Raw genomic sequence first — 115,343 nt, 5'->3', positions numbered from 1 at the left:
GCGCGGATGATCTTCTGGCAACCTACACGCGTGATGCGTGCCACAGAGTCAGAGATCTGCAAGCGCTCGTCAAACATCTCCAGGCCAGAGTATAAGCCCTCGGTGTTCTCACGGAACAGCACAGAGTTCACGTTATCGAAACGCGTCTCAATACCTTTTGTGGTTTTAGCAGGGCGCACGTTAGAGTATAAGTCAAACTTCTGGCGCAGCTGTACATTTATACTTTTAAAGCCTTTGCCCACTGGTGTGGTAATCGGGCCTTTCAAAGCTACTTTGTTTTTCTCAAGAGAAGCAATTAGGGTAGCAGGGATCAGCTCACCGATTGATTCGAACGTGGTTTGTCCGGCATTTTCTTCTTCCCAGGAAACGGGAACGTTTGCCGCACTAAAAATAGCCTTTACAGCTTCTGTGATCTCAGGGCCTATCCCGTCGCCGGGTATAAGGGTTACTTGTTTCATATTTACAGTTCTTTCCTGCTATTTATTTCATTGATAAGTGAGTCTACATCGCCAAGCAGTTTTTCCGCTTTTTCTTTTGCATCCTGTATTACCCGCTGCCCTTCGGATTTAGCTGAAGATGGCATTCCTTCGCCTTTGGCAATCAGTTGTTCCAACAGGTCAGAAAGCGTGTCGCGGTATTTCTCTAGGCGGTAGCTCAGCCAGTTGCGTGTTTCTCTTCCTTTTTCAGGGGCGAAAAGTAAACCGGCCGCGGCACCTACGGCAGCGCCAGACATAAAGGCCAGTAATGTATTGGTCTTTTTGCTCATAGTTTGTGTATACTTAATAATCGGGTACAAATTTTTTCTTCTTCTACGGAGAATCCGATATAAAAGCCACCGTAGGCGCTCATTGGCCTACTTGTTGTCTATCAAGCCACGTCCTGACTTGCGGATATCGCCACTGGTGGTAAGTTCCTGGGCCATTTTGTCCAGCACACCATTTATGAACTGCTTGCTTTTTGGAGTACTGTACAGCTTCGAGATCTCGATGTACTCATTGATGGTTACCTTTACCGGTATGCTGCGGAAGATGTGCATCTCGCAGAGCGCCATCTTAAGTATGATTTTATCGAGCAAGGCCACGCGCTCCACATCCCAGTTCTTCACGCTGGCACTGATCATGGCCTCATACTTCTCATCCTCATCCACCGTCTGGAAGTATAAATCCTCGAAGAAGGTTTTATCGTCCTCCCAATTTGCAGACAGGTCAAGCAGTTGCTTCTCCTCTTCGGCTTCTTCGCCAAAGATTTTTACTGTCTTGTTTACCAGGCTTTTTACAATCGATTTGTTCTCTACCCAGTTCAGGTCTTGCTCCTCAAACAAAGATTGTAAGTTTTTTTCTTTAAAGATAATGTTTTTGAAAATATGTTTCACCACTTCTACGTCCTCTTCGAGGGTGTGCTGTGGCTGGCTTACATAGGCTAGAAAGGCTTCGTCTTTCTTCAGGATATTTTTGTACACAGCGCGAATCTCGCTGATATCAGAGCCCCAGCTTATGTTGCGGCGAATGATGCTATCCTGGTATGATTTGCTCTGCAGCAGGAGCTGCACCACCTTGTTTTGCAGGAAGCTGGTTGTGTCCGGGCCTTCGGAGGCAGTAAAGCGGTTGGCTTTTTTCTCTTCCTCTTCCTGGATCAGGCTGGTGACCACCTCCAGCACCTGTAGTGTGCCCAGGTAATGGTCGTAGATGCGTTCCACGGCGCTCAGCATCTGGTTGCCGTAATACTTGAAGTCTTTTTTGGTGGCGTTGTTGTAGAATACAATTGCTCTGTTCACCGCATCGATAACTTCCTTATCAGCACCTTCCTCGTCGTACTGTTGGGTTTCGTACCACTCCTTAAACATAAGGGTAGCCATTTGTTTCTTGCCTTCGAGCAGTTTTCTGTCCTGCACCTCCATGGAGTTAAGGTCTGGGGCGAAATCTTCGCTAATCTGGTCTAAGGCCAGCAGATAATCTGAACCTACGGCTTGCTGATAGGCATAAATGGCCTGCATAGCCTTAATTCGTAGTGTTCTGCGGTTGAGCATAATCTAATTTTAAAGAACGTGTGTGGTTGGGTAAATTCTACTTGGGTGGGCAGGTGCCCGTCTTAAAATTGTTGCCTTCAGTACAAACCCAAATGCGGGGCTATAGTTCCGAAGGGTTAAGGTATGTAAAGCAAAAGTGCCACAGGTTAATGCAGCACTTTTGACTTTAACGGTATCTGTAAGTTACAGTTAACACTAAAAAGTTGAGCGAACCTTACCGATGCTCTCGATACGCTGCTTGGCCATTTTCATGGCAGCGGCTTGGTTATGGATGCCCTCTTTCTCGGCAAGCGCAAAGATATCCTGCGTATAGCCGTAGATGCGCTCGGTCTGGGCATAAGCGCTTTCACGATTGTAGCCAATCAGCTCCGAGTACACGTTGATCAAACCGCCAGCGTTGATCAGGAAATCCGGTGCGTAAACAATGCCTTTCTCTATTAGAGCAGGTCCGTGCACTTTCTCTTCGCGCAGTTGGTTGTTAGCGCTACCAGCAATAACCTGGCACTTCAAGCGGTCCAGTGTGTTATCGTTGATCGTTCCACCAAGTGCGCACGGAGAGTATATGTCTACATCCAGGTCGTAGATTTCATCCATGCCTACTACTTTGGCGCCATACTTCTCAGACACTTCGCGCAGACGGTCCTCGTAAATATCCGTGATGAAAACCTCGGCGTTCTCTTTGGCAAGCAGCTCTACCAGGTATCCGCCTACATGGCCAACACCTTGCACAGAAATCTTCTTGCCTTCCAGAGAGTCTGAGCCAAAAGCTTTCTTGGCTGCGGCTTTCATACCCATGTATGTACCATAGGCTGTAACTGGAGAAGGGTCCCCGCTACCGTCCATAGACTCAGGCAAACCGGCCACGTGCTCTGTCTCCATATGGATGAACTCCATATCTTTGGTTGTCATGCCCACGTCTTCGGCTGTGATGTAAGCGCCGTTCAGGTTTTTGATGAAACGGCCGAACTTACGAAGCAGTGCCTCGTTCTTATCTTTTTTAGCGTCGCCGATGATAACTGCTTTACCACCACCCAGGTTAAGGCCAGAGATGGCTGCCTTGTAGGTCATCCCTCTTGACAGGCGCAGCACATCGTCAAGTGCCTCTGCCTCAGAAGCGTAAGACCACATGCGGGTACCACCCAGCGCTGGGCCCAGCACTGTGTTGTGAATGCCGATGATGGCTTTCAGACCAGTTTCTTTGTCATGGCAGAAAACAACCTTCTCGTGATTGTGTTCTGATATTTGATCAAAGACTGACTTGTCTTTTTTCAGTTCAACTTCTTTTAATTCGACCATTTATAGTTTTGATTAGGGGTTGTTCTATCTTTGCGAAGAGGAGGCTAATGGCACCCTCCCGGTTTCGCGCCTCAAAATTAGTTCTTTTTTTTATTATTTCAATTTGCCCACGTCAAGTCTCCGGAAAAGCGCAAGGGCTTCAAGTTCTGACTGTGAAATCGTTACGATATTTAAATAAATACCTTCTCAAATATAAGTATAGGCTCCTGCTGGGGCTTATCTTCACTGTTATTTCCAACTTTTTTCAGATTCTGCCAGCGCAGGTGGTTCGCCACGCCTTTAATCTGATAAAAGAGGGTATAAACCTGCACGGCCTCTATAAGGGTATGGCGCAGCAGGAACTGGTGTATGATATTTTTACCAAGAGTATTCTTGTTTACGGCGTTATTATTCTGTTGATGGCGCTGCTGCGCGGGGTTTTCCTCTTTTTTGTACGCCAGACCATTATTGTGATGAGCCGCCTGATTGAGAACGACCTCAAGAATGAGATTTACGAGCACTACCAAAGCCTGCCGCTCAGCTTTTACCGCAAAAACAACACCGGCGACCTGATGGCCCGCATTTCTGAGGACGTGAGCCGCGTGCGCATGTACGTGGGGCCGGCCATTATGTACGGCATGAACCTGGTGGTGCTTTTCTTGATGGTGATCCCGTACATGCTCTCAGTAAACGTGAAGCTGACCATGTATACTTTGATTCCGCTGCCTATACTTGCCATCAGCATTTACTACGTCAACAATATTATCCAGCGTAAGTCTGATGAGATCCAGCGCAGCCTCTCAGGTATAAACACCTTTGTGCAAGAGGCTTTCTCCGGTATCCGAGTGCTTAAATCCTTTGTGCGCGAAGATGACTCGTACAGCAAATTTACCACGGCCAGCAACACGTACAAAGACAAATCGCTGGAGCTGAACTTCGTGAACTCGCTGTTCTTCCCGCTGGTACTGTTCCTGGTGGGCCTCAGCACGATCATTACGGTATACATTGGCGGCCAGGAGGTAATCAACGGAAGCATAACTACGGGTAATATTGCCGAGTTTATCATTTACGTGAACATGCTGACCTGGCCGGTAACCTCGCTAGGCTGGACGGCCAGTCTGGTGCAGCGCGCAGCTGCCTCGCAGGAGCGTATCAACGAGTTCATGCACACCAAGAACAATATCGTTTCCCGTGAAAACGTGAGCAAGCCTATTGTGGGCGACATACGGTTCGAGAACGTAGACTTCGTATACCCTGACACAAACATCCATGCCCTGAAGAATATATCCTTTAGCATCAGGCATGGCGAAACGCTGGCCGTGATCGGCAATACCGGTTCGGGTAAGAGCACGATTGCCAACCTGCTGCCGCGTATGTATGATGCCACTGGCGGCCGCATTATGATTGACGGCGTGGATGTACGTGACTATAACATACATAACCTGCGCAGCCAGATTGGCTATGTGCCACAGGATGTGTTTCTGTTCTCCGACTCTATCAGAAACAACATCGGCTTTGGCCTGCCAAGTATAACTGAGGAGCAGATGGTACAGGCTGCCAAAGATGCCGACGTCTACGAGAATATCCAGCGCTTCCCGGAAGGCTTCAACACCAAACTGGGCGAGCGCGGCATTACGCTATCGGGCGGGCAGAAGCAGCGTGTTTCTATTGCCCGGGCACTGGTGCGGGAACCAAGCATACTTATCCTGGATGATTCGCTTTCGGCGGTAGATACCAAAACGGAGAACGCCATACTTAACAGCCTGCACCGCATCATGAAAGACCGCACCAGCATCATCATCTCGCACCGCGTATCGTCGGTGAAGCTGGCTGACACCATACTTGTGATGGAAGACGGAGCGATTGTACAGCACGGCACACACGAAGACCTCATCAACCAGGAGGGTTTGTATAAGCAGCTCTATGAGCGCCAGCTGCAACAGGAAGACTCAGAATAGCCGGCCAGCCTATTTGTACTGTTAGCCACTTGTTTGGCTCCGCAGGCATGCCAAAAGCGGCACTTGGGATTTTTTTAGTTCGTAATCTGTTATGCTTACGTATAGCAATCTACGATCAACATAAAATTCACTTAAACAAACTGCTTATGGCTATTGACTTGCAGCAAATCGGTAAACGGTTCAGGTTTTACACTAACCTGAAAGAACTGGAAATGGAAGACTTGAAGGCTATGACCGGCAGCGACGAGGAAACCCTGAGTCACATCATCTATGGCCGCAACATTGTGCTGGATGAGCTGGTTACGATCATTAAAAACTTCAAGGACCTGAACCCACAATGGCTGATTTACGGCGAGGGCAGTATGTTTAAGCCCATGGATGAAAACGGCAACTGCCACGATCACCAGAAAGGCTGCCTGAAAAAGGACAAAGCTGCTTACCTGAAGCAAATGAAGGATATGCTGATAGAGCTTGATGCCGCTGAGGTAGCCAAAGGCCACAAACCCGACATTGATGCGCTAAAAGCCAAACTTGACCAGTTGAAAGCAACTGAATAGTATAAAACTCTATCTTATAGTGGCTGAACTGTTTAGGCGGCTCAGCCATTATGTATTTATTCTTGCTGCGCCGCTATTCCGTTAAGTATAAGGTTGATGGTGTAGACCACATCTCGCTCTATCTTCTCGAAGTCGATGGAAGGCAGCTTATGGAAATCGGTCCGCTGGAACTCCTCAAACTGGATCAGGTCTTTTACCACCATCATGGAGTAACCTACCCGCTCGGCCTCGCAAGGTATAAAAATGCTTTTTGCAACCCCTTCTTTAATAACCGCGGCGTAGTAGTTGGCCTCTTTCGCCCGGGATTCCCGGAAAAGCTCCTGAAACATAATGCGCGTCTCGATCAGCACCTTGATGGAGATAGTATGCTCCGACACGATTTCCTGATAGTAACGCAGCGAGGACTGGATGTAGAGCAGCAGGCGCTTGTGTGGGTTTGGCTCGTGCTCGGCAAGCTGCTTGATGTGTGAGAGGCGCGCTTTCCACTCCTGCGAAAAGGCCTCGATGTAGAGCAGCTCCTTGCTTTTGTAATAGTAGTACAGCGAGGGCTTTTTCATACCGATAGCCGCGGCAATGTCGTCGAGGGTGGCTTTGCTGTAGCCCATCCTGCCGAACACGGTTTTTGCCGCCTCTAAAATCAGTTCTTTTTTAGCTTCTGCCTTCTTGCCCAAAATACAATAGCTGCTGTGGTTACCGGAAACCGAAATGTGCGTTTGCAGCGGTTTCCTTTATCTCACCAAAGATAAAGTATAAATCCATACTTACAAGTATGGCGCTACTGCTTAACGGGCACCTCCAGCACGCCTTGATCATCGGCCGGAAACCACTCTACATAGAACTCTTCCAGCTTCAACTTTTCTTCTTCGGCATAATCAAACACGGCGGCGTAGAGCTTGCGGGGCGACATAGCCACGCTGGCGTTTACCTCGGCACGCACAACGCGGCGGCCACCCGGCACGGTGCGCAAGGTATAGCCGGAAGGCAGCACCACAGAAGAATCAGGGATGATGATGCCGATAAATGCCCGGATGCTGTCGCCGCTCTTGTCGGGGTCGTTGTAATAGATGTTACCCAGCATGCCTTCCAGCTCTTTTTGGTCCAGCACTTTAGCCGCCCGCTGAAAGAGCTGCCCCATGGCCTCATCCTCCACAGAACCCTCAAAGGGTGCGCCGGCCACATACATGGCCTGGGAGGTGGCCATGGTTACCTCTGGCTCTGTGAAACCGCCAATGTATGTGTAAAACACCATGAGCAGGATGGCGAAGCCCGCCATTACATAGAGTAGCTTTTTCATAAATCAATCATGTTCTTGTACTGCATCTGGTGCAGCTGTGCATAGTACCCATTCTGGCGCAAAAGCTCTTCGTGGTTGCCCATTTCCTTCAGCTCGCCACGGTCCAGTACAATGATCTTATCGGCTTTTTGGATGGTGCTGAGGCGGTGCGCGATCACGATGGAGGTGCGGCCATGCATCAATTGGTCTATGGCGTATTGTATCAGTTCTTCGGTTTCGGAGTCTACGCTGGAGGTGGCCTCATCCAGGATGATGATCTCGGGGTTGTACACCATGGCCCGCACAAAGGAGATTAGCTGGCGCTGGCCCACGGATAGCGTGGCACCGCGCTCCATTACCTGGTAGTGCAAACCGCCGGGCAGGCGCTCAATAAACTTGCGCGCGCCAACCAGATCGGCGGCGTGCCACATCTGCTCCTCTGTTATGGCCTTGTTGCCCAGGCTAATGTTATCGGCTATACTTCCCGAGAACAGGAACACATCCTGCAGCACCACGCCAATGTGGTGGCGCAGCACGCTCAAGTCATAGTCCTGCAAATCGTGCCCGTCGATGATGATGTGGCCTTTGTTGATGTCGTAAAAGCGGTTGAGGAGGTTGATGACAGAGGTTTTGCCGGCACCAGTTGCGCCCACAAACGCCACGGCCTCGCCTGCTTTCACATCAAAAGAGATATCGCGCAGCACCCAGTCCTCGTCTTGGTAAGCAAACCATACATTCTCGAAGCGCACGTTGCCTTTTATCTTTTCGGGGGCGTAGCTGCCGTTGTCGGCAATCATTTCCTTGCTGTCCAGCAGGCGCATCAGGCGCTCGGTGCTTACCACGCCCAATTGTAGTGTGTTAAAGCGGTCGGCTATCTGGCGTATCGGGCGGAAGAACATTTGAATGTACATGATAAAAGCCATCAGTGTACCCAGTGAGGTTTCGTCCTCTACTACACCATAGGCACCATACCACACCAGCAGGCCCAGGCCAGCCGCCCCGATAATCTCCGCGATCGGGAAGTATACCGAATAATACAGTACCGACCGAATGTTGGCGCGAGTATGCTCTTTGTTGATCTCCTGAAACTTATCCATCTCGCGCTTCTCGTTATTGAAGATCTGCACGATGCTCATGCCGGTGATATGTTCCTGCACAAAAGAGTTTAGCCGGGCAACAGCCGTGCGCACCTCCTGAAAGGTATGCTTGATCTTTTCCTTGAAGATGTACGTGCTGATGATCATGAGCGGAAACGTGGAAAGGCTCACTAGCGCCAGTTCCCAATCAATGTAAAACATGAAGCCAAGTATAAACACCAGCTGCAGCACATCGCCGATCATGGCGGCCAGCCCCTCGCTGAATACATCAGACAGCGTTTCTACATCGGACACATTCCGGGTAACCAGCGTGCCGATTGGCGTGCGGTCGAAGAACTTAAGGCGCAGGTCAAGGATGTGGCGGTATAGCTTGATGCGGATGTCGCGCACCACGTGCTGCCCCAACCAGCCGGCGAAATAAGTATGCAGATACTGCACAATGGCATGCACCACCAGCAGCACCCCCAGCACCACAAACATGCGGTTCAGGCCCTCCCAGTCGTTGTTCAGGATCTCGTGGTCTACGGTGTACTGAATTAGGAAGGGGCGCAGCGCGGCAAGTATGGCCGAGGCAAAGGTCAGGAATATGATAAAGTAGAAGATCTTGATGTAGGGCTTCACAAACGTGAAAAGCCGCTTCAGCACATCAGAGTCGAATACCTTACCGCTATTTTTAGGTTTATCTTCCAAAAGTATAAATCAGGTTACATGGGCAAATTTTAAGCGCAAGCCGCAGCGATTCTTCTGTACGGGCGCTTAGTCTTAACCGGCTGCAAAGTTAATGGTTTCGGATCAGGATTTTCAGGATTTTGGGACGAACCGGATTTATACTTCAGTAACAACCATCTAACCAGCCCTAGCCCCTACTTCCGAGACTACGACCAGAACAAAAATTAAGAAATCTTCCTGCTGCAAGCTGAAAGCTTACCTCAAAAAGAGCCACGATTTAAAAACTTGCGGCAGCAATGCATTATGTACAAAAAAAGGCCGGCACCATAACGTATGGCACCGGCCTCTGTAAATTCGTAACTCAGCACTCAAGGCTCAGAACTCTTTTTATACTTTAGTCAGCGCCTGTTCTATGTCAGAGATGATATCGTCGGGGTGCTCAATACCTACTGAGATGCGCACCATCCCTTCGCCGATGCCCATTTTGGCGCGGTCGGCCAGGCAAATATCGGAGTGCGTCATGGAGGCAGGGTGCTCAGCCAGCGATTCTGTTCCGCCTAGGCTTACTGCCAGCTTTATCAGCTTCAGGCTGTTCAGGAAACGGAACGCTTCTGCCTCGCCGCCTTTCAGGTCGAAGGCAATCATGGAGCCGGCAGCGCTGCACTGCTTTTCGTAGATCGCCTGCTGGTGCGGGTTGTGCGCCAGGTCGCCGAGGTAGTAGATTTTCTCCACTTTGGGATGCTCCTTTAGGTATGCGGCTACCGTTTCGGCACCACGGCTTTGCGCTTCCATGCGTATTTTCAGCGTTTCTAGGCTTCGCATCAGCATCCAGCCGGTCCAGGGGCTAGCCATAGAGCCTGTAAAGGTGCGCATGCCTTTCACGGCCTTCATCAGATCGGCGGAGCCGGCGCAGGCCCCGGCTATCAGGTCGGAGTGGCCGCCGATGTACTTGGTGGCAGAGTATAGAACCAAGTCGGCTCCATGCTTGAGTGGGTGCGAGAAAACCGGGCCTAAGAAGGTATTGTCTACAGCAACCACTACTTTCTTATCCGGGGTAGAGTGCTTTTTGGCCAGCGCGGCGCAAGCCTCAATATCCACTAAATGGTTGGTTGGGTTGGCAGGCGTTTCCACGTATACCATGGCCAGCTTATCGGCTACGCCAGAGGCATCCAGCAGCTGCGAAACCTCCTCGGCTGTGGCGCTTGCCTGAAAACCTATACTTTGGATGCCGAATTTAGGTAGGATGTTTTTGATGTAGTAGTCCGAGCCGCCATAAATGGGCTCGCTGTGCAGGATCACGTCGCCGGGCTTAAGCAGGGCCAAAAGTGTGGTGCTGATGGCGGCCATGCCGCTGGCAAAGACCGCTGCATCCTCGGCACCGTCCCAGAAGCGAAGGCGGTTCTCGAGTATCTCCAGGTCGGGGTTGTTCAGGCGGCTGTAGATCAAGCCTAGTTGCTCTTCGGCATTTTTCTCGCGCAGGCCATAGGCTAGCTCAAAAAAGGCTTTGCCCTCTTCGGCATTCTTAAAAACAAAGGTGGAGGTTTGATAAATTGGAGCTTTAACGGCCATCTCAGACCATTCCGGGTTATACCCATAGCTCATCATTAAGCTTTCGGGCCGCAGGTGTTTACCATTGATGTGCGGCCCCTGATGATCTTCTTCCAGTTGCATGTAGGTTAGTTTTGGGTTAGGTTGATTAGTTTTTCTGTATAAAAAGCTCGGGGGGATACTCTACTTTTGCCAGAAACAAGCCCTCTGCCGGAGCCGCCCCGCTGGCTTTGCTCCTGTCCTGGCTGGCAATGATCTGCTCAAAGGCCTCTACGCTTAGCTTACCGCGGCCAACGTCGACCAGCGCGCCTACTATCAGGCGCACCATGCCTCTTAAAAAGCGGTTGGCCCGTATCGTGAACTTCAGATCCTCGCCCTCCTGTTGCCAAACGGCCTCATACATGTCGCAGCGGTAATGCTTTGTATCGCCCTTTACTTTGCTGAAGGTAGTAAAATCCTCATACTTTAGCAGTATGGCCGCGGCCTCGTTCATTTTTTCAACGTCCAGGGGCCGGCTGTGGTGCCAAGCATGGTAGCGGCTAAACGGGTTTTTGCGGCGCGTAATGTAGTAATGGTAGGTGCGGGCAAAGGCATGGAAACGTGCATGGGCATCTTCCTGCACCAAGTATAATTGTATCGCAGACACATCGTCGGGCAGGATGCGGTTGAGGCGGTAAATTACTTGCTCCGGGTCTAGGTGCTGCGCGCTGTCGAAGTGTACGAACTGCTGGCTGGCGTGCACGCCAGTGTCGGTGCGGCCGCTGCCGGTGCTGCTAATTGGCTCCCGCAGAATCTTCGTCAGGCTATCGTCCAACACTTCCTGCACCGAAATTGCATTGGGCTGCACCTGCCACCCATGAAACCGGGTTCCGTCGTAAGCTATTTCTAAAAAATACCGCATAAAGCAAAGGTATGATTTTGACGCAAAAGTAGAAGGGCAAAAGACTCACGACAGTTTCAACTAAAAAGCGCCTGCTTAGAACATGAGCAGGCGCTTTTTAGTCGAAACTTATACTTGCTTTAGGCACGCATACCTCCTCCAAAACGTTTCGGGAAGGGTGCGCACGCTGCCAGGCTTTAACTTATACTTTCTCGTAGATAACGGCGGCGCCCTGGCCCACACCCACACACATGGTTGCCAGGCCATACTTCACGTTATCGCGGCGTTTCATCTCGTGCAGCAGCGTAGCCGAAATACGCGTGCCGCTGGCCCCTAGCGGGTGACCGATGGCAATAGAGCCGCCGTTTACGTTCACGATGTCCGGGTTAACACCCAACTGCTGGATGCACGGAATGGCCTGGGCCGCGAATGCCTCGTTTATCTCGGCCAGTCCGATGTCGTTTATACTTAGGCCGGCACGCTTCAAGGCTTTCTGTGTGGCTGGTATCGGGCCGATGCCCATGTGCGCAGGGTCTACGCCGGCTATAGCGGTAGCCACCACACGCGCCATCGGCGTCAGGTTGTAGCGCTTCAGGGTTTCCTCGCTCACGATAATGGATACCGCTGCGCCGTCGTTTATGCCGGATGCATTGCCAGCCGTTACCGTGCCTCCCTTCTTAAAAGCCGGGCTCAGGCTTGCCAGCTTCTCCACCGACGACAGCCTTGGGTGCTCATCCGTATCAAACACTATATCCTCGCCTTTGCGCTGCGGAATATGCACCGGCACGATCTCATCACTGAACTTACCTGCCTCTGCAGCAGCCTTATACTTCACCTGCGACTGATGTGCGAACTCATCCTGAGTTTCACGTGAAATGCCGTATCGCTCAGCCACATTCTCTGCCGTTTCGCCCATGCCAAACGGGTAATGCAGCTTAGATAGTGCAGGGTTGGTGAAGCGCCAGCCAATGGTGGTATCATAGATCTCGGCGGTGCGGCCAAAGGCTGTTTCTGATTTTGCCATCACAAACGGGGCGCGCGTCATACTTTCCACGCCACCGGCTAAGTATACTTCGCCGTCGCCGCAGCTAATTGCCCGCGAGGCATCCATGATAGCCTGCAAACCCGATGCGCACAGCCGGTTTACGGTTACGCCGCCTATCTCCTGCGGCAGACCTGCCAGCAGCAGCGCCATACGCGCTACGTTGCGGTTATCCTCACCAGCCTGATTGGCAGCGCCCATCACCACGTCCTCAATCATAGCAGGGTCCAGGTTGGAGTTGCGGGCCACGATTTCCTTCATCACCAAAGCGGCCATGTCGTCGGGGCGAACAGTGCTCAGGGTGCCGCCAAACTTGCCAACCGGTGTTCTAAGTATATCAACTATATAAGCAGTGTGCATCTTAATTTTAGTTTTACAGGTCTTTGTCTAATTTTGCATCTCTTTGCAAGTTAAATTAACCACTGTATGATACAAAGAATTCAAACCGTATTTCTGGCCCTGCTGGCCATTGCCATGATTGTGATGCTGTTTTTGCCATTATGGTCTAAAACTGATGCCACTACTGGCGAAACCGTGGTGCTGAGCGCCTGGAACATTAAATCATACTTCCTGAATGAGCAGGGCGAGCCTGATACGGCAGGCACCATTCCGCAGCGCGGGGCTATTGCCATTGGCATGCTGGCTATTGCCGCCGCCGTGGTAGCCGTGTATGAGATTTTCCAGTTCAAGAGCCGCCTGAACCAAATGAAGCTGGGCCTGCTGAACACGCTGGTGCTTGCCGCTCTGCTGGGCGTTTCGTTTTACTATGCCGCTTACGTGGGCGCTGAGCTGGTGCAAGCCCCTGAGAACGGTGCTTATGAGGCAGGCTTCTTCATGCCTGTGCTCGGCTTGCTGTTAAACGCCTTGGCCAACCGCTTCATCAAACGCGACGAAGACCTGGTAAGATCCGTAGACAGACTGAGATAGTTAGAAAGTTTAGGAGTTAAAGAGTTTAGGAGGTAGAGAGTTTTAGCTCTTTACAACCATGAAAAAAGCCGCTTCCGGACAGAGGGTCTGGAGGCGGCTTTCTCTTTTTATACTATTGCTATCGTTATGGCTTGCCTTAATCTAACTCATACAGCAGCCACAAAATATTTCAGTCAGGCATTCTCCAAGGCAGCCCCTCCAACTTTCTAACATTTTAACCTTCTAACTCCCAACCTCTTTAACTCCCAACCTCCCAACCTCCCCTACCTTCTCCTAGTGTATTCTTCCAGCTCGCGCACACTGCTGTCGAAGCGGAAGAGGTCGTAGATGTAGTAGAAGTGCTCGCGGTCGCAGAGGTATTCGTAGGCGAACTTGCCGAACTCCACGCGGGTGCTTTCATAGTCGAAGTCGCGCAGGATGCGTTTCAGGTCTTCGGCCATGATGCTGCTGCCACGCACGGCATCGCGGGCTATACTTAGCTTGGTGCTCTCAAAGTCACGGCTGTGGATGGTTTCCAGCAGGCGGTCCAGTTCGCGGCCGGTTAACAGGTTGCGGCAGCTTCCGTAGTAGTCATCGTCCCGGCGGGGCGGCACAGGCTCGTAACGGTCGCCATAGCGGTCGTCATGTGGACGGCGGTCGGGGTAGCGCGGGAGTGGCGGATGCACAACCACCGGGGCCAGCGGCACCTCACTGATTAGTTGCAGGTATGCTTTCCCGCTACGGCCCAGCGTACGGACGCCATAGTTAGCCTCTACCCTATCCGGCACAAATACCTTCTGGCCCATTTTGTACACGCCATGCCGGCTGCGCACACGGAGCTCTATATAGTGCTTGCCGGGCCGTACGTGGTCCAGGCGCACATAGTTAGTGGCGGTGCGGTTTACCAGGCGGCCATCTACCTCCACCTGGAAGTACTCGCCGCGCTCGGCAGTGAACGTAAGTATAGAAGACTGTGCAAGTACCGGCAAAGCCAGCAGCACAAACAGAAACGGAAGTAGAAGCTTTCTCATGGCAAGTATAGGTTTTTGCTTATACTTGCCTGAAGCCAATTATTATGCCAGTTTGTCTATCAGGAGTTGATTTACTTCTCCTGCTTAAGGTTGAAGTTATAGTTGAGGCCCATAGCCAGGGACTTGGCAACCCGGTCAAGTAAAGTCGCATCCTGGTTCCAGTCGTAATAGTATGAGTTTTCCCCGGTCAGGCTCCTTTTAAAGAAGAGATACTCCGTATAGCCTGTGAACCTCTTGCTTATTTTATAGTTAAAGCCGAGGGCAGCAGTGGCAAAAACATCCGTGCCTGCATCTTTTGTATCAGATACAATAACCCCATTTTCAGTTTCTTTTGACTTGGTAGTTCCGTAGGCGGGCATGGCAGTTACGGAACCATATACAGGAAACCGCTTCAATACATTGAAGAAAGTAAATTGTCCTGACACAGCAAGTGCTAACGCTTGCGTACGCGAACTGGCAGTAGTGCCGCCTGCCCCTTCTATCTCTTGTTTATCGCCCCCATAGCCAAGACTAACCTGCAACTTTGCCCTCTCAGTCCATTTATAGCCAACAGTTAGAAACATGGGAGTAAAGTACCCTGATCTTACTGTACCTGTGCCTTTCTTTTCCTTATAGTAAATGTGGTACTCAACGTTTGTTGCACCAACCCCTATATAGAGATTACCCTCGCGGGGGCTAACCTCTTCAGGCTGCTGCGCCATTGCACTTGATGTTAAAGCAACTAAAAATGAAAAGATGAATAGCAATTTCATACTACACCATATTGAGAATCAGAAAGTCATAGCTTCATTTGGACCACCTGCACCTTTTAGGTATTATATGAGAGGAGTCTTACTTCTTATATTGAAGCATTTCTTAACGCATATCTCCCACGGTTACAAGAGTGCTTATTTAAAATCTGCTTTGTTGCAACCCAGAAAACTAAGCCAAAAGCAAAAGCAAACAGGCCGCTCCAAATTCTGTATTAAAATCTGTATATAGAAGGCGACTTTTGCCCCTGCTGCAACAATACAACTCATCAGTTTTGCTGCTTTATAAAAAAGAAAATCATGTTTAGTATAAGCTCAGCAGCCTTCTGCCCAACTCTTTGCAAGCCTTTTGTAACATCTGCCCTAAAAAATAGCCGCAGGCACTTAGGCACCTGCGGCTATTTTAAAGTATAGGTTTATACTTGTTTTAACCTTCGTAGTAAAACTCGCCTTTGCTGCTCTTTATGGTTAGCTCATTGGTTTTGCTCTTCTCCACGCGGCCAATAATGCGGGCCTCCACCCCGAAGCTCTCCGAAATGTCGATCAGGCTCTGGGCGTGCTCCTGGGGCAGGTAAATCTCCAGGCGGTGGCCCATGTTAAACACCTTGTACATCTCTTTCCAGTCGGTTTGGCTCTGCTCCTGAATTATGCGGAACAGCGGCGGCACCGGGAACAGGTTATCTTTGATGATGTGCACCTTGTCGGTAAAGTGCAGCACCTTGGTTTGCGCTCCGCCGCTGCAGTGCACCATGCCATGTATGTTCGGGCGGTGCTGTTTAAGTATCTCCATCACGATCGGCGCATAGGTGCGTGTAGGCGACAGCACCAGCTTGCCAATTTCCATGCCTGTTTCCTTGTCGATATCGGTTAGGCGCTTGTTGCCGGAGTATACCAGGTCGGCTGGCAGTTCGTGGTCGTAGCTTTCGGGGTAAGAGGCGGCCAGGTATTTATGGAACACGTCGTGGCGTGCCGAGGTCAGGCCGTTGCTGCCCATGCCGCCGTTATACTCCGTTTCATACTTTGCCTGCCCGTAAGAGGCAAAACCCACGATCACGTCGCCGGGCTGAATGTTGTCGTTAGAGATCACCTCGTCGCGGCGCATGCGGGCCGTTACGGTGCTATCCACAATTATGGTGCGCACCAGGTCGCCTACGTCGGCGGTTTCGCCACCGGTGCTGTAAATGCCCACGCCGTTATCGCGCAGCATCTGCAATACTTCTTCGGTACCGTTTATGATGGCGGCGATCACCTCGCCCGGAATCAGGTTTTTGTTGCGGCCAATGGTAGAGGAAAGCAGAATATTATCGGTGGCACCCACGCACAGCAGGTCGTCGGTGTTCATGACCACGGCATCTTGGGCAATACCTTTCCACACGCTCAGGTCACCGGTTTCTTTCCAGTACATGTAAGCCAGCGAGGATTTGGTGCCGGCCCCGTCGGCGTGCATAATGGCGCAGTAATTCTCGTCCCCGGTCAGGATATCAGGGATGATCTTGCAGAAAGCTTTCGGGAATAGTCCTTTATCGATGTTCTTGATGGCGTTGTGCACATCTTCCTTAGAAGCGGATACACCGCGGCGCAAATATCTATTTTCCATAGTTCCGGATTATTTGCCTACAAATTTAACAAAGGGAATGGCATTAGCGACAGCCGAAGCCTTTAATTATACTTTTATTCCTGCATGGCAACCACGACGCAACGCCTGGGCTGCAATTTGGGTCAGCTAGTATAGAAGTATCACCTTAAAACTATATAGCTATGAAAAACAAACTTCTTCTCCCCTTGTTGGGAGCCTTGCCCCTGTTTGTGCAGCCGGCACTTGCCCAGGAAGAGGCCCCGACGTCTACGCTCCAAGCCATGGCGCCCTATAAGTTCTCGCTTGGCATACGCACTTCTGTGGGCGGCCCTGCAGGCATACAGCCAGAGCTACACTTGAAGTACTTTGTTAGACCCGAAACGGCGCTTGAGCTACAGGCCGGCTCCATTGGTTACAAGGGTTCGTACCAGGCTTCGCTGCATTACCTCTGGCAGCCGCAGTTGCTTAGCTCCAGCCGATTAAGGCCATTTGCAGGTATTGGTATTAGCGCCGTGAGCACAAAAGGCGACATGTTTCATGAAAAGGAAAAAATGGAGATTGGCGCCGCTGCCATCGCCACTTTTGGCATAGAGTATACTTTACGGAAGATGCCGCTGGCTATTTCTTTGGACTACCGGCACGCCGTACTTGGCATTAGGACCCAAACCTTTCAGTATACCGGCTACTCCCGCCTGAACACGTTGGGCTTGGGCCTGAAGTATACTTTCGGGAAGTGATTTTCAGGTAACACCTGCAGCAGTACCAGCCCGAACTGGTGCTGCTGCAATCAAGTATAAATCGTTGCTGCGTGGCCGGGACGCGAATTTGCCCTACAAATTTGATCTGTACTTGACAGCCTTGTGGCCTCACAGTCTGAACAAAACAAAAAGCATGTAGGGCTAAGGTATAAAACCGGCTAGAAAACATACTTACACTAAACAGCAGAGCCGCACAAGTATAAACTTATGCGGCTCTGCTATGTTGCGCTACACTGATGTTACTCTTGTATACGCACTACCTTAAATTCGGTACGGCGGTTGCGCTGATGCTCTTCCTCTGTTTTGGCGTTTTTCACTACCAGGCGGCTCTCGCCATAGCCTTTCGCGGTGATGCGGTTGCGGTCTATGCCTTGCGAGATAATATACTCTACGGCAGACTCGGCGCGGCGCTGCGACAGGTCTTGGTTATAGGCATCGTTGCCGCGGGCATCTGTGTGCGAACTAAGCTCGATGGAGATACCCGGATTGTCTTTTAAGATCTGCACCAATTTATCCAGTTCCAGGGCGGCGTCAGGGCGAATATTTGCCTTATCAAAGTCATAGAAGATATTCTCTAGTATAATGGCTTTCTCTTTTACGATCTCATTGAGTACAAGCACGGTTGTGAGGCGCACCTCGGTTACCTCATCTTCCAGATCCTCCTGAGCCGGCATTTTGCCTACTGTGGTAATGCGCTGGCGTGCCGTAAAGAAACCGGGCTTCTCGGCGATTACGTAATAAGTAGATGCAGAATCCAGGGCGAAGGTAAACTGGCCGCTACCATCGGTGCTGGTAGGGCGCAGCTGCTTACCGGCTTCGTCCTGTAGCGTGACAGTATGGTTTGGTACAGCTGCTCTCTGCCGGGCGCCATCACGCAGTTGGTACAGTGTGCCATCCACAAAGAAGTTAACCTGCTTACGCGCGCTCTTCTCGAAGCGATACAGGTCGTCGCCGCCTTTGCCGCCTTCGCGGTTAGAGGAGAAAAAGCCGTACTGCCCATTCACGAAGTATATTCCGAAGTCATCGCCAGGCGAGTTTACGGGCTGGCCCATGTTTACCGGCTTGCCGTTCTCTACCCTGAACAGGTCGAGATTGCCAAGGCCTGGCAAACCATCCGAGGCGATGTAGAGTGTGCCATCCGGGCCAACAGAAACAAAGCTTTCGTTGCCCGGTGTGTTTATACCTGGGCCAAGGTTCTCGGGCTTAGAAAAGCGGCCGTTATCATCCAGCGTGGATTTGTATACATCTGTGCCGCCCAGGCCTCCCCTACGGTTTGATGTGAAGTATAAAGTCTTGCCATCCGGTGAGAAAGCTGGGGAAGAGTCCCAGGCTTCGCGGTCGTTTATACTTAGCAGCTTTGGCTCAGACCAGCCGTTGGCTCGGCGCAGCGAGATAAACAGGTCTACGTTGCGGCGGCCTTTCTTAGTGCCCTCGTTGCTACGGGCAAATACCATAGTAGCGCCGTTGTTGGTAAAAGTTGGCAGGGCATCGTGCATCTCTTCCATACTAATACCTTCATACTTATGCACGGCGCCACCCATTTCAGCTATAGAGTCGGTCAGGGTTGTAGAGAAAATATCCAGGAAGCCTTCGCCGTTGCCCAGGTATTCTTTGCCGGGGCTGCGGGTAGAAGAGAAAATCAGTTCGTTGTCCAGTACGTAAGGCGCAAACTCAGAGGCATCGGTGTTCAGGGCCTCCAGGTTACTGATTTCATAGCGCTGGTGCATACCCAGGATACCATCTAATTGCTGCAGGTTCTCCAGCTCACGGCTTGCCATACTTTTAAGCTGCGGGCTGGTGCCTACGCGCATGTAATCCTTCATCCAGCGGAGTGCTTCCTCGTATTTGCCGTTAGCCTTCAGGGACATGGCGTAGTAATAGTAAGTGTCCTCTTTGCGGAAGTTGGCATCCAGGGCTGCTTTGTAGAACGGCTCTGCCTGTGCTAGGCGGTTAGAGCGGCGGTAAGACTCGGCAATCTTGTAGTTTACCTCGCCGGGGTTATTGGTGCTTGCCAGCGCCTGCTGGTAGTAGGCAATGGCGCGCTCATACTCCTCCTGCCCAAAACGTTTATCGCCCTTGCTTAAATACTGCCCTGCGCCGCAGCCGGTAAGTATAAGTATCAGCAATAAAAGTATGCCAGTCTGTTTTAGTTGGTTGGCCAGGGGCCTGTTGTGTAGCAGTAAGCGCATGAACAAGTATAGGTTAGGTTTGAGCCTGATTAGAAATAACGAGAGAGCCAGCTGTTTCCGGCAGGGCGGGGCCAGGCCTGTTGCAACTCTCCATAACTAGTTACTAGCGTATCAAAATATAGCGTATTCTTATCAATTTCGCCAGCCGCCACGTGGTTCTTCAGCTCCTGCATGCCTATCAGCTTCACTTCCTCGTTTTGAAGGAAAGCCAGCTGCGTGCGGTCGAAGAACGATACGTTGTAGCGCTGCTCCAGCTCGCGCACAAAGCTAACCGACTTATCAATGGAGCAGCCGCTGGCAGCGGTTGCCTCCTCATTGTTGGCCAGCACCAAAAAGCGGTCATGTAGCAGCTCGGCAGAGGCTTGCAGGCCTTTGCCATGGCTACTCCACTCAGTAGCAAAACGCTCCAAAAGCGGCTTTATTTCAGACTGTTCTGCCGCAGTCAGCGGGCGACTTGCCTGGTAAATCCAAAGGCGGGCCTGTGGCGGCAATTCGCTAAACGGAATATACATAGGAATTGTTAATTGTTACTTGTTGATTGTTTTTATAAGAGAACTGTTGATGAGGTAAACTCTGAAAGGCTAGCCCATTTCTCATACTTTATAAAGTAAAACAGGTAGCCCGGACTTAACCCTGGAGTAAAACAACCATCAACTATTAACAATCAACAACTAAATATTACTTCGAAAGCCCTTCGGCCTGGGCGATGAGCTCGGCAATGTCAAAAACTTGTACGCTTTCTTCCTGCTCCTTGTTCTTCACGCCGTCATTCATCATTACCATACAGAATGGGCAGGCTGTGGCTATTACGCCGTTGCCGTTGCCAAGTATGGCCAGCGCCTCTTCGGTTCTTTCTATGTTAACGTCTTTTTTACCCGGCTCAGGCTCCTTAAACATCTGGGCACCGCCGGCACCGCAGCACAGGCCATTGGCACGGCTGCGCTTCATCTCCACCAGGTCGGCATCCAAGGCAGCCAGCACATCGCGCGGCGCCTCATAAATATCGTTGGCGCGGCCTAGGTAGCAGGAGTCGTGATAAGTGATGCGCTTGCCTTTAAAGGCCTCGCCACCCTTCACGTGCACCTTGCCTTCGTTTATGAGCTGCTGCAGATAGGTAGAGTGGTGGATAACTTCATAGTTACCGCCCAGGTCCGGGTATTCGTTTTTGATAGTGTTGAAGCAATGCGGACAAGCCGTCACAATCTTCTTCACATTATAGGCATTCAGCACTTCGATGTTGGTAAGCGCCTGCATCTGGAACAGGAATTCGTTACCGGCGCGCTTGGCCGGATCGCCGGTGCAGCTCTCCTCAGTGCCCAGCACGGCATACTTTACGCCTACATGCTCCAATATCTGCACAAAGGCGCGTGTTACTCTTTTATAGCGGTCGTCGAAAGCGCCGGCGCAACCAACCCAAAACAAGATCTCCGGTTCTTCGCCATTTGCTGCCATGGTAGCCATGGTAGGCACTTTTACTAATCTTTTATTCTCTTCCATCTGGTTATTTGTGAGCCCCTAGATTTTAGATGCTAGACTTTAGACAAAACCACATGCTATGTTTCTCTACGTCCAGCCTAATCTAAAATCTAACGTCTAAAATCTATCGTCTAATTTTTAATTCTTCGAAGGTACATACAGTTCGTCGGCCCAGTTAAAGCGGTCGGCTGGCGAGAAGGCCCACGGGGCGCCATTGTTCTCGATGTTGGTGAACATGGCGTTTAGAGAGGCCGGAGCCGCAGACTCTTCCAATACCAGGAAGCGGCGCAGGTCCATGATTGTGGACAGCTGATCGATGTTTACCGGGCAGGCCTCTACGCAGGCGTTGCAGCTGGTGCAGGCCCAAAGCTCTTCCGGCGTAATATATCCGCGCAGCAGTGTTTTCTCATCGGTGGTTTCTACACGCTCCACGCCCATTTCCTTGTAGTGATTCGGCTTATAGATTGCCGGGTGCTCGCCTTTCTCCTCCATCCTGTCTCGAGTATCCATCACGATCTTGCGCGGCGAAAGCAACTTGCCCGTCATGTTGGCGGGGCACACATCAGTGCAACGCCCACACTCGGTACAAGTATAAGAATCCATCAGTTGCTTCCAGGTAAGATCCTCTACATCTTTGGCACCAAAGCGCTGGATGATCGGGTTGCCTTTGGCATCTACTTCCGGTGCTGGCGGCTGGTAGCTTGGGTCCAGCATGGCTTTTATCTCATGCGTAATAGCCGCATTCGTTGTGAATTTACCCTTCGGCAATAGCTTAGAGTAATACACGTTCGGGAAGGCCATGATAATGTGGAAGTGCTTGGAGCTTGGCAGGTAATTCATGAAGGCGAGTATGCCCAGAATGTGGAACCACCAGCCCACGCGGCCAATTACATGCAGTGTATCCGGGTCGTTGCCTAATATGTTCACAAACATAGAGCTAACCGGAAAGGCTCCGGCAATATGCGTCCCCCTTAGCTCTGCCAGCTTCAGGTCTGATATGTTGAAGGCAAACAGTGCCAGCATCAGCACAATCTCGGTGATCAGGATAAGGTTGGCATCCAGCTTTGGCCAGGCGCGCATTTCCACGCCCTCAGCCAGGCGCGGCACCTTAGTTACGTTTCTTCGCCACAGGAACATGGCGCAGGCCACAATCACCAGCGCTGCCAGAATTTCATTAACTGCCATCAGTCCGCTATACAGCACTCCGGCAAAGCCAAGTATGCGGTGCGTGCCGAATATGCCGTCAATCAGGATTTCCAGTACCTCGATGTTGATCACCAGGAAGCCGACATATACAAACAGGTGCAGCACGGCTGGCAGCATGCGTTTAAACATTTTCTGCTGCCCAAAAGCCACCAGCAAGGTTTTATTGATGCGCTCTGCAGGGTTATCAGCCAGTTCCACGTCGCGGCCCATGAGCACGTTTTTGCGGATCTTGCGGATCTGCCACACAAAAAGGCCAATGCCCACAGCAGCCACAAGTAGAAAGATGATGTTTTCCAGTCCTATTATCACGGCAAATTATTCGTTATACATACTAATTAGTAGATAAAGATAGCAGAATAATGAGAAAGATGTATGCCGGCGTATTTTTTTAAAATATTTTTCACCCGAATGTTTGCAACTTAAAAGTTAGTTGCTACTTTTGCATACCCTTTCGAAACAAGGGGCACAACAAGAGCTGGTGATGTAGCTCAGTTGGTAGAGCAAAGGACTGAAAATCCTTGTGTCGTTGGTTCGATTCCAATCATCACCACCAGCTTAAACCCTCACTCTAACCGGTGAGGGTTTTTTGTTTATAGGCCTTCTTGCTTTTTTATCCCATCTATCAGGCACTTCTATACTTTAAATTCAGGCCAACGGTTCGGTACCTGCTCCTCAGTTTAATATCCTGTTGATTTATACTTTATAGTAAAACCGAGGAATCGCCCATTTGTCTATCCAAGGATAAATTTTTTAAAGCATTCTGCACTGATTATTGCACTCCGGCACACGTGGCGCCTCACCAATAAAACCAGAAATGTTATAAAGTATAAATAAGATGATGGGGTTGCTAACGGCAATTATTGCGCAGCTCCAAAAGGGCAGCAGTATAACCAAGCTGATATGCCTCCTGAAAATGTGTGCATGCTGAGTCTGCTTGCTGCATATCCAGCTCGGCGCGGCCCAGCAAGTATAGCAGCCTCCCTCCTTCGCCTTCAGGGCTGATAGCCAGCCCAGCCCGGTAATCCTGCGCTGCCTCCTCTAGCCGCCCAAGTTTATAGCGCCCAAAACCCCTGAAAGTCAGTGCTTCTATCTGCTCCGCATTTGTGTTCTGATGCCTTAGGAAAGCGTTAAAGTCTGCAATGGCTGCGTCATACTGCTGCAAGTAAAACAAACGGACCTCGCCACGCTTTAGATGAGCCTGCGAAAGGCTTTTGTTCAGCCGAAGCGCCTGTGTCAGATCCAGTTCTGCCTGTTGGTAGTTTGCCAGTTGCTGGTAGCTGCGCCCGCGCATGTAGTATATCTTTGCAGATGGCTGTTCTTGCAACGCAATAGCCTTGTTCAGGTCGCGTAACGCAGAGTTATAGTTCTCATACACATCCAACTCAATCATGGCACGTGCCTCGTAGGCCGCGGCCTTAGTAGGCATAAACTCGATCGCATCTGTTAGAAGGCGATGTGCGCTACTATATTTACCATCTGCTATATATGTAAGCGCTGTTTTATACTTATCTTCGCCTGTAATGCGGTCCATTACGGTTTTTAGCAGCAGGCTGAAAACTAGGATACCACTGATAAATGCTGCAGTGATATACCAATCTCTGCGTGAAAAACGCTTTGTATCAGGCTGGCGCTTTTTGTAATACCTTTCTGATACTCCGGCGGGTTGGCGTGTGCGGTAATGCCGCTCTTCATATCGGCGTGGCTGGTGCTGCATAACGGCACGCTGCTGCTGCTCGCGCTGGTACTGCAGGCGCAAATCATACAAAGCCCTTTTGCTTGGGTTAGACAGGGTTTGGTAAGCAGCATTCACCTGCTTAAACAGCTCTTCGGCAAGCAAGTTGCCCGGGTTTTTATCAGGGTGATACTTAACCGCGAGCCGCTTGTATGCCGCCTTCACTTCTTGGGTCGGGGCCGACGGGCTTACGCCTAATACGTTATAGTAATTTTTATTCAAGCAGGTATCAATCTCAACAAAGATCAGTCTTAAATTTAACTAAATCCGGACAATAAACCTTAAATTCCGTACTACAGTTCGAATCAGTTATACTTTGCGTAAATTTTTAAATCTACCCTCGTATACAGAAAATGTACTAAAAACGAGAATAAACCTATGGCTATACAAGATAACGGAACTCGCGAACGCAGCCCGCATTTAATGGAGAACCTGATGGGTTACATCGATACCCGCATAGACATCATACGGCTGGAAATACAGGAAAAGCTGAAAGCCTCCTTTGTTGGTACACTCCACGCTATTTTGCTAGGCTTCGCCGCTTTTATGGTGGTTATTTTTGTAAGCATTTTTTTAGGCCTGTTGCTTAACCACTTACTCGATAGCACTTTTTGGGGCTTCGGGATTGTAGCACTTTTCTATATTATACTACTAGTGGTGCTAGTGGTTGGCTTGGATAAAAAGGTATTCCAAGGTGTAGCCGATAAAGCATTTGACAATACAATTTATAAGTCCGACAAAAGAGAAAAACATATATGAGCGAATTAAACAATCCTCTGTTCGATAACGAGCGCGACTTCCTAGAGCGGCAAAAAGAAGAGTATAAAAGAGCCCTGATGGGCGATGTAGACCAGATTAAGTCGCAGGGACAAGAAATTGGCAAAAAGGTAGCCGTGGCAGGTGGCGTGCTGCTAGCTGGCTGGCTGGTAAAGCGCCTGTTTTCAGGTGGTAAAAAAAAAGTAAAGAAACCCAGCAACAAGAGAAAAAATAAAGGAGCAGGTGTTGCCGTGCAGCAAACCCATGCTTCTACGCCGCTCATAGACTATGATTCTTATGTGCATCAGCAGGAAGATGACTACACCCTGTCCTCGGAGCGTATGCACCATGCAGAGGCAACCACTGAGCCAAAAAAAAAGTCTAAGGGATTTCTTAAATCCGAGGTTGGAAAGGCCATACAGCAACAGGCATTAGCCCTGCTAGTAGTTTACGCGACCAAAAAGCTGGAAGAATACTTAAGCAGTGTCTCCGAAAATAACGATATTGCAGCAAAGCCTGCAGCGCCTATCGTAGAGGTTACCCAGGTTGAGACAACTGAGTATATCGTTCCACAGAAGGATGCCATTTAATTACGATTCCCAAAAAGCACAACCATATCAAGCAGGCAGGAAACACTTCGCCGTGTTGCTCGACCCCGACAACCTGACGGAGGCATCCTGCCTGAATATTATCGCTCTGAGCGAGACGCACCCTATCGATTTCTTCTTTGTGGGTGGCAGCCTGATTACCTCGCAAAACCAGGCAAGCCTTATCCGCCTCCTGAAAGCACACACTAATACGCCTATTATACTTTTCCCGAGCAACAGCCAGCATATAGACAGCCAGGCTGATGGCATTTTGCTCCTCTCGCTCATCTCTGGCCGCAACCCGGACTTCCTAATTGGGCAGCACGTTGTGGCAGCCCCTAAGCTAAAAGCTAGCGGCCTGCAAGTATACCCTACCGGCTATATGCTTATTGATACAGGCCGCCAAACCACCGCCTCTTACATGAGCGGAACTACGCCCATCCCGTTTGATAAGCCCGCTATTGCAGCGTGCACGGCTATGGCAGGCGAGCTACTGGGCCTAAAGTATATTTATATGGATGGAGGCAGCGGCGCCATGCAGCCCATTTCGGCAAGTATGATTGGAGAAGTGCGCAAAGCTGTGGACTTGCCTCTTGTTGTAGGTGGTGGCATTAACTCTATTGCCAAAGCTACAGCGGCCCTCAATGCAGGAGCCGACGTAATTGTGGTAGGTAACCACATAGAAAAAAACCCCGGCTTTTTGGCCGAGGTCTCTTCTCTTGTTGCTTCGTATAACGTAGCCTTAGATGTTCGTCGCTGATTCGCGGCGGCGCATCTTACCGGCTGGTATACCAAACATCATTTTAAAGCGGCGGCAAAAATAAGCTGTGTCTTTGTAACCAACTTCTTTACCGATCTCGCGGATACTCTTCTTTGTAGTGCGAAGCAGGAATACGGCACGCTCCATACGCTGGTACTCAATATAATCCTGCGGGTTAATACCAGTCAGCATTTTGAAGTACTGCCCTACATAATCCTCGGACACGTTGGCCACGTTAGAAAGCACTTTGTTAGATAAATCGCCGCCCAGGTTCTCCTTAATGTAGTTGAACAAGTCGATGAGGCGAGGATCTTTAAAGTATGTGCTATTTGTTGCCAGCTGCTCCACAAACATTCTGTTCTTGAGGATGTGGCGAACAATCTCTACCACCACCTGCTCTGTGTACAGGTTTGTAAGGCGCTCTTTGCCTGGCAGCTCCTGCATGCTCTCTTCCACCACCTTAATTACCAGATTGGCAAGTTTGGTGTTATTAGAGATCAGGAACGCTGGCAGATCCAGTGAAGCGAAGAAGTTAACCGAATCGAACACCTTCGCCTCGAAGCTTACATACGTATGGCTCTCTTCGGCATCTCCGATCAGGTCCAGATCGTTATTGCTTTTGAAAAACTTCTCTCTGTTTGTGATCAAGTCATCGTTTGTGATGGACTTACCTTCACCCGATGGCCCAAAGGTAACTTTTGTGCTTCGGCCACCCGGGATGAATAGAAGTTCCCCTTCTTCTACCATCTGCTCCTCGTCACCGAAAAAGATACTGCCTTTATGAAGCAGGATCAGGTTGTTACCTACATCGTAGTAGTTGCGCACCGTAAACGGCTGTTGCAACACCAGATTTTTAGCCTTAATGAACCGCACCCCAAGCGATTCAATAATCTTATTGTAATCTTCCATGTGTGTTACCAACTAACTTTTATACTATAAACCCTTAATTTTGGCTTAAAGCTAAGATTAATCTTTATAAAATTCAAAATAATTTTTAAAATTAATTTTAATTCAGAAAAGACTATCTATAGCTCAATTCACATAGAAACAGCAATTTAAGGCGTTTTTTATTTGAGCAATTCTCTCGAAATTACTATTTTCTGTATCTCAGAGGTACCCTCATAGATTTGTGTGATTTTTGCATCACGCATTAAACGCTCTACATGGTACTCTTTTACGAAACCGTAACCACCATGTATTTGCACTGCTTCTACAGTTGTTTCCATAGCTACTTTAGAAGCAAATAACTTAGCCATTGCGCCAGACTTGCCGTAGTCCAAGTGTGCATCTTTGTCGTGAGCAGCTTGCAGGCACAGCAGGCGAGCTGCTTCAATATTTGTTGCCATATCTGCCAATTTGAACTGTATTGCCTGGTGCTTTGAGATTTCTACACCAAAAGCCTTACGCTCCTTAGAGTACTTAAGCGCTAACTCCATAGCGCCAGAGGCTATGCCAAGTGCCTGGGCAGCAATACCAATTCTACCTCCAGCCAGTGTTTGCATCGCAAACTTGAACCCGAAGCCATCCTCACCGATTCTATTCTCTTTTGGTACTTTTACGTCAGTAAACATTAAAGAGTGGGTATCTGAGCCACGAATTCCTAATTTATTTTCTTTTAGTCCAACTTCGAAACCTTCCATACCGCGCTCTACAATGAGGGCATTAATGCCACGGTGGCCTTTTTCTACGTCAGTTTGTGCAATTACCAGGTAAACGGAAGCCGTACTACCATTGGTAATCCAGTTTTTTGTACCATTCAGCAAATAGTAATCTCCTTTGTCCTCGGCAGTGGTGCGCTGCGAGGTTGCATCAGACCCGGCTTCAGGCTCAGAAAGACAGAATGCGCCAATAATCTCTCCGGTAGCTAACCTAGTCAGGTATTTTTGTTTCTGTTCTTCGGTGCCGAAAGTTTCAAGACCCCAGCAAACAAGCGAGTTGTTTACAGACATCACCACAGACGCAGAGGCATCCACTTTAGAGATTTCTTCCATGGCTAGCACGTAAGAAACGGCATCCATGCCGCCTCCGCCATACTTTGGGTCAACCATCATACCCAAAAAGCCCAGCTCGCCCATCTTCTTTATCTGCTCGGCTGGGAATTTCTGATGCTCATCGCGCTCAATAACGCCTGGCAACAGCTCTGTTTGGGCAAAGTCACGGGCGGCAGCCTGTACTGCTAACTGCTCCTCTGTTAATTGAAAATCCATATGTAGTATCTAAAGGATAATAGTTTGATTAGTTTACTTTAATTCCGGTACAAAACTATGAAATTCAGTTGCATTTATTCAACCTGATATTCTAATAATTGTTGTGCGCCACCACCGTTTTGTACACATTTAACCTCTACAGGTTACAAATGCCTAAAAAAAGCAAGCGCCGCCAGTGCAGAAGCAGCAGGCGGCGCAAGTACAATTTATCAGTTTTAAATAATTTTTAGTCGCGGCGCCCCATTAACAGTGACACATAGTATAGCAAAGTTGCCAACGAACCTAAAGCTGCCACCACATATGTTAGGGCTGCCCACTTCAGGGCATCTTTCGCCATGGCATGCTCCTGCGTCGTCACGATGCCACGCTGGTCTATCCAAGCCAGCGCACGCTTGCTGGCATCAAACTCTACCGGCAGCGTAACAAAGCTAAAGATTGTGGTAAGGCCGAACAACGCTACACCTATCGCCAAAGGCACCGGAGTGGCCTGCAGCATAAAGATACCGATCAAGATGATCCACTGCATGTAGCGCGAGGCTATACTTAGCGCAGGCACCATGGCCGAACGAAACTTAAGAAAGGCATAGGCTTTGGCATGCTGCACGGCGTGCCCGCATTCGTGCGCTGCCACAGCAGCGGCGGCGGCACTGCGCGCCTCGTACACATACTCGCTCAGGTTCACAGTTTTGTCGGAAGGGTTATAGTGGTCTGTCAGGCGCCCTGCCACCGACATTACCTTTACGTCTGTGATGCCGTTATCGCGCAGCATCATTTCGGCCACTTCGCGGCCACTCAGGCCCGAGCTTAACGGCGTTTGGGAGTATTCCTTGAACTTACTTTTAAGCTTGGCGCTTACGCCCATACTTATGAGCATAAAAACGATACCAATGAAATATATTCCGAGCATAGTTTTAATTTAAATTACAGTTGTTCTCTATCTTCTTTACGATGTTTGTAGTGGAGTAGCCTTTAACGAGTGGCACCGTTTTAACCGCTCCGCCCCGCGCCTGCACCACCTCATGGCCCACAATCTGCGCCACGGCATAGTCATCGCCCTTTACTAGGATATCTGGCTGTATCGCTTCGATAAGCTCTAACGGTGTATCCTCGTTAAAAAGTACTACGGCATCCACAAACAAAAGGGATGCCATAACGCGCGCGCGTGACATTTCGTCCTGCAACGGCCTGCTTGGGCCTTTTATACGGCTAATGGAGGCATCAGTATTTAGCCCAAGTATAAGCTTATCGCCAAGTTGTCTTGCTTTCTCGAGGTAATCGACGTGACCAAGGTGCAACAGATCGAAGCACCCATTTGTAAACACGATTATTTGGCCCTGGTCGCGCCAGGTTTGCACTTGCTCCAGCAACTGCGGAAGGGTGTAAATTTTATCTTTTGAATTCATGAGAGCTTGCATTAGCGTGGCTTTGCTTTACTGTTACCGCCTTCGGGCGGCCCAGAAAACCTGCCATAAAACTAATCACTCCCATTACAACTACCAAAAGAGTTTGCGAGGTATGGGCCAGCAGCGCATAGGCCATACCAGCCTCTTTAGGGACACCATAAAGCAACAAAGTAGCTTGCACTAGCAAATGATACACGCCAATACCCCCTTGCACAGGTGCGGCCATGCCCAGTGTGCCCACTAAGAGAACAGAAAGCGCAGCTCCCCATCCCAAACCTGCCGTAGCAGGCAGCGCATAGAAAACCACCAAGCTCATGCCATAGTACATCAGCCACACAAACACTGTATGGCCCCAGAAGGTTACTTGGTTATCAAGCTTTGTAATACTGAAAACGCCTTTAAGCATGCCGCGCACGAAGTTAACCGCCTTCCGAAAGTATGAATTTTTGCGTAAGCGGCTTAAGTAGCGTAAGCTGATGAACAGAATAGCTAGTATTGTTCCGAGCATTACCCAGAACACCCAGTAAAACGAGCTTATACTTTGCTCTACGTTTGTATACTTATCAGAGAAAAGACCGAGGAAAAAGTCGCGGATGCGGCCAAACTCTATCAGAAAGGTAAGCCCAACCACCATTAGCAGCATCACCATGTCGATGATGCGCTCCGCGATGACGGTGCCGAAACCGGTATTCACGGGCAGGTTATCGGAGCGGCGAAGCATGCTGCAGCGCACTACCTCGCCCATGCGCGGCAGTACCAGATTAGCCAGATAGCCTACCATCATGGCATTATAGGTGTTGCGCAGCGGCGGGCTGTAGCCAGTTGGCCGTATCTGCATTTGCCACCTTACGGCACGGCTTATATAGGCTAGTATGCCTAGCAGCACCGACAGCAGCACCCAGCCATAGTTGGCGTTTTGCAGCTCTGCCCACATTTTCTGAAAATCAAGCTCCTTTAGCGCATACCACATCAGAAATGCGGATACACCTAAAAGCAGCGCATACTTCAGAAGCGAGAGCAGTTTTTTCATGAAATGGCGTTACACCAGGCGGTTATGCTGATCTGGGAACACAAGCGTAGGCGTGTGGTTTTTGGCGTCTTCGAACTTTATACTGCAGTAAGAAATCACGATCACGATATCGCCAACCTGCACCTTGCGGGCGGCAGGTCCGTTAAGGCATACGGTACCGGTACCGCGCTCTCCCTTGATCACGTAAGTCTCGAAACGCTCGCCGTTATTAATGTTAACGATCTGTACTTTCTCATTCTCCACGATGTTAGCGGCGTCCATTAGGTCCTCGTCTACGGTGATACTGCCTACATAGTGCAGCTCGGCCTGTGTTACCTTACAGCGGTGGATTTTGGATTTTAAAACCTCAATATACATGGTTTACTTTTGTAATAAAGCGCAAAGTTAGGCAATTGGCAGCATATTAACTACCAAACCTAAAGCTGCTTAAAGGCATCTGTTGGCCAAACAAACTATACTCCGTTTAAATTCACCAGAATGTTATCAATCAGGCGAACGGGGCCCACAAAGGCAGCGATGCAAAGCGCCACTTCCTGCCCTGCCTCTACCACAGCCAAAGGCTGCAAAGTATCCGGGTCGGCTATCTCAAAATACTCCAGCTTAACCTGATCCTTATCTGTTAAGTAGGCCTCTACAGTTGCTTTTATACTATACAATGGCTTTTGTCCCAGCTGGCTTTTGGCTAACTGCAGCGCCTTATACAGCGCAGTGGCTGTCTGGCGCTGGGCGGCATCCAGGCGCGTATTGCGGGAGGACATAGCCAGGCCGTCTGCTTCACGGATGGTTGGGTAGCGCACCAGCTCTAAGTCGAAGCTAAGGGTTTGCACCAGCTGTTTTACAATGGCTACCTGCTGCAAGTCTTTCTGGCCAAAGTATGCCTTGTGCGGCTGCACGAAGTGAAAAAGCTTGCCAACGATTGTGGCAACACCGTTAAAATGGCCTGGACGGTGCTCGCCTTCCATTACCGTCTCCAGCGCTCCGAAACTAAACTGCATAAGCGGCTGTTGTACATATACATCCACTGCCTGCGGAGCAAAGAGAATGTCGCAGCCAACCGTTTTGAGTTGCGCGATATCCTCCTCCATGGTGCGCGGATACAGTTTATAATCGTCCGGGTTATTGAACTGCGTGGGGTTTACGAAAATGCTGCAAACGGTTATATCGTTCTCCTGAGCCGAGGCGCGCAGCAGTTGCAGGTGCCCCTCGTGCAGAGCGCCCATGGTTGGTACAAAACCAATACGCTTGCCGTTGCAGCGTAAGGCTTGCGTACGCTCCCGGATGACACTAACCTGCTCTATAACTTCCATGTTGAGGATATATCTGTGTAATGCAAAGGTAAAGCCGGCAAAAGTAAGTTATAGTGTATTAAATTGAAAATTAGAATAAAAAATACTAATTTTGCACGTCCCATTACTGTTGCTTAATAAATTTTAACTACATACCCATGTCAAAATTGCGAATCTTATACGCCGCCACCGAGATCAATCCCTTCTTACAGACCACGAAAGTAGCAGAGTTTTTACAGACGCTGCCACAGGGGATGCAAGAGCGGGGAATGGAGATCCGAATCTTTGTTCCGCGGTTCGGCCTGATTAACGAGCGCAAAAACCGTTTGCATGAGGTAGTACGCCTTTCAGGAATCAACATCGCTGTTGGCGAAGACGAGAAACCGCTTGTTATTAAAGTGGCTTCCATCCCGAACGCGAAACTACAGGTTTATTTTATTGATAACGAAGACTATTTCCATAGAAAATCAGTTTTCGTAGATAAAAACAACAAGTTCCACCAAGACAACGACGAGCGCGCCATCTTTTTCTGCAAGGGTGTGCTGGAAACAGTAAAGAAGCTGGGCTGGGCGCCGGATATCGTGCATTGCAACGACTGGATGACTGGTTTGATCCCGATGTACCTGAAAACCACGTACAAAAAGGATCCTATCTTTAAGGACGCCAAGTCGATGTTTACAGTATATAACCACAACTACTCCCATAAGTTTGACGCAGACCTGCTTGAGAAGGTAAAAATGCTGGACATTGACGACAGTATGCTAACCGAGCTGCAATCAACAGACATTGACGGCTTTATTAAGTGCGGCATGGAGTATGCTGACTCGGTGATTAAAACTAACGAGAACTTCGGAGATAACATGAACGCCTTGTTCACGGACTTCATGAAGAAGAAAACCATTAGTACGGTTTCTGCCGATGATACCTTGCTGGATAATTACTATAACCTGTACAACGAGCTTAGCAAATAAACTACTTGCATCGCATTACTGCCGTTTCTTGTACTATTCGTGAGTTAAAGCGCGGCACGCAAGAATAAACGCACTAGCGTTATAACATAAAATTACAAAAGGCTGCCGCTTACATTACATTTTCATGTAGAAGCGGCAGCCTTTTTTGTTTTCCCGTAAATAACTTATACTCTTGGCTTTAAGCTTTATAAACGTGCTACAAGTATAACGATATCGCACCCTCACTATTCAGATATTAAAGAAAGAAGTACCTTTGTGTGTACCTATGAGAATTTATTGATATAACCTATGTGTGGAATTGTAGCTTACGTTGGACATCGGGAAGCGAGTCCAATTATCATTAAAGGCCTGAAAAGGCTCGAATACCGAGGATATGACAGTGCAGGCATCGCCCTGATGAACGGCGACCTGAACATTTACAAGAAAAAAGGCAAAGTAGCCGAGTTGGAGGCATTTATTGCTACTCAGGATACCCACGGCAGCATTGGCATGGGCCACACCCGCTGGGCAACGCATGGAGAGCCAAATGATGAGAATGCGCACCCGCACTACTCAACCTCCGGCAATATCGCCATCATCCACAACGGCATCATCGAGAACTATGCTTCCTTAAAGAAGCTATTGCTTGAGAAAGGCCATACTTTTAAATCAGAAACAGATTCAGAGGTTTTTATTAACCTGATCGAGGACATTCGTGCGCACAACAACTGCACCCTGCCGGAGGCCGTGCGCCTGGCTATGCACGAGGTGGTTGGCGCTTACGCTATTGTGGTGCTCTCAAAAGACAGCCCGAACCAACTGATCGCCGCCCGAAAAGGTAGCCCGTTGGTAGTGGGCATCGGCGAAGGCGAGTACTTTCTGGCTTCTGACGCAACGCCTATTATCGAGTACACCAACGAGGTAGTATACCTTAACGACTACGAGCTGGCTATCATCAATAACGGGCAACTAGATATCCGTACCAAGGAAGATGTGCAGCAAACGCCTTACGTGCAGAAGCTGGAAATGGAGCTGGAGTCGATTGAGAAAGGCGGCTACGAGCACTTCATGCTGAAAGAGATATTTGAGCAGCCCCGCTCTATACTTGACAGCATGCGTGGGCGCATGGTTGCCGAAAGCGACCACCTGATGATGGCCGGTATCCGTGAGTTTGAAAACAAGTTCGCGAATGCCAGCAGAATTATCATTGTGGCTTGCGGCACATCGTGGCACGCCGGTCTTGTAGCCGAGTACCTGATCGAGGATTTGGCGCGCATCCCTGTAGAAGTAGAGTATGCCTCCGAGTTCCGTTACCGTAACCCGATCATCAGCGAGCGTGATATTGTAATCGCTATTTCGCAGTCAGGAGAGACGGCCGATACACTGGCTGCCCTGGAACTTGCCAAATCTAAAGGTGCTACTATATTCGGTATCTGCAACGTGGTAGGCTCATCTATTGCGCGCGCCACCGATGCAGGCGCTTATACGCATGCAGGCCCTGAGATTGGCGTTGCCAGCACCAAAGCCTTTACGGCGCAGGTTACTGTGCTTACGCTTATCGCCATGATTATCGGTAGCAAGCGCGGCACCCTAGAAACCACCAAACTGCGCGAGTTGATGGTGGAGCTGGAGACGATCCCTGCTAAAGTGGAGGAAGCCCTAAAGCTTAACGAGCAGATCATAGGAATTTCGGAGCAGTACAAGGACGCCACCAACTTCCTATACTTGGGCCGTGGCTATAACTTCCCGGTTGCCCTGGAAGGCGCCCTGAAACTTAAGGAGATCTCGTACATACACGCCGAAGGCTACCCAGCCGCCGAAATGAAGCACGGCCCGATTGCTTTGATTGATGAGCAGATGCCGGTAGTGGTAATTGCTACCAAGGATAGCTCTTATGAGAAGATCGTTTCGAATGTGCAGGAGGTGAAGGCCAGAAAAGGAAAAGTGATTGCCGTTGTTACCGAAGGCGACACAACCATCCCGGCCATGGCCGACCACGTGATTGAGATACCAGAAACCAGCGAGCACCTGATGCCGCTGCTGTCCGTTATTCCGTTGCAGCTATTGTCTTACCATATAGCGGTAATGCGCGGGTGCAATGTGGACCAGCCACGTAACCTGGCTAAGTCTGTAACAGTGGAGTAAGCGCTAGCAAAGTATAAAACAGAAAAGGGAGCCTTAACAGCTCCCTTTTTTATTTACGCCTGTATGCCAACGTATCCAAGAAAAGACAGATGGCCTCGGTATCTTCAGAAGTATACCCAGGGTTTAGCATCGTCATGAAGATGATGCCTTCAATTTTGTTTTTGCTTCCGATGGCCGCCACAGTGTAGCGTTGCTCCTGGCCACCGTGCTTCAGCACCACCGATTTGCCTCTAGCCTTGTGCCCCGACTGCAATTTAAGCTCATAAGCCTCCTCTGAGCGCGTGTAACCAAAGTTCATCTCGCCTTCGGTTATCTCCTGCAGCATCAGGTCTACCAGCTCGGTGGGGTTAATGGTTTTATACTTTTGCAGCAGCATGCCGTTGCCGTTGGCAGTTACCAACGTTACCTGTTCCAGTTGCGGGTCAGGAGTGGCAATGGTTGGCTGCAGCGCTTTGGGGTATTGCAGAGAAACCCAGTCATCCTGGTAAGTAAGTATATCCTTCTGCTTTATTGTTAGCTCTAATTCTTTGCCATTGGCTAGCTTTACTTTTTGGGCCTTACCTAAGGCTATATCTGTGGCCTTGCCATCAATAACAACCTGGTAATTTGCCGCATCCTGAGCTACTGCGCCTATACCTGCCAGGCAAAGTATACTTGCCAGAAGTACTATTTTCATCTGATATCTTGTAAGTCGAACTGTGTTATACTTTTGCCCAATACTAAAAAGGAGCAGTACCGATGGCGGCATTGCTCCTTTTGCTATCAATGGTTTATACTTTAAAAACGCTCACCCTTAAGGTATTTCGTTTTCAGGAGCGGACATATTTTGTAGCGTTCTTCTTTAGTATCTTCATACACGACTTGCAGCACATGGTACACATTGGCTACTCCTATCTGGTTTGCCCACTCAAATGGCCCTTTGGGGTAGTTAGTACCGAGCTTCATGCCTTGGTCTATGTCGTTTGTTGTTGCGGTTTGCTCCTGTAAAGTATAGCAGGCTTCGTTGATGATCATACAGATCATGCGGGGCGTTACCATACCTACGCGGTCCTCTACCAACAAATATGCAGTGCCCAGCGCCTGGCATACTTGCTTCAGCGTTGGCTCATCTTGGGTATTCAGCAAACTCACCTCCAGCACCTCGCGGTTAAACAGCGTTGGCAACCCGTTAAACCCTATCAAAGTACAGGTTCGCTCCAGGCCTGCCTCTTTTACCAGCGCAGCCAGCTGCACCATAACGGCATGGCAAAACACCACCTGCTCCGGCGCGTACAGGCTTAGGCGCTCCGGCTGCTCGTGCAGCAGGAAGTCAAACACGATGTCGGAGGGCTTCAGTTGCTCATCCTGCAAGCTGTGGCTGTGTAAAAAAGTATAGGTTATACCTTCTTTCCCTTCCGGAAACTTCTGCTGGAATTCGGCGGCCATTTCAGGACCAGATAAAACAACTATATGCATATTTCTGTACTTTTGATGGTAAAGATACAAACTAAAACGAATCCACTATGGCACATACCATCATCAATTCCCCGAAGGCTCCCGCCCCGATCGGCCCTTACAGCCAAGCAACTTTAGCCAACGGAACATTATACGTTTCGGGCCAGATAGCGCTGGACGCCGAGAGCGGCGACCTGGTAAACGACAGCATCGAGAACGAAACGCACAAAGTAATGCAGAACCTGCAGGCCATACTTACAGAGGCCGGTATGGACTTCAGCAACGTACTAAAGTGTACCATCTTCGTAAAAGACCTGAACAATTTTGGCAAAATTAATGAGACCTACGGCAGCTACTTTACCAGCAACCCGCCAGCCCGCGAGACGGTAGAGGTGAGCCGCCTGCCAAAAGATGTGAACGTGGAGATTTCCTGCATCGCTACCAAGTAGTTTTCTGAAGGCATAAGATTTTCGGCGAAGGGCAAAGGAGCTAAGTATGGCTTTTTTGTCCTTCGCCGCTTTTATACTTTGCCGTATTCGCCAGGCACCTATGTATGAGTTTAAAGGCAGATACTTTTGTTGCTTTCGCCTAAGTACAAATTCATAGCTCCAGATAAGGTGCGGACAGGTCACGGCCTGTCACTACAAGTTAATCAGCCCAACATGTACACAGAGCAGACGGCAAGTTCACCATCAGCGCTAAATACACTTGCGAACCAAAACACCCAAATCCCCACCCCTCTCTAACTCCTTAACTTTCTACCTTTCTAAAACTTCCCAACTTCCTAAATATTTGCTCCTTCTGCCTTCTCGCCTTCGTCGGTGGGCTTTTGCAGCACATCCTCAGGCTCTCCGTATACCTCTTTCTCGTGCTTGCCTGGCTCCGCGTTTACAGCCGAGTTGCCTGCCTCTACTTCCTGCCTAATCACACGCACGGCATAATCTGATGGGTAAATGTTATAGCCATACTTGCGGGAGTATACAAATGTAAAAACTGCCCCAAAGAATATAATCTGTGAGGTAAAGAACACCCAGGTAAGTATAACCACGATAGAGCCAGCCGCGCCATACACGGACCCTACATCGTTTTTGCCTAAGTATAACCCGATCAGCCCACGAAACAGGACAAATAACAAGGATGTAACTAAGGCCCCTACCGCCACATCGCGCCATTTTATTTTAGCATCTGGCAAAAACTTGTAGATACAGGCAAAAAGGAATGACATTAGCAGAAAAGCAGAAATAAAGTTAGCTGCATGCAACACATACACTACCCATCCAGAAAAGCGCGCTGTCAGGAAATCGCCGATTGCCACCAAAATGGTATTGGCCAGCAATGAGAGCAGTAGTACAATGGCAATGGTCAGTATCATACCAAAGGAAAGCACCCGATCCAGCACTAGCTTGATGTAACCACGCTTGGGCACTGGCTTTACATGCCAAATCTCGTTGAGGGAGTATTGCAGAGAGATAAATACCCCTGTGGCTGCAATAAAAAGCGCAAAGCCCCCAACCAGCGCAGCCAGGTTAAAAGCCCCAAACTCATTTACGTTCTCCACCATTTTCTGCACTGAGTAGGCCCCTTCTGTACCAATTAGCTCTTTGATGCGGTAATAAATCTCCCCAGATACTGCCTGTTCTCCAAAAAAGTAGCCTGCAGCGCTAATAATAATGATAAGCATGGGTGGCAGCGCAAAAATAGTATAATAGGCCAGCGCCGCTCCCTTCTGAAAGGAGTTGTTGTCGATAAACTCAAGCCCGGTTTCTTTTAACAGGCCCCAGATTAACCATGCGCGCTTCTTAACCATACTTTGCGGCTTTTCTTACTTGCTGATACGCAATTTGGCCACTATGTTTATGTTATATATGAACATCTTCCTGCCTGTGTGGGCATAATTAGCCTTTTGCAGCGCGCGCACTATTTTACCATTACCGAAACGATACTTTATTTTGTACCTTTGCACCGAATTTGAACGATCTGAATCAGATAACTATACATGGAAAGAGAAGTTAGAGTACGCTTTGCCCCAAGCCCAACCGGGCCTCTCCATATCGGTGGTGTGCGCACTGCCCTGTATAACTTTTTGCTGGCCAAGAAAACAGGCGGCAAAATGATCCTCCGCATCGAGGATACAGACCAGAACCGCTTTGTGCCCGGCGCCGAGGACTATATCCGCGAGTCGTTGGAGTGGTGCGGCATTGAGCTGGACGAAAGCCCATGGAAAGGCGGCCCTTACGCCCCTTACCGCCAGTCGGAGCGCAAGCCCATGTACATGCAGTATGCCCTGCAACTGGTAAACGATGGCCATGCCTACTACGCATTCGATACAGCCGAGGAGCTGGAGGAAATGCGCGAGCGCTTAAAAGCCGCCAAGGTTGCCACGCCGCAGTACAACGCCATTACGCGCATGACGATGAAAAACTCGCTCACGCTACCTGAGGATGAGGTAACCAAGCGCCTGGAGTCCGGCGACCCGTACGTGATCCGTTTGAAGGTGCCCCGCAAAGAGGAAGTACGCCTGAAAGACATGATCCGTGGCTGGGTAATGGTACACTCTTCTGCCATAGACGATAAAGTATTGATGAAGTCTGATGGAATGCCGACTTACCACTTGGCCAACATCGTGGATGACCACCTGATGAAGATCACCCACGTGATCCGTGGGGAGGAGTGGTTGCCGTCTGCGCCGCTGCATGTGCTGTTGTACCGCTACCTAGGCTGGGAAGATACTATGCCTGAGTTTGCGCACTTACCACTGCTGCTAAAGCCAGACGGAAACGGCAAGCTAAGCAAACGCGACGGCGACAAACTGGGCTTCCCGGTGTTCCCACTGCGTTGGCAAGACCCGAACACCGGCGAGGTATCGTCGGGTTACCGTGAGAGCGGCTACCTGCCGGAAGCCTTTACCAACTTCCTGGCCTTTTTAGGTTGGAACCCAGGTACACAGCAGGAGTTGTTTTCAATGGATGAGTTGATTCAGGAGTTTACTGTAGAGCGCATTGGCAAGTCCGGTACACGTTTCGATATACAAAAAGCCCGTTGGTTTAACGAGCAGTACCTGCGCGCCAAGCCAGACAGCGAGTTGGCAGGCTACCTGATCAAAGCACTGGAAGAGCATAGCATCAGCACAACGCAGGAGAAAGCCGAGAAAATTGCCGGTTTGATGAAGGAGCGTGTGTCGTTTCCGCAGGATTTCTGGAAAGAGGCTGAGTATTTCTTTGTAGCGCCGGAGGAGTATAGCGAGAAAGTGGCCTCTAAGAAGTGGAACAGCCAGTCGGTTGCCGTTTTCGAGGATTTCAAGAACGAGCTGCCATCGCTGGAAAACTTCAACGCCGATACGATAAAAGAGCTGCTGCTAAACGTACTAGAGCGCCACGGCATGAAAATCGGGCAGGTAATGCAGGCGCTTCGCCTGGCTGTAACCGGCGCTGAGGCCGGCCCAGACCTGATGCACATCATCGAGGTGATTGGCCGCGAGGAAACGATGCAGCGCATCGAAACCGCTATCAGTAAACTGAACAGCTACGTTTCAGAATAACACATAAATCACTGAAGTATAAAAAGGCTGGCCCGTGGGTCAGCCTTTTTTAATGCCCTTTGCCCAGCCGCTGCAACAAATTGGCCCTGCCTTGCTTATACATCTAAAGTATAACCAGACGAGCAACATCATGGCTAAGAATAAAAAGGAAAGTAAAAACGAGAAGAAAAAGTCGCGGGTGCACAAAGACTTGGAGGGCTTTGAGATTAAAGTGAATGAGCACGGTGAGATCATATCGAACTACAGCATCGACAAAATTAATGACTTCCTGAATCAAAACGTGGATGACAAAAAGCTGATGAAGCGCAATGCCGCCGAGAAAGCCAAACGCGAAGAAGAAGAGGCTTTCCATGTGGAGGAAAATGAGGAAGCCGAGGAGACCGACGAGGATTTTGTGCGCAACACCAACGCCACCTCCGATGAGGAAGATGATAAAACACTGCCCAAAGCCAAACGCAAAAAAGGCGATGACGACGATGACGAGGAGGAAGACTGAGCAGCGACGGCAAGTATAAATGCAAGGCGGAAGCGGGATGCCACATAAGGCGACAACCGCTTCCGCTTTTTTATTTAATTCGCTATCTTTCTATTATCACACAACATCTGCAAAACTATGAGAAATTCACACGAGATAGATTACAAGGTATTTGGCAACGACATACAGGTACTGGAAATTGAGCTTGACCCTAACGAAACGGTGATTGCCGAAGCGGGCGCCATGGTATACATGGAAGACGGCATTGATTTCCAGACAAAAATGGGTGATGGCTCCAACCCAAGCCAGGGCTTTTTGGGCAAACTTGTTTCTGCGGGCTCGCGCATGATTACCGGCGAATCGCTGTTTATGACGCACTTTACCCACCGCGGCTACGGCAAGAGCCGCGTGGCTTTCTCGGCTCCTTACCCCGGCACCATCTTGCCCGTAAACCTGAGCACCATCCGAAACCATACTTTAATTGCGCAGAAAGACGCATTTCTGGCAGCTGCGCTAGGCACCAAGCTTAGCATCCACTTTAACCAAAAATTTGGTTCCGGGCTATTTGGCGGCGAGGGCTTTATACTTCAGAAGATGCAAGGCGATGGGCTCGCTTTTTTACATGCTGGCGGTACCATCGTGGAAAAGCACCTGAATAACGAAACCCTGCGCGTGGATACAGGCTGTGTGGTTGCATTTGAGGAAGGTATAGATTTTAGCGTACAGCGCGCTGGCGGCTTAAAGTCCATGATTTTTGGCGGCGAAGGCTTGTTCCTGGCAACGCTCCGCGGTACAGGCAAAGTATGGCTGCAATCTATGCCAGTGAAAAAGCTGATTGAGGCGCTTATGCCTAGAGGCGAGAATGCCAACAAGGAAGGCGGCTTCTTCAGCAGCTTTATGGAATAGCAGTCCACTACTTAGGAACAGGAACTATGCGACAATTTCTTTGATTTGTTATATTACTTTCATAAAAATCAACTAACAACCTATGACAACAGGTATCAACAATGTATGGCAGCCTATTAATAAAGCGCTGACTATTGTAAACCTTATTTTGCTTGCCATCTTAACGACTAACTTCGTGCGCTATAAGGAGATCAAAGACAAAAAGGTACCTGTTGTAGCTAACGTTTTTTTGCTTCTGTTCCTGAGTGCAGGCCTTGTTGCCGCACTTTACTCCTTTAGGTAGTATTAATAACATAAGTACAAGCTTATTAATTTAAAATGCCCGGCAGGTATAAAACTGCCGGGCACTTTGCATTTCTTATACTTTATACTTCTGATCGTTTAAGGTACGAGCTGCAAGCTCGCACCAGCGGAGGAATGCAATTACCCGGAAGCTCCTAAAACCCAAACCGCCCGACAGGTTTATATTTGCCGGGCGGTTTGGGTTACAATACATTGAAGTATAATTTGTAGAGTATAAACCTATTGATGTTTAGATGAGATGCTTAGGTAGAGCCATACTTTTCTGCGGAGCAGAAAGCAAGTTGAAAACTTGCAGCCATGCAAACCCACAAGTTACGCTCTGCTAAACTTGCGGGATACCAGGTATAACTTTCTAACCTTTTAACTTTCTAACTTTCTAACACCTAAACTCTCTAACTCCCTACGCTTCCATTCCATTCACCTGCATGATCTCTTCCAAGTGTTCGCGGGTGTTACTGAGGCGGGGCACTTTGTGCTGGCCACCCAGTTTGCCTTTGTGGCGCAGCCAGTTCAGGAACGTGCCTTCCGGGGCGGCATGCACCAAAGGCTTTTGCAAGGCAATGTCGTTTTGGCGTTTGGCGTCGTAGTCGGAGTTTACGGTGCGCAGCGTTTCGTCCAGCACCTCGGTGAAGGTTTGCAGGCTGCTAGGCTCCTTCTCGAACTCGATCAGCCATTCGTGCCCGCCACGCTTGTCGCTTTCCAGGTAAATGGGCGCTGCCGTGAAGTTAGAGATAACGGCTCCTGTGGCCTGGCAAGCTTTGGTAATAGCTTCTTCGGCATTCTCCACAATCACTTCCTCGCCGAAGGCATTTATAAAGTGCTTGGTGCGCCCAGATATTTTAATTCGGTACGGATTTATACTTGTAAAGCGCACAGTATCGCCAATCTTATAGCGCCACAGACCTGCATTGGTAGAAATAACCAGCGCATAGTTCTTGTTGAGCTCCACTTCGTCCAGCGTCAGGGTTTTGGGCTGCTCCTCCTCAAACTGGTCCATTGGGATGAACTCGTAGTACACGCCATAATCCAGCATCAGCAGCATTTCGTCTTCGGTGCCGGCCTGGTCCTGTATCCCGAAGAAGCCTTCCGAAGCATTATATACCTCCAGGTAATTCATTTTTTCGGATGGGATGATGTCGCGGAACAGCTGGCGGTACGGCCCGAAAGCTACGGCACCATGCGTGAACAGCTCCAGATTAGGCCATACTTCCATAATATTACTCTTGCCAGTCACTTCCAGTATGCGCTTCAGCAGCACGTAGGTCCAGGTGGGTACGCCGCTCATGCTGGTCACGTTCTCGGGCACGGTTACCTCCACCATCTTCTCAATCTTTTCCTCCCACTTGTCCATTAGGGCTATTTTGAGTGGCGGGGTGCGTATGGCTTCGGCCCAGATAGGAAGATTTTGCATAATCACCGCCGACACATCGCCGCAGGATACTTTGGCGTTTAGCTCGCTGGGTTGGTGGCTGCCACCTATAGAGAGGCCCTTGCCGGTAAAGAGTTTGGTTTCGGGGTACAGGTTTACGTAAATAGAGAGCATGTCTTTGCCGCCTTTATAATGGCAGTCCTCCAAAGACTCTTGGCTTACAGGTATAAACTTGCTACGCGCGTTGGTAGTACCCGACGACTTGGCGAACCAGTCTATCTTGCCAGGCCACAGCAGGTTTTGCTCGCCTTTCATAACGCGCTCAAAGTATGGATACAGGTCCTCGTAGGTGCTAACGGGCACGCGCTCCTGAAACTCTCTCACGCTCAAGGTATCGCTATAGCCATACTTCTTGCCCCATTCGGTATTTTTTGCCGTGCCTACCAGGCCCTGAAACAGCTCCAGCTGTACTTCGTGCGGGTATTTCCGAAACAGATCGATGTCATGGATCCGCTTCTTCATCACCCACGTTAAAATTGAATTGATTATCTCCAAGGTTGTAATTGCTGATTGTTAATCGTTGATTGTTTTAGGCTAATCGCTAAGATTATCATTGGTTACTTTTATTAAACCATTTATTAGCTTAGGCAATTTTTGCAAGGCCACAAAGATGTGGTCATAATCTTGCTGCACTAGCAACTTCCTGACACGGCTTTTCTCATTCCAATCCAAGCACTCGTAAACAGACCCTCTGGCATAACGGTAAAAATTAATCTTATCTTTTTTACCATTTCGGCTAAACCCTTCCGCAATGTTTGCTGACACGCTATCTACAGCTGTAACAAATTGTATCCCAATACTTTTCTTGGCGAAATAATCCCACTGCTCTATTCTGAACCAAACAAAATTGCTTAAGGCAAAAGCTACCTTGTATGCCTCCAGATCGTTTAACTGCAAATGTTTTCTCTCTTGCATAGGACCGCATACGAGAAAAAACAATCAACAATTATCAATTCAACAATTTATATCTTCCTCTTCAGCTCGAAGTGTTTGCCGAGGTATACGCGGCGCACCTGTTCGTCGGCGGCCAGTTCTTCGGCGGTGCCGGCTTTCAGGATCTTGCCTTCGAAGAGCAGATAAGCGCGGTCGGTGATGGAAAGCGTTTCGTTTACGTTGTGGTCGGTGATGAGGATGCCGATGTTTTTGTTTTTTAGCTTAGCTACGATGCCTTGTATTTCCTCCACGGCAATGGGGTCTACGCCGGCAAAGGGCTCATCGAGCAGTACAAACTTCGGGTCTACGGCTAGGGCGCGGGCAATTTCGGTGCGGCGGCGCTCCCCGCCCGACAGCACGATCCCTTTGTTGTTGCGCACGTGCGTAAGCGAAAACTCCTCCAGCAATTCTTCTACTTTTTCGCGCTGCGCCTGCTTTGGCAAATCCGTCATTTCCAGCACCGAGAGGATATTCTCCTCTACTGTAAGCTGCCGGAACACAGAGGCCTCCTGCGCCAGATAACCTACACCTTTTTTGGCGCGCTTATACATGGGCAGGCTGGTAATGTCTTCTTTATCCAAGAATATCTTGCCTGTGTTGGGCTTCACCAGGCCTACGATCATGTAAAAGGATGTGGTTTTACCAGCTCCGTTTGGCCCCAAAAGCCCCACAATCTCGCCTTGGTTAACCTCTACGCTCACGTCGTTTACAACTGTGCGCGATTTATACTTCTTTATCAGGTGTTCTGCTCTCAGTATCATCGTGGCTAATTTACACATAAAGCCTGCATCGTGCAACGTGTGTGCCAGCTGGCAGGCCAGGGCAATGCATCGGCTTCTATATTAGAAAATTTCTATTAAAAAGAATTCAACAAACTGTATAATCATTAGGCTTGCCTATTGCCTCGTGCCGGATTAATATTTAATTTGTAACACCCTTACATCTACAACCTTACCTTATGCCGTTTACCTTATTATCTTTCTCACTTCAGAAGCTCGCTTTTTCTGGCTTACTGCTATACTCCAGCTTGGTAAATGTTTCCCCAGGCAATACAGGCTTACCCGACGAAGATGATAAATCCAAAGCGGCGGCATCGGCTTCGAGCAACACTACTGTTGTAAAAGGCATTGATGTATCTCGGTGGCAAAAGGAAGTAGACTGGTCGCTGGTGCGTGAGTCGGAGGTGTCGTTTGCGTTTGTGAAGGCTACGCAGGGCGACTTCCGGCTAGACCCATACTTTGCCCGCAACTGGGAGGAAACCAAACGCCACGGCATCAAGCGCGGTGCCTATCATTTTTACAAACCCGAGGCGGCCGTGCAAGACCAGATAAACCTGTTTACCAGCACTGTAACCCTGGAAGCCGGCGACCTGCCGCCAGTGCTCGATATTGAGGTATCGGACCCAAGAGTGAGCACCGAAAAGCTACGTAAGGACATTCGCACCTGGCTGGAGGGCGTAACGGTGCATTATGGTGTTAAGCCGATTATCTATACCAGCCAGAACTATTACCGCCGCTACCTGCAGGGCCACTTTCCGGAGTATCATTTCTGGATTGCCCGCTACAGCGACATTAAGCCCGATATCCACCATACCGACAGCTGGATGTTCTGGCAGTACACTGACCGCGGCTCCATTTCGGGCATCAACTCTGCTGTGGACATCAACTTCTTTGCCGGCGACTTTGACCAGCTCAGCTCCTTGTGCCTGCCCCAGCTAGCCTCATACGCTGACCTGGCCAGCCCCCTGAAACAGCTAAAGCACGTGCAGCCGCAACCGTAACAATTAATTGCTAAATTGTTTATTGCTAATTATTAGATTAACTAAGAAAGGCTCCCTTATCAGGAGCCTTTCTTAGTTAATACGGATGTCTTTGATGCGCAGCTGCAGGGAGATAACCCCACGGTATACGTTCTCCTCGATCGTGTAGCAAACATCAAACGGAATGCCTTTGCTGATCTTGTCGTAGTAATCGCCGAGGCCGAAGCCAATGGCGTCGATGCTGGTGAAACCGTCCTGGGTGAGGCGCAGCTTCAGGTGCGAATCGCCGACCACGCGCACGCTGCCGGTATCATACACACATTCCGACACAAACACCGGGCGCATGTTTCCCGGGCCAAACGGTTCCATCTGCCGCACAATGTTATAGAAATTGCGCGTGATCTGCTTCAGGTTCAGAGGCGCATCGATCTCGATCTGTGGAATTTTCTGCTCTTCAGTGATAGTACTGCTTACTACTTGCTCAAAGCGCTCTTTGAAGGCTTGTACGTTCTCCACAGGCATCGTTAGGCCTGCCGCATACATGTGCCCTCCAAATTGCTCCAAAAGGTCTGAGCAACTCTCTATGGCGCTATGCACATTAAAGCCGTGCACCGACCTAGCTGAGCCTGACGCTTTGCCGTTTGATTGTGTAAGTATGATGGTAGGCCGGTAGTAATGCTCGATGCAGCGCGACGCCACAATTCCGATCACACCTTTGTGCCAGGTTTCCTTAAACAGCACCGTAGAATTAGCCCCGCGCAGAAAATCATCCTGGGCAATCATCTGTAAAGCCTCTTTGGTAATGTTACTGTCTTTATCGCGGCGGGCTTTGTTGGACTCGTTAATGATGTCGGCCATTTTAAAGGCTTCTTCCTTGGTTTGGGCCAACAGCATGCGCACCGAGTTTTTGGCATCGCCCATGCGGCCGGCTGCGTTAATGCGTGGCGCAAAACCAAATACAATGCTCGTAATATCCATCTCGCTGCGGATATCGGCCAGCTCTTTCAGCGCATCCAGGCCGGGGCGCATCGGCTGCGGGCCGTTCAGGTGCTGCAAGCCATAGTATGCCAGTATGCGGTTCTCGCCAGTAATGGGCACAATATCGGCGGCTATACTTACCACCAGCAGGTCCAGCAGCTTGTATACTTCCTCTTGCTCAATATCGTTCTGTATGCAAAATGCCTGCAGCAGCTTAAAGCCTACGCCGCAACCCGACAGCTCTTTGTATGGGTACGGACAGTCTACCTGCTTTGGGTCGAGCACTGCCACGGCTTTGGGTATGTCCTCATCAGGTAGGTGGTGGTCGCAGATGATGAAGTCGATGCCTTTTTCGGTAGCCTCAGCCACCTTATTCGCCGACTTGATGCCGCAGTCCAGGCTAATGATCAGATTAAAGCCGTTTTCAGCGGCCCATTCTATACCCTGGCTCGAAACGCCATAGCCTTCTTTGTACCTGTCGGGGATGTAAAAATCGATGTTGGAGGTATAATTGCGCAGGAAACCATACATGAGCGCCACCGAAGTGGTGCCGTCCACGTCGTAGTCGCCATAAACTAGGATTTTCTCGTTGGAGTGCAGTGCGTTGTTGAGGCGGTTCACAGCCTTGGCCATGTCCTTCATCAGGAAAGGGTCGTGCAGATCCTGTAAGGATGGCCGGAAAAAGTGCTTGGCCTCGTCGAAGGTGCAGATACCGCGCTGGCAAAGTATGGAAGCCAACGTCGAACTGATTTTCAGCTGCTCTGTCAGCTGCTGCACTACCTCTGCCGGTGCCTCCTGGCTAATAACCCACCTTTTCTCCATAAACTTACTGCACTACACTATAGTCTGGCCGCAAAGGTAGCTATTTTAACATGATAATGGGTGAGCGGATGCCTCTGTCCAAAATCTCTTTGCGGTAATTTTGTTACTTTTGCTTAGTACAACAGGAATAGCAGTGAAACGATTCAGACGATTTTTCGAAAAGTATAAAAATTATTCCCTGGACCTGATCATGTATGGGTTCTTCCTGGTTTTTATACTTATCCTTTTTATTTTTTTTAGCTGATCGGCTTTAGTTAAGCTTATCGCCGCGCAGCTTCCGGAAGCGCTTGCGTGCCTCTGCGGTGTAAATGCTGCCCTGGTGTTTTACCAGCAGGTCGTTGTAAAGCTGCTGCGCCTTGTCTTTGTCTTTCAGGTTTTCCTCGTAAATGCGCCCTATCATGTAGAGTGCATCATCACTTAAGATATCATATTGCGGGTTGCTCACGATCTGCTGCAAGCTCTCCACTGCCTTTCCAAAATCACCTATACGCTCATAAAGCTTTGCCTTCTGGAAGTATACTTCATCCGTCAGGCTATGGCCAGGGTACTTTTGCAGCAGGACGTCCAGGGCCGTTAAAGCTTCTTGCACCTTGTTCTGGAATATCAGCAGATCAATTGCCGCATACTCCTGCATGGCTACGGCAGAGGTATCCAGGCCGGTATTATCTGTTATCAGCAGGCTCAAGTCCATGGCATCGTTGGCTATTTCGCGACTGGTGGCCAGCTTCAGGATATCCAGGTGGGCTTGCGCCAGCTCAAAGTCACCATTGTAGTAATTAAGGCGGGCATTCCGTAACTTGGCTTCATGCCCGATCGGAGTTTCTTTCTGCTCTTTCTCCACCTGCGAGTACAGGAGCGTACTTTCCCACGGCTCTCCTTTCAAGAGGTATATATCCCCCAGCGTGAGTTTGCTCTCTGCCACCAGCGCCGGGTTGGCGCGTGGCATCCGGATAGCCTCCTGCAGTAGTGCAATTGCCTTGTCTTTGTCATCGAGATAAAAGGCGTGGAGGCTGGCCATATGCTGCAACACCTCTGCCGTTTCCGGGCGCCGGCCAACCTCGTTTAGCAGCGCCTCATAATCAGCGATCAGTGCCTGTATCTTTGCGCGGTCCACCGGAAACGTATGTTGCACCTGAGCCTCGCGGGCATGTATGAGCCGCTGCCGGGCGGCAAGGTAGTATGGCCCCTCAGGGTACTCCTCCACTATGTATTGGTATGCCTCAATAGCGCCCTGATAGTCGTCGTTTTTCAGGCTGATGGCCCCTAAGTCCATCACGCGCGTGCCGCCGCTGCGGGTACGCTTATCTACAGCCCGGGCCTGCATCAGGGCGCTGTAAAAGTCTTTGCGCTGGATATACAGCCAGATCAGCATTTCGTTATAAGCCAGCTTATTCGGGTTTTGCTGCACGCGCAGGATCAGTTCATTCTCCAGCAGGTTGGCATTCTTCTCCTCCTGCAAACTGTTTTGCAGCCTGCTTTGCACGTACCCCAACTCGTTCTCGTTTTCCTGTAGCAGGTTTAACACTTCGGGGATTAGCTTATCTGTTTTCTGTCGGTAGGCATACAGCGCTATCAGCGGGCGGTTGAAGGCGTTAGGGTCGTTGCCGAGTTGGCGCCCGCGCAGGTATGCTTTCTCGGCATAATCAAACAGGTCGTGCTGCATAAACACGTTGGCCACCACAATTACCTCCTGGGGGTTCATACTTTCCAGCAGCTTGTCGAACTGCTTCTCGGCACCAGCTTTATCCCCGCTTGCCTGGTATACCAACCCAAGGTCAATTTCATAGCCGGGGTTTTCCGGGTAGCGCTTCATGGTTTTCTTCACCAGCTTCTCGGCCTCCTTGTAGTCGCGCTGGGCCAGCAGGGTCTTCAGGTAGTCGGGGTACACCACGTGGAACAGCCGCTGGTCGTTTATCAGCTTTCCGTACAGGGCTTCGGCTTTGGAATAGTCTCCCTGACTAAAGTACTCGCGGGCAAGTTCCAAGTCCTGCTGCTGCGCCTGCACGGCTGGCGCAGCAAGCAACAGGAAAAGCGGGAGCAACAAGGTATAAAGTAGCTTCATCTGCATACGTCTCTAAAATTATGGCCGAGTTTTATGGCTGCCATACTTCATTAACTATCAATATACTTAATCAGTTTGATTTTAATCGGCAGATTTGCCTGCGCCATATGGATTTATACTTGGCGCCAACGAAAAGAGCCACTCTTTTGCAGGAGTGGCTCTTCAGTTATACTTGTCCGGGTTTGATTAGAAGAATCTCACGCGGTTATCTTTGATATCTGCTTTCTCTTTGATCGCTTCGAAGGCGTTGCTTTCGGCACGGCCGGCGCGCGTCAGGCGAAGCTGCTCTTTTACGTTAGAGAAGTCATTGATCTCTGGCGCTGGCGTCAGGTTTGATAACTCTACGATCAGCACGCCGCCTTCGCCCTGGAACGGCGCAGTGCGGGCACCCGGCTTCAGGCCAAAGGCTTTACCAACGGCAACCGGTTCAACACCCAACCCTGGGATAGCGGCAGATGCGAACGTAACGTTATCAGCGGTTTTCACCATAGCGTCCGGGCCATAAGCAGCAGCGATTTGGTCTAGCGAGCCTTTTTGCCCTTTCAGTTTCGCAATGATCTGCTCGGCTTTTACCTCGCTGCGCACAGCAGCTGTAAGTTCGTCCTTGATGTCTTTGATCTCGGCGTAGCCTTTTTCGCGCTTACCGGTAAGGGTCGCCACCACAAACTGATCGTTGATCTCATACACCGGCGATACATCACCAACCTCGGTATCTTTTGCATACGTCCAGCGAACCAGCTCGCGTGCGTTAGACAGGTTGTTTACAAGCACCTGGTTTTTACCGATGTTTGAAGACTCCTCTTTTACCAGGGCTTTGTTTTTGGCGATATTCTCACGGAACTCCTCTGTGCTGCCGCTCGTGCCTGCCAGTTCATCGGCTACGGCATAGGCTGCATCACGGGTTGTTTCGCTCGGCTCAATAGCACGAACCAATGAGGCTACTTTGTATGAGCTCTTGGTTTTAGGCTCTGTAACCTTCACTATGTGGTAGCCATATTCCGTCTCGATCAAGTTAGGTAGTAAGCCTGTGCCACTGAAACCGAAGATAGCCTTGTCGAAAGCAGGAACCATTTGCCCTTCCGGGAACCAGCCCAGGTCGCCACCGCGCGATGCGGTACCGTCTGTGCCATACTGTACGGCCATCTGTGCAAAGTCAGCACCGCCTTTTATCTGGTTCAGAACATCCTGCGCCTTAGTTTTAGCAGCATCTTTTGCCTCTGGGGTATCGCCCTCGGGGCGAATCAGGATATGGCTTGCTTTGGCTGCGCTCTTCTCGGCATCCTTTGCATCAAGTACTTTAAATAGCGCTACAGAACCATTGCTGGTATATGGGCCGTAGATTTTGCCTTCCTGCAGCGGCAGTTGCTTGCGCAGTTCCTCTGGCAATTCGCCTGGCATGCGGTATGTGCCATCAAAAGGCTGGTCGGAGTTCGCGTTTACAAAGGCAGAGTCGTTTGGTGCGCTGGCGAACTGCTGTGTAATGGTAGCGATTTCCTGGTTATAGTATGTGCTGTCCTCTTTAGAGGCTGTAACTGGTATGGTTACAAACTCAATGGTGCGGCCAGCTTCTACTTTATAGAGTTCTTTGTTGCGCTCATAGTAATCCTTCAGCTGGGCATCAGTAACTTCTACCGCTGAGTCAGATACAGTAAAGTATGGCACATACAGCACTTTCATGCTGGCAGCCGTGTTCTGAGCCTGGTAGTAGTTTTTTGCCTCGGCAGCTGTTACGTAAACTGTTTTGCTTAGCAGGTTGGCATACTTGCTCTGCAGGCGGTCTGAGGCAATGCTTTGCTCAAAGTTAACCCACATGTCACGGGTGCCAGTTTGGTCCAGGTTCTGAAGATATTGCACTACCTGCGCACGGTCGAACTCGCCGGTTTGTGGGTTAGTGAATGCCTGCATTACTGCCGGGTGTATATTGTTGCCCTGCACCATGTCAGCCAGTTCTTCGTCTGTTACTTCCAGGCCCAGGCGGTCGTATTCTTTCTGAAGGGCAATTTTAAAGATCAGCTGGTTCCATGCCTGCTCGCGCAGCATTGCCAGTTCCCCTTCGTTGGCGGCACGGCCTACGCGGTTCTCATAGTCTGCCTTAACCTGCTGCAGTACATTGTCGAACTCCTGATAGTCGATTTCTTCGCCGGCTATTTCGCCTACTATGTTTGCATCGTTACCCAGCAGCCTCGAGTTTGGCCCTAGCAGGTCGCCGCCTACTACAAAAACACCAAGCCCTATGGCAATGGCGCCTACAGCCCAACCAGACTTCTCTCTAATCTTGTTAATTAATGCCATTCTTTATTTAACTTATAAAAGGATTGTGCAAAATAAGGTTAATCAAGCTAAAATTCAAAATTTTTATCTTCTAGTTTAACCTTGGGCATCTGCCTGAAAATCTGTGTTTTTTACTAGCTTCACGGCATTGATGCGGTTCTCGTCCATGGTAAGCACTGTAATTGTAAAAGGCGGCACCTTTACTTTATCGCCTGGCATAGGAATCTCACCTATTTCTGAGAATATAAGCCCCCCCAGAGTTTCATAATCGCCTTCCGGTAAGTCCAGTTCGTACTTTTCGTTCAGATAGTCTATTTCATGGCGGGCACTCAGAATGTACAGCCCCTTGTCCGGGATAACCTGCTCCATCAGGCCATTGCTCACGTCGTACTCGTCCTGTATCTCCCCAAATATCTCCTCTATCACGTCCTCCACCGTTACGATGCCCGACGTGCCCCCGAACTCATCCACGACCACGGCCACACTGCGGTGCTCCGACACAAACTTCACGAACAGCTCGCTGGCCAGCATACTTTCCGGTACCATACTTACTTGGGCAAGTATGTCGTTTATACTTTGTGGCTGCTTGAACATGGCCAGTTGGTGGCAATAGCCAATAATGTTGTCGATGCTGTCTTCGTAAACCAGTATTTTGGAGTGCCCTGTTTTGATGAAGGCTTCGCGCAGGGCCTCGATGGAATCCTGTACATCCACAGCCTCGATCTCGGTGCGTGGCACCATGCACTCCCGCACCTTCACGGTTTTAAACTCCAGGGCATTATGGAAAATCTGCGGGTCTACCTCCGGGGCGTGCTCCTGCTCCGGGTGGTACAAGCGGTTTTTGATGAAGGCATTGAGATCTGTGAAGCCGAAAACCGGCTTATCTTCCGAGAACTCGATCTTAAATACTTTTTCGGCCATCCACTTGCTCATACCCACAATCAGGTATACAACGGGCCACAGCAGGTAATACATCAGCAGGATAGGCACGGCCAGCACCTGCAGCATTTTGTTTGGGTTGATGGCGAAAAGGCTACGCGGCAGAAACTCCGCTGTCAGCAGCATTACCACTGATGCCACGACTACCTGCAATAGTAGCACCAGGAAGTTGAACTGCAGCGGTTCAGGCAGGTATAGGGTGAGCAGCTGATGGAGTACGCCGGCAATGGCAAAGCCATACAGCACCAGCGCCAGCGTATTGCCGATTAAAGCGGTACCCAGCAAGCGGGCCGGGCGCTGCAGCAGGTGCCAAAGTATACGGCCCGACAGCACGCCGTTCTTTTCGCTCAGCTCGATCTGGATTTTGTTTGCTGCCATAAAAGCCATCTCAATCCCCGAAAAGAAGGCGGAGAAAAGCAGTGCCGCAAACAGCAAGATGATCTGACTGGGGTCTATCATGGTTTATGATATTCGGTGATGTTACTTGGCGCTATCCTTTTTTTTGCTGTAGCGGTACAGCATATAGAAAACAAACCCGACCATAAAGATCCAGTAGTTACCGAGTATATCATCCTCTACAATGCTGCGATGCACGCCTATTACCATAGAAACAAAGGCGAGGGCCAGCAATATCATGTAAACAAGCCGTTGGTTCATTGCTCGTTAAAATTAAACTTACCTGTTACTTTTTTAATAGAGTATCTGGACAGGTCCTGGTTTGCCGTAAGCCCGGTGCCGGTCAGTACTTCTTCGGGCGTGGTGATCTTCACGAATTTATCGGTGTAGATCTGCGCCTTGTTTCTGTTCCAGAATAATTCTTCCGTCTCCAGCTTTTCCTGCTTCTTCAGGTTATGCACCACCACGTTGCCTCTGGCCGTGTACATGTTCTTATTGGGCTCCTGCTTGCCATAATTTCCTTTCAGGGTCGATTCCAGGTTGCCGGCCTCATCATAGAACTCGATGTAAAAACCTTTGGGAAACACGCCTTCGCCTCCTTCAAACTCCTGCTGGATGGGCGCTTGCAGCTTAATCATAAGCCTTGCCGAGTCGCTGTAGAGGGTGGTTACATCGTGGTTCTCGATTGTTGGCCCTGTGTACTTCTCCTCCTCGTCCGGGTTTTTTATGTCTCTCTCGCAGCCAAAGCTAACCAGAGCAACTATACTCATCATTAGCCCAGCCAGTAATCCTTTTTGTGTGCGCATCTTAAACTGCAGTTTCTGTCAAGTTAGCAATTTCTGAGCTTTTTTATACTTAGGCACAAAACAGTAGGTACCTATCATAAAAAAGGCCGCTTCAAAAACGGCCTTTATACTTTATAGCTTCGCTTGCTTTATTCTATGCGTCGCTTCAGGAACCAGCGGCTGTTTACAGTGAAGCCTAGGCCAAACTGGAAGTAATCTTCTTTTATCAGACCTTTATCTGTTGTGCCGCGCTGCCCGTAGCCTAACGACACGTTTAACAAATATAAATCATAGATAGTGCCACGGCCAATCGGGAAAGTGAAACCAGCAGTCGCGCCTTTGTCTTTAATATCTTCGCCATTCAGCTGGAACTGTGTATTGGCATAGTATAAACCACCGCGGTAAGTTATGCGCTTAAAGTAGCTGTCGATGGCGTTGGCATTTGGAGTGTATTCTGCGCCTACAGCCATTTTATAGCTATCCTTCAATTTATCGTTGCTCCCGTCCAGGCCTTTGTATTTAGACCACTCGTATGTCGTGTAGTCCGCCGCAATGGTCAGGTTGTTGCCGTTGTCCAGGCTAAAGCCCGCACGCCAGTTGGCCGGTAAATGGATGGAGCCTTGAATGGTATCCTCGTCAGCTACCGGAAAATCCACAGGGTTGCTGTCTGGGCCACGGCGCTCATAGGTTACATCGCGCTCCGCCTCCAAGTCGGTGGCAAAGCTATACGTACCGCCACCGCTAACAAAAAGCTTATCTTTTAGCTTTTGGCGATAGTTGATGCCTGCCTTAAAAAAGAAATCGTTGTAGGTTGTGCGGTCGATTCTTACCACGCGGATCTGCTCTGCGCCCACCTGCTCCGGATCTACTACGTTGGCAGATGTCTCCAGTAAGGTATTCCCGAATACATAAGAGGCACTACCGCCCACCGTAAGGCCACCGAACAGCTTAACGCCGTGTGCAAAGTATGCTTCCGACAGGCCGCCTTCGCCAGCATAAGTGCGTTGGATGGACGCCTGCGGGTTTCCCTCTACATCTGAGGTTGCATTGATCTCATAGTTGATGGTTGAGAATGGGCGCAAACCCACGGCAGAGCTCCAGCGCTTGGCCAAGGGCACCACCATCGAGAGATTGTACAGGTTTCCGTTTCCATCCAACTGCGAGGCATCGGCGCTTTTCACGTTCTTAATCTGCCCTGCACCGCTTATATCGAAATTGGTAATGCTGTTATAGTATAGCAACGCTGGGTTGGCAGTGTTTGCCTGATAGCTGTTGCCAGCACTGATACCCGTTCCGGCCATACCTGCCCCACGGATGCTTCCGTAGTTCTCGTTAATCTCGCCTATTCCATAACGTGAGTAGGGTGTATTGCCAATAAGCTGCGCCTGTGTGGTGTGTGCCAAACAAAGGGCGGCAAAGCCTATTAGTACTCGGAGTGTCTTATACATTATGTGTCAATATTCTGTGAAGCCCGATTAAGACCAATTCAGGAATTACAAAGATGCGTCCTTTTAAGTTACTTTCAAAAAATCCTGCATCGCCCCCGCAAAGTATAACCACCAAATCAGGTGCTTTTTCGGTGTATGCCTGGATAAGGCCGTTGAGTTCGGCCACGCTTCCGGCCAATACGCCGCTCTGGATAGACTCCTGCGTGGTTTGCCCGGTTAGCGGAAAGTTTCCATTAATTTGCTCTACTAACGGCAGGCGCTGGGTAAAAGTATGCAACGCCCTGAATTTCATGTGTAGCCCTAGGGCTATGCCGCCGCCATGGTACTGGCCTTGTGCATCCACGAAATCATGGGTAATGCAGGTGCCGGCATCAAACACCAGGCAGTTACGGCCCGGGAACAAGTAGTTTGACCCTACCGCTGCGGCAATCCTGTCGGCCCCGAGGGTTTGGGGCGTTTTGTAAAGGTTTAAAACAGGTAAGGCTGCCTGTGGGGTTAGCTCTACTAGCTTACCCGTCACAGACAGCCTCTCCTTTATACTTATACTTTGCACTTCGGCGCCAACCGAGGCAACAATGGCGTTATCAAGCGTATGGTTTAGCAAGCCTGCTGGCAGTTTCTCCTGCCCTTCGAAATAACCTTGCGCTACCAGGGCATCATCCTCGAAGATGCCATACTTTGTGCCTGTGTTCCCGATGTCGATGGCGGCGTTGCGCATATGTTTACATGAAGTATTTCAGCTGGATAACCTCTTTTTCGGTCAGGTAGCGCCACTCTCCGCGCGGCACGTCTTTCTTGGTGAGTCCGGCATACTGAACACGATCCAGAGTTACTACATCGTAGCCAAGGCTCTCGAAAATACGGCGCACAATACGGTTACGGCCAATATGGATCTCCAGCCCCAGGAATTTGTTCGACTCTCCCAGCAAGGCTACATCATCCACTTCCGCTTTGCCATCTTCTAACTCCACACCTTCAGCCACCTTCTGGAAATCAGCCTTTGTAATCGGCTTATCCAGCTCTACCTGGTAGATTTTCTTGATGTTGTTTGATGGGTGCGTCAGTTTCTGCGCTACCTCGCCGTCGTTGGTGAACAGCAGCAGGCCCGTTGTGTTGCGGTCCAGGCGGCCAACCGGGAAGATGCGCTCCTTTGAAGCACTTGCTACCAGGCTCATCACTGTTTTACGCCCTTCCGGATCGTCTGTGGTTGTCAGGAAATCCTTTGGCTTGTTCAGAAGCACGTATACCATCTTCTCGCGGCTAAGCAGTTTCTTGCCGTAGTATACATTATCAGTAGGCTGTACTTTGTAGCCCATTTCTGTAACCACTTCGCCGTTTACTTTTATCTCTCCTGACTCGATTAGCACATCGGCCTCGCGGCGGGAGCATACACCAGCATTTGCGATGTAGCGGTTCAAACGAACTGTACCGTCGTTTTCATCTTCCTCACGGTTGCTTTTCTTGATGCGCGGGTTGTTCTTATAGCGGCTTAGGTTATAGTCCGGGGTTTGAGGCTCCGGACCGTTATCACGGTAACGATCGTTAGAGCGGCCTCTAGGGCTAAAGTCCTTGCCTCTTCCGGCACCTCTGTCGTCACGCGGGCCTCGCTTGTCGCCAAACGCTGGCTTACCATCACGGCTGAAACGACGGTCGTTGCCTCTGTCATCTCCTCCACGGCGGTCATCGCGGCGGTCGTTACCGTAGCTGCGGCGCTCTCCGTCATTGCGTCTTGGGCGGTCATTCTGGAAAGAGCGGCGTTCGCCTCCTTCTCTTCTGTCTCCTCCAAACGAACGACGCTCGCCACCTTCGCGCTTGTCGCCGTAGCTTCTGCGGTCACCGCCTTCGCGCCTGTCAGGGTTAAAAGAACGGCGCTCGCCGCCCTCTCTTCTGTCTCCTCCGAAAGAACGTCTTTCGCCTCCTTCGCGGCGGTCGTTGTTAAACGGTTTGCGGTCGCTATCTCGTCTATCCTGTCTGTCGTTGAAAGGGCGGCGCTCACGGCCCTCTCCTCTTTCGTCAGACCTGTCGTGTTTATCTCGTCTGTTAAAGATCTTCTTGCCTTCACGGTCGTTGTTTGGCCTGTCAGAACGGTCTCTGTCAGCGCCTCTTCTGCCTTCTCCCGCGTTTGCGCGATCAGGCCTTTCATTAAATTTTGCCATTGCTATGTATTTATCGATGCAGTATCGCTACTGTACCTTGGTTGTGCAGTTATAATGGATTTGGTAAAACTATAGTTCAATCCCGATATAGGGTATGCAAGGGGCTAGTCTGCAGCTTCGCCGATGGTGTTTTCCTCGGTCACGAAATCTTTTAGCTGCGGAAGGTCTTTGATGTGGTTGATGCCGAAGTAATCCATAAACTTCTGAGAAGTGCCGTATAGCACCGGGCGCCCAATGGTATCGGCCTTGCCCTTTATTTCAATTAATTCTTTTTCAAGAAGTTTATGTACGGCGTAGTCGCAGCCCACGCCACGGATCTGCTCCATCTGGCTTCGGGTAACGGGCTGCTTGTAGGCAATAATTGCCAGCGTCTCCAATGCAGACGCTGACAGTTTTTTCTTTGATTTGTGTTTCAGATAAGTGCTTACCGTATCCTGGTACTCAGGCTTGGTCAGGAACTGGTATCCGCCCCCGATCGCATAGATCTGGAAGGCAAACCCTTGCTCTACCAGCCGCGCATTGATAGCCTCAACGGCCTCCAGCACATCGCTTACTGCTATCTCCTCCATGCCTAGCGACTCCTGAAGGCAGCGCTGGATTTCCTCGATGCTGATTGGCGACTGGGCACAGAAAACAAGTGCCTGAATATGGTTTTGCAGAATATCCAAGGGAAATGGTACTAATCGTTTCGCTGAAGTTTTGCCTCTATAGAGTGTTGTGTGTGCGGCACAGCACGTAGTCTTTCCTTAGGTATAAGCTTACCTGTTACGATGCAAACGCCGTAGGTTCCGTTCTTGATGCGGATCAGGGCATTCTCTAACTGCTGGATAAACTTCATCTGGCGGGAAGCCAGCTGGTTCAGGCTTTCCTTCTCGGCAGTATCAGCCCCATCTTCCAGCATCTTCGACTGTGAAGCCGTATTATCTGTACCGGAATCGTTGCGGCGGCTCAGAGTTTCCTTTATAAAGGTAACTTCTTTGCGTGCATTAGTAAGTTTCTCCTGGATAATCTCTTCGAACTCAGCAAGCTCTTCTCTCGAATAACGCTGTTTTTCTTCGTTTGTATTCATTACGCTGTATTGAACTGTCCTATAGTTTTACACTTATCTTAAGAATTAAACTCTTTTAGGTTAAACAAGTGCTTTAACAGCACAACATTAGACCTGCTTATATAGTTTAATTTGATTCTTTCGCTCTCAAAACCGCTGCCTAAACACTCTGCTTAAAGGGAATAGGCCTAAATTTGCTGCAAAAATAAGAGTATTCTCTATACTTTACTACCTATGGCAATTATTTAACAATTTTTTATATCAGATAATTACCTCATATTCTGTTTATAGCGTGATGCATTTACTGGAGCAATAGTTGCAGAGAACGCGCTATAGCCAAACCTATAACACTGATTGTATGAAAAAAATTACACTTCTCCTGCTGATAGTATGTTTACTGGGTTTTACATCTGCAGCCCTTGCCCAAGTGCGCAGGCAGGCACCAGCGCCTCGCCGCGCTGTAATTAAAGCAAACGTTTTAAGCCCCTTTGTTCTTACTGCATCCGGGTTTGTAGAGTATGCTTTCACCCCACAGATTAGTGGTCAGTTTGGCGCATTTACCACTGGAGCATCCTATAAGGATGTTGACTTTGAAGGTTATGGCTTCACGCCTGAGGTGCGCTACTACCTCTCCGACACCAAACAGGCACCAAATGGTTTTTACGTGGCAGGCTACGGCCGTATACTTAATTATAAGCTTACAGTAGAGAAGGAAGAGAATGAGGAGAAGAAAACGTATACCGCCACTTACGCGCCTGTAGGTGCGGGTGTGGCAGCCGGCAACCAGTTCATCTTTAACAGCGGTATCTCACTGGACCTGTTTATGGGTGTTGGCGTGAACGGTGGCAGCCTGAAAGTGAACTCTGGCACTGAAGAGGATTTCGATTTGGGTTTCCTGAACCTGGTTGGTAGCGGGGTGCGCTTCAGGCCGGGCATTACCGTTGGCTATAGCTTTTAGCCCTATATTACAAGATAAAAAAGGCCCGTGCTGTTCAGGTGTAGCTCGGGCCTTTTTTATGGTAGGCAATTTATACCTTTAGAAACTGAGCATACCAATGGCGGCAGCAGCGGCCTCTACGCCTTTGTTGCCGTGCTTGCCGCCGGCTCTGTCCAGTGCCTGCTCCAGCGTGTTGGTGGTTACCAGCCCAAACGATACTGGCTTGTTAAACTTCAGGGATACGTTTGTAATGCCGTTTGCAACCGCGTTGTTTATGTAATCGTCGTGCTTCGTGTCGCCTTTGATAACTACCCCAATACAGATTACCGCATCAATCTCTTCCTGCATGGCCAGGAACTGCGCACCCAGCGTTAGCTCAAAGCTGCCAGGTACTGTGTTGATGTAAATGTTCTCTTTTTTAGCGCCATGTTCCAGTAGGGTATTTACCGCGCCTTCGCAAAGAACACCCGTAATATCATCGTGCCACTCGGCTACCACAATACCAAAGGTCTTTTCCGATATATCTTTAAACTTATCCTTTTTGTAATCGCTCAGATTCTTTAGTGATGTTGCCATACGTTTGCTATTCGTTGTTGATTGATACCTGCGGTTGCTTGCATGCTTTACTTGGCCAAGCAACTCCTTACGCAGTAATATATAAAAAAAGCGCTTCTGCCAGTTAGGGCAAAAGCGCTTTGTATTTAGGCCTTGGCCTTATTATTCAGCTTGGTTGCCACCTGCCAGCATTTCGGCACGGGCTTTATACTTCTTAGCATCAGAAACCTCTGCAGAGGCAACATAATCCGTGATGATCTTGTCGTACATCTCAGCAGCGGAAGCAAAGTTGTTATCGGCTTCGTAAGCGATACCGGCTTTCATCAGGTACTGCGGCGAGAAGAACGGGTTAGCGTTATGATTTGCAGCTTTTGCGTACATATCAGCAGCCTCCTTGTTCTTGCCTTGCTCTAGCAGGGCATCTCCGGTAAGGCTATAAGCACGCGCTTGCAGCAGGTAGTCGTCTGAGTCAAAATCCTCGAGGCGCTCTGCAGCTTCTGCAAACTGTCCTTCCTTCAGTAGGGCAACACCTGCGTAGAAGCTCGCCAGGTTACCGGCATCGGTTCCGCTATACTCATCTGCAATCTGTAACAGGCCCAGGTTCTGGCCATCCCCGTTCAGGGCTTTGCTCAGCGAGTCTGCCTCGAAGTAATACACCGCCTGGAACATGGCGTTTTTAGCCTCTGCATTCTGAGTGCTACGGTAATTATAGTACAGAAAACCGCCTACAACAATAGCAGCGATGGCGATAAACACACCGAGCAGCTTCGACTTGTTCTTCTTCACAAAGTCCTCTGAGTGCGCCAGGCGTTCTGCCAACACATCAGGGTTTTCAACCAGCTCCTCAAACTCGTTGTGTTTCTTTACTGTTTCTTTTGCCATCAGTATTAAAAGGTTAGAAATTCAAAATTAGAAATTAAAAGTAATTAGAAACAATACTTTATAAACCCGAACATCGAATTTACAATTTTTAATTCCTAATTCACCATTAAATTCTAAGTTAATCCATGATAAACGGATAGTCGCTCTCTATATAAATGTCAGTGTAAAGTTCAGAAGGGTCTGGGTAAGGAGACTCTTCGGCAAACTTCACAGACTCAGCTACCTGCTGTTTGATCTTGGCGTCGATTTCATCGAGCTCTTCCTCAGTAGCCCATCCGTTTTGCAGGATGGTAGCTGCTACCGCCTCGATAGAATCGCGGCCTTTATAGTCTTCCAGCTCTTCCTTGGTTCTATACTTAGCTGGGTCAGACATAGAGTGGCCTTTGTAACGGTAAGTTCTGAACTCAAGCAAAGTTGGTCCCTCACCAGCGCGGGCGCGCTCAGCGGCTCTTGCCACGGCTTCGTGCACGTTCTCCACTTCCATGGCGTCTACCGGCTCAGAAGGAATATCGTAGCTTTCGCCTAATTTATAAAGCTCTACCACGTTAGAAGTACGCTGCACGGAAGTACCCATGGCGTAGCCGTTATTCTCGATCACAAAAATTACCGGCAACTTCCAGGTCATGGCCATGTTCAGGGCCTCGTGGAACGCACCCTGGCGCACCGCACCATCGCCCATGTAAGCCATACACACGTTGCCGGTGTTGTTATACTTCTCGGCAAAGGCAATACCAGCGCCAAGCGGCACCTGCGCACCCACAATACCGTGGCCGCCCATAAAGTTTACCTCTTTGTCGAAAATGTGCATCGAGCCGCCTTTACCCTTAGAGCAGCCAGTAGCCTTTGCGAAAAGCTCGGCCATGATAGCGTTCGGGCTGGTGCCTAGTGCCAGCGGGTGTGCGTGGTCGCGGTAAGCGGTGATCCACTTATCGTCTTTTGTGAGGGCCGATACAGCACCTGCCGCACAGGCCTCCTGGCCGATGTAAAGGTGGCAGAAACCCTTTATCTTCTGCTGGCCGTAAAGCTGGCCTGCTTTTTCCTCGAAGCGGCGCATGAGTTTCATCGACTCAAACCACCACATGTATGTTTCCTTTGAAAACTTTGGCTCAGCCTGTACCTTTGCTTTCGCCGACTTCGCTTTTGCCTTATCTTTCGTATCAGCCATGAGTATTAGTCTATGCGTTTGTTTAGATGTCCGTTTTTTATACTTAGCGGCTTTAACCACTTAGCGCTGCGGCAAATATATAAGCCACAAACGGTTTAGCATGCGAAATTAAGGAAAAAGATATCAAAGTAGAAATTAAATGCTCCTCGAAAATCTCAGTTTGTTGTTTTTCAAAAACTACGAAGAAGCCGCGCTTAGCTTTTCGGAGCATATCAACTGCTTTATAGGCGATAACGGCAGCGGGAAGACGAACCTGCTGGATGCCATCCATTACCTCTCCATGACCAAAAGCGCGTTTCCGGGCACCGATGCGCAAAGTATAAAGCAGGGCGAGGATTTTTTTATGGTGAAGGGCCGCTTTGACGTGGCCGCCAATAAGCACACGGTGCAGGTAAGCTTGAAGCAGGGACAGAAAAAGACCGTGACGCACAACAAGGCACTTTACGAGAAGATCAGCGACCACATTGGCCGCTTTCCGGTAGTGCTTATCTCGCCCTACGACACCGACCTGATACGCGAGGGCAGCGAGGAGCGCCGCAAGTACTTCGACAGCCTGATGTCGCAGCTCGACCATGTGTACCTAGAGCAGCTTATACAGTATAACTACCTGTTAAAACAGCGCAACTCCCTGCTAAAGCAGTTTGCCGAGCGCCATTACTACGACCGCGATTACCTGCAGATATTAAACGAGCAGCTGGTGCCTTTCGGCGAGGAGCTGGTGCAGGCGCGGCAGCGTTTCCTGCAGGATTTCGTGCCGATTTTTCAGAAGCACTACCACCACATCTCTGACAGCCACGAAGAGGTATCGCTGACGTATAAAAGCCAATTAGAAGGCCACGATTTTGCCCAGAAACTGCAGCAGGCCGAGCGTAAGGACCTGGCCCTGCAACGCACCACCGTGGGCCCGCACAAAGATGATCTCGTGTTTCTGATGGATGGCAACCCCGTGAAAAGCTTCGGCTCACAGGGGCAGCAGAAAAGCTACGTCATCGCCCTGAAGCTGGCGCACTTTGAGGTAATGGACCAGCGGCAGCACCACAAGCCCTTGCTCCTGCTCGACGATATTTTCGATCGCCTCGACGAGAAGCGCATCACCAAGCTCATGCAAATGGTAGCCGCCCATACGTTCGGCCAGATCTTCCTGACCGACACCCACCTGGAGCGCACCGACAAAATACTCGAAGGCCTCTCAGAAAGTATCCGTAGATTTGAGGTTAAGGAGGGGGAAGTAAAGGTGATTGGGGAGTTGTAATTATGTTTATCAAAAGCATATATGGCTCTTAGTTTTGCTTAGAAAATATGATAAAGCTTTCGAAAGACAATTTACAGATCTGGAAATCACTATTTCCTTCGCTATTGATAGTTGTTCATGTCCTTCTTTCAATATCCATACTTATTTCAGCACCTGCTTTCATCGTTATTGTATACCTCCTATTTGTAATCTTTCACTTCTTCATTGTTAGATATCTTAGATATTTCAAAATAAAAGAAATATACCTTTTAGAAGACAACAAGCAGTTGATCATAAGAAACTTAGATACTCTTACTAAAAGCACTGTAGAGTTTCATGATATTTTAAAGGTAAAAATGAGCTTTGGATTAATAGAATTAGAAGTTCAAAGTAACGAGAAGATTTATACCATTCCTCATTCAAAATGGGAATTTAATTATTTGAAAACCTTAGTTGACTGATAATTATTCGGTCATTCACCCAAAATTAAAAACGTGCGCTATTACAAGAAGAAAGAGGCGATTGATAAACGCAAGGCAGACATCCAACCCATTGGGGAGAGCCTGAAGGCGCTGATGAAGGCTTACCGCCTGGACGGCAAGCTGAGTGAGGTGCAACTGGTGCAGAATTGGGAGAAAATCATGGGCAAGCCCATCGCCCTGAAAACGCAGCAGTTATACTTTAAAGACGGTAAACTGTTTGTGAAACTGACCTCGGCCCCGCTCAAGCACGAGCTTAACATGTCTAAAAGCAAGGTGGTTGAGATCCTGAACACTGAGGCTGGCACCGATGTGGTGAAGGACATCATTTTCCTGTAAAGCAACGGCATGCCCTGAAAACAAGTATAGTTTTTCTTGAATAGCTATATTTGCCCATGACCGATAATCAGAACTTCCGCCCCGTTTCCTACTCCCGCACCACCCTCACAGAGCTCATGATACCGAGCTACGCCAACTTTGGGGGCAAAATACACGGCGGCATACTTCTTTCCTTGATGGACAAGGTGGCCTATGCCTGCGCCTCCAAACATGCAGGTAATTACTGCGTGACGGTTTCGGTGGAGGGCGTACACTTTCTGCAACCCGTGGATGTGGGCGACCTGGTATCTCTGAAGGCCTCGATCAACTATGTGGGTAACACTTCGTTAATGGTGGGCATCCGGGTTATTGCCGAAAACGTAAAGACTGGCCTAATAAAGCATACCAATACTTCTTATATTACGATGGTAGCAAAAGGCGATGACGACAAACCCGCCCAAGTGCCCGGCCTGATACTGGAAACCCGCGAAGACGGACGGCGCTTTCTAGAGGCCATCAGGCGCCGTGAGCTCTCACGCCGCTACGAAACCGAACTAGCCAATTCCAAAACCATACTTCAGGTAGAGCAGGAACTCCATCAGTTGCAGCAGGAGCGCTGCAAGGTGGCTTTTTAAATTGTCTGAATCAGGATTTGCAGGATTAGTGGATGGACAGGATTTTCTGCAGTGCCGGGTCCAACTGCCCCTAATTTACCCTGCCTCGGCCCTCCCCTTTTCTCGAGGGCCCTATCCCCAAAACAGGAGAAGGAGTACTGTTTAAGCTCCGTCAGCTGAATTATCCAACCACCCCTAACCCCTCCTTGGCTAAGGCGGGGAATTCTGTTGAAGCTCCGTCAGCGGCGGCTATCAAAAACTGACCCCAGTCATTGGATTGAGCGCCTATGCGAGTTTTTCCGGTGACGAACGCAGTGAGGCAGCCCGAGGCACGAGGGCAGGAAAAGCTCCCAGCGCGATGTCCGAGGACGAGCCCTCGCGGGCTTGAGCGAGCCAGAGCCTGAGATGAAACTATAGGTCTGTAAGACTGAGGATCAAAAGCTGCTAGAAAGTATAGCCCGTATTAAACTGAAACAGCAGCAGCTAAAGAAGCACTATGGAAACCCGCAATTCCCATTTCTGCCATTTCCTTTGTAACTTGTAACAACGTTTTTATACCTTAAACATACTTATGACCATCAAACCTAACTTTAAAGCCTTGCTGGCGCTATTTCTACTGGCCGGAGCGCCCATACTTACGCCTACCCCAAGTATAGCCCAGGAAACTGTACGCCAGGACGACGATATCAAAAAGATGGTGAACGAGCTGTCGGCCCAAAACCTGGAGCAACTGGTTCGCAAAATGGTAAGCTTCGGCACGCGCCATACTTTGAGCACAACCACCAGCAAAAAAGAAGGCATTGGCGCGGCCCGCGAGTGGGTAAAATCTGAATTTGAGAAGTATGCCCAGGCTTCCGGTGGCCGCATGACCGTGGAAATGGACCGCTTTGTGATAAAAGCTGACGGCCGCCGCGTGCCTCAGGACACTGAAATGGCAAATGTTATGGCCATCCTGAAAGGCACTGACCCGAACGACAACCGCGTGATCATTGTAGGCGGGCACCTCGACTCCCGGGCCACCGATGTGATGGATGCTAAAAGTAAAGCTCCGGGCGCTAACGATGATGCCTCTGGCGTAGCGATGGTGATGGAAATGGCCCGCGTAATGGCACCAAAGCAATTTCCGGCTACGTTGATATTTGTAGCTTTCCAGGGCGAGGAACAGGGCCTGTACGGCTCCACGCACTTGGCCGAGCGCGCCAAGAAAGAAGGCTGGAACCTAATTGCCATGCAGAACAACGACATTGTAGGCAACTCCTACTCTGCCGAAACCGGTCTGCATGACAATACGAAAGTGCGCATCTTTAGCGAGGGCACGCCAGCCAACGAAACCGAAGAGCAGGCCCGCCTGCGCAAGTTGCTGGGCGCCGAAAACGATAGCCCAAGCCGCAACCTGGCCCGCTACATGGAGTTGGTAGGCGAAAAATATGTAGACCAGATCGATGTAGTGCTCGTGCACCGTACCGACCGCTTTCTGCGTGGCGGCGACCATACGCCATTTAACAGGCAGGGCTTTACAGCTGTGCGCATGAGCGAGATGAACGAGGACTTTGACCACCAGCACCAGGATGTGCGCAAAGAAGATGGCAAGCAATACGGCGACCTGCCCGAGTTCATGGATTTTGAGTACCTGCGCAAAAACGCCGGCGTGAACCTGGCAAGTATGGCAAGCCTTGGTTGGGCACCTGCGGCCCCTGAGAAAGTGGGCGTGCTTACCTCTAACCTCACCAATAAAACTGACTTGCAGTGGAACGCTCCCGCTAAAGGAGCCAAACCAGCTGGCTATTATGTGCTGATGCGTGAGACCAGCAGCCCCAATTGGGAGAAACGCTTCTACGTAACCGATACCAAAGCCACGCTGCCATACTCCAAGGATAATTACTTCTTTGCTGTGCAGTCAGTGGATAAGGATGGACACGCCAGCTTGCCTGTGTTACCAGCTCCGGTGCGCTAAGCAGTATTCTACAAAACAGAAAAGCAGCCCCAACCTTGAGGCTGCTTTTCTATTGAATAATAGGTTGTTTTCTCTTATAACCTTGATACGCGGGCTGCTGCCGACACATTTGATGTGATGCTTGGGCTACCTTTATAATGCACTGCGGAAGCGCCAGAAGCGTTAATATCCAGGCTCTCTTTGGCATATACTTTGGCGTTGCTCGCGCCACTGGCATGCACCTCCACCTCGCGTGCTTCTAGTGCAGAGGCATCTATCCTGGAGGCTCCTGATATCTCCATATGCATTTCATCAACTTTGCCCAGCAGTTCTATTTTACTCGCGCCGCTTAAGTCGGCCTTCAGCTGTTTGGTATCAATGGTAAGTTTCACGTTGGAGCCGCCACTCATATCAACTTTCAGGGCCGATGATTTGAAGGTAGAGTTACCGACAACCTTCACACCGCCGCTAATATCTATACTTTCCAGGCTTTTCAGGGTAACGTAAGCCTTCATACCCTTGCTGGTGCTCACGCTTTTATCATTGTAAATATGCAGCACCCCGTTACGCACTTCCGTTTTAATGTTGTCGATCAGGTTTTCCTCGGCTTCCAGGCGCACGCCCTCGTTGCTGCCTTGGGTTAGCTCTACAATAAAACCGCCACTCACATCGATTCCTCTAATGTTAGACACCTTGCGGTCTTGCGTGGTTATTTGCTTATTGCCCCTAAGCGATTGCGCAGCAACATCCGTTACATGCAGCAGTAAAAAACCAAGTGCGAATACGCTAAGAGCGGCTGTGTAAAATTTCCTGATGTTCATAGTTGTATAAGGTCATTTTAGTGAATGATTTTAAATTAAACAGCAGCCCTGTTGGCTGCTTTCTTTCCTAAAGATGCATTATAACCCGAAAGGTTGCCTCAGCCCAAAAAAATCTAAAAAATAGCTTATGCTTCCGTGAGTTAGTACAACGCTTCATGTCAATCAGCTAGTATACTATAGTCCTGCAGCGGATTATTAAGAAGCACTGCATATAATATTCCGCCAAAGCCATAAGCCACCACATCCAAAAAATCAGCGGTGTAAGCTAATGAGCAGAACGGTAGCACTAACTCAAATACAATACTAAACAGAAATATTGCCAGTAAGATATGGCTCTTCGGAAGTATAAATGCTGGGTTGAGGAAGTATGCGCGTTCGGCTGCCAACACTATTGTTAGGCTAAGGGGCAGGCACAGCAGGTCATCGAGGTACGAGTAGAGCGGGCGAATGTACAGTTGCTGCCATTCTAGCAGCTGGTTTAGCATGAATAGCGCCAGGCAAAGCAGAAAATATGGTTGCCGGATCGTTTTCATACTCACACGGCTACCAAACCAATAGATAACATGATAAGCCCGATAACCATCAGGAAGATTTCTGTAGGCGTTAGGTTTCGGAACCAGTTTTTACTTTTTGGAGGCAGCGCTGCTCCGCATTCCGGACACTGTGTTGCGTTAGCCGGCACGGAAGCGCCACAGGCCGGGCAGTTTTTTGGTGGTGTGTTTTGGGGAGTAGCCATAGCCACAAAGGTAAATTGGCAAGCTTTAAAAGCAAGTTAGCCTAAGCCGTTAAAGTTGGTTTCAGTAAAATGCCTGCTATTAAGCCTATTAGGTATAACAGCAGTGGCACCAGGAGTTGTGCAGGGTAAAACCCTCCTTCGCGTGCGCCATGCATCAGCAAAGCCAGCAATAGGACGCTTACTGCCGTTAAAAGAGGTTTGTATAACTTGGCCATAGGCTATATAGTTAGGTATAACACCGATGTACTATATTCACTATGATCAAGTTACACAAATATTTTTTTAAAAGCCTAATAATGTTTAGACATACATAAACTCAGGAATCAGGTAATCAGCGTGTTACTTCTTGGTAGTGATAACCACGGCACCGCCAGCCGCTTTTTCTCCGTAGGCGGCTTTTGCCTCCTCGGGCTTCAGAACCGTTATCGACTCGATGCTATTCGGATTGATGTTTTGCATTATCTGTTCTGCTTCGGATTCTGTGCCCATCTCTACGCCGTCTATCACAAAAAACGGATCGCTGATAGCCTCCTGCATCTGGCCGGGCTGCACGGGGTTGCCCTGGCTGTCTTTTATTTCAGGAATTGTTACGTTGCCTGGCTTATCCTCATCAAAGCTATTGTTTTGGATCTGATGCACGTATTGGTTGATGGCATACATCATTTGCTGTTGCTTGGCGTGCATGATCGGGCGGTTGGCCTTCATGTCGTCGTACAGCATCTGGTAAGAGAGTTTACGCAATCGCACATAATCCAGCATGGCTGCCACGCGCCCCTCCTCTCCCGCCGGGGCATCATCTATGTTTTCGAGCAGCACCTCCCCCTCTTCCCATTGTGCAATGCCTTCTGTTAGCAGCGGTAACAGTTCGTCAGGGTTATAGTCGCTTCCGGCCTTGTCCAGTGCCTGGGCGGCTTTTATGGCTGAGGTCTCTAGTTTGCCTACCTGCTCCATGGTGTATGCGTAACGCACCTTGCCGGTAAACGGTATTTGCTTAAACCAGATAAAGAGCGCCAGCATGCCGGCCACTACCGTAACCGCATTGCCCAGCAAGCCATAGTTTTGCGTGATGTAGCGATTGGAGCGTAAGAGCAGCACACCGCCTACCAGTAAGCCTGCCACCAGGCCGCCTATGTGTGCTGCGTTGTCTATGCCGCCGCGCATGCCGTAAGCCAGGTTTATACCTATCACAAAAACCATGTTGCCAAGTATGGCGCGTTTGCTCTTCCAATCGAGCTCGCGCTCTAGCAGTAATACCATCAACAGCATGCCAAACAATCCGAAAATAGCACCCGAGGCACCCACCGACACGCTGATTTCCGGGCTGGTCCACCAGAGGCTGGCTATACTGCCGGCAAGGCCGCACAGCAGGTAGGCAAGTATAAATTGCACGCGCCCAACCAGCGCCTCCAGCTGCATGCCAATGTTTATCAGCGCTACCATGTTAAACAGCAGGTGCACAATGCCGCCATGCAGGAACATACTTGTAAGCAGGCGCCACCACTGGCCGGTTAAGGTATAAGGCCCAAAGTTAGCACCAAGCTCCACGAGCCGCTCTGCATCCGGGTCCAGCACATGCACGCCAAGCAGGGCCCCGACTATAAAAACAAGCAGGTTTAGGTTTAGCAGGATAGGCGTTACAAAATAGTGCTCCTTGGGTACGAATACCTGCAGGAAATTTTTGAATTTCTGGCTCAGCGTTTCCGGTGCTGGATGCAGCGGCGCGCTTAGCTCTTGCTTGAGCTGCTCCTGCTGAGGCACTTCCACCCCGCGGCGTTCCATCTCCGCTATCACGGCAAGTATGGCCTGTGGCTCGTATTGGCTGTGATCTTCCAGTATGCCTTGCAACTGCTCTGTGCTGAGGGCTTCGGCTTGGGCAGTATAGTCTGTTTTCATAAGATGTTGGATGATATCCCGCAAAAATAGGCAAGGCGATCTCAAGCTCAAAATAGAACTTATCAAGGAGGCGAAATATAACCTTCAGCTGCCGGAAAGGGTACAATTGTACACAAATACAGAACTATGACACAGACAAAAACCGATACCCCATACTTTACCATTAGCACCGGCAACAGCCCGTTGGTAGCCACCGCCATACACGATGGCCACATCGTACGCCCCAACCTCAGCAGCCGCTTTAACCTTACCTCTGCAGAGCGGCTGCGCGAAGAAGACCCTTTTACGGCCGCATGGGTAAGCGTTGCCGATAATCAGATTGTGGGGCACTACTCCCGCTTTGAACTGGACCTAAACCGCCCGCCCGAGAAAGCCATTTACCGTAAGCCAGAGGACGCCTGGGGCCTGAAGGTTTGGAAAGAGGACTTGCCTGAGGAGCTTGCGCAAGAATCGATGGGGCGCTACGAGGAGTTTTATGCAGCGGTAAAACGGCAGCTAACCGAGCTGCTGGCAAAGCACGGCTGCCTTGTTGTCTACGACCTGCATACTTACAACCACCGCCGCGAAGGCCCTAACGGCCCTGCTGCCGATCCGGAGCAGAACCCGGAGGTAAACATCGGCACGGGCAACATGAACCGTGAGAAATGGACGCCTGTGGTAGATGCCTTTATCCAAAGCCTGAGCAACTATGACTACCGGGGCCGGCAGCTGGATGTGCGCGAGAACGTAAAGTTCGAGGGCGGGCACTTCATGCGCTGGCTCCACGATACCTTCGGCGATGAAATATGCGTGATGAGCATCGAGTTTAAGAAATTCTTTATGGATGAATGGACCGGTGAGCCAGACCAGGAACAGGTAGAGGAAATACGGGCTGCGCTGCAGCACACCACCAACCCCGTGCTAGAGGCCCTGGCCAATGTGAGCCATACTTCTTGATCGTTTATCGTTTAACCTAAAGCCTGTAGAATAGCATAGAACTTAGCTGCCGCACCAAACATGATCGAAAGTATAACTGATAGCTTTATCCGTAAAATTACCCGTAGCCTGCAGCGTGGCAAGCAGGTGCACCGCCGGTTGCCGCAGGGCGGGCTTATCTACATCGACAGGCCCCTGCCCTTTTTGGTGATTTTCCGCCACCCTGAAGGCCAGCCAGACCACCCTACTGCCGACTTCCTTAAAGCTAACGCCGCTTACATTATCTCGCACCAAGAGCGTACTGAGGAGCTACGGCCGCTTGTGCAAAGTATAGCCAATGCCATGGCCGATCAGTTTGGCGCTTTCATGATTATTGAGGTGATGGCCGCTCTGCCCAGCACCACAGATACTGACCTCTTTAAGGTGTTGGGGCCGGAACATCAGTTACCTACTACAACAGAAACCATTGTGCAGGAGCTGCAAAATATAAAACTGAGCGGCATCCATACTTCGGTAAGCACCGCTACCAACAAGCCCTTGCTACAGGAGCCGCTTTGCCTTATCCCGGAGGAGGACCTGAAAAAACACAGCATTCTGATGCTTGGCCTGCAGCTCCGACCGATTTACAAAAACGACTCTACCGGAAAAATCTACCCTTTGCTGCTGCGCACGCTACGCGAGAAAGTGGCCAACGCCATCAAGAAAACTGTTTTTGACTTCGTGAATGTGCAGACGACACATCACCCGGTGCATTTCCAGGCATTGGGGCGGCAGGCCGTAAACCGCGTTGTGTGGCGCATCGATAAGCAACTTACAAGTATAAGCGACCAGTTCCGGTTTTTGCTGCTGGTAACCCCCGTGAACAACAACGAGGCCTGGGAGGAATTTAAAAAAGCTAAGTATGAAAAGGCCCCTACGTTTCATTACCGCCTCATGCCCGTGGATGCCGACCAGCTCAAGCGCAAGCTCTATAACATTTCCATCGAGAAGGTAGACGACCCCACGCTCGGCTACCTGTTCCGCGACAAGCGCCATGAGCTGGACAAGATGCTGACCATGCTTGCAGACCGCAACAAACCGGATTTTCTCTACAGCAGCATGCAGCTTTACGGCACCGTGGATGACCAACTACTGAAAATAGCCGAAGGCATACTTGCCACTGTTCCGGAATCTGACCACAAATCCTCTCCCGAGATTATTCCCGTGTCTGAGTTTGTGGCGCAGGCCGAGCAGGAGATCGCTTTCCTGAAAGAGCAATACCCGGGCTTAGAGTCTGGCGTGGATGTTCGGGATGATATTGTGGGGCTCATCGTGTCGAAGGGCAGGTTAAACGTGGGAACCGATGCCAAGATTCCGAGGCACCGCGCCCAGGCTTTGATACAGCATGAAGTTGGCACCCATATCCTGACATACTTTAATGGCAAGGCACAGCCGCTGCACCAGTTGTACGTGGGCAGCCCGGGCTATGAGGAGCTGCAGGAAGGGCTTGCCGTGCTGAGCGAGTGGCTGGTGGGCGGCCTCGACCACACGCGTATGCGCATTTTAGCTGCCCGCGTGGTGGCTGTGTACCATCTTACCAAGGGCTGCAGCTTTACAGATAACTTTTGGCGTTTAAAAGATGCGTATCACTTCGACGATGAGACAGCTTGGGACGTAACCATGCGCGTGCACCGTGGCGGCGGCCTTACCAAAGACGCCGTATACCTGCGCGGCTTGGTGCACCTGCTCAATTACCTGAAGGAGGGCAACGAACTGGAACCACTGCTCATCGGCAAGATCCGGCAGGATTACATCCCGATTGTGCAGGAACTGATCTACCGGAAAGTGCTGCGCCCAGTCCCGATAAAACCTCGCTACCTGCTCGACAGCAGCATCCAACCAAAGCTGGAACAACTTAAAAGCGGTATTTCAGTATTTAACTTACTATAATCTTCCAACCGCATTATCAACCTAAGTATAAAAACCACCCCATGACGATAGGATTTGTAGTAAACGATATAAATACCGAGAAAGCATCTTACACCACCATTTTCCTGGCGCAGCGCATGCACAACAAGGGCCACACCGTGTACCTGATGGGTGTTGGCGACCTGGCCTATTACCCCGATGGATACATGGGTGCCGAGGCCGTGCAAGCCGACCCGAAGCACAAGTATAAATCCTGCACCACCTACTTGGAGGCAATACAGGGGGAGAAAGTAAATAGAGTACGTGTTACCGCCCCTGACCTGGATGTGCTCATGCTCCGCAACGACCCGTCTTCTGAGGGCGAGGGCCGCGCCTGGGCCCAGAACGCCGGCATTATTTTCGGCCAGCTGGCCTTGCGCCATGGCGTGATCGTGCTAAACGACCCGACCAAGCTATCCGATGCCGTGAACAAGATGTATTTTCAGCACTTCCCGGAGGCAGTGCGCCCGCGTACACTCATCACCCGCGACAAAGACGAGATTAAGCAGTTCTTTAACGAGCAGAAGAACAATATCATCCTGAAGCCCCTGCAAGGCTCTGGCGGCTCAGGCGTGTTTATGGTGAAGAAGAATGACTCTACTAACCTGAATCAGATTGTGGAGGCCATCAGCCGCGATGGCTACGTGATTGCCCAGGAGTACCTGCCAGAGGCCACGGAAGGCGACGTGCGCCTGTTTGTGATGAACGGCGAGGCACTGCAGCATAAAGGCAAGTACTGCGCTATCCGCCGTGTAAACAGCAAAGACGACATCAGAAGCAACATGCACGCCGGGGGCTCTGCCCAGCATGCCAAAGTAGATCAGCGCATGCTCGATTTGGTAGAACTGGTAAAACCCAAGCTAATACAGGATGGCATGTTCTTGGTAGGCTTAGATATAGTGGGCGACAAGCTGATGGAGATAAACGTGTTCAGCCCCGGCGCTCTGCCCGATGCCAGCGAACTAGAGGGTGTAGACTTTTCAGAGCCGATTATTGAGGCCCTTGAGCGCAAAGTACATTACAAAAAAACGTATGGTGTGCAGGTGAGCAATAAAACTGTGGCTATGATTTAGGCAGCACACCACCAAATCTATTCTATAAAAGCAGGGCTCATACCCTGCTTTTTCTTTTTCGGGCCTCTTTACTGTTGGTTTTTAGCGATGCTTTAGACTCTGTTATCAAAGTTTATACATCAACCGAGGGGCTTTGGCTGAAAATCGATGGCCGATTCTGTAAAATTTGAAAATATTTCACAGGAGCAACTTCCTTTAAATCAAAAGGTTAACTTGGCAAAGCAGAGAATATAGCGGAGTGGCAGAAAATCTTTTATGATTTTCCTTTTGGAAAAGAAAACAAAGGAGTAATTTTGCACCCGAATTAAGGGGTACACTATACCGGAAGGCTAATATAGTTAACACTAAATTAACACACAAGCCGGAGCTGGAAAAATTTTCAGGATTTATTCAGTGGTGCACCATTAGTTCGTTGGCAGAAAAGGATTAAAACCTGAAATGCCGCCCCAAACGCGATGTATTATTACTAAAGATAAGGTTAGATAAAGTTTAGATTAGTTTAGTTTGTTTTAAGGTGAGAGAAAGCCCCGTCATTAAATGGCGGGGCTTTTCTCATTTTATAGCCTATACTTTATCCATCACCAGGAACCAGGTGGTAAGTATAGCCAGCGGAATGGCGGCAAGTATGAGTTTCAGCACAAAGCCCGGCGCTGCCGTGCCGGAGCGCCAGGAGCCACGGCTAAAGACATACCGTACACTAACTAGCAGCGAGAGAAACACCAGCACCGACACGCCCAGGTGCACGAACTGCACTGCCTGCGGCGCATCTATACTTGCATCCCAAACCCGCAGCCCCACACGCACCAGCCACGGGCTTATAGCCAGCGAACTTAACAGCGCCAGTAGCGCACCAGCCTTTATGCGGAACAGCGTAAGCCAGGAGGTTAGCCCAAAAAGAATCATGCCAGCCCGAAGCGCCACATCCGAGTATACATTGTGCGGCACCGATACATAGCCTCTAAAGAATAATATTACCGTTGCCGTAGCAACGCCCGTCAGGAAAAACAGCAGATACCGTGTCATAGTAGGGTATCATACTGGATATGGGCAGTTTCGGATACCAGGAAAGTATAAAACGCAGGCTACAAACTGAACCGGATGGGCAAGGTATAATGCACCGGAACGGCCTCACCCTCATACTTTCCCGCTATCCATACCAGCATAGTATGGATCACGCGCAACGCCTCGGCATCGGCATCGGGGTGTATGCCTTTAATAAGCTCAATGTTTTCTAACTTACCCTGCTCATTCACCACGTAGCTCACTAAAACCAAACCCTGCACTTTTGCCTTGCGGGTGCTTTTGGGGTATTTTATATTGGTGGCCAGCCAACGCAGCATTGCTTGCTCGCCGCCGGGAAACACCGGCATCTCCCGCATCGGGAAATAGCTTAGCTCGGCACCGGCCTCGTTGTATACCTTGCCGGAAACTACCTTGCCCTGCTCGTAAATCTCTATGCGGCGCACTTTCCCTGACTCAAAATAACCTACCAGCGTATCCTGGACCATGTTGTTTTTATACTTGCACGTGTATTGTAACTGGCCACTGTCGTACCACGCGCTGTACTCGCCGTTGAGTTTGTTGTTTTCGTAGCTGGCTTTAATCTTGAAATGGCCGCTTTCATGCCACTCCGAGTAAGGCCCGTTCAGATGGCCGAGGTTCTCTTTACCACCCTCAAAGTTGCTGTAGGTAAGCTGGTGCACCTTTGTGCTGTCCTTTGCCAGAAAGCGCGTCCGGGTACCGCCCCCGGCTTCGTTTATTTCCTTTACATCGATAAAGTATGCTTCTGAGGCCGGTACTTCCTTTTGGGTTTCGCTGAGGTACCTTACTTGTTTTGTTTGCGCGTGGGCGGGCAGCAGGGCACAGAAAACAACGCCCGTAAGTAACAGCAGCATACGTTTGCTGTGCGTTAAGTCAATAATATTCATGTTTGTGGTAAGTGATTAGCTTGGTAAGTATACTTGATTTTTAGCGCACTGCGGCCTGTTCCTCCTCTTCTTCGGCATACACCTCCTCGTGCTGCGGGTACAGGCGCTCCACGAAGGTTGATTTTACCCTGGACGAAAGCAGGAAGTATGGCACCCAAATCGCGACGCCGGCAAAAGTGCCTAACAGGTTGGAGCCGAATTTCTCATTTGCTACACCAATACCCCAAGCGGAGGTAAGCGCAAGTTCGAGAAGCATAAATGCCAGCCTGCTCACGTAAAAGGCAACCATTAATTTTGGCACACTGGAGCGCCGCTTTAAGTATAGCGTAATCAAAAGCCCGCTAAAGGCCAGCAGCGCCAGATTAAACGCCATCTCTGCACCAACTAGAAACGCACCTGACCCGTTGCCGGAAATATTCTCCCATAGGTTGGCGTTAAAGTAGCCCTCCGAAATAAAAGAGACGATAACTGAAAATGGCGTGAAAATAAGCCCCAGCAAGGGCACGATTACCCAGCCACCCAGGCTCTCGCCGCCATAGGGCAGCTCACCGCCAACTGGTGCCGGGTCCCAGAAGTATAGCTTGTAGGCCCCGAAGCCAAGCAGCACCAATGTTAACAACGACATGATGCCTACCGTCCAGCTAAATTTAAAGTCGCTAATGCTATCCACAAGGCCCTTGTTAAACGTCAGGCCATACACCATGTTGTCAACCATGGCCTTTTGGTTGCGCAGGTAGGTGGCAGTGGCTTCCGGGCTAACGAAATCCTGCTTAGAGCGGTAAGCCAGGTCAATGTTAAGCTCGGTGCCTTTGGAGCTGTAAGCAATCTTACGGCTGTACCAAAAGGCTTCATCGTCTATCTCCTGGTCTTGGTTATCCAGGGGCCAGGCCTGTGGTAACAGCACTTTTATACTTTGCTCCACGTGCACCGGGTGGTTCAGGGCCATAGGCATGGTGCGCTTGCTGCTTTGCAAACGGCTTATGTAGCCATTAAATACCAACGGCGAGAACCAGGCTTCCAGCACATCCTCGTTGGCGTGCTGCGGCTGCCAGAAACCGGGTATGCTATACTTCTCGATCACGGTGAATATGTTATCCAGCTCGTTATCCTCGAAGCGCAGGTTATCGGCAAACTCAATTTCAGGGTAGGCGTTGGCGTAGAAGTTGAGGTAGTTTTTCTCGATGTCGGACATGCTGGTGGTGGCAAAGCTGCTGCGCTGGTAATCGGCCTCAGCACCGCTATACTCCGTCCGGACTTCCAGCACCACATCATTCTCAACCTTATCGATAGAATAGATCTCGCGCACCTTTACGGTTGGCCCCTCTGTAACCGGCCCCGACACTGCGGCCAGCGTTTTGGTGCCAGGGGCCAGTAACAGTGCCTTGCCGTAAGCCGGCATGTAAATATTGTTGTAGCTGCCGCGCTGCTTGCTAATGGTGGCATCGTACCAGTATGTTTTTCCGCCCAAAAGCTCTACACGCACTACGCAGTGGTTAAACGCGCTCGGCGAGGGAAGCAGGTTGCTGATGTGCCCATCCAACGTGGTGTTAACCAGCGCCGGGCTGGCTTTTATGTTCATCTGCCGCAGCATGTAGGCCAGCAGCAGCGCCTTGTCCTTGCAATCGCCGAAGCGGTTAGCGAACACCTGGTTGGGCATGTGCGGCTTGTACCCGCCAATGCCCGCCTCGTAGCCCAAGTAGCGCACCTCGTCCTGCACGAAATGCAGCGCAGCCTCTACACGACCCTCGTCGCTGCCTGTACTTGCTTTTATACTATCAATCTTGGCCTGCAGCTTTTTAGAGGGCGCTTCCTTCACCTCGAACAGCGGCAGCGCCCACCGTGCCACTTCCTGCCAGCTCTTAAATTCCGACACATACACACCGGGGTAAGGGTCATACCAGTCGGGCAGGTTGTTATCCATTTTGGTGGCGGGCAGGTTTTTCAGGTGCCAGGTATAGCTTGTTTTTCCGTTGGATGTGGAGGTTTCGGGTTTGCGGGCATCCAGGTGGTACTTAAACTGCAGCTTGCGCCCCTGCGGCACAACCATACTTACCAGTAGCTCATCCACGGGGTCGTACTGCTGCAGGTTAAAACCCGTGAAGAACTTGCCCCCGAACACGGGGTTGTAGCCCTTGGAAGTATAGGCATAGTCTATTACGTCGCCTACCCGGATGTCGTCGAGCACAAGTATGGCTGTCAGGCTTTCATCGTAGATGCCGGCGTCCATGCCTTCCTCGCGCTGTATCACCTTTACTTTTGCCAGGTCCAGCTTGTTTATGGCCTTCCCGTTGCGCCATACCTGCACTTTATGCAAGAGCAGTTGCTCGTAGTTGGGGTCGAAGTTAAGCCTGATCTCTGAGGAGTTCTGCACGCCTTCCTCAGTCAGCAGTTTGTATGTATACTGGTGGTACGTTTCCTGCAGAGCTAGCTCGTACTGCACGTTGGTGAGCAGGTAATGATAGCCTCCGTTTACGTGGTCTGGGTTGATTTTGGTAGTGGTGCGTGCCGGCAGCTTTATGGCCCAGCCCGGCTCCGGGGTAACTTTCAGATTTTTCGGGGCGCTGGCGTGGGCCTGCCATATCAGCCCGAACAGCAAGGCCAAAAGAAGAAATGCTTTGCGTTTGTTTTCAGTGTAAAGGTGTGTCATGCGCTTGTACTAACTGGGAATTATTTGATCTTCTAAATATAATATGAATTGTGTTATCCAAATATATTCTTGCCCATAAAATTGCACTAAAACTTGCCACACACAAACAAATTACCCTCCTGCTTGTATAGCTATATCGGAGTGATGCGCCCAAAAGTGTAAATTAGAGCATGGATAAAGCGAACAAAGGAGCCAGAGCAAGTATAAACCAAACCGATAAGGACAAAAAAAGCCTGCGCGAGCAAATGGGCGCGCTCAAGAACCTACCCAAATTTTTCCGGCTTATATGGAGCACCAGCCCTAGCCTAACCGTTACAAACCTGCTCCTCCGCTTGGTAAAGGCTGCTATCCCTTTATCGATGCTTTATGTTGGCAAACTGATTATTGATGAAGTAATTCGGCTGATTGATGTTACCGGAGACCAAAACCTAACATACCTCTGGACGCTGGTGGCCATAGAACTTGGCCTGGCTGTAATTTCCGACATTATTAACCGCGGTATCACACTGGTGGATAGCCTGCTAGGCGACCTTTTCTCGAACCGTACTTCCGTAACCCTGATAGAACATGCCGCCAAGTTGGATTTGGCCCAGTTCGAGGATGCTACTTTTTACGATAAACTGGAGCGCGCGCGGCGGCAAACGGTAACCCGGGTTGTGCTTATGTCGCAAGTGCTGTCGCAGTTGCAGGATATGGTAACGATTGGCTTTCTGGCCGTGGGCCTAATTGCATTTAACCCTTGGCTCATACTTATACTTCTGATAGCCGTGATCCCATCCTTCCTAGGCGAGACGCACTTTAACGAGCGCAGCTACTCCCTCTCCCGCTCCTGGACGCCCGAACGCCGCGAGCTGGACTACCTCCGCTACATTGGTGCCTCCGACGAAACAGCCAAGGAAATCAAAACTTTTAATCTGGCTGGTTTTCTAGCTGGGCGCTTTAAAGAGCTGTCTGATAAATATTATCTGCTAAATAAAGGCATTACTATGAAGCGTGCTTTCTGGGGCAGCGCGCTCTCAGCCATTGGCACGCTGGCATACTACGGCGCTTACGTTTTTATACTTTTCGAGACGGTGGCCGGAGCCATTACAGTGGGTAGCCTTACCTTCCTGGCCGGTTCGTTCAGCAACATGCGCAGCCTGTTGCAAGGCATCATGACGCGCTTCTCGCAGATTGCGGAGAGTGCGTTATACTTACAGGATCTGTTCGACTTCCTGGAGCTAAGGCCGCAAATAACCCCACCCGAGAACCCCTTGCCCATCCCCCGCCCCATTAAGCAGGGCTTTACCTTCGAGGGCGTCGGCTTTAAGTACCACAACTCTGAAAAATGGGCGGTGCGACATCTGTCTTTTCATTTACGGGCAGGCGAGAAGCTGGCATTGGTTGGTGAGAATGGGGCAGGCAAAACTACGCTGGTTAAGCTTTTGGCCAGGCTGTATGAGCCTACTGAGGGCCGTATACTTTTAGATGGCATAGACCTGAGAGAATATGACCTGAACGACCTGCGCCACCAAGTGGGTATCATTTTCCAGGATTACGTACGCTTTCAGATGACAGCCTCCGACAATATTGCTATCGGGCAAATCAGTAATATTTTGGATAAGGAGCGTATACAAGGCTCGGCGCAGAAAAGCCTGGCAGACCTTGTCATCCAGCGCCTACCGGATAAGTATGAGCAGGTGCTTGGCAAGCGCTTCAACAATGGCGTGGACCTATCGGGTGGAGAGTGGCAGAAGGTGGCGCTGGCAAGGGCCTATATGCGCGATGCGCAGCTACTTATACTTGATGAGCCTACCTCTGCTCTGGATGCCCGCGCGGAGCATGAGGTCTTCCTGCGCTTCTCCGAACTTATTGCAGGCAAAACAGCTGTGCTTATCTCGCATCGCTTCTCTACCGTACGCATGGCCGACCGTATTCTGTTTCTGGAGCAGGGCCAGTTAAAAGAGCTTGGCTCTCATGAGGAACTGCTGGCTCATAACGGCAAATACGCCGAGCTGTTTCAATTGCAGGCGAAAGGGTATTTATAGTGCTGGCCGTACAATAACAGCCTAGTCTCACTACCAACACCGGTTTATTTTGCCCATACTCTGGTAACGCAAACCCTACATATTCTGCTTTTCTCCTTTACCCTCTTGCTTATCATACTTCTATATCGTACCACTGGAGCGTCGTCAGTAGCTTTTAGATCCTTACTATAGTGAAAGGGAGCCAACCCGTTTAAATTGGTTATTCACAAAAATAAATAACTATTATTATATACCAGACGTTTTAAATTAGACTGACAGAAGGCCTCTGCCATTATGCATCCTCTCGTTTCTTCACTTCTGAAGAGTAGTACTATGGCTCCGATAAATACTTTGCAACCCCCTAAGTCCAAATCCTATGAAAATAAACACATCAATTCTTTTGTTGATATGCCTGCTTTTTCTCCTGCCGTCCTGCAACAAGGATGATTTATTTAATCCATTCCCACCTGACCGCCAAATAGACCCGCGCAACTTTACCCCGGCAGTTATTGATAACCCCTATTTCCCGCTAACACCCGGAAACACGCTTTACTATGTAAATACCAGTGTAGAAGATGGCGAAACCGAGACCGAGAACCTTAAGGTAGAGATAACACACGATACAAAGGTGATTATGGGTGTAACTTGCCGGGTAGTGCATGAGGTGACAACTGATGAAGATGGCGACTTGGTAGAGGACACTTTCGATTGGTTTGCCCAGGATAACAAAGGCAATGTGTGGTATTTTGGAGAAGATACAAAAGCATATGAAGACGGTGAGGTGAGTACAGCAGGATCATGGGAAGCAGGCGTTGACGGTGCCCAGCCCGGCATTATTATGTATGCCAACCCAAAAGCCCATATAGGCGTGCCTTATTACCAGGAGTTTTACCTTGGAGAGGCTGAGGACCAAGCTGTGATCATCAACACGAACAGCACCGTTGAGATTGGCTTAGGTACTTTCAGGCATTGTGTTAAGACCAGGGAGTATACTGCCCTGGAGCCCGATGTTGCAGAAAACAAGTATTACGCCAAGGGCATCGGTATGATCCTGGCAGAGAAGATTGAAGGTGGCATGGAACGGGAAGAACTCGTGCGTATTACGCGCTGAACTTAACTTTGATTTGAATACATAGACCACTGGCTACTTGTGCTAACACACGAGACTGCCAGTGGCCTTGGCTATGCCACCGCTTGCCGCTATCCCTGTATTGAAGGCCAAGTCCCTATCCACGTGGAACATCCATTTATACCTATATATGTCTAAAACGGAAAAAAGTATGGAAGTATGATAGAAGCCAGTATCCAGAACAGTATGTTAAGCGGCGTGCCAACTTTTAGGTAGTCTGAAAAACGATAGTTACCAGGGCCGTAGATCATGGTGTTGGTTTGGTAGCCCATCGGTGTCATAAAACTGAGCGAGGCGGCATAAGCCACTGCCATCAGGAAAGGCCTCACGCTTACGCCTAATTCTTGGGCCGTAACAATAGCTATTGGGGCCAGCAAGGCCGCCGTAGCATTGTTAGACATAAAGTTGGTGGCCATAAACGTGATAAAGAAGAACACCGACAAAAGCGCCTGTGGGCCGTATTCCCCCACGCCGTAAATCAGGTAATCGGCAAGAAGCTTGGCAGCACCGGTCTTCTCTAACGCCGCCCCCATAGACAGCACCCCTGCTAGCATAAAAATCACCTTCCAGTCGATGGCTTTGTATACTTCGTCCACCCGGATACACCCAAGTATAATCAGTAGCATAACGCCCACCAGCGCACTAAGCACGATGGGCACCAAGCCTGTGGCAGCAGCTATAACCACGCCCACACTTATCAGCAGCACCGGTATAATCTTGCTATAATCGAAGGGGCTTCGCTCTGTTTGTGAGATAATGAGCAGGGCATCGTTTTGGCGCAATTTCTCGGCCTGCTGTGTATCGGCCGCGATAAGCAGTACATCTCCGGCAGAAAGTTTTATATGCGTAGGTTTCTCGTGCACAATCTCGTCGCGGTGGCGAATGGCCAGTACGGATGCGCCATAGTTATAAGATCTGAAGTTTAGCTCCTTCAGGGATTTACCCTCCATGTATGAGTTGGGCGTAACAATAGCCTCATAGAGTTTGCTGTCGCGCATGCTCATGTCCTCGTCTCGGAACTTGCGCTCCGACTTCAGCTTGACGCCTCGCTCCTGCTTGAGCTTTTTAAGTTTCTGCACGCCGATACGCACTTTCAGTATATCGTCGGCATGAAGTATAAGCATAGGAAAAACCTGAATCTTTTCCTTTTGCCGCGTTACCTGCATCACCTCTATGTCTAGGTCGCGCACTAGGCTGGATTCCTGCAGTGGTAGCCCTACCGATGCAGAATCAGGTAGTAGCACAATCTCGGTCAGGTAATCGCCCAAGTCAAAGTCTTCGGAGAGGTTTTCGGTAAGCTTGCGGTTAGGCAGCAGGTGGCGGCCAATAAAGAACATGTATAAAACGCCTACCACCAAGAACCATATGCCAGCCGGGGCAAACTCAAACATCTGTAAAGGCTCCTCGCCCTGCGCCTGCGCAATACCGCTTACTAATATGTTGGTACTGGTGCCGATAAGCGTGCAGACTCCGCCCATTAAAGCGCCAAAAGAAAGCGGGATAAGAAGCTTGGAAGGGCTAACCCGGATATCCTTACTAACCTGGATCACAACAGGCATAAGCAAAGCTACCACCGCAGTATCATTGATAAAAGCAGAAAGACTCCCGGAAATAAGCATGAGCGAGAGCAGGCACAGCAGATAATTCTTACGGCCTATGCGGGTAAGGCCAATGCCTATACTGTTAAGCGCCCCAGATTTAAAGATGGCAGAGCTGATGATAAACATACAGGCCACTGTAACAGTAGCAGGATTGCTAAAACCGGCGAAGCCCTCGGTAGGCGTAAGGATGCCAGTAACCATAAAAAGCACCATGATAAGTATGGCTACCGTATCGATAGAGAGCCGCTCGGTTACAAATAATATAACCGCAAGCACAATTATCCCTAGCACAACGGCAATCTCAAAGGTCATTGGTGCAAAGCTAAAGGTGATTAAACCTGCATCCGTATCGTTCCTGAAAAAACTAACAGGCTAAGGGCAAGGTTTTTAGATACTATAACTTGGTTTGTGTAGCTACGGTTACAAGTCCAGTTATTTGCTTGCCAACGGGGCTGCGTTTGTCCTATCCTGTTTCAGGACTTAAGCTTGCTGCCAGATAAAGTGTATTTGAGTGAGTATAACTTAAAGAAGTATGATTTGCTGTTTATAGCTTAAATTCTGATTATGCCGCTCAGGCTATGCAGTACACCATTTTTCGCTGGCTGATTAGCTTCCTGTATGCGCACACCATTAACCAGCGTATGGTCTTTTTTACGGCACACGGTAATCTCGGCGCCACTGATAGATTTGAGTGTCGCGCCATCTTTGAAGTCCTTTTCCTGATAAGATCCCTTGATAATGTGCGCCGAAAGTATGGCCCGCAAGCGCTCCGGAGATTCCTGTTTCATACTTTGTAAAGCAGCTTCTGGAGGAGCAAGCAAGGTAATGGAAGCATCTGCGGAGAATAAGGGTGCAAGCCCGGCCTTCGTCAGGAGATCGGCCAGCGCAGGGCGTTCCTTTATAACCAGTTCCATTAGAGTGCTTTGCCCTTGGTTTACTGGTAATGTAGCTTTATGTGCCTGCCCTGCCTGCCAGCAAAGCATAAAAAATACTATAAAGAATAGTTTAAGGGGAGTATGGGAGTAGTGGTGCGCCATGGGTAAATCAAGTTACTGTCAGGCTTTTATACGCAGCCTATCCCATAACAGCTGAAAACCAGGACACCCTCCCTTATATCGCTTATTTAACAGTTTAAAACAAGCGCCAGCCCGCTATCTGGTCCACGAAGCTCGGCAGCGCGCTTGGCACCAGCAGCAGGCTCAGCAAGAAACCATAGATTGCGCCATACAAGTGGGCATCGTGGTTAATGTTATCGCCCATGCGCTTGCCCGAAAAGTATGAGTACATCATGTAAAGTATACCGAAAATAAAGCCTGGCAAGCAAAGCAAAGCAAACAGACAAATATCCAGTGTAGGGTAGAAAAGGATGCTGGCAAATACGATGCTTGCCACGCCACCCGAAGCCCCTAAAGCACGGTAAGGCGGGTCGTTGCGGTGCTTAAAGAAGGTAGGAATATCTGATACGATGATACCGCCCAAGTATACCAGTAAATATAAAAGTATACCAGTGGTTGGCCCGTAAGCAGTTGTAAATACATACTCCACCACATCGCCAAAGAAAAACAGCGTAAACATGTTAAACAGCAGGTGAGAAAAATCTGCGTGCAGGAAGCCGGAAGTTAAAAAGCGGTACCAGGAGTTATCGCGCTGTACGGCATAAGGCTGGAAGATCCACTTGTGCATGAGGTCTTGATTTTGCCATGCGTATAAAGTTACACCTACAGTGATGATGATAAGGATGATGGTAACGCTCATGTTCTAAGTTAGAAAGTTAGAAAGGTAAAAGTTAGAGAGTTTAGAAAGTTAGAACTTTAGAAAGTTAGGAAGTTGACTGTTAATGAGGATACCTTACACCTGTGAGCCAACAATTTAACAATACAGCAATGCAACAATTTAACTATCCCTTTCCATAAGTTGCAGGGCTAGCCCACGTATGCTGCTTTTGCGCTCCTCTGGTAGCTGGATAGCATCGAGGTGGTGCAGGGCCTTCTGGAAGTATAACTCTATTTGCTGCTCTGTTTGGTAGCGGATGTTCAGCTGGTCGTAAATGGCAGTTACAGCCTGTACCTTGGCTTCAGCTATACTTTCATCCGTCTTGTTGCGCCAGCTGATAATGGTTTGCCGCTGCTGCTCGTTGGCCTGGTCCAACGCCGTTAGCATCAGGAACGTTTTCTTGTCCGACAGAATATCGCCGCCCACCTGCTTACCGAACTTGGCTTTATCGCCATACACATCCAGTAAATCATCGCGCAGTTGGAAAGCAATGCCCACGTTAACGCCAAATGCTTTCAGGTGCTCCGCGTCTGCCTCGGGTGCTCCCTGAAGTATGGCACCCAGCTCCAAACTAAAGCCCAGCAGCACGGCTGTTTTCAGGGTGATCATGTGGATGTATTCCTGTATGCTTACCTGCTCGCGGCGCTCGAAGTTCATGTCGAGTTGCTGTCCTTCGCAAACTTCGGCAGCAGTGTGGCTAAACAAGCGCAGCACCAGCGCCAGCTTATCAGGCTCTACACCCAACAGCAGCTCGTAAGCACGCACCAGCATCACATCCCCGGAAAGTATGGCCGTGTTGGCATCCCACTTTTCGTGCACGGTTTGTTGCCCGCGGCGCAGTGGCGCACGGTCCATAATGTCGTCGTGCATGAGCGTGAAGTTGTGGAAAACCTCTACTGCCGCTGCGGGCAAAAGAGCCTTCTCCACATCCTCATCAAACATTTTAGCGCTTAGCAACACCAGCAAAGGGCGTATTCTTTTACCGCCCAGCGCCATAATGTAGCGAATCGGCTCGTAAAGCTCCGCTGGGTTTTCACCGTAGCGGAGCGTTGATAACGTATGGCTTATCTTTTCAGAAAGGATGCTGCTATCCACAGGGTGCTTAATGTTGTTTTAGTGTTTCGATTAAGTCGAGGTCGATGGTGCGATCGGCCATATTGGCGCTTTTCACCTCTACCAATACCTCATCCCCGAACGAAATAATACGCTTGGTCTGCCGCCCGATGATGCGGTAATTATCGGCATCCAGTTCGTAGTAATCGTCATTGATGTCGGCCAGGCGTACCATGCCTTCGCACTTATTCTCCTCGATCTCTACAAAGATACCCCATTCTGTGACACCGGAAACAATACCCTTGTACTGATTGCCAATTGTGTCTTTCATAAACTCAACCTGCTTATACTTGATAGAGGCACGCTCGGCATCGGCGGCGCGCTTCTCCATTTCGGAAGAGTGGCGGCAACGCTCTTCGTATTCTTCTTTATCCTCGGATTTCCCTTCGTCCAGGTAATGCTGCAGCAGGCGGTGCGCCATCATATCGGGGTAGCGGCGGATTGGCGATGTAAAATGCGAGTAATGCGCAAAGGCCAATCCGAAGTGGCCTTCCGGCTCGGTGCTATACTTGGCTTTTGCCATGGTCCGGATAGCCAGGTTCTGAAGCACGCTCTGCTCCGGCTTTCCTTCTATCTCGGCTGTCAGGTGGTTTAGCTCTTCCGATATATCGCCTTCGGGGTCTACTTTGTAGCCAAACTTGCGGGCAAACAGCGCAAAGGTAGTCAGCCTGTCGGGGTCTGGGTTGCCGTGCGTGCGGTATACCATGGTTGGGCGCTTCTTGCCTTTGCCCAGGCCATACACAAACTCAGCAACGCGCTTGTTGGCCAGCAGCATAAACTCCTCGATCAGTTTGTGCGCGTCCTTGCGCTCTTTCACATAGACTGAAAGCGGCTTGCCGTTCTCGTCGAGGTTAAACTTAACTTCTACCGTTTCAAAAGAAATAGCGCCGTTCTTAAAGCGTTTGGTCTGTAGTTTTTTGGCGATGCCGTTCAGGATGTTCACTTCTTCGGCAAAGTCGCCCTCACCGGTTTCGATGCGTTCCTGGGCTTCCTCGTAAGTAAAGCGGCGATCAGAATATATGATGGTGCGGCCATACCATGTATCGTATAGCTTGCCCTTCTCGTCGAGCTCAAACACCACTGAGAAAGTAAGCTTCTCCTCTTCCGGTCTGAGTGAGCACAGGCCGTTGGACAGGCGCTCTGGCAGCATCGGGATGGTTCTATCTACCAAGTATACAGAAGTTGCCCGATGGAAAGCCTCTTTCTCAAGTATGCTTCTTGGGTGCACGTAGTGCGTTACGTCTGCAATGTGCACGCCTATCTCCCAGTTGCCGTTCTCCAGTTTCTGAATCGATAGCGCGTCATCGAAGTCTTTGGCGTCGGCAGGGTCTATGGTGAAGGTGGTTACGTCGCGGAAGTCACGGCGCTTGGCAATTTCTCCGGCTGGTATTTTATCCGAGATTCTCTCTGCCTCTTCCTCCACGGCTTCCGGAAACTCGAACGGCAGGCCAAACTCTGCCATGATGGAGTGTATCTCTGCCTCGTGCTCGCCGGCAGGGCCAAACACCCTTACAACCTCGCCGGTTGGGTTCTTGCCCGGTTTATCAGGCCACTCAATAATGCGCACCAGCACCTTGTCGCCGGACTGCGCCTCTTTGAGGTGGCGCTCGCCTACAAAAATATCAAAGTATGTGCGCTTAAAGTCCGGTACTACAAAACCGAAGTTTTTAGAGAGTTCCATCAGGCCCACCATCTCGGTACGGGAGCGCTGCAGCACTTCTACCACTACGCCTTCCTGGCGGCCGCCTCTTACCGATGGCAGGACCTCGACCTTTACAAGATCGCCGTCCATGGCGTACTGCAGGTGCTCTGTATATACTCGGATATCCTCCTCGCGCTCCTCAGAAACGATGTAGGCATACTTGCTGTTTGCCAAGTCTACGCGGCCTGTAATGATGTCTACCTTCAGGTTCATCATAAACTTGTCGTCGTCTACGGCAAGCAGTTTATTTTCGCGCACAAGGGCTTTTACTAAATTCTGCATTTGCTCGCGGCCACTTTTATCCGTCACGCCAAGGCGGCGGGTAACCTGGCGCATGGTGAATACGGCATCCGGGCTATTGGAGAATACTTCCAGTACTACAGCTTTGGCTGATTTTGGAGCACCCTTACGGTTGGAGGGCTCTTTGCGAGCAGATGCCTCGCGCGCTGATGATTTATGGTTAGATGCTGACTCGCCTCTACCTCTACCGGATCGGCGGTTATCGTTGCGGCCTTCGTTACTTCTGCCGCCTTTTTTGTCTTTCTTACTTCTCATGTATAAAATTAGGTGTCTATGGGCTGTTGCCTGTATAGCTACTTACCCATGTACATACTTTAGCTCTATTAATTTTTTACTATACGCCTGTAAAGGCTCTTTGGCTAAAGCACTATGCAATTCGAGTTCAATTTATAGAGAATTTTCTATATAAGGAGGGTTGTTTCTGGATATGGCACGTAAAACAACAGCTTTATACTTTCTCTGAAGTATAAAGTATACAAGGGTTATGATGCCTTATCTTCTTTACCTATACTTACTATAAGTCTGCTACACTAACCTGATATACTTTAATTTGTTTTTGCGGCGGTTTCCCAACCATCATAATCGCCGTTGTGCTTCTGGGCGAGGCGCCACAAGTGCAGCACTGTTTTATCTATACTCGTCCAGTCTACTTTGTCGGTGTGTTTGATATGAAGGCGATATGGGTAGCTGCCCAATGCCTTGTCATAATCGCGGGCAACCACCGTAAAACCTTCCTTTTCTATACTTGCTGCATACGCTTCGCGGCTTTCTGCAGTCTTAAAGAAGACCCAGTGATGGATGTCGCGCGCTTTGGTCAGGTCATCGCCATGCTCCTCTAGGCTGTCCACTACCTTGCGGTTGCGGATACTTTGATACTGCTCCGGCTCCGGAAACAGAAACGTAAAGTAGCCGTTCCAGCCTCTGTCCTCTTTTGTTCCGAAATCATAAGTATACCCCGCATACTCCTGCATTACCGAGGCAATTGTTTCTTCATAAGCAGTGGTATCGGCTAGGTAAAAGTATACTTTGCGGTGCCCGTTAGAAGTAGACCTGCCCACATAGATGGCTTTGTGTTTTTCTTCCAGCGCTGCCTCCAGGTCATCTTCTATCTGTTGGAGCACAACTGTTTCCTGCATCGACGACAAACCGTCAGGCCGTGGATCCAGCATGTTAATAGATACCCAGACTACATGGGGTTGCTCCGCTACAGGGGCAATTTTAGCTAAGCCCAGATCTACTGCAATTGAGCCTAACATGTTGTTTACATTGCCAAAATAGAATTCCCAATCTGATACATAATTTGTTTGATCCATAGTAGTTAGTGGTTTTGTTTCGGAGCCCATCAGAACTGAATAACAGGAAGATACGCATTGGCCGGGCGCTTACACGGAGCTGGTTCTGCGAAGCTGCCGTTTCTGCTGCGCCATTGCGATATCTTCGGGTTCGCCCTTAGGGATGGCATTAATTAGCGTACGAGTATAGGGCTGCTGGGGGTTAAAGAATAACTCATCCGGAGTGCCTTGCTCTACAACGCGGCCCTGATACATCACTAAAATCCGATCTGATATCTGCTGCGCTACCGAAAGGTCGTGAGTAATAAAGATAATGGCCAACTGGAGTTCCTGCTTCAACTGGTTTAGTAGCTGTAACACCTGTGCCTGCACCGACACATCCAGGCTAGAAACTGCCTCATCGCAAATAAGGTATTTTGGCTTGGATGCCAGGGCGCGCGCAATGCAGATGCGCTGGCGTTGCCCACCCGAAAACTCATGTGGATAACTCGCCAAACTATCTTTAGGAAGACCCACTTTATCAAGCAGTTGCAATGCTTCTGCACGCCGCGCTGCTGCCGAACCGTATAGGTTATGCACACGCATTGGCTCTATAATTGCATCGCCTACAGACTGCATCGGGTTGAGCGAACTATACGGATCCTGGAAAATCATCTGGAAATTCTTACGGCTTTTGCGCAAGGTTCCGTCACGCATGCTGGCTATGTCTTGGCCATCGTATAACACTCTACCCGATGTTGGTTTTACCAACCGTAGTATGGCACGCCCCAAGGTAGTCTTTCCACTGCCAGACTCACCTACCAAGCTAAGTGTTTCTCCTGGCAGTACCGAGAAGCTTATGCCATCTACTGCCTTTACCTGCTCTCTACTGCGTCCGAAAATTCCTTTTTTCAGCGGAAAGTATACTTTCAAGGCATCCACTTGCAGTAGCGGAGGGAGTGGTTCCGGCCTGCTTTTATAATTTTCCTTAGGTTTATAATCCTTCGGTTGAACACACGCCTCCCGGTTCTCCAGAAACCCGGGAGTTGATGTAGGCAGGGTTTTGGGCGCTGTTCTTAACTTTGGCCGGCTGGCAAGCAAAGCTTTAGTATAGTTATGCCGCGGATTGGTAAAGATTTGCATGGTGCTGCCCTGCTCCACTATTCTGCCCTGGTACATAACCAGAATACGGTCCGCTATTTCGGCTGCCACAGCTAGGTCATGAGTTATAAACAGGACAGTCATTCCTTCTTTAGCCCTTAACTTATCGAGCAGTTGCAGCACGCGTGCCTGAACCGTCACATCCAAGGCAGTAGTTGGCTCATCGGCTATCAGGATGCGCGGGGTGCAGGCCATAGCCATAGCAATCATGATACGCTGTGCCTGTCCACCAGAAATTTCATGTGGATAAGCATCGTACATCTTCTTGGCACGAGGCAGCTCAACCAGTTCAAAAAGCTCTATAACGCGTTTTTTAATGTCTTTGTCAGACATGCTTGTATGTGTCGAGAGCACCTCAGCCACCTGTTTTCCACAAGTCAGGACTGGGTTCAGAGATGACATCGGCTCCTGAAAAACCATACTTAGCTCTTGCCCGCGCAAGCGTTGCAACTGCTTTTCTGGGAGCTGTAACAGATCAACTTCGCCAAATGCCTTTGACTGATATAGCACCTTCCCTTCCGAAATTACACCTCCGTTGCCTAGCAGCCCCATCAGCGATAGCGCAGTTACTGATTTCCCTGACCCCGACTCTCCTACGATGGCTATTGTCTCGCCGGGGTAAAGCTCAAACGAAATACCATCCACAGCTTTTATGGAGTTATAGCGTGACCTAAAACTAGTCTCAAGTCCTGAAACCTGAAGTATGGGTAAAAGTGTTTTCAAGGGGTTTATACTTGGGCTTTAGGTAAAAATAAGCATTTTGCGGGAGTATACGGACTGGTACCACTATTGCATGGCTCTTATTTAGGTCCTTAAGTATATTTTTGAAAAGCTATATTTAGAATATGATTAAAACCGTGATTTTTGATTTGGGCGCCGTATTGATTGACTGGAACCCACACCATTTATACCATAAGTTATTTGATGATGAGGCTGAAATGCATCATTTCCTGGAAAATATCTGTACTCCGGATTGGAACGAAGAACAGGATGCCGGTCGTCCGCTACGTGAGGCTACTAACATGCTGGTAGAGCGATTTCCTGAGCATGAAACGAATGTAAAAGCGTTTTATGGCCGCTGGGACGAGATGCTGGGAGGCCCGATAAACGGCACTGTAGATATACTAAAAGAAATAAAAGCAAGCGAGAAGTATAACCTGTATGCCCTTACCAACTGGTCTGCTGAAACATTTCCGATTGCTCAAGAGCGTTACAGTTTCCTAAATTGGTTTGACGGCATTGTGGTTTCTGGGACCGAGAAAGACAGAAAGCCATTTGCATCTTTCTACCATACGTTACTTAACCGCTACAGCGTGCATCCGAGCGAGGCTGTATTTATTGATGATAACCTGCGCAATATTAAAGCCGCCGAAGCGCTTGGCATTACATCAATCCACTTCACATCGCCGGAAAACTTACGAATTGCCTTACAGGAGATGGGTGTTTTAACCCAGTAACCAATCTTTTAAATTTTATCCCGGCTTAAAATAAAAAAGCGGCTACCTGAGTATGGTAGCCGCTTTTTTATTTAGTTTCTGCTATATTAGAAGCCTTGCTCCTGCTCTATAGTTGTATTACGGTGTTTAGTTGGTGCTTCGTCGTAACCAAAAAAGCGCTTTTGATTAAACAGAATCAGTAAGACACCAACAAAGATGGCTGAGTCGGCTACGTTGAATATTGGCCACAAAGACATGGGCTTGCCACCTAATAAAGGCACCCAGTTCGGCACGATTCCCTCCCAGATATCCACATAAAACATATCAATTACCTGCCCATGAAACCAGGGTGTAGAGGCCCCGTAAGGCGCGTTATCAAACCAAACCCCGTAAAAAGTGCTGTCTACCAGGTTGCCAATGGCACCGCCAAGTATAAGTGCGATGCACCAAATAAGGCCCTTTGGTGCTTTAGCTTTAGCCAGATAGTATAAATAGTAACTAATACCGAACATAGCTACTAACCGGAACAGCGTTAGAATAAGTTTGCCGTAATCGGAGCCTAGCTCCACGCCAAAGGCCATACCCGGATTTAAAGTATAGTGCAGCTTCAGCCAGTCGCCGATCAGGTGTATCTCACCAGGCATGCCCATTTCCATGTTGTAATGCACGATCAGCTTCACGGCCTGATCCACAAGTATAACGGCCAGTGCAGCCAGGTAATATTTCAGGTATTTCATATGTGTAAGTTAAGCGACTTTGCGCAGCCGCTGCTTTTATACTTCTGTAAAAGTATAAAAGCACCAGGAACACTTTTAGTTTCCTGGTGCTTTCGGTTTAGATGATCGTGCTTCGCTCCGTCTGGATATGGATGTATACTTTATAATCATCGATATCAAGCAAGGTGGCATTTTCGAGCTCGTCTACTGTATCCAGGCTGAGGGCCTGCGTTTCGGCACAAATGTAGCTGCTGTAGTTTTCTACGGCTTGCATCACGGCAGGCTCTGTGCGCTGCAGCAGGATATGGATCTTGTCCTGTACCTCCAGGTTGCTGTCTTTGCGCAGGTTTTGGATACGGTTTACCAGGTCACGGGCAATGCCTTCCTGCTTCAGCTCCTCGGTTAGCGTAATATCCAAAGCCACGGTTAGCCTGCCTTCGTTGGCTACCAGCCAACCCGGTATATCCTCCGACGAGATCTCTACATCGTCTGGCGTAAGTATGGCTGTTTCTTCCTCGTTCAGCATGATCTCGAAACCTCCTTCGCGCTCCAGGTGGGCGATGTCGTTTTGGTCCATGCGCTGCACGGCGGCGGCAACCAGCTTCATCTTCGGCCCGAAAACCTGACCCAGCTTCTTAAAGTTCGGCTTGATCTTCTTCACCAGGATGCCCGACGTGTCATCGATGTACTCGATCGTCTTCACGTTCACCTCGCTCAGGATCAGGTCGGCTACGGCATCTATCTGCGTGCGCATTTTATCGTTCAGCACAGGTATAAGTATGCGCTGCAGCGGCTGGCGTACTTTTATCATCTCCTTCTTGCGCAGCGAGTGCACCAAAGAGGAAACAGTCTGGGCCAGTTGCATGCGCTCTTCCAGGTCCTTGTTGATGTCCTCGTGGTTAACCTCCGGATAGTATGCCAGGTGCACCGACTCCTCAGTGTGCTTGTTGCTCACGGCGTTCAGGTCGCGGTACAGTTGCTCGGTATAGAACGGCGCAATTGGCGCGGCCAGTTTCGCAATCACTTCCAAGCAAGTATAAAGCGTTTGGTAAGCGGCAATCTTATCGGTGTTATACTCACCTTTCCAGAAACGTTTGCGGTTAAGGCGCACATACCAGTTACTCAGGTCGTCTACCACAAAATCCTGGATGGCTCGGGCGGCACGGGTTGGGTCGTAATCCGCGTAATTCGCATCCACATCCTGAATCAGGGTATTTAGCTTAGAAATGATCCAACGGTCCGACTCGGTGCGCTGCGCCATCGGCACATCTGCTTCGGAATAGGTAAAGTTATCCAGGTTAGCGTAAAGCGCGAAGAACGAGTAGGTGTTCTGTAAGGTACCGAAGAAGCGGCGCTGCGTCTCTACCACCCCGTCCGGGTTAAACTTCAGGTTATCCCAAGGCGGCGCGTTCGCGATCATGTACCAGCGCACGGCGTCCGGGCCATACTGGCCGATCATCTCGAACGGGTCGATAGCGTTACCAAGGCGCTTGCTCATCTTATTGCCGTTCTTGTCGAGCACCAGGCCGTTGGCGATTACGTTTTTATAGGCTACGCTATCTTCCAGCATTACGGCCAGCGCGTGCAAGGTAAAGAACCAGCCGCGTGTCTGGTCAACGCCTTCTGCGATAAAGTCTGCCGGGAAGTTTTTCTGGAACTGCTCTTCATTCTCGAGCGGGTAATGCCACTGTGCATAAGGCATCGCGCCAGAGTCGAACCAAACGTCGATAAGGTCTGTCTCTCTGTACATTGGCTTGCCAGACTTGCTTAGCAGGATGATGTTGTCCACATACGGGCGGTGCAGGTCTTTTACCTCTACGGCCTCGTCCATTACGCCAGCATCTACGGCTCTGCCAATTTCTTCGGTCAGCTCGGCAATAGAGCCGATGCAGATTTCCTCCTCACCGTCCTCGGTACGCCAGATAGGCAGCGGTGTGCCCCAGTAGCGCGAGCGCGACAGGTTCCAGTCAACCAGGTTTTCGAGCCAGTTACCGAATCGGCCTGAACCCGTAGACTCCGGTTTCCAGTTGATGGTTTTATTCAGTTCGATCAGTCTATCCTTTACGGCTGTGGTTTTGATGAACCAGCTATCCAGCGGGTAGTATAGCACCGGTTTATCGGTACGCCAGCAGTGCGGGTAGGTGTGCTCGTATTTCTCTACTTTAAAGGCTTTGCCTTCTTCTTTCAGTTTAATGGCGATCAGTACGTCGGTTGGCTTGTAGTCCGGGGCAGACTCGTCCTGGCCGTCGTAATTCTTCACGTACATGCCGGCAAAGTCTGTTATCTCCGGCACAAAGCGGCCCTGGCGGTCCACAATCGGGCCTGGCTTGCCGTTCTCGTCCATTACCAGCAGCGCCGGGATGTCGTTTTGGGCAGCTACGCGGGCATCATCGGCACCAAATGTCGGTGAGATGTGCACGATACCGGTACCATCCTCTGTAGTTACATAATCCCCGATGATCACGCGGAAGGCTGGCTTCTCAGGCTGCACGTATGGCATCAGCTGGTGATACTCCACGCCTGCCAGGTCGCTGCCCAGGAACTCCTCCACAACTTTGAAAGGAATCAGCTTATCGCCGGAGCTATAGTCGGTTAGGGCCAGGTCAGCGGCTTTCGAGTTGAAGTAACGGCTTACCAGATCCTTGGCAAGTATAACCGAAATCGGCTCAAAAGTATACGGGTTGTAGGTCCGGACTTTTACATACTTGATGTTCTTGCCCACGGCAAGGCCAGTGTTGGCTGGCAGCGTCCAGGGGGTTGTTGTCCAGGCCAGGAAGTATGTTTTCTCTTCCTCATGCTCGAACAGAAACATGTTGCGGGTTATCTTCTTCACCTCGAACTTCGCCACGATGGTAGTATCTTTTACCATTTTGTAGCAGCCCGGCTGGTTCAGCTCGTGCGAGCTCAGGCCGGTGCCGGCAGCCGGCGAGAATGGCTGAATAGTATAGCCCTTATACAGGTAGCCCTTGTCGTAAAGCTTGCGCAGCAGCGCCCAGCACGACTCGATGTACTCGTTCTCGAAGGTTACGTACGGGTTGTTCAGGTCTACCCAGTAGCCCATTTGCTCGGTCAGGGTATCCCACTGCGATTTAAAACGCATGACCGTTTCGCGGCAGCGCTGGTTATACTCCTCTACCGTAATCTTCTTGCCGATATCCTCTTTGGTGATGCCCAGCTCCTTTTCTACCTGTAGCTCTACCGGAAGGCCGTGTGTGTCCCAGCCGCCTTTGCGGTTTACCTGGAAGCCTTTCAGGGTTTTGTAGCGGCAGAAAATATCTTTCACGGCACGGGCCATCACGTGGTGGATGCCCGGCGTACCGTTAGCTGAAGGCGGGCCCTCGTAAAACACAAACGGCGTGTTGCCCTCGCGGGTAGCCACCGATCTTTCGAAGATGTTGTTCTGCTTCCAGAATGCTAGCACATCTTCACCTACCTTAGCGTAGTTCAGGTTCTTATACTCGTTGTACTTTACCATTTTCAGGTTTATTGTCTTCCTCTTGATCTAATTTCAGGCGCAGCTGAGCCAAATCCAGCTCGGCGTCGCTGTCTTCATCGTAATATTCTTCATAACCCTCTATCAGGGCATCTGGTTCGTGTATGTACTTGCCACTGTCGAAACTCATCAGCAAGGTTGGCAAGATAATCAGGTTCGTGAACAATGCAATCAGCAAGCTCACCGACATGAGTATGCCCAGCGCTTTCGTGCCGCCAAACTCCGAGAAGGCGAAGATAACGAAACCAAAGAACAGTATCAGCGAAGTATAAATCATACTTGTGCCCGCCTCTATTAAACTGTTCGTAATGGCCTTGCTCACGTTGAAGCCGTTGGCCAGCAGCTCGGTTCTATACTTTGCCAGAAAGTGAATAGAATCGTCGATGGCAATACCTAGTGCAATACTAAAAATAAGCGCAGTACTAGGCTTCAGCGGAATATTGAAAAGCCCCATTAAACCACCAGCTATTACAAGCGGTATCATGTTAGGAATCAAAGATATAGCAACTACCCTGAAAGACTTAAACAACAGAGCAATGATAAGAGTTACCAACACAAAAGCTAGTAGCAAACTAGAACGCAGGTTGTTAATAAGGTACTGGTTTCCTTTGATGAATAACAGCGTGGTGCCAGTCAGGTTCACGGTAGTTTCAGCGCCGCTATCATCGCGGATGAAGCGCATGGTATTGCCTTCGTCAGTTTCCGTTACGCCTTCACCGCCGTAGATCTCGCGCAGCTGTGGTTTTATTCTTTTGTTGATGAGCGTATCAAGTTGGCGTGAGCCTACGTCTGCCACCTTCAGTGAGATGCGCGCGCGCTGGCCGGTGCTATCCACGAAGGCACGCAGCAGCTTTTGGTTGGCCTCGTCATTTTGCCGCGCCAGGTAGCTAAAGATAAAGTTGCGCTCGGTATTATCGGGCAAGCGGTACGAGTTCGGGTCTCCTTCGTAAAATGCCTGCGTAGCCGTTTTGACCAATCCTGCTACCGAGATTGGTGCGGAAAGTATGGGCTGCGTGTGCAGGAAATCTTCAAGCTCCGCTAGTTTGCGCAGGTTCGGCAGGCGCATCACACCTTGCTTAATACCTGTGTCCACGATAATCTCCAGTGGCATCACACCGTTAAAGTGCTGCTCAAAAAAGGCGAGGTCGGCGTTCACGCTGCTTTCCTCCGGCAGGTCATCCACCATATAAGACACCGTTTTTACCTTATAGATGCCCCAGAACGAAAGGCCAAGTATAACCGCCAGGAAGAAGTATACCAGCGGGCGTTTGCGGTGCACTATAAAATCGAAGAACTCGAGTAGCTTGTTCAGCGGTTTAGCATCGAGGTGGCGCAACTGGCGCTCAGTGGGCGGCGGCAAGTAGGAGAAAGCTGCCGGCACCAAGATCATACTTATAAAAAAGGTAACGAAGATGTTTATACCTGCCACCATACCAAACTCATAAAGTATGGCAATGTGCGTGAACGTAAACACGATAAAGCCAATAGCCGTGGTAGTGTTATTCACCAGATTTACCAAACCGATTTTGCTGATAACTCGCGAAAGGGCCAGTATCTTGTTGCCGTGGCGGCGGTAATCGAAATGGTAGCGCGCTAGCAGGTAGGTTGTGTTCGGGATGCCGATAACTACGATAATGGACGGAATAAGGCCGGTTAATAGCGATATTTTAAAGCCGAATAGTGAGATGATGCCTAATACCCATACCACCACCACGCTGATAACCAGCATTGGGATGAACACGGCAAAGAACGAACGGAAGAAGATAAACAGTGTTACGGCCGTTACCAGCAACGCCAGCACCAGGAACAGCTTCATCTCGGAGGCAACCTTGGTCGTCATCACGGCGCGCACGTATGGCAGGCCCGCATAGTGCAGCTGTACCTTCGTGTCTTTTGTGAACTGCTCTGTAAGCCCGGAGATATTGTCCATCACCTCCACGCGGCGCACCGAATTTAGGTATGCAGGCTCTACAGTGATAGCCAGTAGCGTGGCTCCAGTTTTAGGATTAATTATCTGCCCTTCGTAGAAGTTCTGGTTGCTAACTACCTGCAGCAAGCTATCCAACTCTGGCTGCGATGTAGGAAAAGGCTCGAAGATATTGCGGGTGATGAATTTGCGTGCCTCAGTGTCCTTTACTACCTGCACTAGGTTTGGCAAGGCTATTACGCTTTTCACGCCTTCTACCTGGCTAAGGTCTTGGGTGAGTTGCTGTAGTTGCTTAAACTTTTGCAGCTTGTAGATGCTGTTATCCTGCATGCCTACCACCAGCACGTTCCCGTCTTCGCCGAATGTCTCCTTAAAGCGGGTAAAATACTGCATATCTGGGTCGTTGGGGCTTACCACGTTGGCAAAGTCGTACGACATTTCTACGTTTCTGGCATGGTAGGCCATAAACGCAGTAAGCACGGCTAAGACTAGCATCAGCCTCAGCCTATTCTTAATAATAAAAATGGCAATCTTATTCCACATGATCCGGCAACTACAATTCGGCAAAGGTACGTATTTTTTGCGCACGCTGCAGGCTATCAATTGCTAAACATTAGCCCAGGCCATCAAAAGTACGCCCTCTGCAATTGGCATAAAAAGAATAGCCTCGCATATAGCGAGGCTATCCCGACAGGTGGTATGAGTACCTTTAGCTTGCCTTTATGATGTTGCTGGTCTTCTTTTTAGTTGCCCTGCCATCATGGCTGGTTTCAACAGTCAGTAGTTGCTTTATTTTTTCTTTGCTCGATTCTTCTTTCCTATTGCTTTGTATAAGTAAGCCCTTGTTTGTATACGTCGGGTCGGGCAGCTGAATATTACACTTTGGCTAAAGGTCTTATACTCTATGTAAAGAACTGAAACCTTAGTGTATAACCTTCTCAAAAAGCAGTAAGCTGCTAAATCTAATTGGACGAATTTGCCTTGATTACCAAGCAAACCTAATGCATGACATTTTAAAGCGAACCTCTGAAGAAGGTAGACTTTTCAACAGCTTTGGCGCATGCAATACTTAACATAACTTTTAAAATTAAAGACTTTTAAGAGCTTTGACCAGGCTAGCTGTATATGCTGCCAGGGCTATTATTAGGTTTGATGTACCTTACATTTCAAATCCTTGCCTTGGTGCTATGCTGAGACAGGGTTAATATGTATGTTGCATTTAGCTATGCATGGCTACCTCTGCTTTTACTTGTTCTATCTTGAAGCTTGGCGCTTGGTAATCATTAGGTAAATAATGCGCCGGTATAGTTACCATGTTGCCATCGCGTTGGGCACGGTAGTGAGGCGACAGTATCTCTATACCGGCTTCGTTAAACTTGTCTTGTATGTTTTGGTGAATACCGGAGTATGTGGCAGCCATCTTACTGGCAGCAAAAGTATAAGCATTTAATTGGTAGCTCACATAAAAATCATCAAGGCTGGTTTGTAGCACGAATGGCTGTGGCGTTTTTTCTATATTGGGCGTGGCCAACGCAGCATCTATCAACGCCTGATGCACCTTCGGCCAAGGCACGTCGTAGCCAATGGTAACTGTGGTATGCAATACCAGTCCTTTTTCGCTTTGCTCACTGCAGGTAGTAAAGTTTGTAGTATGGTTGTTCAAGATCATGGCGTTCGGGATAGTTATGTCCTCATTTTTAGTGGTGCGCACCCGCGTTACCAACAGTGTTTTCTCGATCACATCGCCCGAGATCTCTCCTATCTTAATTCTATCGCCCAATTTGAAGGAGCGCATGTAGGTAAGCACCAGGCCCGCCACCATGTTTGCTATAGCTGATGAGGAGCCCAGCGAGAAGAGTATACCCAAAAATACCGACACACCCTGGAATACTGCTGAGTCAGAGCCCGGCAAGTATGGCCAAATCACTACAAACATGAATGCATAAAGCAGGAAGCGCACAATGTTGTAGGTTGGTTTTGACCAGTCTTTATAAAACCCCGGAACCTCCAGTTTGCCACTCTCCACCTCTCCGGCCAAGAATCGAAGGAATTTTACCACGTAGTGCGTTACCACTACAATCACAAGTATAGTGAGCAGGTTCGGGATGTAGTTTATCAGCCCCATACCTATGTTGCGGAGCGGATTTAGGATATACAGCAGCAGGGTATCGGCATAGCCCTCCGTCCAAGGGAAAATACTGAACAGGATAGGTAGCAGAATGTAAATCATCACAAACATGACGATTAACCGCAGGAACTTGGCTACAGTTAGCACCACAGCCACTTCGCGTGCGGGCGTTAGCATCTCGTAATCTTTTAGCTTTAGCCCTTTCAAACGCTTATTCTCCTGCTCTTCAATCTTCCGGAAAATTAAATGGAAAAGCTTGTTAACATACTTTACCAGAAAGAAGAATATAATAAGCACTAGCACGGCTAAGCCAATCTCGATCAGGATGCTGCGTAGGCTGTATTGGCGCGCCTTCTCTATGGTGCTCTGCTTAATTTTGCCCGCGTATAACTCGGCAAGCTCTTTTCGAGGTCTCGATACGGCTGCCGCGTCTGCTTCTGTAATGCTCATCAGCACACGGTCCATGTAGGCAATGTCTGTACTGAGCACATTCTCAACTACCTTTACAGAGTCGGGTTGCAGGAAACGCTCTTCCGATAGCTGCAGCACCCTCTTATTTATTGCTGCGGCCCGCTCTTCTTTGCTGAAGGAACCTACAGGGTGGTAAATATAGAACAGTGTATCGCGGTTCAAGACTATAGGCGCCCCTTTAGGTGCAGATGCAGAATCTACTGGCGCCGTTACCTGCGCATTAACTGGCCTCATACTCAGGAAAGCTAGCAGGCACAGCATCAACTTTAGCATATTTTTCATTCGGAAGTATAAATTATCCTTTTAAACTAATAATTTTTTGCACAACTACACCTAGGTGTGGCCGGTAAATTTTTGCGCCTTATATAATAGCATTTTCTCTGTAAAAGCCTAGCAGTAAGGCTTGCGTGCAGTTATACTTTCGAAAATTATGGAGATTGCTTTTAGGAAATGTGTTTGCTACCATAATTAAAAAGGCAGCGCGGTTTTGCCGCACTGCCTCTTATTCTGCAAAGATAAATCTATACTTAAGCCAGTTTCTCTAAAACACTTTTAAAGTTAACGGCTTTGTTGATATAGCTGTGTAACTCACTGATTGGCATACGCACCTGCTCGCGTGTATCGCGGTCGCGCACAGTTACAGTATTGTCCTCCAGCGTCTGGTGATCCACGGCGATACAGAACGGCGTTCCGATCAGATCCTGGCGGGTATAGCGTTTACCGATACTGTCGCGCTCCTCATAAATCATGTTGAAATCATACTTCAGTTCCTCAAAGATCTCCGTCGCTTTTTCTGGAAGTCCATCTTTTTTTGTGATTGGAAGTATGGCAGCTTTTACCGGAGCTAGTGCCGGGTGCAGTTTCAGGAAAGTACGGCTCTTTGTGCTCTCCCCTTCGGTGATCTCCTCCTCAGTAAAGGCACTGCAAAGAATCATCAGGAACAGGCGGTCGGCGCCTACGGATGTTTCGATCACGTAAGGCACGTAGTTGCCGTATGGTTTGCCGTCTTCGTTTAGATCGTTGTCGAAGTACTGCATTTTCTTGCGGCTCAGTTCCTGGTGCTGCGTCAGGTCAAAGTCGGTGCGGGAGTGGATACCTTCTACTTCTTTAAAACCGAACGGGAACTCAAATTCAATATCCAGAGCGGCGTTGGCGTAGTGGGCTAGCTTTTCGTGATCGTGGAAGCGCAGTTTATTGGTTGGTACACCAACGGCCTCGTGCCACTTACGGCGAGTGTCTCTCCACTGCTCGTACCACTCCATCTCGGTGCCAGGGCGCACAAAGAACTGCATCTCCATTTGCTCAAACTCGCGCATACGGAAGATAAACTGGCGCGCCACGATCTCGTTGCGGAAGGCCTTACCGATCTGCGCAATACCGAAAGGTATCTTCATGCGGCCGGTCTTCTGCACGTTCAGGAAGTTTACGAATATACCTTGGGCCGTTTCGGGGCGCAGGTAAATGGTGCTGGCATCCTCGGCCACAGAACCAACCTGCGTCGAGAACATCAGGTTAAACTGGCGTACTTCGGTCCAGTTGGTAGTGCCGGATACTGGGCATTTTATATCTTCACGGATGATGAGCTCGCGTACGCCATCCAGGTCTTCGGCGCCGAGCAGCTTGCCCATCTCCACCAGTAATTCGCTGGCTTTCTCGTAGTGGCCGTCTTTCTCGTACTGCGCGGCTTTGTCTTCTATCAGTACATCGGCACGGTAGCGTTTCTTGGAGTCTTTGTTATCGATCATCGGATCGTTAAAGCTATCCACGTGGCCGGATGCCTTCCATACCTGCGGGTGCATAAAGATTGATGCGTCCAGGCCAACCACATTCTGGTTTAGCTGGGTCATACTCTTCCACCACAGGTTTTTGATGTTGTTTTTCAGCTCCACGCCCATCTGGCCGTAATCGTACACGGCTTGCAGGCCGTCATAAATCTCGCTGGACGGGAATATGAAGCCATACTCCTTCGCGTGCGAGATGATATCTTTCAGCTGAGCGTTTTCTACAGGTGTTTTTTCTTGTGTCGCCATGTCGCAAAGATAAGTTTTTAGCTACTGTATATGCTAAAGTAAAGATAGAGTTTTTCTGGTGCAGCCCATGCGTGCCGTGTTTTTTCTGTAAGGTTTATACTTTAAAACTGGCTTTAGGGCGCTTACAGTAGCTTATGTTACCTGTGTTAACAATTTCTTAACATTGGCATTCGGGCCTCCACTTTTTTTTAGAGTAACTTGCGCCGTTTTTTGATTATTTACCAATCTTTTAAATAAAATGGCCAAAGTAAAAAAAGCCAAAAATGTAGCCCCTATCCAGCCATACAAGTTCCGGAAGCGGTACAAGCAGGTTGATATTTACATCCAGAAGGAAAAGAACTTCCTTTACTTTATCGCTTTCTCGCTCATACTTGCCGGTTTGGTGTACCCGTATGCCTCCATCGCTATGTGGGTGGGTTTTGCCTTTGCGGGTTATTCTGCCATCGCCAACGACAGTATCCAGACCATCGGTACGTTCATTGTTTCCAACGAGGATAAAAAATGGTATTGGCAATGGCTCTTTATGGGTACCATCTTTTTGGGCACCGTATTCTATAGCTGGTATGCCTTTGATGGCGATGTAACGTATCAGCGCTTGTCTTCCAAGGGCTTCGACCAGACCATAGACAACTTCGTGTACTTGCAGTTGGCCGCGCCAATTGTGCTCCTTTTGCTAACGCGCTTCCGTATTCCGGTTTCTACCACGTTTATGCTCTTAAGTGTGTTTACAGTAAGCTCTGGAGCCATTATAAGTATGGTAAGCAAGAGTTTGATGGGTTATGTGGCTGCTTTTGTGGCTGCTTTCATCATTTATCTAGCGCTTACAAAGGTTATCAAGCGCTTTGTGAAAGGCGAGGCGCACGGTGCCTGGGTTGTTGCCCAGTGGGTAATCAGCGGTTTCCTATGGCACACGTGGTTGGCGCAGGATTTGGCCAACGTAGCGGTTTACCTGCCGCGCCAGCTTGGTGGATGGGAGTTTGCGGCTTTTGCGGGCTTTATCTTTCTGGGTCTTGGTTTCATGTTCTACCGCCGCGGCGAGAAAATCCAGCACATCATTAACGAGAAGTCTGAGGTGCGCGACGTGCGTAGTGCCACCATCATCGACCTGGCTTACTCTATCATCCTGTACTACTTTAAAGAGATTAACAATATCCCAATGAGTACGACCTGGGTGTTTGTCGGTTTGCTGGCTGGTCGCGAGCTAGGTATGCGCCTGCGCGCCCACGATTCGTCTGTGAAGTTCGCCAAAACCTTTAACCTGATCGGTAAGGATATTCTTTCCGTTACCATCGGTCTAATTATCTCTATCATACTTGCTGTGGCCATTAACCCGGTTATCCAGGAGGAGCTGATGGATTTCTTCTTTAAGTAAAAGACCTTGAAGTATACTTTCTAAAAAGCCCGGCCCTTGTGCCGGGCTTTTTTTATGGCCGGTTCATACTTTGCGCCGGGTACAAAAAAGCCCCGGTTGCCAGGCAACCGGGGCTATACTTTTGCATATGCCTTTTTACTTCTCAGGCCACATTACTTCCAAATCATCATTGATGAACACACCGAAGTTTATCGCGATCAGTTGATCCTCGTCGAAGTACAGGTCTATCATTTCTTTCTCGAAGGAGATGCGCGTCTCGCCGGTTTCAGCTTCTTCCTCTTCTGGGTTGGTGATATCGTTATCGGCAAAGAGCTGGATAATTTGCGCTCTGCTCATCTCAAATATACGCTCTCCCCAAATCTGGACTTCACGGTTTGCCGTCTCGATGCAGCTCAGGCGGTAGTCGTCCTCTTTGTCGAAGTATAACGAGTAGCCATCTTCCCAGTAATTCCAAGCCTGATGCTCAAACTCATCCTCTTCATCAGATTCCTCTACTTCTTCAGGCTCACCTAACAATTCTTCTACTTCTTCCATTGTCAGGCCAAACTTGATCTTGCCAAGCCCCTTGCCTAACCTGATGTCTTTATTGATCATGTTTTCTTTAGTGGTTTTTATGTGCAAAGATACGCGATTTACTTTTTCTTAGGTTTATCTTTTTGTTCTGTTTCTGGCTGTTCGTATTGTTTTTGGAAAGCCTCTTTCAGTGTATTATATTTTTCATTTTCCTTCGCCTGATCCCATTTCTTCTTAAAAATTGCTGCGGATTCAGCTTTTACTGGGTCTTCCTCTCTTGGTAACTCGCTTCGGCCATGGGCGCCGCTTTGCCCCTTTTTATCATCGGGTACGGGGCCTTTATACTTCTTCCCGGACTTATGGTTGGCATAGCGCCGGCTACGCGTATAGCCCATCTGCAGGAACTTGCGCGCCATGTCTGCGCCTATAAAGTCCTCTTTTTCCAGGTAATTCAGAAACAGTTCATAGATCTTCTCCGATGACTCTGTGGCTATCTCCGGGGTTTTAAAACGCCAGTGCGGTAGTATCTCTGATTTGTATGGCTCTACCAACAGCACACCCTGCTCGCCTTTGCCTACACGGTACAACCCGGGTTGTTCCCTGAAATCTATACTTTTAAAGTCCAGGTCATAATTAAATTTCTTCCCCATTATCTACTGTGCCCGAATACGAATTAGGTTTTAGCGGTACGTTCTGGTATACCGGATACTGCTCCGGATAGATCACGATAAAGCTGTTGTTCTTGTAGTTTCTGGATAGCACGCGTGGAATGTAATCCATGTTGCTGTTATACGACACTGTGCGCTTTCTGGCGGAAATCACAATAACCATATCATCACTCTGCAGTTCCGAGTCCATAGTGGCAAACTCGTTTAAGTTGCTGTATGGTGAGTATTCTGCCTCTACAGTTGGCTTAGTCTTGTTCACTACGCTTTTCAGCTTGTTTAAGGTACGCCTGCGGCCCCGGAACACAATTGGAGCCCCTACCTGTGTCGAGAGTAGCTTCACGCTCCTGATCCAGCGCATAAAGCCTCTTTCCAATTCTGCATTGGTGGGAACAATCACGATTAAGCGGCCGGTTGTGTTTAGTGGCTGGATGATCTTACACACCAGTATCATTTGCTCGGTGTTCTCCAGTAGATTATCCAGCACTGTCCCGAAGATCCTGTCGCGGGTGGTTATCTTGGCGTTCCATCCTAGCACCACCTCGGTAATCATCAGTTCCTTTATCGCCCGCAGTATACCGCTTGAGACGTTAATGTCAATCTTGCTTACCAAATGTACATCATTATCCGTAGCTGAGGCATGCTTTATAGCTTCCTGTAGCATTTTGTTCTTCTTATAAATCTCCTCCTCTGCATGCTCGTTATCAATTACCACTGCCAGCGGATAGATTGGCTCTTTATGGGTTGGGTTTTTGAGCATTACCGAGAGATCGATCAGGTTTTCGATAGTCTTCGGATTTCCGATCGGTACAAGGATCCTGTCTGGCTTTTGGCTGATGTCTGGTTTTCGTCGGCTTTCTAGTATGGCTAGTTTGCGGCCCACTTTCTCTGTCGAGAATGAACTGATCATGCTTGATACTAAAATCAATATTACCGCCCCATTCAATGCGCTTTCGCCTAGTATGCCAATATCATACCCTGCCAGCACTACAGCTAGCGTAGCCGCAGCGTGGGCACTGCTTAACCCAAATATCAGGTTGCGCTGAAGCGCGCTAAACTTAAATATCTTTTGTGTAATCCAGGCTGCTGCATACTTCGCGGCTGGGGCAAGCACAACTATGGTACCGGCAATTAGCATAGCGTTCGTATCGGTAAATAGCACCTTCAGGTCTACTAGCATGCCAGTGCTGATCAGGAAAAATGGAATAAAGATGTTGTTGCCCACAAACTCTACCCTATTCATTAAGGCGGATGCATGCGGGATTAGAGGGTTTAGGGCAAGACCTGCCAGGAAGGCCCCTATGATGGCTTCCATACCTGCCACCTCTGATAGAAATGCTGCAGCAAATACCACGGTCAGCACGAATATATACTGTGCGCCTTTCTCGCTTTCTAACTGCTTGAACATCCACTTCGAAATCTTCGGGAATATCCATAGCACTACGCCTACAAAGAGGGCCATTTGGGCAATCATCCAAACCCAAAAGCCCGCGTTTGTCTGGCCCTGCGTAGAATTGATTATAACTGCCAGTACAAACAGTACTGCTGTATCTGTTATCAGGGTTCCGCCTATTGTTAGTGTTACCGCTTCGTTTTTACTCAGGCCCAGTCTGCTAATGATAGGGTAGGCGAGCAGTGTATGTGGCGCGAACATGCTTGCCAGTAGTATAGCAGGTTTGATGTCATACCCGTGTAGATAGAAGAATGTAAGCGTACCGAGAATCATCGGTATGATAAAGGTAAACGTTCCGAACACCAGACTGCGGACTTTATACTTCTTAAAATCGATCATATCGATTTCGAGGCCCGCCTGAAACATTATATACAGTAGGCCTACCGTCCCGAACAATTCTATACTTGCATCCCGAGACAGTATGTGAAATCCGTTGGGTCCAAATATAACTCCGGCCAGTATTAGGCCAACTATTCCAGGAATTCGAAACCGCCCAAGTATGATCGGAACCACAAGTATGATTAGAAGCACCAGTGTAAAAATTACGACGGGTTCTTCCAGCGGAAGTGTCAAGTGTATATTCTGTAGCATGCGTTAGTATCTTGTTCTCTTTTCTAAAGTTTTAAATATATCGATTTTCCGCTTGTATAGTTCTCTTGTGTAACTCTGAGATTTCATTTTACAAGGTTGTTTCCCGAGCTTTCCACACTTTACGACACCTAATAACTTTTATAAAATGATTTTCTTTAAATACTCTTCTTTTGTTTCTAGGGCTGTTCATAAGTGGACAACTTTACACTGCTTTGTGTATTGCCGATAACTTGTGTACTCCTCTATGGTTATTCACCATGGGTCGTCCAAATTGTGTATTTTATTTCTTTTTGTATCAAGCTTTTAGCTGTTTTATCCACTTTTTGACTAAAAATGTGTATTTCTTTATAAACAGAATACACCATCGTGGAAAAGCGGTTTTTGTGTGGGAGATTATACACCAGTATCCACTTTTTACCCTTTGTGTAAGCCCAATTTCACTGTGTAATTTATGTGTGTGTAAGTTATCCTGAGTGTTACCCACGCTTATCCACAGGTTTAATCACATTTTTGTGGATTAACTATAAAATTATTCAAAGCTGTAAATTATTTTTTAACGCTGCCCTAAATTTGGCGCTTAGCAGGGCTTTCACACCTGCCTTTTCCCATTTGTTTAATTCTAAAGTGTAATCTTTAACAGCCTTTACGCATTAGTTTTTCTAATTGCTGCATGGGCTTTTGTGAGTAATTATTACTCTCGTTAAAACTTACTTGATTAAGTTTAGGTGGGTCACCTGGAAAGTGTTTTACAACGTCATGTAGTATTTGATCAGATACAAATATTCCTGATCAGTCAGTCCACATCTGACCATTCAGTAATATGGGAGTGCTGCATGCTAGAATCACTGTTCCGCTCTTCAGCTTCGTGCTAGCATCTATAAAATAGATTTCAGATTTTTAGGAAGGAGCGAGTCTGGCTTATATCCTGTTTGGTCAAAGCCAATCTTTTTTAGGAGTACCGTTTTTAAAATTCGGACTTAGGCATGACCGCGATACTGCTTTTGAGAGATTTCTCAATTTTTGATTTGATTGTATTACAATTGCAAATGAGATTCTGTAACAGTGAATTCGCATCCGAGATGTTCAGCAATAGTTATCAGCTGAGCAGGAGTAAGGGCGCATTTAATCTATCCTAATTATTGGGTTAGATGCTTGTTATATCAATCAATCAGATTTTTGATCCCAGACAGTCTCTACTATACGGACTAGGCTTATCGTTCAGTAATTGAAAGTCTATAGTTATGCTACCAAATTCAGTATTTTTTAAGCCATGATTCAGTATTGCCAATATTACCTCATCTTTTAATTTTATTAGCTGGTTGATATTCCCATCAATACACCATCTAAAATTCAGGTATAGCTAGTGGATAACTTTCATTTCGCTTTCTATGAAGCATGGTTAACATTGGTGTGAAGTCACTGCTAAGCTATTTTTAACTAAGTTCTTAACTATATTCCGTGGGTTCATTTCTAACTTATCAACAGCTATCTTTAACGCTTACTTTACGACTTCATTTTTCAAAATAGGTTTTTGTCACACCACTTAATCCGTTATTTGATTTTGGTTTGTGAATGATCATGCCAAGTATACTCGTAATAAGACTTACCATGAACTTATTCTTACTACCGATCTAAAAGTATACTTAATTAGATCTCATTTTAATATATTCTTGAACTAAACTCGTTTTGCATCCTTTTCCATTTTCTGATAAAATTATCCGTTTCCTTGTTGCCACCCCAAGCCTTTATCTACTCTAATATTATTTTAGGTTGTGGTCTACAATGTATGATGATTTCGGTAATAGAATATTAGCTTCATGGCATTGTAATGGTTCCGCTCTTTTTTGGAGAAGCAGGCCGTTTTCCTAACGATTCTCCTGTTCCTTGTTCTCAGGCATAGGTTCACGCCTTCTATGTTTTTAGTGTAGGCTTTGCCCACCAAATGTCTTTCCGGGGGTAGAACTTTTGTGAAGGCCGGCCAGTCATCGGTGCAGAAGCAGGCTATTTTCAAATGCTCCAGCTGCTTGTATAGCCTTCTGACCGTGTGCTGGCTTCGGTTGCCCCAGCTCCAGGCCAGCACCTCGCCCGTCTCCGGCGCGTAGGCGTAAAAAAGCCATCTCTTGCGCTTCTTACTCTCTTTGACGAACGTCCATGCCTCGTCTAGCTGGACGGTGGTGTAGGCCTTGAGACGGGGGCTGACCTGCAAGCTCTCAGCTTTCTGGTTAAGCCACTTGAGCACGGTCTGCCGGTGCACGCCCGTCACCTGTTCAATATCCCGAATGCCGGAGTTTCTCACCAGCATGCCCAATACCAACTGTTTTACCTGGGGCCGGCAGCCGGTCCTCTCATAGGTATGCTGGAACTGCTTTCCACATGCACGGCACAGAAAGTTCTGCTTGCCCGTGACCTTTACGCCGTTTTTGACTACCTTCATACTGTGGCAGTAGGGGCAACTTACCTGGATAGTTATCTCGCACATAACTTCCTGTAAACACCCTTGCTGCCATACTTATTCCATCATCATACATTGTAGACCACAACCTTATTTTTAAATCTGCTTTAAGAATTAGTATCTTCAGATTATAGCTAGTTTATACACATTCCAACGCATAAAAAAAGGAGGCACAATCGCCTCCTTTTCTATGTGTTGGAACTAATATTTAGAAGGTTAATTTTAAATCTTCAATTTCCCAATTCGCTCTAACCTCAATAGCATTCGGTACTATAAATACTGGCTCAGGTGCTTGTTTAAATTCAGGGTCACCTTTATCCCATCTACCGCTTTTATTGGCATCTATAAGTACCCGTATATAGTAATTCCCTGGAGAAATATTTTTGAATCGGAATGTTTTCTGGCCACGTTGTTCTTCAACAACTTTATACTCACTGTTCAAGAGCTGTAGCGTATAGCTTTCATAATTAGTAGTTATTATACCGCTTAGGCTTCCTGTTCCACGCCCTTCCGCAATTCCTATTTGGAGTTGCGGAAAAGCCAGTGGTTCTCCTTCTATAGGTTGTATAGCAGTGCTGTCCAGCTGTACGATTACCTGCCTGATTCTACTGTTGAGTTGCGGTAAGACAAAACGTAATTCTGTATTTGTTTTATCGATGCTTATTTCTTCAGGATACTTTAACTCCTTTAAGATAGTTGAGTCAGATATTAACTTGATGGGGCTATTTCCTTTAATGTTAACCGGTGTCTGCAACTCAATAGCCACTTGTTGTCCCACCCTATAATTTCCATTTGCCGTTGTGTTGATAACCTTGATTTGAGCGCCTTTAACTCGTTGTGATCTTTTGCCTTCAAATGCTATTTCAAGCGTATCAAGCGCAGTTAAGCCTGCTGAATCAACTGCAGTTAGAAGCACTTTTCCACCGTTAAATTTAGGCGATTTAAAGAGTTCTACAGATCTGCCATCAGTTGCTAGCTTAGTAATTAACGTATCTTTTGAGTCGATTGTCCTGGCTTTAATTTCCTGTATTCCCTCATTATAGTTTCCTGTAAATCTATCGCTATATTTTTCACGGGCTAAAAGAATTGGTTTCTTTGTATCGATGCGTATTGTTTGCAAGCGTATAGTATCTGTCTGTGGAGTTATAGGGATTGGTGCTGTTAAGTATGCTATTCTTTCTTCCTCAGAATCATAATATGTGTTTCCGTTTTTATCAACTAAGGCATACATTCGGTAACTTCCCTCTTTTATATTTTTTAGACTGAAGTTTCCTTGGGCGTCGGTGGTTGTCAAATAGTATGGTCGGTTTTTACGAACGCTTAGTGTATCTTCAGCTTGATACAATGCTACCACTGCATCTTTTTCAGGTGTTTGCATTAGCAAGTTGATAACCTGTCCGCTTACTTTACTGCTGTCAATGAATGTTCCTGTGCTAAATGAAAGCATTAGGCCTTGCGCTTTATTTTTCTCAGTGATGTCTGTTATGCCTTCTCTAAAGTTAAATGTATAGGTAGTGCTGTCCTCTAGTGGTTTTTCAAACTCTAGTGTCAATTCATTTCTATTGGTTTTAACCTGATACGGGTTGTTGATATTTGGAGTAATCAACAGTTGTTTTGATAATGTATTCTGCTGAACCTCTTCATCAAACGTAAGCGTGACTGTGCGTGTGTCCACATTTAGTTGCTGATCTTTGGGGTTACTGCTTATCAATGTTGGAGCGGTTTCATCTTTTGGTCCGCCCTGCGGAGGATTTTGTGTAGCGCAAGATGCCATGCTGGCTAGTATACCTGCTGTCACTACTGTTTTGAGGAGCTTCATGGACAAATGAGTCTGGAAATTAAAATAGGCAAACTTGCGTCTGCCTATTTAGTACTGCACGTAAATTTGATACTATTATTTTCTTTTTGCTATAAAAATTAAGCTGGAGTAATCGTTGCCGTTTTTTTCAGCATAGCTATTAGACCGATAACCGCTTACTACGCTATTCAACATCTTTGTTTTTCCTTCTTTATGTTTCTCGCTAAGCATGCTCACGTAATATGCATCAAACTTCATGGGGAGGACTTCTTCTAACACCATTTTATGTTTTTTTAAGAAGCGTTTCATTGTGTTTTGGGTGAAGTGATATAGATGCCTTGGTACATCATAGGCAGCCCAATTTTCTTTATATTCCTGGGCATCATGCGAGTCAGCATTTGGTACAGCTACTATGAGCGTCCCATCATCTTGCAGGCACTCCAGGAGCTGCGCTATGGTTTCATTTAGAGTATGAATGTGCTCTAGTACATGCCATAGCGTTATTACCTCATACTTTTCACCTTCTATATCTTCCAGGCTAGCGGCAATTATCTCACCTGTTTCTTGCGTGGCAACCTCCCTGGCTTTTGTGTTAGGCTCTACTCCTCTTACTTCCCAGCCATCCTTTTTGCATGCAGCCAGGAATGTGCCTGTACCGCAGCCATAATCCAGAATGCTCCCTTTGGCGAGAGCCTGCCTGTTGATAAGCTCCACCTTTTGCTTTGTGGTGATGGATCTAACTACATGATATGCTCTGTTGATAATCCCGGTTTTAACATTGCTATGCGAAATGTAATCCTCTGATTCATAGTACTGGCCTATGCTTGCTGCATCAGGCCTTGGATTAGTGAATTTAAACGAGCAGTTCTCGCATTCCACAATTACAAAGCTCTCTTTCGATACAGCATTGTCTGTTACTACTAAAAAATTCTTGAACTCTTCTTTGCCGCAAATCGGGCATTGATCCAGTCTTTCGTAGCTCATCTATTTTCCGAGGTATACCATTAACACTGAAATGTCAGCCGGTGAAACTCCACTGATTCTACTGGCTTGCCCTATAGTTTCAGGTTCTACCTTCAGTAGTTTCTCCTTTGCTTCTTTAGATAACGCAGGTATTTCTTGGTAGTTTATTTTGCCTCTGATATTATAGTTTTCCAACTCGCTCATTTTGGCTGCCATAGCATATTCTTTCTCTATGTATGTTTCATACTTTACAGAAATCCCTGCTTGCTCTACACTATCCTGATTAAATCTACTTAAGTAATCTGCCACAGATGGCACTGCCTTAGCTATTGTTTCGATTTCTATATTCGGGCGTTTGATAAGCTGACCAGCGCGCTGTTTTTCCGATATTGGAGCCGAGCCCATTTCTAGCAAGGCACTGTTGATATCTTCAGGCTCTATCGGTTTAATATTTAGATAAGCGATGATTTCAGCAGTTTCCTGAATCTTCTTTTCAACATTTTTCAAGCGCCTTTCATCGGCAAGTCCTAACTCATAACCTATCTTCGTTAAGCGAATATCGGCATTGTCTTGGCGGAGCAAAATGCGGTGCTCAGCCCGTGATGTAAACATCCGGTAAGGCTCGTCTGTACCTTTGTTAACTAGGTCATCGATAAGAACACCAATGTAGGCTTCAGATCTCTTCAAAATGAAAGGCTCCTTATTGTTGATTTTGTTATGCGCATTGATAGACGCCATCAATCCCTGGCATGCTGCTTCTTCATAACCTGTTGTGCCGTTTATCTGGCCGGCAAAGTATAGGTTCTCTACTAACTTTGTCTCAAGTGTTAGGTTGAGCTGGGTTGGCGGGAAGAAGTCATATTCTATAGCATATCCTGGGCGGAACATCTTAGCGTTCTCAAATCCTTCAATCTTGCGCAAGGCTTCTAGCTGCACGTGTTCAGGTAATGAGCTTGAGAAACCGTTTACGTATACTTCTACTGTATCCCAGCCTTCCGGCTCCACAAAAATCTGGTGGCGGTCTCGGTCTGCAAAGCGGTTGATCTTATCCTCAATAGATGGGCAGTAACGCGGGCCTAAACCTTGTATGCGCCCCTGAAACATCGGCGATTTTTCGAAGCCCGTTTTCAAGATCTCATGTACTTCCGGGTTTGTATAAGTTATGTAGCAGCTACGCTGTTGGGCGAGGGGCTGTGTGTCAGTGTAAGAGAACTTACTAGGCACCTCATCACCGAATTGCTCTTCCATTTTGCTGTAATCCAGCGAACGGCCATCCACGCGTGGCGGTGTTCCCGTCTTCATCCGGCCAGCTTCAAAACCCAGTTCTATCAGTTGTTCCGTTATACCTTTAGCTGATTTTTCTGCTGCACGGCCTCCCCCTAATTGCTTTTCTCCGATGTGGATAATACCATTCAAAAACGTGCCATTAGTTAATATAACGGCCTTTCCGCGTATACTTATCCCCAGGCTTGTCCTTACTCCTACGGCCTTCTCTCCTTCAACTTCTATGCCCGTAACCATCTCTTGCCAGAAGTCAACGTTGCTGGTTTGCTCCAAGGTTAATCGCCATGCTTCTGCAAATCGCATTCTGTCGCTTTGCGCTCTTGGGCTCCACATAGCTGGGCCTTTTGATTTATTTAGCATACGAAACTGAATCATGGTCTGGTCGGTAATGATTCCACTCATACCTCCAAGCGCATCTATCTCACGAACAATCTGCCCTTTTGCCACACCGCCCATTGCTGGGTTGCATGACATTTGCGCTATGGTGTTCATGTTCATGGTTGCGAGTAAAACCTTTGAGCCCATTTTTGCTGCGGCCGCCGCGGCTTCACAGCCTGCGTGCCCAGCTCCAACAACTATAATATCGTATTCTGGAAACATGTATTCTGATTTTTTAAGATGTTTCACGTGAAACATCTTTCGAGGGTTGGTAATTCCGTTTGATGCTAAAACTTTCGCAAAGATAACGAAGAATCTTCTTCTTTACGCATAAGTGCCTCTTCCTCTTCAGACTTATCTTTAAAGCCAAGTAGATGCAGCACGCCATGGATGAGGACGCGGTGCAGCTCATCTTCAAAAGAAGTGCCGTGGTCGGTTGCGTTGTCACGAACTCTGTCTATGCTTATAAAAATATCACCTTCAACGATGCCATCTTCGTCGGCATTATTGAAGGTGATAATATCTGTTAGCGTATCGTGATCGAGGTATTCAAGGTTGATCTCGTGGAGGTAGTCGTCGGAACAGAAAATGTAAGTAAGGTTGCTTAGATCCTGCTCATGCTTTTCGATTACTGTGGAGATCCACTCTGAAACTTTATCTGGGTTGTTTAGCTCAAACTCTATATCCTCGCTAAAGAACTCAATTGGATGATCCATTCTGGGAAGGAAGAATATTAAAAATTAACTGTACCTTTTTGCCTTCATCTAAAAAATTGACCTCATCACAAAG

100 protein-coding genes and 1 tRNA gene (2 of these 101 running past the window's edge) are annotated in these 115,343 nt (G+C 49.0%); 28 read left to right on the top strand and 73 right to left on the bottom strand.

Annotated elements, in window-relative coordinates; translation table 11 throughout:
• The 4 genes from D1627_RS11525 to D1627_RS11510 all read right to left on the bottom strand — a co-directional run.
• A protein-coding gene (locus tag D1627_RS11525; protein WP_119432383.1) for an isocitrate/isopropylmalate dehydrogenase family protein crosses the window boundary here: on the bottom strand, positions 1 to 458 show its start. Its footprint begins 541 nt before the window's first position; 458 of the gene's 999 nt are visible here — the first part of the coding sequence; it begins with the start codon at positions 456 to 458; its stop codon lies off the left edge, out of view.
• A gap of 2 nt (positions 459 to 460) precedes the next feature.
• Entirely contained in the window at positions 461 to 766 is a 306-nt protein-coding gene (locus tag D1627_RS11520; RefSeq protein WP_119432382.1) for a YtxH domain-containing protein, read from the bottom strand.
• Positions 767 to 853: 87 nt separating this feature from the next.
• A complete protein-coding gene (gene nusB, locus D1627_RS11515; RefSeq protein ID WP_119432381.1) occupies positions 854 to 2,026 on the bottom strand; it encodes a transcription antitermination factor NusB in 1,173 nt (390 codons plus the stop codon).
• Positions 2,027 to 2,221: 195 nt separating this feature from the next.
• Positions 2,222 to 3,322, bottom strand: a complete 1,101-nt coding sequence (locus D1627_RS11510) for a Glu/Leu/Phe/Val family dehydrogenase (RefSeq protein ID WP_119432380.1) — start codon at positions 3,320 to 3,322, stop codon at positions 2,222 to 2,224.
• Between the two features lie 152 nt (positions 3,323 to 3,474).
• Here D1627_RS11510 and D1627_RS11505 point away from each other — a divergent pair, with 152 nt between their 5' ends.
• Together D1627_RS11505 and D1627_RS11500 are read left to right on the top strand one after the other, a co-directional pair.
• On the top strand, positions 3,475 to 5,259 hold the full coding sequence (locus D1627_RS11505) for an ABC transporter ATP-binding protein (protein WP_199688421.1): 1,785 nt from the start codon (positions 3,475 to 3,477) through the stop codon (positions 5,257 to 5,259).
• A 146-nt stretch (positions 5,260 to 5,405) separates the two neighbouring features.
• On the top strand, positions 5,406 to 5,816 hold the full coding sequence (locus tag D1627_RS11500; protein WP_119432378.1) for a hypothetical protein: 411 nt from the start codon (positions 5,406 to 5,408) through the stop codon (positions 5,814 to 5,816).
• A gap of 56 nt (positions 5,817 to 5,872) precedes the next feature.
• Here the strand turns inward: D1627_RS11500 and D1627_RS11495 are convergent, their stop codons facing one another.
• The 6 genes from D1627_RS11495 to D1627_RS11470 all read right to left on the bottom strand — a co-directional run bounded on the left by D1627_RS11495 (position 5,873) and on the right by D1627_RS11470 (position 12,685).
• Positions 5,873 to 6,487, bottom strand: coding sequence for a TetR/AcrR family transcriptional regulator (locus D1627_RS11495; RefSeq protein WP_119432377.1), 615 nt, complete (start codon positions 6,485 to 6,487; stop codon positions 5,873 to 5,875).
• A 104-nt stretch (positions 6,488 to 6,591) separates the two neighbouring features.
• The gene (locus D1627_RS11490) at positions 6,592 to 7,110 is read right to left on the bottom strand and encodes a GyrI-like domain-containing protein (protein WP_119432376.1); all 519 of its coding nucleotides are present in this window, start codon (positions 7,108 to 7,110) and stop codon (positions 6,592 to 6,594) included.
• On the bottom strand, positions 7,107 to 8,876 hold the full coding sequence (locus D1627_RS11485) for an ABC transporter ATP-binding protein (RefSeq protein ID WP_119432375.1): 1,770 nt from the start codon (positions 8,874 to 8,876) through the stop codon (positions 7,107 to 7,109). Before D1627_RS11485 ends, D1627_RS11490 begins: the two co-directional genes overlap by 4 nt.
• Before the next feature lie 366 nt (positions 8,877 to 9,242).
• A complete protein-coding gene (locus D1627_RS11480) occupies positions 9,243 to 10,526 on the bottom strand; it encodes a cystathionine gamma-synthase family protein (RefSeq protein WP_119432374.1) in 1,284 nt (427 codons plus the stop codon).
• Positions 10,527 to 10,551: 25 nt separating this feature from the next.
• On the bottom strand, positions 10,552 to 11,304 hold the full coding sequence (truA, locus tag D1627_RS11475; protein WP_119432373.1) for a tRNA pseudouridine(38-40) synthase TruA: 753 nt from the start codon (positions 11,302 to 11,304) through the stop codon (positions 10,552 to 10,554).
• Between the two features lie 181 nt (positions 11,305 to 11,485).
• Positions 11,486 to 12,685 carry a thiolase family protein gene (locus D1627_RS11470; protein ID WP_119432372.1) on the bottom strand — a complete coding sequence of 400 codons (1,200 nt, stop codon included), beginning with the start codon at positions 12,683 to 12,685 and terminating at the stop codon, positions 11,486 to 11,488.
• Positions 12,686 to 12,751: 66 nt separating this feature from the next.
• Between D1627_RS11470 and D1627_RS11465 the strand changes: the two genes are divergently transcribed.
• Positions 12,752 to 13,252: a DUF4293 domain-containing protein gene (locus tag D1627_RS11465; RefSeq protein ID WP_119432371.1), complete on the top strand. Its 501-nt coding sequence runs from the start codon at positions 12,752 to 12,754 to the stop codon at positions 13,250 to 13,252.
• 263 nt (positions 13,253 to 13,515) lie between these two features.
• On the opposite strand, the gene D1627_RS11460 is transcribed toward D1627_RS11465, so the two are convergent.
• The 3 genes from D1627_RS11460 to D1627_RS11450 form a co-directional block, all read right to left on the bottom strand.
• Positions 13,516 to 14,262, bottom strand: a complete 747-nt coding sequence (locus D1627_RS11460; RefSeq protein ID WP_119432370.1) for a DUF4476 domain-containing protein — start codon at positions 14,260 to 14,262, stop codon at positions 13,516 to 13,518.
• Between the two features lie 71 nt (positions 14,263 to 14,333).
• A complete protein-coding gene (locus D1627_RS11455; RefSeq protein WP_119432369.1) occupies positions 14,334 to 15,014 on the bottom strand; it encodes an outer membrane beta-barrel protein in 681 nt (226 codons plus the stop codon).
• 424 nt (positions 15,015 to 15,438) lie between these two features.
• On the bottom strand, positions 15,439 to 16,608 hold the full coding sequence (locus D1627_RS11450) for an AIR synthase related protein (protein ID WP_119432368.1): 1,170 nt from the start codon (positions 16,606 to 16,608) through the stop codon (positions 15,439 to 15,441).
• 161 nt (positions 16,609 to 16,769) lie between these two features.
• On the opposite strand from D1627_RS11450, the gene D1627_RS11445 reads away from it, so the two are divergent.
• On the top strand, positions 16,770 to 17,324 hold the full coding sequence (locus D1627_RS11445; protein ID WP_119432367.1) for a hypothetical protein: 555 nt from the start codon (positions 16,770 to 16,772) through the stop codon (positions 17,322 to 17,324).
• Positions 17,325 to 17,584: 260 nt separating this feature from the next.
• Here the strand turns inward: D1627_RS11445 and D1627_RS11440 are convergent, their stop codons facing one another.
• The 4 genes from D1627_RS11440 to D1627_RS11425 all read right to left on the bottom strand — a co-directional run bounded on the left by D1627_RS11440 (position 17,585) and on the right by D1627_RS11425 (position 22,522).
• Entirely contained in the window at positions 17,585 to 19,534 is a 1,950-nt protein-coding gene (locus tag D1627_RS11440; RefSeq protein WP_119432366.1) for an OmpA family protein, read from the bottom strand.
• Between the two features lie 29 nt (positions 19,535 to 19,563).
• Positions 19,564 to 20,046, bottom strand: coding sequence for a hypothetical protein (locus D1627_RS11435; protein ID WP_119432365.1), 483 nt, complete (start codon positions 20,044 to 20,046; stop codon positions 19,564 to 19,566).
• Between the two features lie 166 nt (positions 20,047 to 20,212).
• Complete coding sequence (locus tag D1627_RS11430) at positions 20,213 to 21,031, bottom strand: (Fe-S)-binding protein (protein WP_233555605.1); 819 nt, start codon at positions 21,029 to 21,031, stop codon at positions 20,213 to 20,215.
• A gap of 117 nt (positions 21,032 to 21,148) precedes the next feature.
• Positions 21,149 to 22,522: a (Fe-S)-binding protein gene (locus D1627_RS11425; protein ID WP_119432547.1), complete on the bottom strand. Its 1,374-nt coding sequence runs from the start codon at positions 22,520 to 22,522 to the stop codon at positions 21,149 to 21,151.
• A gap of 171 nt (positions 22,523 to 22,693) precedes the next feature.
• On the opposite strand from D1627_RS11425, the gene D1627_RS11420 reads away from it, so the two are divergent.
• A tRNA-Phe gene (locus D1627_RS11420) sits at positions 22,694 to 22,769 on the top strand.
• 294 nt (positions 22,770 to 23,063) lie between these two features.
• On the opposite strand, the gene D1627_RS11415 is transcribed toward D1627_RS11420, so the two are convergent.
• Positions 23,064 to 24,170, bottom strand: a complete 1,107-nt coding sequence (locus tag D1627_RS11415) for a J domain-containing protein (RefSeq protein WP_119432364.1) — start codon at positions 24,168 to 24,170, stop codon at positions 23,064 to 23,066.
• A gap of 156 nt (positions 24,171 to 24,326) precedes the next feature.
• Between D1627_RS11415 and D1627_RS11410 the strand changes: the two genes are divergently transcribed.
• Genes D1627_RS11410 through D1627_RS11400 form a run of 3 tightly spaced genes read left to right on the top strand, consistent with a single transcriptional unit; the run spans position 24,327 to position 26,051 of the window.
• A complete protein-coding gene (locus D1627_RS11410) occupies positions 24,327 to 24,707 on the top strand; it encodes a phage holin family protein (RefSeq protein WP_119432363.1) in 381 nt (126 codons plus the stop codon).
• Positions 24,704 to 25,294 (top strand): hypothetical protein, encoded by a 591-nt coding sequence (locus D1627_RS11405; RefSeq protein WP_119432362.1) that lies wholly within the window; start codon positions 24,704 to 24,706, stop codon positions 25,292 to 25,294. Before D1627_RS11410 ends, D1627_RS11405 begins: the two co-directional genes overlap by 4 nt.
• The gene (locus tag D1627_RS11400) at positions 25,284 to 26,051 is read left to right on the top strand and encodes a geranylgeranylglyceryl/heptaprenylglyceryl phosphate synthase (protein ID WP_119432361.1); all 768 of its coding nucleotides are present in this window, start codon (positions 25,284 to 25,286) and stop codon (positions 26,049 to 26,051) included. The genes D1627_RS11405 and D1627_RS11400 overlap by 11 nt, the downstream gene beginning before the upstream one ends.
• Here D1627_RS11400 and D1627_RS11395 read toward each other — a convergent pair.
• From D1627_RS11395 to panC, 7 genes are all read right to left on the bottom strand, one after another.
• Entirely contained in the window at positions 26,034 to 26,960 is a 927-nt protein-coding gene (locus tag D1627_RS11395; protein WP_119432360.1) for an AraC family transcriptional regulator, read from the bottom strand. The genes D1627_RS11400 and D1627_RS11395 overlap by 18 nt on opposite strands.
• A gap of 158 nt (positions 26,961 to 27,118) precedes the next feature.
• Positions 27,119 to 28,258, bottom strand: a complete 1,140-nt coding sequence (locus D1627_RS11390; protein WP_119432359.1) for an acyl-CoA dehydrogenase — start codon at positions 28,256 to 28,258, stop codon at positions 27,119 to 27,121.
• A 226-nt stretch (positions 28,259 to 28,484) separates the two neighbouring features.
• Positions 28,485 to 29,165, bottom strand: a complete 681-nt coding sequence (locus tag D1627_RS11385; protein WP_119432358.1) for a zinc metallopeptidase — start codon at positions 29,163 to 29,165, stop codon at positions 28,485 to 28,487.
• Between the two features lie 4 nt (positions 29,166 to 29,169).
• On the bottom strand, positions 29,170 to 29,661 hold the full coding sequence (gene rfaE2, locus D1627_RS11380; RefSeq protein WP_119432357.1) for a D-glycero-beta-D-manno-heptose 1-phosphate adenylyltransferase: 492 nt from the start codon (positions 29,659 to 29,661) through the stop codon (positions 29,170 to 29,172).
• On the bottom strand, positions 29,645 to 30,691 hold the full coding sequence (locus D1627_RS11375) for a lysylphosphatidylglycerol synthase transmembrane domain-containing protein (RefSeq protein WP_119432356.1): 1,047 nt from the start codon (positions 30,689 to 30,691) through the stop codon (positions 29,645 to 29,647). Before D1627_RS11375 ends, rfaE2 begins: the two co-directional genes overlap by 17 nt.
• Before the next feature lie 9 nt (positions 30,692 to 30,700).
• Positions 30,701 to 31,048 (bottom strand): aspartate 1-decarboxylase, encoded by a 348-nt coding sequence (gene panD, locus D1627_RS11370; RefSeq protein WP_119432355.1) that lies wholly within the window; start codon positions 31,046 to 31,048, stop codon positions 30,701 to 30,703.
• Between the two features lie 95 nt (positions 31,049 to 31,143).
• A complete protein-coding gene (gene panC / locus D1627_RS11365; protein ID WP_119432354.1) occupies positions 31,144 to 31,998 on the bottom strand; it encodes a pantoate--beta-alanine ligase in 855 nt (284 codons plus the stop codon).
• A 137-nt stretch (positions 31,999 to 32,135) separates the two neighbouring features.
• Here panC and D1627_RS11360 point away from each other — a divergent pair, with 137 nt between their 5' ends.
• Together D1627_RS11360 and glmS are read left to right on the top strand one after the other, a co-directional pair.
• Positions 32,136 to 32,948: a glycogen/starch synthase gene (locus tag D1627_RS11360; protein ID WP_119432353.1), complete on the top strand. Its 813-nt coding sequence runs from the start codon at positions 32,136 to 32,138 to the stop codon at positions 32,946 to 32,948.
• 288 nt (positions 32,949 to 33,236) lie between these two features.
• Positions 33,237 to 35,072, top strand: a complete 1,836-nt coding sequence (glmS, locus tag D1627_RS11355) for a glutamine--fructose-6-phosphate transaminase (isomerizing) (RefSeq protein ID WP_119432352.1) — start codon at positions 33,237 to 33,239, stop codon at positions 35,070 to 35,072.
• Positions 35,073 to 35,121: 49 nt separating this feature from the next.
• On the opposite strand, the gene D1627_RS11350 is transcribed toward glmS, so the two are convergent.
• Together D1627_RS11350 and D1627_RS11345 are read right to left on the bottom strand one after the other, a co-directional pair.
• Positions 35,122 to 35,748 (bottom strand): hypothetical protein, encoded by a 627-nt coding sequence (locus tag D1627_RS11350; protein ID WP_147383282.1) that lies wholly within the window; start codon positions 35,746 to 35,748, stop codon positions 35,122 to 35,124.
• Positions 35,749 to 35,849: 101 nt separating this feature from the next.
• On the bottom strand, positions 35,850 to 36,527 hold the full coding sequence (locus D1627_RS11345) for a 3-hydroxyacyl-CoA dehydrogenase family protein (RefSeq protein ID WP_119432350.1): 678 nt from the start codon (positions 36,525 to 36,527) through the stop codon (positions 35,850 to 35,852).
• Between the two features lie 47 nt (positions 36,528 to 36,574).
• On the opposite strand from D1627_RS11345, the gene D1627_RS11340 reads away from it, so the two are divergent.
• Positions 36,575 to 36,955, top strand: coding sequence for a RidA family protein (locus tag D1627_RS11340; protein WP_119432349.1), 381 nt, complete (start codon positions 36,575 to 36,577; stop codon positions 36,953 to 36,955).
• A gap of 335 nt (positions 36,956 to 37,290) precedes the next feature.
• Here D1627_RS11340 and D1627_RS11335 read toward each other — a convergent pair whose 3' ends face one another.
• Positions 37,291 to 38,313 (bottom strand): YihY/virulence factor BrkB family protein, encoded by a 1,023-nt coding sequence (locus tag D1627_RS11335; protein ID WP_119432348.1) that lies wholly within the window; start codon positions 38,311 to 38,313, stop codon positions 37,291 to 37,293.
• A 189-nt stretch (positions 38,314 to 38,502) separates the two neighbouring features.
• Between D1627_RS11335 and gltX the strand changes: the two genes are divergently transcribed.
• The 4 genes from gltX to D1627_RS11315 all read left to right on the top strand — a co-directional run bounded on the left by gltX (position 38,503) and on the right by D1627_RS11315 (position 41,708).
• Positions 38,503 to 40,044: a glutamate--tRNA ligase gene (gltX, locus tag D1627_RS11330; protein WP_119432347.1), complete on the top strand. Its 1,542-nt coding sequence runs from the start codon at positions 38,503 to 38,505 to the stop codon at positions 40,042 to 40,044.
• 52 nt (positions 40,045 to 40,096) lie between these two features.
• The gene (locus tag D1627_RS11325) at positions 40,097 to 40,540 is read left to right on the top strand and encodes a hypothetical protein (protein WP_233555604.1); all 444 of its coding nucleotides are present in this window, start codon (positions 40,097 to 40,099) and stop codon (positions 40,538 to 40,540) included.
• A gap of 117 nt (positions 40,541 to 40,657) precedes the next feature.
• Complete coding sequence (locus D1627_RS11320) at positions 40,658 to 41,425, top strand: TIGR00266 family protein (protein ID WP_119432346.1); 768 nt, start codon at positions 40,658 to 40,660, stop codon at positions 41,423 to 41,425.
• A gap of 82 nt (positions 41,426 to 41,507) precedes the next feature.
• The gene (locus tag D1627_RS11315) at positions 41,508 to 41,708 is read left to right on the top strand and encodes a hypothetical protein (RefSeq protein ID WP_119432345.1); all 201 of its coding nucleotides are present in this window, start codon (positions 41,508 to 41,510) and stop codon (positions 41,706 to 41,708) included.
• 420 nt (positions 41,709 to 42,128) lie between these two features.
• On the opposite strand, the gene D1627_RS11310 is transcribed toward D1627_RS11315, so the two are convergent.
• The 3 genes from D1627_RS11310 to lptB form a co-directional block, all read right to left on the bottom strand.
• On the bottom strand, positions 42,129 to 43,619 hold the full coding sequence (locus tag D1627_RS11310; protein WP_119432344.1) for a GH3 auxin-responsive promoter family protein: 1,491 nt from the start codon (positions 43,617 to 43,619) through the stop codon (positions 42,129 to 42,131).
• A gap of 72 nt (positions 43,620 to 43,691) precedes the next feature.
• Positions 43,692 to 44,072, bottom strand: a complete 381-nt coding sequence (locus D1627_RS11305) for a four helix bundle protein (RefSeq protein ID WP_119432343.1) — start codon at positions 44,070 to 44,072, stop codon at positions 43,692 to 43,694.
• A gap of 47 nt (positions 44,073 to 44,119) precedes the next feature.
• Positions 44,120 to 44,851: an LPS export ABC transporter ATP-binding protein gene (gene lptB, locus D1627_RS11300; protein ID WP_119432342.1), complete on the bottom strand. Its 732-nt coding sequence runs from the start codon at positions 44,849 to 44,851 to the stop codon at positions 44,120 to 44,122.
• 197 nt (positions 44,852 to 45,048) lie between these two features.
• On the opposite strand from lptB, the gene D1627_RS11295 reads away from it, so the two are divergent.
• A complete protein-coding gene (locus D1627_RS11295) occupies positions 45,049 to 45,870 on the top strand; it encodes a glycoside hydrolase family 25 protein (RefSeq protein WP_119432341.1) in 822 nt (273 codons plus the stop codon).
• Between the two features lie 72 nt (positions 45,871 to 45,942).
• Here the strand turns inward: D1627_RS11295 and recJ are convergent, their stop codons facing one another.
• The 11 genes from recJ to D1627_RS11245 form a co-directional block, all read right to left on the bottom strand.
• The gene (gene recJ, locus D1627_RS11290) at positions 45,943 to 47,649 is read right to left on the bottom strand and encodes a single-stranded-DNA-specific exonuclease RecJ (RefSeq protein ID WP_119432340.1); all 1,707 of its coding nucleotides are present in this window, start codon (positions 47,647 to 47,649) and stop codon (positions 45,943 to 45,945) included.
• Positions 47,650 to 47,899: 250 nt separating this feature from the next.
• Positions 47,900 to 49,711 (bottom strand): tetratricopeptide repeat protein, encoded by a 1,812-nt coding sequence (locus D1627_RS11285; protein ID WP_233555603.1) that lies wholly within the window; start codon positions 49,709 to 49,711, stop codon positions 47,900 to 47,902.
• 186 nt (positions 49,712 to 49,897) lie between these two features.
• On the bottom strand, positions 49,898 to 52,003 hold the full coding sequence (locus tag D1627_RS11280) for a peptidylprolyl isomerase (RefSeq protein WP_119432338.1): 2,106 nt from the start codon (positions 52,001 to 52,003) through the stop codon (positions 49,898 to 49,900).
• A gap of 75 nt (positions 52,004 to 52,078) precedes the next feature.
• Positions 52,079 to 53,380, bottom strand: coding sequence for a hemolysin family protein (locus tag D1627_RS11275; RefSeq protein WP_119432337.1), 1,302 nt, complete (start codon positions 53,378 to 53,380; stop codon positions 52,079 to 52,081).
• Positions 53,381 to 53,401: 21 nt separating this feature from the next.
• Positions 53,402 to 53,578 (bottom strand): hypothetical protein, encoded by a 177-nt coding sequence (locus D1627_RS18355; protein ID WP_158607180.1) that lies wholly within the window; start codon positions 53,576 to 53,578, stop codon positions 53,402 to 53,404.
• The gene (gene lptC, locus D1627_RS11270) at positions 53,575 to 54,123 is read right to left on the bottom strand and encodes an LPS export ABC transporter periplasmic protein LptC (RefSeq protein WP_233555602.1); all 549 of its coding nucleotides are present in this window, start codon (positions 54,121 to 54,123) and stop codon (positions 53,575 to 53,577) included. The genes D1627_RS18355 and lptC overlap by 4 nt, the downstream gene beginning before the upstream one ends.
• A 128-nt stretch (positions 54,124 to 54,251) precedes the next feature.
• Positions 54,252 to 55,505, bottom strand: coding sequence for an OmpP1/FadL family transporter (locus D1627_RS11265; protein ID WP_233555601.1), 1,254 nt, complete (start codon positions 55,503 to 55,505; stop codon positions 54,252 to 54,254).
• A gap of 37 nt (positions 55,506 to 55,542) precedes the next feature.
• Positions 55,543 to 56,268, bottom strand: coding sequence for a type III pantothenate kinase (locus D1627_RS11260; RefSeq protein ID WP_119432335.1), 726 nt, complete (start codon positions 56,266 to 56,268; stop codon positions 55,543 to 55,545).
• Between the two features lie 4 nt (positions 56,269 to 56,272).
• The gene (locus D1627_RS11255) at positions 56,273 to 57,706 is read right to left on the bottom strand and encodes a pseudouridine synthase (RefSeq protein WP_119432334.1); all 1,434 of its coding nucleotides are present in this window, start codon (positions 57,704 to 57,706) and stop codon (positions 56,273 to 56,275) included.
• Positions 57,707 to 57,810: 104 nt separating this feature from the next.
• Positions 57,811 to 58,374 (bottom strand): SMC-Scp complex subunit ScpB, encoded by a 564-nt coding sequence (gene scpB / locus D1627_RS11250; protein ID WP_119432333.1) that lies wholly within the window; start codon positions 58,372 to 58,374, stop codon positions 57,811 to 57,813.
• An 11-nt stretch (positions 58,375 to 58,385) separates the two neighbouring features.
• A complete protein-coding gene (locus D1627_RS11245) occupies positions 58,386 to 58,775 on the bottom strand; it encodes a TraR/DksA family transcriptional regulator (protein WP_119432332.1) in 390 nt (129 codons plus the stop codon).
• Positions 58,776 to 59,112: 337 nt separating this feature from the next.
• Between D1627_RS11245 and D1627_RS11240 the strand changes: the two genes are divergently transcribed.
• A complete protein-coding gene (locus tag D1627_RS11240; RefSeq protein ID WP_119432331.1) occupies positions 59,113 to 59,712 on the top strand; it encodes a DUF3575 domain-containing protein in 600 nt (199 codons plus the stop codon).
• Positions 59,713 to 59,790: 78 nt separating this feature from the next.
• On the opposite strand, the gene ribH is transcribed toward D1627_RS11240, so the two are convergent.
• From ribH to pdhA, 3 genes are all read right to left on the bottom strand, one after another.
• Positions 59,791 to 60,267, bottom strand: coding sequence for a 6,7-dimethyl-8-ribityllumazine synthase (gene ribH / locus D1627_RS11235; RefSeq protein ID WP_119432330.1), 477 nt, complete (start codon positions 60,265 to 60,267; stop codon positions 59,791 to 59,793).
• Positions 60,268 to 60,408: 141 nt separating this feature from the next.
• A complete protein-coding gene (locus tag D1627_RS11230) occupies positions 60,409 to 61,128 on the bottom strand; it encodes a cytochrome C biosynthesis protein (protein WP_119432329.1) in 720 nt (239 codons plus the stop codon).
• Between the two features lie 118 nt (positions 61,129 to 61,246).
• Positions 61,247 to 62,293 carry a pyruvate dehydrogenase (acetyl-transferring) E1 component subunit alpha gene (gene pdhA, locus D1627_RS11225; protein WP_119432328.1) on the bottom strand — a complete coding sequence of 349 codons (1,047 nt, stop codon included), beginning with the start codon at positions 62,291 to 62,293 and terminating at the stop codon, positions 61,247 to 61,249.
• Between the two features lie 139 nt (positions 62,294 to 62,432).
• Between pdhA and recF the strand changes: the two genes are divergently transcribed.
• From recF to D1627_RS11200, 4 genes are all read left to right on the top strand, one after another.
• The gene (gene recF, locus D1627_RS11220; protein WP_119432327.1) at positions 62,433 to 63,545 is read left to right on the top strand and encodes a DNA replication/repair protein RecF; all 1,113 of its coding nucleotides are present in this window, start codon (positions 62,433 to 62,435) and stop codon (positions 63,543 to 63,545) included.
• 473 nt (positions 63,546 to 64,018) lie between these two features.
• Positions 64,019 to 64,342, top strand: a complete 324-nt coding sequence (locus D1627_RS11210) for a DUF721 domain-containing protein (protein WP_119432325.1) — start codon at positions 64,019 to 64,021, stop codon at positions 64,340 to 64,342.
• Between the two features lie 56 nt (positions 64,343 to 64,398).
• Positions 64,399 to 64,956, top strand: coding sequence for an acyl-CoA thioesterase (locus D1627_RS11205; RefSeq protein WP_119432324.1), 558 nt, complete (start codon positions 64,399 to 64,401; stop codon positions 64,954 to 64,956).
• Between the two features lie 550 nt (positions 64,957 to 65,506).
• Positions 65,507 to 66,889 carry a M28 family peptidase gene (locus D1627_RS11200; protein ID WP_119432323.1) on the top strand — a complete coding sequence of 461 codons (1,383 nt, stop codon included), beginning with the start codon at positions 65,507 to 65,509 and terminating at the stop codon, positions 66,887 to 66,889.
• A gap of 74 nt (positions 66,890 to 66,963) precedes the next feature.
• Here the strand turns inward: D1627_RS11200 and D1627_RS11195 are convergent, their stop codons facing one another.
• From D1627_RS11195 to D1627_RS11180, 4 genes are all read right to left on the bottom strand, one after another.
• The gene (locus tag D1627_RS11195) at positions 66,964 to 67,689 is read right to left on the bottom strand and encodes a head GIN domain-containing protein (protein ID WP_119432322.1); all 726 of its coding nucleotides are present in this window, start codon (positions 67,687 to 67,689) and stop codon (positions 66,964 to 66,966) included.
• A gap of 158 nt (positions 67,690 to 67,847) precedes the next feature.
• A complete protein-coding gene (locus D1627_RS11190; protein WP_119432321.1) occupies positions 67,848 to 68,222 on the bottom strand; it encodes a magnesium citrate secondary transporter in 375 nt (124 codons plus the stop codon).
• 2 nt (positions 68,223 to 68,224) lie between these two features.
• Positions 68,225 to 68,425: a zinc-ribbon domain-containing protein gene (locus D1627_RS11185; protein WP_119432320.1), complete on the bottom strand. Its 201-nt coding sequence runs from the start codon at positions 68,423 to 68,425 to the stop codon at positions 68,225 to 68,227.
• Positions 68,426 to 68,764: 339 nt separating this feature from the next.
• Positions 68,765 to 70,318 (bottom strand): rhomboid family intramembrane serine protease, encoded by a 1,554-nt coding sequence (locus D1627_RS11180; protein WP_119432319.1) that lies wholly within the window; start codon positions 70,316 to 70,318, stop codon positions 68,765 to 68,767.
• Positions 70,319 to 70,444: 126 nt separating this feature from the next.
• Here D1627_RS11180 and D1627_RS11175 point away from each other — a divergent pair, with 126 nt between their 5' ends.
• Genes D1627_RS11175 through D1627_RS11165 form a run of 3 tightly spaced genes read left to right on the top strand, consistent with a single transcriptional unit; the run spans position 70,445 to position 74,253 of the window.
• Complete coding sequence (locus D1627_RS11175) at positions 70,445 to 71,254, top strand: N-formylglutamate amidohydrolase (RefSeq protein WP_119432318.1); 810 nt, start codon at positions 70,445 to 70,447, stop codon at positions 71,252 to 71,254.
• Positions 71,255 to 71,314: 60 nt separating this feature from the next.
• Entirely contained in the window at positions 71,315 to 73,162 is a 1,848-nt protein-coding gene (locus tag D1627_RS11170) for a flavohemoglobin expression-modulating QEGLA motif protein (RefSeq protein ID WP_119432317.1), read from the top strand.
• A gap of 41 nt (positions 73,163 to 73,203) precedes the next feature.
• Complete coding sequence (locus D1627_RS11165) at positions 73,204 to 74,253, top strand: glutathione synthetase (protein ID WP_119432316.1); 1,050 nt, start codon at positions 73,204 to 73,206, stop codon at positions 74,251 to 74,253.
• 564 nt (positions 74,254 to 74,817) lie between these two features.
• Here D1627_RS11165 and D1627_RS11160 read toward each other — a convergent pair.
• Genes D1627_RS11160 through D1627_RS11150 form a run of 3 tightly spaced genes read right to left on the bottom strand, consistent with a single transcriptional unit; the run spans position 74,818 to position 78,828 of the window.
• Positions 74,818 to 75,276 (bottom strand): hypothetical protein, encoded by a 459-nt coding sequence (locus D1627_RS11160; protein WP_119432315.1) that lies wholly within the window; start codon positions 75,274 to 75,276, stop codon positions 74,818 to 74,820.
• A 59-nt stretch (positions 75,277 to 75,335) separates the two neighbouring features.
• Complete coding sequence (locus D1627_RS11155; RefSeq protein WP_119432314.1) at positions 75,336 to 76,181, bottom strand: energy transducer TonB; 846 nt, start codon at positions 76,179 to 76,181, stop codon at positions 75,336 to 75,338.
• 40 nt (positions 76,182 to 76,221) lie between these two features.
• Complete coding sequence (locus D1627_RS11150; protein ID WP_119432313.1) at positions 76,222 to 78,828, bottom strand: DUF3857 domain-containing protein; 2,607 nt, start codon at positions 78,826 to 78,828, stop codon at positions 76,222 to 76,224.
• A 170-nt stretch (positions 78,829 to 78,998) separates the two neighbouring features.
• Between D1627_RS11150 and D1627_RS11145 the strand changes: the two genes are divergently transcribed.
• Both D1627_RS11145 and D1627_RS11140 read left to right on the top strand, forming a co-directional pair.
• Entirely contained in the window at positions 78,999 to 80,855 is a 1,857-nt protein-coding gene (locus tag D1627_RS11145; RefSeq protein WP_119432312.1) for an ABC transporter ATP-binding protein, read from the top strand.
• Between the two features lie 355 nt (positions 80,856 to 81,210).
• Positions 81,211 to 81,945 (top strand): hypothetical protein, encoded by a 735-nt coding sequence (locus D1627_RS11140; RefSeq protein WP_119432311.1) that lies wholly within the window; start codon positions 81,211 to 81,213, stop codon positions 81,943 to 81,945.
• 152 nt (positions 81,946 to 82,097) lie between these two features.
• On the opposite strand, the gene D1627_RS11135 is transcribed toward D1627_RS11140, so the two are convergent.
• The 7 genes from D1627_RS11135 to D1627_RS11105 all read right to left on the bottom strand — a co-directional run bounded on the left by D1627_RS11135 (position 82,098) and on the right by D1627_RS11105 (position 91,607).
• Positions 82,098 to 83,876 (bottom strand): SLC13 family permease, encoded by a 1,779-nt coding sequence (locus tag D1627_RS11135; protein ID WP_119432310.1) that lies wholly within the window; start codon positions 83,874 to 83,876, stop codon positions 82,098 to 82,100.
• Positions 83,877 to 84,115: 239 nt separating this feature from the next.
• The gene (locus D1627_RS11130) at positions 84,116 to 84,478 is read right to left on the bottom strand and encodes a fasciclin domain-containing protein (protein WP_158607179.1); all 363 of its coding nucleotides are present in this window, start codon (positions 84,476 to 84,478) and stop codon (positions 84,116 to 84,118) included.
• A gap of 217 nt (positions 84,479 to 84,695) precedes the next feature.
• Entirely contained in the window at positions 84,696 to 85,319 is a 624-nt protein-coding gene (locus D1627_RS11125) for a rhomboid family intramembrane serine protease (RefSeq protein WP_119432308.1), read from the bottom strand.
• A 138-nt stretch (positions 85,320 to 85,457) separates the two neighbouring features.
• Positions 85,458 to 86,432 carry a polyprenyl synthetase family protein gene (locus tag D1627_RS11120; RefSeq protein WP_119432307.1) on the bottom strand — a complete coding sequence of 325 codons (975 nt, stop codon included), beginning with the start codon at positions 86,430 to 86,432 and terminating at the stop codon, positions 85,458 to 85,460.
• Between the two features lie 7 nt (positions 86,433 to 86,439).
• Entirely contained in the window at positions 86,440 to 88,707 is a 2,268-nt protein-coding gene (gene rnr, locus D1627_RS11115; protein ID WP_119432306.1) for a ribonuclease R, read from the bottom strand.
• A gap of 290 nt (positions 88,708 to 88,997) precedes the next feature.
• Positions 88,998 to 89,765, bottom strand: coding sequence for a DUF695 domain-containing protein (locus D1627_RS11110; RefSeq protein WP_158607178.1), 768 nt, complete (start codon positions 89,763 to 89,765; stop codon positions 88,998 to 89,000).
• Between the two features lie 69 nt (positions 89,766 to 89,834).
• The gene (locus D1627_RS11105; protein ID WP_119432304.1) at positions 89,835 to 91,607 is read right to left on the bottom strand and encodes an ABC transporter ATP-binding protein; all 1,773 of its coding nucleotides are present in this window, start codon (positions 91,605 to 91,607) and stop codon (positions 89,835 to 89,837) included.
• A gap of 122 nt (positions 91,608 to 91,729) precedes the next feature.
• Between D1627_RS11105 and D1627_RS11100 the strand changes: the two genes are divergently transcribed.
• Entirely contained in the window at positions 91,730 to 92,341 is a 612-nt protein-coding gene (locus D1627_RS11100; RefSeq protein WP_119432303.1) for an HAD family hydrolase, read from the top strand.
• An 86-nt stretch (positions 92,342 to 92,427) separates the two neighbouring features.
• Here the strand turns inward: D1627_RS11100 and D1627_RS11095 are convergent, their stop codons facing one another.
• The 5 genes from D1627_RS11095 to D1627_RS11075 all read right to left on the bottom strand — a co-directional run bounded on the left by D1627_RS11095 (position 92,428) and on the right by D1627_RS11075 (position 103,085).
• A complete protein-coding gene (locus tag D1627_RS11095; RefSeq protein WP_119432302.1) occupies positions 92,428 to 93,057 on the bottom strand; it encodes a lipoprotein signal peptidase in 630 nt (209 codons plus the stop codon).
• Positions 93,058 to 93,154: 97 nt separating this feature from the next.
• Positions 93,155 to 96,511 carry an isoleucine--tRNA ligase gene (ileS, locus tag D1627_RS11090; protein ID WP_119432301.1) on the bottom strand — a complete coding sequence of 1,119 codons (3,357 nt, stop codon included), beginning with the start codon at positions 96,509 to 96,511 and terminating at the stop codon, positions 93,155 to 93,157.
• The gene (locus D1627_RS11085) at positions 96,489 to 98,951 is read right to left on the bottom strand and encodes an efflux RND transporter permease subunit (RefSeq protein WP_233555600.1); all 2,463 of its coding nucleotides are present in this window, start codon (positions 98,949 to 98,951) and stop codon (positions 96,489 to 96,491) included. Before D1627_RS11085 ends, ileS begins: the two co-directional genes overlap by 23 nt.
• Before the next feature lie 724 nt (positions 98,952 to 99,675).
• Positions 99,676 to 101,337, bottom strand: coding sequence for a mechanosensitive ion channel family protein (locus D1627_RS11080; RefSeq protein ID WP_119432299.1), 1,662 nt, complete (start codon positions 101,335 to 101,337; stop codon positions 99,676 to 99,678).
• Between the two features lie 245 nt (positions 101,338 to 101,582).
• Complete coding sequence (locus D1627_RS11075) at positions 101,583 to 103,085, bottom strand: glycine--tRNA ligase (RefSeq protein ID WP_119432298.1); 1,503 nt, start codon at positions 103,083 to 103,085, stop codon at positions 101,583 to 101,585.
• Between the two features lie 238 nt (positions 103,086 to 103,323).
• Here D1627_RS11075 and D1627_RS11070 point away from each other — a divergent pair, with 238 nt between their 5' ends.
• The gene (locus D1627_RS11070; protein WP_119432297.1) at positions 103,324 to 104,457 is read left to right on the top strand and encodes a hypothetical protein; all 1,134 of its coding nucleotides are present in this window, start codon (positions 103,324 to 103,326) and stop codon (positions 104,455 to 104,457) included.
• 135 nt (positions 104,458 to 104,592) lie between these two features.
• On the opposite strand, the gene D1627_RS11065 is transcribed toward D1627_RS11070, so the two are convergent.
• The 9 genes from D1627_RS11065 to D1627_RS11025 all read right to left on the bottom strand — a co-directional run.
• A complete protein-coding gene (locus tag D1627_RS11065; protein WP_119432296.1) occupies positions 104,593 to 105,051 on the bottom strand; it encodes a hypothetical protein in 459 nt (152 codons plus the stop codon).
• Positions 105,052 to 105,089: 38 nt separating this feature from the next.
• A complete protein-coding gene (locus D1627_RS11060) occupies positions 105,090 to 105,620 on the bottom strand; it encodes a DUF4385 domain-containing protein (RefSeq protein WP_119432295.1) in 531 nt (176 codons plus the stop codon).
• Complete coding sequence (locus D1627_RS11055; RefSeq protein WP_119432294.1) at positions 105,604 to 107,679, bottom strand: cation:proton antiporter; 2,076 nt, start codon at positions 107,677 to 107,679, stop codon at positions 105,604 to 105,606. The genes D1627_RS11060 and D1627_RS11055 overlap by 17 nt, the downstream gene beginning before the upstream one ends.
• A 1,777-nt stretch (positions 107,680 to 109,456) precedes the next feature.
• The gene (locus D1627_RS11050) at positions 109,457 to 110,158 is read right to left on the bottom strand and encodes an IS1 family transposase (RefSeq protein ID WP_119432293.1); all 702 of its coding nucleotides are present in this window, start codon (positions 110,156 to 110,158) and stop codon (positions 109,457 to 109,459) included.
• 181 nt (positions 110,159 to 110,339) lie between these two features.
• Complete coding sequence (locus D1627_RS11045; protein ID WP_119432292.1) at positions 110,340 to 111,950, bottom strand: Ig-like domain-containing domain; 1,611 nt, start codon at positions 111,948 to 111,950, stop codon at positions 110,340 to 110,342.
• Between the two features lie 75 nt (positions 111,951 to 112,025).
• On the bottom strand, positions 112,026 to 112,913 hold the full coding sequence (locus tag D1627_RS11040) for a class I SAM-dependent methyltransferase (RefSeq protein ID WP_119432291.1): 888 nt from the start codon (positions 112,911 to 112,913) through the stop codon (positions 112,026 to 112,028).
• Positions 112,914 to 114,776: a tRNA uridine-5-carboxymethylaminomethyl(34) synthesis enzyme MnmG gene (gene mnmG / locus D1627_RS11035; RefSeq protein WP_119432544.1), complete on the bottom strand. Its 1,863-nt coding sequence runs from the start codon at positions 114,774 to 114,776 to the stop codon at positions 112,914 to 112,916.
• 65 nt (positions 114,777 to 114,841) lie between these two features.
• A complete protein-coding gene (ybeY, locus tag D1627_RS11030; protein WP_119432290.1) occupies positions 114,842 to 115,270 on the bottom strand; it encodes an rRNA maturation RNase YbeY in 429 nt (142 codons plus the stop codon).
• Positions 115,254 to 115,343, bottom strand: partial view of an ATP-binding protein gene (locus D1627_RS11025; RefSeq protein WP_119432289.1) — the 3' portion only. Its footprint extends 336 nt past the window's final position; the window shows 90 of its 426 coding nt (coding positions 337-426); the start codon falls outside the window, past its right edge; it ends in the stop codon at positions 115,254 to 115,256. The genes ybeY and D1627_RS11025 overlap by 17 nt, the downstream gene beginning before the upstream one ends.

This window comes from Pontibacter oryzae, from assembly GCF_003576375.1.
GTDB classification, from domain to species: Bacteria; Bacteroidota; Bacteroidia; order Cytophagales; family Hymenobacteraceae; genus Pontibacter; species Pontibacter oryzae.
Note: the sequence above shows the minus strand (reverse complement) of the source record. Positions and strands in the feature narration are given on the sequence as shown.

What these genes read in the sequence shown, in the direction of transcription:
- D1627_RS11455 (WP_119432369.1), bottom strand. Translation starts at nt 15,014, where the DNA reads ATGAAATTGCTATTCATCTTTTCATTTTTAGTTGCTTTAACATCAAGT.
- D1627_RS11175 (WP_119432318.1), top strand. Translation starts at nt 70,445, where the DNA reads ATGACACAGACAAAAACCGATACCCCATACTTTACCATTAGCACCGGC.
- D1627_RS11130 (WP_158607179.1), bottom strand. Translation starts at nt 84,478, where the DNA reads ATGGAACTGGTTATAAAGGAACGCCCTGCGCTGGCCGATCTCCTGACG.
- D1627_RS11285 (WP_233555603.1), bottom strand. Translation starts at nt 49,711, where the DNA reads ATGAAGCTACTTTATACCTTGTTGCTCCCGCTTTTCCTGTTGCTTGCT.
- D1627_RS11245 (WP_119432332.1), bottom strand. Translation starts at nt 58,775, where the DNA reads ATGAATACAAACGAAGAAAAACAGCGTTATTCGAGAGAAGAGCTTGCT.
- ybeY (WP_119432290.1), bottom strand. Translation starts at nt 115,270, where the DNA reads ATGGATCATCCAATTGAGTTCTTTAGCGAGGATATAGAGTTTGAGCTA.
- rfaE2 (WP_119432357.1), bottom strand. Translation starts at nt 29,661, where the DNA reads ATGAATTCAAAAGATAAAATTTACACCCTTCCGCAGTTGCTGGAGCAA.
- D1627_RS11240 (WP_119432331.1), top strand. Translation starts at nt 59,113, where the DNA reads ATGAAAAAAATTACACTTCTCCTGCTGATAGTATGTTTACTGGGTTTT.
- D1627_RS11410 (WP_119432363.1), top strand. Translation starts at nt 24,327, where the DNA reads ATGGCTATACAAGATAACGGAACTCGCGAACGCAGCCCGCATTTAATG.
- D1627_RS11140 (WP_119432311.1), top strand. Translation starts at nt 81,211, where the DNA reads ATGAAAATAAACACATCAATTCTTTTGTTGATATGCCTGCTTTTTCTC.
- truA (WP_119432373.1), bottom strand. Translation starts at nt 11,304, where the DNA reads ATGCGGTATTTTTTAGAAATAGCTTACGACGGAACCCGGTTTCATGGG.
- nusB (WP_119432381.1), bottom strand. Translation starts at nt 2,026, where the DNA reads ATGCTCAACCGCAGAACACTACGAATTAAGGCTATGCAGGCCATTTAT.
- D1627_RS11340 (WP_119432349.1), top strand. Translation starts at nt 36,575, where the DNA reads ATGGCACATACCATCATCAATTCCCCGAAGGCTCCCGCCCCGATCGGC.
- D1627_RS11400 (WP_119432361.1), top strand. Translation starts at nt 25,284, where the DNA reads ATGCCATTTAATTACGATTCCCAAAAAGCACAACCATATCAAGCAGGC.
- lptC (WP_233555602.1), bottom strand. Translation starts at nt 54,123, where the DNA reads ATGCGCACACAAAAAGGATTACTGGCTGGGCTAATGATGAGTATAGTT.
- D1627_RS11195 (WP_119432322.1), bottom strand. Translation starts at nt 67,689, where the DNA reads ATGAACATCAGGAAATTTTACACAGCCGCTCTTAGCGTATTCGCACTT.
- D1627_RS11375 (WP_119432356.1), bottom strand. Translation starts at nt 30,691, where the DNA reads ATGAAAAAACTGCTCTCGCTTCTGAAGTATGCGCTGCTTTTAGGTGTA.
- D1627_RS11095 (WP_119432302.1), bottom strand. Translation starts at nt 93,057, where the DNA reads ATGAAATACCTGAAATATTACCTGGCTGCACTGGCCGTTATACTTGTG.
- D1627_RS11150 (WP_119432313.1), bottom strand. Translation starts at nt 78,828, where the DNA reads ATGACACACCTTTACACTGAAAACAAACGCAAAGCATTTCTTCTTTTG.
- D1627_RS11315 (WP_119432345.1), top strand. Translation starts at nt 41,508, where the DNA reads ATGACAACAGGTATCAACAATGTATGGCAGCCTATTAATAAAGCGCTG.
- lptB (WP_119432342.1), bottom strand. Translation starts at nt 44,851, where the DNA reads ATGATACTGAGAGCAGAACACCTGATAAAGAAGTATAAATCGCGCACA.
- D1627_RS11445 (WP_119432367.1), top strand. Translation starts at nt 16,770, where the DNA reads ATGAAAAACAAACTTCTTCTCCCCTTGTTGGGAGCCTTGCCCCTGTTT.
- ileS (WP_119432301.1), bottom strand. Translation starts at nt 96,511, where the DNA reads ATGGTAAAGTACAACGAGTATAAGAACCTGAACTACGCTAAGGTAGGT.
- D1627_RS11165 (WP_119432316.1), top strand. Translation starts at nt 73,204, where the DNA reads ATGACGATAGGATTTGTAGTAAACGATATAAATACCGAGAAAGCATCT.
- D1627_RS11450 (WP_119432368.1), bottom strand. Translation starts at nt 16,608, where the DNA reads ATGGAAAATAGATATTTGCGCCGCGGTGTATCCGCTTCTAAGGAAGAT.
- D1627_RS11230 (WP_119432329.1), bottom strand. Translation starts at nt 61,128, where the DNA reads ATGGCAAAAGAAACAGTAAAGAAACACAACGAGTTTGAGGAGCTGGTT.
- D1627_RS11260 (WP_119432335.1), bottom strand. Translation starts at nt 56,268, where the DNA reads ATGCGCAACGCCGCCATCGACATCGGGAACACAGGCACAAAGTATGGC.
- D1627_RS11055 (WP_119432294.1), bottom strand. Translation starts at nt 107,679, where the DNA reads ATGCTACAGAATATACACTTGACACTTCCGCTGGAAGAACCCGTCGTA.
- D1627_RS11440 (WP_119432366.1), bottom strand. Translation starts at nt 19,534, where the DNA reads ATGCGCTTACTGCTACACAACAGGCCCCTGGCCAACCAACTAAAACAG.
- D1627_RS11200 (WP_119432323.1), top strand. Translation starts at nt 65,507, where the DNA reads ATGACCATCAAACCTAACTTTAAAGCCTTGCTGGCGCTATTTCTACTG.
- panD (WP_119432355.1), bottom strand. Translation starts at nt 31,048, where the DNA reads ATGTATATTGAGGTTTTAAAATCCAAAATCCACCGCTGTAAGGTAACA.
- panC (WP_119432354.1), bottom strand. Translation starts at nt 31,998, where the DNA reads ATGGAAGTTATAGAGCAGGTTAGTGTCATCCGGGAGCGTACGCAAGCC.
- D1627_RS11280 (WP_119432338.1), bottom strand. Translation starts at nt 52,003, where the DNA reads ATGGCATTAATTAACAAGATTAGAGAGAAGTCTGGTTGGGCTGTAGGC.
- D1627_RS11065 (WP_119432296.1), bottom strand. Translation starts at nt 105,051, where the DNA reads ATGATCAATAAAGACATCAGGTTAGGCAAGGGGCTTGGCAAGATCAAG.
- D1627_RS11305 (WP_119432343.1), bottom strand. Translation starts at nt 44,072, where the DNA reads ATGCAAGAGAGAAAACATTTGCAGTTAAACGATCTGGAGGCATACAAG.
- D1627_RS11125 (WP_119432308.1), bottom strand. Translation starts at nt 85,319, where the DNA reads ATGAGCGTTACCATCATCCTTATCATCATCACTGTAGGTGTAACTTTA.
- D1627_RS11320 (WP_119432346.1), top strand. Translation starts at nt 40,658, where the DNA reads ATGAGAAATTCACACGAGATAGATTACAAGGTATTTGGCAACGACATA.
- D1627_RS11085 (WP_233555600.1), bottom strand. Translation starts at nt 98,951, where the DNA reads ATGCTAGTCTTAGCCGTGCTTACTGCGTTTATGGCCTACCATGCCAGA.
- D1627_RS11435 (WP_119432365.1), bottom strand. Translation starts at nt 20,046, where the DNA reads ATGTATATTCCGTTTAGCGAATTGCCGCCACAGGCCCGCCTTTGGATT.
- D1627_RS11040 (WP_119432291.1), bottom strand. Translation starts at nt 112,913, where the DNA reads ATGAGCTACGAAAGACTGGATCAATGCCCGATTTGCGGCAAAGAAGAG.
- D1627_RS11255 (WP_119432334.1), bottom strand. Translation starts at nt 57,706, where the DNA reads ATGGCAAAATTTAATGAAAGGCCTGATCGCGCAAACGCGGGAGAAGGC.
- D1627_RS11070 (WP_119432297.1), top strand. Translation starts at nt 103,324, where the DNA reads ATGGCCAAAGTAAAAAAAGCCAAAAATGTAGCCCCTATCCAGCCATAC.
- gltX (WP_119432347.1), top strand. Translation starts at nt 38,503, where the DNA reads ATGGAAAGAGAAGTTAGAGTACGCTTTGCCCCAAGCCCAACCGGGCCT.
- recJ (WP_119432340.1), bottom strand. Translation starts at nt 47,649, where the DNA reads ATGGAGAAAAGGTGGGTTATTAGCCAGGAGGCACCGGCAGAGGTAGTG.
- D1627_RS11325 (WP_233555604.1), top strand. Translation starts at nt 40,097, where the DNA reads ATGCCCTTTGCCCAGCCGCTGCAACAAATTGGCCCTGCCTTGCTTATA.
- D1627_RS11430 (WP_233555605.1), bottom strand. Translation starts at nt 21,031, where the DNA reads ATGGAAGAGAATAAAAGATTAGTAAAAGTGCCTACCATGGCTACCATG.
- mnmG (WP_119432544.1), bottom strand. Translation starts at nt 114,776, where the DNA reads ATGTTTCCAGAATACGATATTATAGTTGTTGGAGCTGGGCACGCAGGC.
- D1627_RS11190 (WP_119432321.1), bottom strand. Translation starts at nt 68,222, where the DNA reads ATGAAAACGATCCGGCAACCATATTTTCTGCTTTGCCTGGCGCTATTC.
- D1627_RS11350 (WP_147383282.1), bottom strand. Translation starts at nt 35,748, where the DNA reads ATGAAAATAGTACTTCTGGCAAGTATACTTTGCCTGGCAGGTATAGGC.
- D1627_RS11465 (WP_119432371.1), top strand. Translation starts at nt 12,752, where the DNA reads ATGATACAAAGAATTCAAACCGTATTTCTGGCCCTGCTGGCCATTGCC.
- D1627_RS11110 (WP_158607178.1), bottom strand. Translation starts at nt 89,765, where the DNA reads ATGGATCAAACAAATTATGTATCAGATTGGGAATTCTATTTTGGCAAT.
- D1627_RS11155 (WP_119432314.1), bottom strand. Translation starts at nt 76,181, where the DNA reads ATGAATATTATTGACTTAACGCACAGCAAACGTATGCTGCTGTTACTT.
- D1627_RS11185 (WP_119432320.1), bottom strand. Translation starts at nt 68,425, where the DNA reads ATGGCTACTCCCCAAAACACACCACCAAAAAACTGCCCGGCCTGTGGC.
- D1627_RS11385 (WP_119432358.1), bottom strand. Translation starts at nt 29,165, where the DNA reads ATGCTCGGAATATATTTCATTGGTATCGTTTTTATGCTCATAAGTATG.
- D1627_RS11160 (WP_119432315.1), bottom strand. Translation starts at nt 75,276, where the DNA reads ATGACACGGTATCTGCTGTTTTTCCTGACGGGCGTTGCTACGGCAACG.
- D1627_RS11460 (WP_119432370.1), bottom strand. Translation starts at nt 14,262, where the DNA reads ATGAGAAAGCTTCTACTTCCGTTTCTGTTTGTGCTGCTGGCTTTGCCG.
- D1627_RS11470 (WP_119432372.1), bottom strand. Translation starts at nt 12,685, where the DNA reads ATGCACACTGCTTATATAGTTGATATACTTAGAACACCGGTTGGCAAG.
- D1627_RS11180 (WP_119432319.1), bottom strand. Translation starts at nt 70,318, where the DNA reads ATGAAAACAGACTATACTGCCCAAGCCGAAGCCCTCAGCACAGAGCAG.
- D1627_RS11490 (WP_119432376.1), bottom strand. Translation starts at nt 7,110, where the DNA reads ATGAAAAAGCTACTCTATGTAATGGCGGGCTTCGCCATCCTGCTCATG.
- D1627_RS11345 (WP_119432350.1), bottom strand. Translation starts at nt 36,527, where the DNA reads ATGCATATAGTTGTTTTATCTGGTCCTGAAATGGCCGCCGAATTCCAG.
- D1627_RS11500 (WP_119432378.1), top strand. Translation starts at nt 5,406, where the DNA reads ATGGCTATTGACTTGCAGCAAATCGGTAAACGGTTCAGGTTTTACACT.
- pdhA (WP_119432328.1), bottom strand. Translation starts at nt 62,293, where the DNA reads ATGGCTGATACGAAAGATAAGGCAAAAGCGAAGTCGGCGAAAGCAAAG.
- D1627_RS11510 (WP_119432380.1), bottom strand. Translation starts at nt 3,322, where the DNA reads ATGGTCGAATTAAAAGAAGTTGAACTGAAAAAAGACAAGTCAGTCTTT.
- D1627_RS11295 (WP_119432341.1), top strand. Translation starts at nt 45,049, where the DNA reads ATGCCGTTTACCTTATTATCTTTCTCACTTCAGAAGCTCGCTTTTTCT.
- D1627_RS11520 (WP_119432382.1), bottom strand. Translation starts at nt 766, where the DNA reads ATGAGCAAAAAGACCAATACATTACTGGCCTTTATGTCTGGCGCTGCC.
- D1627_RS11050 (WP_119432293.1), bottom strand. Translation starts at nt 110,158, where the DNA reads ATGTGCGAGATAACTATCCAGGTAAGTTGCCCCTACTGCCACAGTATG.
- D1627_RS11275 (WP_119432337.1), bottom strand. Translation starts at nt 53,380, where the DNA reads ATGATAGACCCCAGTCAGATCATCTTGCTGTTTGCGGCACTGCTTTTC.
- D1627_RS18355 (WP_158607180.1), bottom strand. Translation starts at nt 53,578, where the DNA reads ATGAACCAACGGCTTGTTTACATGATATTGCTGGCCCTCGCCTTTGTT.
- D1627_RS11360 (WP_119432353.1), top strand. Translation starts at nt 32,136, where the DNA reads ATGTCAAAATTGCGAATCTTATACGCCGCCACCGAGATCAATCCCTTC.
- D1627_RS11100 (WP_119432303.1), top strand. Translation starts at nt 91,730, where the DNA reads ATGATTAAAACCGTGATTTTTGATTTGGGCGCCGTATTGATTGACTGG.
- glmS (WP_119432352.1), top strand. Translation starts at nt 33,237, where the DNA reads ATGTGTGGAATTGTAGCTTACGTTGGACATCGGGAAGCGAGTCCAATT.
- D1627_RS11080 (WP_119432299.1), bottom strand. Translation starts at nt 101,337, where the DNA reads ATGAAAAATATGCTAAAGTTGATGCTGTGCCTGCTAGCTTTCCTGAGT.
- D1627_RS11310 (WP_119432344.1), bottom strand. Translation starts at nt 43,619, where the DNA reads ATGAAGAAGCGGATCCATGACATCGATCTGTTTCGGAAATACCCGCAC.
- D1627_RS11335 (WP_119432348.1), bottom strand. Translation starts at nt 38,313, where the DNA reads ATGGTTAAGAAGCGCGCATGGTTAATCTGGGGCCTGTTAAAAGAAACC.
- D1627_RS11170 (WP_119432317.1), top strand. Translation starts at nt 71,315, where the DNA reads ATGATCGAAAGTATAACTGATAGCTTTATCCGTAAAATTACCCGTAGC.
- D1627_RS11405 (WP_119432362.1), top strand. Translation starts at nt 24,704, where the DNA reads ATGAGCGAATTAAACAATCCTCTGTTCGATAACGAGCGCGACTTCCTA.
- D1627_RS11480 (WP_119432374.1), bottom strand. Translation starts at nt 10,526, where the DNA reads ATGCAACTGGAAGAAGATCATCAGGGGCCGCACATCAATGGTAAACAC.
- D1627_RS11075 (WP_119432298.1), bottom strand. Translation starts at nt 103,085, where the DNA reads ATGGCGACACAAGAAAAAACACCTGTAGAAAACGCTCAGCTGAAAGAT.
- recF (WP_119432327.1), top strand. Translation starts at nt 62,433, where the DNA reads ATGCTCCTCGAAAATCTCAGTTTGTTGTTTTTCAAAAACTACGAAGAA.
- D1627_RS11205 (WP_119432324.1), top strand. Translation starts at nt 64,399, where the DNA reads ATGACCGATAATCAGAACTTCCGCCCCGTTTCCTACTCCCGCACCACC.
- D1627_RS11145 (WP_119432312.1), top strand. Translation starts at nt 78,999, where the DNA reads ATGGATAAAGCGAACAAAGGAGCCAGAGCAAGTATAAACCAAACCGAT.
- rnr (WP_119432306.1), bottom strand. Translation starts at nt 88,707, where the DNA reads ATGAGAAGTAAGAAAGACAAAAAAGGCGGCAGAAGTAACGAAGGCCGC.
- D1627_RS11390 (WP_119432359.1), bottom strand. Translation starts at nt 28,258, where the DNA reads ATGGATTTTCAATTAACAGAGGAGCAGTTAGCAGTACAGGCTGCCGCC.
- D1627_RS11045 (WP_119432292.1), bottom strand. Translation starts at nt 111,950, where the DNA reads ATGAAGCTCCTCAAAACAGTAGTGACAGCAGGTATACTAGCCAGCATG.
- D1627_RS11060 (WP_119432295.1), bottom strand. Translation starts at nt 105,620, where the DNA reads ATGGGGAAGAAATTTAATTATGACCTGGACTTTAAAAGTATAGATTTC.
- D1627_RS11395 (WP_119432360.1), bottom strand. Translation starts at nt 26,960, where the DNA reads ATGGAAGATTACAATAAGATTATTGAATCGCTTGGGGTGCGGTTCATT.
- ribH (WP_119432330.1), bottom strand. Translation starts at nt 60,267, where the DNA reads ATGGCAACATCACTAAAGAATCTGAGCGATTACAAAAAGGATAAGTTT.
- D1627_RS11135 (WP_119432310.1), bottom strand. Translation starts at nt 83,876, where the DNA reads ATGACCTTTGAGATTGCCGTTGTGCTAGGGATAATTGTGCTTGCGGTT.